Raw genomic sequence first — 115,343 nt, 5'->3', positions numbered from 1 at the left:
GATATTGTTATCGTAAAACGTGGTCGCAGTGAATTGCTGGGTTATGGTGTTGTAAATTCTGAATGCTATTATGATGAGGGAAGGAAATATTACAAAAATTGCCGAGATGTCGAGTGGAAAAGAAGAGGAAGTTGGAAAACCGACCATACTTTGGTTCTCAAAACTTTAACGGACATCACCCACTATAAGTCAGAAAAGTCTGGGTTTAAGTATTATTACGAAACACTTTTAGCACTGATGGAAGATAAAAAGGTTCAAATAGATTTTCCTCTTAACCAAATTCTCTATGGTCCCCCGGGTACGGGGAAAACCTATAAAACGGTCGATTTGGCCTACCGAATTGTACACAATATAGCATCTGAGGTAGTAATTTCCTACGAAAGTGCCCGTAAGTGGTACAAAGAAGAACTCGCCAAGGAAGACACTGAGCGCCAAATAGATTTCATCACCTTCCATCAAAACTATAGCTATGAGGATTTCATTATGGGAATAAAGCCTTTACTTACAGGTGATGGATTAGGATTTAAAAAGCATAAAGGGTTATTTTTTGAAATTTGTGAAAGAGCTTTGGCAAATTTGAAGCAATCCACTGAAGAGGGGACGGATATTATACCCGTTTTCAGTGAGGTATTTGAAGAGTTTCTACGCCCATTGGTCATTGAAGGGAAAGAAATTACCGTCAAAATGAAACGTGAAGAGTTCAATATCACTTCATTAAATGAGAAAAATCTAAACTTCAGAAAACAAAGCGGCGGTTCGGGACATACTTTGAGCTTTAAAACCATTGAGGAGCTGTATAATGGTGAACGGGAATATAATCTGCAAGGTCTTGGGGTTTACTATTATCCTTTGGTCGATGCCCTTAAAGCCATTGCTACAGCTCAAACCAAGCACGTAAATAAGGCAGATTTAAAAAATTACGTCATCATCATCGACGAAATCAACCGAGCCAATATTTCACGCGTTTTTGGAGAATTAATCACCCTTATTGAAGAAGACAAGCGTTGGGGGAATACATATGAAATGGAGGTCAGACTGCCCGATGGAAAAACCCAATTCAGCGTTCCGAAAAACCTTTACATCATCGGAACGATGAATACAGCTGATAAGTCCATTGCACTGTTAGATATTGCGCTCAGAAGACGTTTTGAGTTTGTTGCACTTTATCCCGATTCATCACTGGTAGAAGACGAATGTCGTGATTTTTTTATAGCTTTAAATGAAGCTATGAAAGTCAAAAAAGGAATTGACTTTATGATAGGGCATTCTTATTTTATGAAAAGAGAAGGGCAAGCCTTTGATTTTGTTAAGGTGATGAATGCAAAAGTCATTCCGTTGCTTTCCGAATATTTCTATAATCCACGGGGTGGAGATGAGGTGAAAAGTTTGGTTAATAATGCGCTTTCGAAAGCCCTTTTGTTAAATAGCTACGAGGCCAAGGAAGACAATTACAAATTGATAATCTCAAAGAAAGATGCAGGCAATTAATCTTTTTGAGTTTGATAAGTATGAAAAATTATCCAATACTGAGTTGGTGCCTGGGTTAAAGTCATATCTGGAAGAAGTTTGGGAAAGCCGTAAAAGATACGGAGCTATTGTGGATGAAGATGATGAAATTGATGAGGTAAGCGAGGAAGAAGAGGCAGTGTGGAAGAGAAACAAACAACGATTTCTATTATTTGACGGGACTTTCATACGAGCACGAAATTACGTCGGCTTCATTCAATATGAAGGTGTTAGAATCAATATTTATCCTAAGATATGTAAGGGGATACCTCAAAACAAAATTCTTCCCCAAGTACTTTATTGGCTGGGATACAGCAAACGAGTCAGTTTTCCATTTGCACAGGTACCGTTGAGCTACGAGACCTTCGATAATTGGCTTGAGGCGTTTATATTCCTGTTTGCACATTATTCCGAAGAAACGCTGAGCAGTCAGCCCTATCAGGCTTATCAGGAAATTACGGAAGAAACTGCCTTTTTACGCGGTCGGCTGGCCATATCTCAGTATATTCAAGCAAATGTAATTACAGGCAGACAGCAGTTCTTTCACTGCACCTATGAGCCGTTTGTATACGATAATCAATTTAATCGCATCGTAAAGTTTGTGACACGCTTACTGCTAAGTGTAAGCCAAAGTAAAGCAAATACAGATAAGCTTCATGAGTTGCTTTTTCTATTAGATGAGGTATCTGATATTCATTGCCAAACACCTGACTGTGATTTAGTAAAATTGAATCCTTTGTATCAGGACTTGTCAGTGATTTTGGAAATGTGCCGCTTGTTTTTAAGTTCTTCCACAGTCAATCAACATGACTTCTCAAATGCGAATTTCTGCTTTTTGCTGCCCATGGAAGTGATATTTGAAGATTTTATCTTCGGTTTCGTTGAAAAGTATTTTCCTACAAGAAAACCAAAAGCGCAGGCCAAAAGCTATTTAGCTTTAAACAAAAACAAGGATAAAGTTTTTGACATTAAAAACGATATTATCCTTGAGGCTCCCTGCCTGATTATTGATACCAAGTATAAAATCCGAAATGTGGATGGTAACAAAAAGGGGATTGCTCAATCGGATATGTATCAAGTGTTGGCGTATGCAATTAGGCGGAACATAGATCAAGTGTTATTGATTTATCCAAAAGTCAACGATATAGAAACCTTTAGAGACGAGTTTACCATCGAACTTTCATCAGAAAATAATCATAAAGTATGTGTTGAAGCAATGGATGTGGACGTGAATACACGTGATGAGGAAGCAATAAAAAAGCAGCTAAATCTGAATTAAAGGTTCACTTGGCAAAATGAATCGACAATAATCAGTTTAAACATTTTCAAAATGTTTAAACCATGTTTAAACCGTAGTTTATTGCTTAAACTATAATGTAACAAAAAAGCCTGACAATCTATTGATTATCAGGCTTTTAATGAGGCTCCCGAGGCTGGGCTCGAACCAGCGACCCTCTGATTAACAGTCAGATGCTCTAACCGACTGAGCTACTCGGGAATTTTGGATACCTTGATCGTTTCCGATTTTGGTGGTGCAAAAGTAAGGAGTTCAGTATTTCAATGCAAGATTTTTTTCAAAAACTTTACTGTAATTTTGCTTATCGCCTGATATTCCACAGATTAAAAAGTATCTAAATAGAAAGAAACCCTAATAAATTGCTCACAAATAGCAATAGTAGCCAACTATACTCGCTCTAAAATAAGCGCTTTGATTCGCTGTGCATCACCTTTTGTGAAGTTTTCAATTACAATTTCCGGCCTTGCACGAGGAATTACCCGGATTGTTGCAAAGAACATACCGCTGTCAATTTCTACCCCTGATATGTCGCTATAAAACACAAACTGCTCAGTGCCTCCAATGAGTTTTTTCATTTTAAAACTTACACCTTTATCCGTCAAATGAACCTCATTAGGCCTAACGGGGTCTTTTATACTGCTTGATTTGAATATTTCGTTCATGATTAAATTATTTTATTATTTATAACTATAAGAGACTAACCGATAGGTAAGTAAACTATCTTTTTAGTCTCAAAAAATTCTTCTTCAAAAAAATCCTGTAATTCAAAGATACGGCATTTACGCTTTAACTCCGCTAATTCTTCGTCCAAATCACCTCCTTTTAAAGCAAGTATACCATTCGTAATAGGATGCACATGATTACGACTGATTTTGGGGCGTACCCATTCATATAGTGATGCCATACGTGCTACTGCACGAGTGACTACAAAATCGTAGTCACCATCAGCTTGTTCAGCTCGACAATGCTCTGCCCGAACATTCTTTAATTCAAGTGCTTTGACGATTTCCTGTACTACTTTGATTTTTTTGCCGATACTGTCCACCAAATGAAACTCTGATTCAGGAAACATAATAGCCAACGGTATGCCCGGAAAACCGCCTCCGGTACCTACATCTAAAATACTGGCAAATTCCCTGAATTTTACCACTTTGGCGATACTGAGTGAATGAAGCACATGGCGTTCATAAAGATTTTCAACGTCTTGCCGTGAGATAACATTGATCTGTGCATTCCAGAAAGCGTAAAGCTCCTGCAATTGAGCGAATTGCGCTTTTTGCTGTATCGTTAACTTCGGAAAATATTTCTCTATCAATTGCATAGTTTTTGTCTTAACAGTATTTATTTGGGGAAGAGTTTGTACTCTTCTACTTCCATCTTACTTTTTTACGTCGATTGTACCACATGACAAAAGACATTACAAAATAATAAATAAATAAAGTCATATCCATCCAGGGAATTGCAAACCAATCTACTGAATTATAAAGTTTACGGGAAGCAAGTCCCAATACAATCCACTGTGCCACAAACCGTAAACCAAAAACAACTCCTATTATTAGTATATACGCAAGCAAAGTCGGAAAATTCCATAAACAACCCATAAGCAGGCCCAAAAACAGTAACCAACTTAGTACATGGGTGCCCGACAATATTGCCAAACGGACTTTATTCCCTGTCTTATAATATTTACTTACCGACAAGTGTCGTGTCTTTTGTCGATACCAGTCACTCCAATTTGTTTTTGGAATTGACACCATAAATGTATCAGCATCAAGACAAACCGCTGTATTATGCTCAGTAGCAATCTCGTTCATTAACAGATCATCATCCCCTCCTGTAATCCGTAAATGCGTGTAGAAACCTTTATTTTGAGTAAAAAGCGATTTCTTATACATTAAATTCCTGCCAACTGCCATGTAAGGCTTCCCTGCCAAAGCCAATGATAAGTATTGCACTGCAACATAAAAGGTTTCAAACCGAATCAGACGGTTGAGCAAGCCTGAATGTTTTTCATAAGGAGAAAATCCCAAAACAATTTGTTTTTCTTCGGTAAGATGAGCTGCCATTCCTCGTATCCACTGGTCTGTCGTGGGGCGACAATCGGCATCGGTCAATAATATCACCTCGTGCTTTGCGCCTCTAACTGCAGTCGTGACGGCGTATTTTTTAGGAGTAACGTGATCATATTCCTTTCGAACATGCAAAAAACGAACCTTTCCCCACGCTTTTGCTTCGGTTTCGGCAAACTCCTCGGTTCCATCCCACGAACGATCATCTACAACAATCACCTCATAGTCAGGATAATCCTGCTCCTGAAGCATGGGAAGAAGTTCACGTAAATTTTCCAGTTCGTTGTGCGCACAAACAACTACCGTCACTGCGGGCCATTGTTTTTTTTCAACGGAAGATGGCTGAAGAAGAAGCTTCGTAAATACAAATAAAATATAATACAGTTGAACTAAGACAATTAGTGCAAAAATGCCCAGTAAAATGTTTAAAGTAGGATAAAGTAACCAATTGGTCGAGTAGAATATCTCCATACGGTAGTAAAAAGTGCGCAAATATAACAGGGGTTGAGCAGATGCTAAAGACCTGATGATAGATTAAATGATATAGTATTCTAATTTTGCGCTTTAAAAGTCGATTCACTTCCATGAAATTTGATATTATTCATAAAGATTCCACCACCAAAGCCCGTGCAGGTACGCTACAAACCGACCACGGAACTATTCAGACACCTATATTTATGCCTGTTGGTACAGCAGGAACCGTTAAGGCCGTTCACCAACGCGAATTAAAAGAGGATATTAAAGCTCAAATTATTTTAGGAAATACGTACCACCTCTATTTACGACCGGGATTGGATATAATCGAAAAAGCCGGCGGCCTGCATCGTTTTAACGGTTGGGACAAACCTATCTTGACTGACAGCGGAGGGTATCAAGTATATTCATTGGCCAAAACAGGGCGCAAAATCAGCGATGAAGGCGTAAAATTCAAATCACACATTGATGGTTCAACGCATTTTTTTACTCCTGAAAGTGTCATGGACATTCAACGGCAGATCGGAGCTGATATAATCATGGCTTTTGACGAATGTACTCCTTATCCATGTGACTTTTCATACGCCCGAACGTCTATGGATATGACCCATCGTTGGCTGAAGCGCTGTTGTGACCGTTTTGACAGCACAGAAGCTAAATACGGTTACCAACAAACCCTTTTCCCCATTGTTCAAGGGAGTGTTTATAAAGATTTACGAAAACAATCGGCGGAGTTCATTGCCGGCATGGGGCGGGAGGGCAATGCTATCGGAGGATTATCGGTAGGAGAACCTGCCGAGGATATGTATGAAATGACTGAGTTGGTGTGTGATATATTGCCCGCCAACAAGCCCCGTTATCTAATGGGAGTAGGCACGCCGGAAAATATATTGGAAAGTATCGCACTGGGAATAGATATGTTTGACTGTGTAATGCCTACCCGCAATGCCCGGCATGGTATTTTATACACAACTCAGGGAGTAATAAATATTAAAAATGAAAAATGGAAAGATGATTTCAGCGCAATTGATGAAACCCTGGGAGGATATGTCAGCACTTTTTATTCAAAAGCGTACCTAAGGCATCTCGTAAAATCGGAAGAACTGCTCGGCGCCCAAATTGCCAGTGTGCATAATTTAAGTTTTTATTTGTGGCTTGTCGGTCAGGCTCGTGAACAAATTATTGACGGCACATTTTATCATTGGAAGGCTGAAGTTTTGAAAAAAATAACCCAACGTCTTTGAAAGCTGACAAAAAAGAATTTTCTTTAGACTATTAAAACATTTTTGAAATAAAAATTGAATCCATACTTTTGTTGGCGAATCTGGTCAGGAAAGACTATTTTTGCGATAGTAGATGTTAATTAAACATACAGTGTCACGTATCCCCCTTATTCAACAAAAAGGTTTATTATGAAAAAAGTATCTCTGCTTGTCACATTCGTATTGTTGGGATCATGCTTGCTCGAAACACGGGCGCAGTACAATCCAAAGGCTCCTTACGAAGGCCCCTACAAGCTGAACACTTGGTCTTTAAGTGCTTATCTTGGTCCCAGTCAATTTTACGGCGATTTGCGTGAATATGACTTCTTCCCTGTAGGTACTAATAACTTCGACAGCCGTTCAGAACGTGGAACTATGCACTTTGGTGTATCCCTTGGAAAACAACTTACCTACCTCTTTGGGGCAAGATTAGATGTTGGTGCAGGAAATTTGAAGGGGATGAAACGTCGTATTTATCAGTCTTATTTCAATGCTAATTATTTTCAGGCTGATGTAGCAGCTACAGTTAATATCAAAGGTCTTCTTTTTGGTCCAACTAAATTGAAGCGCTGGAAGATGGATATTTATGGTGGTGCCGGCCAAATTTGGTTTAAGTCTACCGCTTATCAGTTAGGTTCAGGACGTTTACAGCGTCGTTCAGACGATTCGCCAACGTTGCGTAACAATACTACTGAGCTTAACAAAAAAGCTTCCTCTTATACACAGGAGTGGGTAATTCCTGTCGGATTTACTACTTCATACGAATTGACAAAGTATCTTGATCTTGGTCTTGATTTTCGTTTGAATAACGTAAATACTGAAAAACTGGATGCTACCGTCGGTGGAGATCCTTCTTCTATCTACGATGGTCCAACGGGTGGTCGTTTGTTTGAAGGCGGTGATGCAAACAATTTCTTAGGAACACCTAAAGGAAACTCTGCTCTTGATAAATATGGCTATCTGGCCGTAACTTTGACCTATAAATTAGGCAAGAATCCATTGAAAGTAGAAAAGAAAAACGGCAAATGGGCGTATGATTTCAACGCACTTGATGCAGGAAAAGGATTCTATCACCTGCGCTATACTGATCCTAAATTGCTCGTGAAACCTCCGAAAATCCTTACATTGGCCGAAATCGACTCTATTGCTAAAGCTAACAAGCCAAAAGAGATCGACCCCCGTTTGTTACAGGATACGGACAATGACGGTGTATCTGACTACTTCGATAAAGAGCCTAATACTCCGGCAGGAAGTATCGTAACGGGTGCCGGTCAAAAAATCGACTTTGATAAATACGTAAGAGATGCCCTCCCGGGTATGGCTTGCACCGAGATCTTTGCTAATATATTGTTTGATACCGACAAAGCCATCATCAAACCTGAGTTCTATGACTTGCTTAACAAAGTGGTTGAGTTGATGAATAAAACACAGTGTCGCTTACAAATGGCCGGGCACGCTGACCGTCGCGCTTCTGATCGCTACAACGTAGCACTTTCTGAACGCCGCGTAAATGCTGTAAAACAATACCTTGGTCAGGCAGGCTTGAAAGATCCAAACCGTATAGTAGTTGATGCTTACGGTTCATTCAAACCAATCGCTGACAACGGAACAGTAGACGGATTGAAGAAAAACCGTCGCGTAGAATTGAAATTGATGCCTTAATCTTTAAAGGCCCCTCATAGAAAAGACCTTGACAAACGTCAAGGTCTTTTTATTTGGTAGTCACCCAACCCGTTCACTATCTTTACGGCCAGATTAATAAATAAAATGTATCAGCAACTCCTCCAAAAAGAGAAACAAATAGCAATTATTGGCCTTGGTTACGTGGGATTACCTATTGCCTTAGAGTTCGCCAAGTATTTTCGAGTCATTGGATTTGATATTAATCAGCACCGCATTGATATGATGAAGGCGGGGCATGACCCTTCCAATGAACTGGATTCGAATGTTTTTGAAGGAAAAGATATCTTTTTTACGGCCAATCCTGAGGATTTACAACAGGCTCATTTTTTTATTGTAGCAGTTCCTACTCCCGTTGACGATTATAAAGTTCCTGATCTTAAACCACTTATCGGCGCTTCACACGCCATTGGAAAAGCCCTCAAAAAGGGAGACTATGTCATCTATGAGTCAACCGTCTATCCGGGGTGTACTGAAGAAGATTGTTTACCAATTCTGGAAGAAGAGTCAGGACTGAAATTAGGAGAAGATTTTAAAATAGGGTATTCGCCTGAGCGAATCAACCCCGGGGACAAAGAACGCACCATTGACAAAATCCTGAAGATAGTTTCAGGAAGCGATGCCGAAGCATTGGAAGAAATTGCACAAGTTTACGGCAAAATCATTACCGCAGGGATTTACAAAGCTCCTACCATCAAAGTAGCCGAAGCCGCCAAAGTGATTGAAAATACCCAACGCGATCTCAATATTTCCCTGATGAATGAGCTGGCGATCATTTTTGACCGCATGGGCATTGACACTAAGGATGTGATTGAAGCGGCGGGCACCAAATGGAATTTTATTAAATTATATCCGGGTCTGGTTGGCGGGCATTGCATTGGCGTTGATCCCTATTACTTGCTTTATAAAGCCAAAAAATTAGGCTATGACCCACAGGTAATTCACAGCGGACGCCGTATCAATGACGGAATGCCGGCGTTTATTGCAAAACGGTTGGTACAGATGTTGATCCAAAAGAGTAAAAGTCCTCAAAATGCCAAAGTGCTGATGATGGGAATTACCTTTAAGGAGAATGTATCTGATATTCGCAATTCAAAAGTGGCGGATCTGGTGAAGGAATTAATGAGCTTTTCTATTAATGTTCACCTTGTTGATTCGTATGCTTCTCCCAATGAAGTTGCCCATGAATACGGACTGACGCTTATGGATAAGCCTTCGACCGACTACGATGCCGTTATTGTTTCAGTAGGTCATAATGAATATAAAACATTGGACATTGACTACTTTAAATCCATTATGAATGATAAACCGATTTTGATGGACTTGAAAGGAATGTATAAGAATACCGATGAAAATATTACGTATTGGCGATTATAAATAAAGACTGCAAACAAATAATTCTCCGTCCGGAATGATTCTTTTATAAATAGCCGGCACATAAAAGCTATAAGAAGCCATAAACAAACAACTATGTACGATTATCTGATTGTAGGCGCGGGCCTTTTTGGAAATGTATGGGCGCACGAAGCTACCAAAAGAGGAAAAAAATGCCTGGTGATAGACCGACGAAATCATATTGGAGGAAATACTTACTGCGAAAATGTAGAAGGTATTAACGTCCACTATTATGGAGCGCATATTTTTCACACCAATGACAAAGAAATATGGGACTATGTCAATTCATTTGTAGAATTTAATCGCTACACGAATTCGCCGGTTGCGAATTATTACGGTGAATTGTACAACCTGCCCTTTAATATGAATACTTTCTACCAAATGTGGAAAGTGCGTACTCCCGAAGAAGCAAAAGCGAAAATTCAGGAACAAATTGAGGCGGCAAACATTAAAGACCCTAAAAATCTGGAAGAACAGGCCATCTCTTTGGTAGGAACTGATATTTACGAAAAACTCATTAAAAGTTATACCGAGAAACAATGGGGACGCAAATGCGTGGACCTGCCGGCGTTTATTATTAAGCGTCTGCCCGTGCGTTTTACCTTTGATAATAATTATTTCAATGATCGCTATCAGGGTATTCCAATCGGGGGCTATAATAAACTCAATGAAGCTTTATTGGAAGGAATTGATGTTCGCTTGGGAGTTGATTATTTTAAAGATCGGGCAACATTAGATGCTTTGGCCAAGCAGATCGTGTATACGGGACAATTGGATGAATATTTTGATTTCAAGCTTGGCTATCTGGAATACCGCAGTTTGCGTTTTGAACACCAAACGCTTGATACACCCAACCATCAAGGCAATGCCGTGGTGAACTATACTGACGGTGAAACCGCTTATACACGGATAATTGAACACAAACATTTTGAATTCGGTACACAGGATAAAACGGTCATTACGCACGAGTATCCACAGGAATGGACACCCGGGCAGGAGCCTTATTATCCCGTGAACGATGATAAAAATGATAAATTGCTGCGCGAATACCGTAAATTGGTTGATGCGGAAGCAAATGTTATTTTTGGAGGACGCTTAGCCGAATATCGTTACTATGACATGCACCAAGTGGTTGGTTCTGCTCTCGCAAAAGTTCGAAAACATTTTGGAGAATAGAAAAAAAGGATTATATTCGTATAGTTCTTTGGGTAAGTGTTTCTTTTCGTTCAGTGGTTTTATTTTTTTATACGGGAATAAAACAGTGAGTAAGAAACGCCAAAAGCGTCTCAAATGCTGAAAAGCAGTCGCAAAATGGTTTAAGCAAGTTAAAAATTAACATTCAATGGAATGTCTGATTATTAGTTTCCTTAAAATTTTGATGAACTAAGGTGCAAACAAGAAGCTTATTCAAAGAATAAAAAAAACGGGGCAGGTAACTGTCCCGTTTTTGCATTTATGATCTCCGGACAATTACTTTTTCACAAACCGTTGACCTCCGATCAGGTAAATAATGGTAAGCAGAAAAATGGAGAGTATAAAAAAGAGAATAAAGACCCATTCGTATTTTGTACCGCTTAGCCACCATGCCATACCAGCCGTGATAAAAGCGGCTAACCCCATAAGAATAAGGAAAATACCGGCCCAACGAGCCAACCCTTTTAGATCAGTAAGTTGATTTGGGTCATGTGGAAAATTTGACAAAAGATAAATTGCCTGCTTTTTCCAAATAAATAAACCCAATCCTATCAATAAACAGCCTACACCACCAATAACCCATAGATCATTCATTACATTAGCTTTTAATGTTATCAGCCCAATTGAAACGGTCGTCGGGAGAGAATTTCCAAGGGGCTTGGTTGGTTTCAAGGTTATTGAACATGGCATTCCACGAGCCGGGTGCCTGGGCTTCATCCATGATTTTATAACGACGTAACTGTAGAATAATCTCCAGGGGATTGATCAAAACCGGGCATTCCTGTACACAGGCGTTGCAGGTGGTACAGGCTAATATCTCTTCTTCCAAGATATAATCGCCAAGCAGGCTTTTTCCATCGTCTTTAAATTCGCCGCCATTGGCCAACATATTTTTACCTACATCCTCCAAACGGTCGCGGGTATCCATCATGATCTTGCGCGGAGAAAGCTTTTTGCCGGTTATATTGGCCGGGCAAGCTGATGTACATCGGCCGCATTCGGTGCATGAGTACGCATCCATGAGGTTTTTCCAACTTAAGTCGGCCACATCTTTGGCCCCAAAACGCCCGATCTCAGCGGGAACTTCTGTGGTATCGGGCTGTTCTAATCCCAACATGATCTTGACCTCTTTCGTAATATCAGGCATGTTGGGCATTTCGCCTTTGGGTGCTAAATTGGTAAAATAGGTATTGGGAAAAGCCAGAAAAATATGCAAATGTTTGGAATACGTCACGTACAATGCAAAGCCAAAAATGCCCAAAATATGCGCCCACCAGGCAATTCGCTCAAGAACAACCAATGCTCCATCTGATAAGCCTGAAAAAATAGGTGTCAGAAACCCACTGAAAAAGAAGCGTCCCACCTGATGATAATGCTCCACGCTACGTTCCTGTAAAATACTGTCGGCGGCATTCATGCTCAAAATCGCGATCATCAACACAATTTCAATGCTCAAAATGGTGTTGGCATCCAATACCGGCCAGCCATTCAGTTCGCGATGACGGGCAGGTTGCAGCCGTTCTACTTTGGTAATATTACGGCGAATCAGAAAGATCACACAAACGGTAAGCACGCCAACAGCCAGTAATTCAAAAAAGTTGATAAGAATGGGGTAAAAACTGCCCAATATAGGCGCAAACAAACGGTGCATTCCAAAAATACCATCTAAGACAATTTCGAGTACTTCAAGGTTGATAAGCAAAAAACCCGCATAAATGATAAAGTGCATCAAACCCACCACGGGACGATCAAACATCTTTTTTTGGGCAAAAGCCACACGCAGCATGGTAGAGAGCCGTTCACTTGGGCGATCCGTGCGATTTTCGGCCTTGCCAAGCTGAATCGTTTTTTTAATAATTCCGATGCGTTTGCTGATGAGCCAAGACGTTACACCCAGTGCTGCGACAAAAAGAAGTTGTTGAACAATTTGCATATTGGTTCGCGATAGTTAATTTATTCTGCAGGCAGAGTATGAACAAATATCGGAAAAATGAAATAGGAAGCAAATGAACACGATAAAAAACTGCCCGACTATCCCTAAACTTCTTTAAAGTTCTTAACTTTAGGGAAGCGCCGCAAAACTATTCTACGCGTTGGGCTGTTACACACATACCCAAACTAACCAATTTTCGACAATATGACCTATCGTGAGTTGAAGTCAAAACAACTTCTAAAGATCCACACGCTTGGAGAATTAAAGGCCACCGGATACCAACCTAAGTCCATAAAGCAGGAACTAAGAGACAATCTTATTGAAAAATTACGCGCCAAAGAATCGGTTTTTCCGGGCATTTGGGGCTATGAGGACACGGTTATTCCTGATGTTGAACGCGCCATTTTGTCCATGCACCATATCAACCTGTTGGGGTTGAGAGGGCAGGCAAAGACGCGCATTGCACGATTGATGGTCAATTTGTTGGATGAATACATCCCGGTTGTTACCGGTTCTGATCTAAACGACGACCCTTTGCAACCGCTCTCGCGTTTTGCGCGTGATATTGTTGACGAAAAAGGAGATGATACCCCTGTCTCATGGTTGCATCGCGACGAACGCTATGCCGAAAAACTCGCTACGCCCGATGTTTCCATTGCCGACTTGATCGGTGACGTGGACCCTATTAAAGCCGCAACGCTTAAGCTTCCTTATTCTGACGAGCGCGTTATCCATTTCGGGCTTATTCCGCGTTCGCACCGTTGTATTTTTGTCATCAATGAACTTCCTGATCTACAGGCGCGTATTCAGGTTTCATTGTTCAATATTTTGCAGGAAGGTGATATTCAAATTCGTGGCTTTAAGCTGCGTTTACCGCTTGACATTCAGTTTGTCTTTACAGCCAACCCCGAAGATTACACCAATCGCGGAAGCATTGTAACACCTTTGAAAGACCGTATTGACAGTCAAATAGTAACTCACTATCCCAAAACGCTCGAAACAGGGCGCAAGATCACGGAGCAGGAAGCGATTGTCAAAACGGAGCAAAAAGGAATGGTCAAAACCAATGAGATCATTAAGGATCTCATTGAGCAAATCGCTTTTGAAGCCCGTGAAAGCGAATATGTAGATTCAAAAAGCGGAGTATCTGCCCGATTAACGATTGCAGCTTACGAAAACCTGCTTTCTGCGGCAGAGCGGCGCGTGCTGATGAACGGCGAGAAAGATACTTATGTACGTATTTCTGACCTTTATGGCGTAGTGCCTGCCATCTGTGGCAAGGTAGAATTGGTCTATGAAGGAGAAGTGGAAGGACCGGTTATTGTAGCTCAAAACCTGATCGGCAAAGCCATCCGTACGCAGTTCCTGAACTATTTCATTAACCCTGAAACGCTTAAGAAGAAGAAAGGAGCGAAAAACCCTTTCCAAAAGATACAGGATTGGTTTGGTGAAAATGAAATGGATATTTTAAGCGGTCTCACCAATCGTGAATACGAAGCACGCTTACGCACCATCGAAGGGTTGGACGATCTGGTAGACGAGTACCACCGAGGATTGAGCCGTGAAGAAAAACTGTTCTTAATGGAATTTGCGCTGCACGGGATGGCCGAATATTCGCTCATCGGCAAACAGGCATTGGACAATGGTCTTCATTTTAAAGACTTGCTCAGCAGCATGTTCTCCGGTCCGGACGACGAAGACGACGATGATGTATTCTAAGTAACACAACACAATTATTCACGCAAAGCCGCAGAGGGGCAAAGAGGTAAATACATAATCTCTTTGCCCCTCTGCGGCTTTGCGTGATAGTTAAAACAAATGCGAACGAATACTTAATTGACTTTAGGCAGCCATTGCCAGTGGCTGGTTGGGCCGAAACGAATCCAGCAAAGGCCGAATGTTCAGTTCTAAACGTTGTTTCATAAATCCGTCATGCAAATAGGCCGGCAATGAGTCAACCCATTGTGCGTATTGATCTATTCCTACCGCCTTTGCTACGTAACATTCATGAATAAAATTGATGTACTTCACAATGTTCAGCAATGAATGATGAAATTGGGGAATATTAATATCGGCTTCTACAAATCGCTCTAATTCCCGTTGATTTCCTGATACTTTCAGCCTTCCCATCATATCAAAGTAAGTGGTCACGCCCATGCTTTTGGTGATCTGATCCCAATGGCGTACGTCAAATTTGGTCAATACCTTTCCTGTCTTTGTCCGAAGCGCTTTTTCAGGATTCGCCTGTAAGCGTTGACGAAAGGCACGAGCGTATAGATTTCGCGTTGTTTTTAAGAATTGAGCTACGTGCGCTTCCGCTTGCTTGGGTGTTTCGATAGGCAACAAAAGTGCCTGCTCTTCACTATCAGGAAGATTGTGAAGGTTGTAATGCCCGGGTGAACCATCCGCAAAAAAACTGATGGATCTTGGGTACCAACCTCTGACCACGTATCCGTTAATAATTTGTCGAATAGCCGATTCATTGGTTACGTTGATTCCCTGAATCGCCAAAAACGCCTTGGCGCTGTATAATATGCTGTAATACGCCTGCGGAAATGTCCAGTGGAGAGCATATTTCTGGAAATTTTCGTCGGGATTAGCCGCCGTTGTACGCAGCGTATACTCGGCATTCCATGCATTCAGAAGCCATTTTTTGGTAGCTTCCAAACGTTCTGCTTCCTGCTTGGGACGAAACGTCTTAAACCATCCTATACGTCCGATTTTATAAAAACCGGCCATGTGGCGAAGGTGGTAATCAATCCCCCTGAAGTGATTTAAAAACACCTGCGCAGGAATGGATTTGCGCCACTGCTCATCGGCATGTGTTAATTGATTTTCCGGTTGATTTATCATGGTTTTTGGTATTATTTCAATATAACATAACTATAAAATAATAACAAAAACACGCCCTTGAAAGTTCACCGAAATTCATTCAAAATCCATAGTTTAAATACTTAATTATCAAGATATTACAAATAATATTTACAGCAAAAATCAGGCAAATTCAAGCGCAAAAAAAGGCCTCGGACAGTATATAATTTTTCTTATAAACAACGTTATAATTAAAAAGTAAAATTTCGGCAAATCCTCCGACGAAGGCGTTATCTTTGTTGCTTCAATAAGAAGCATTTATGAGCACTTTTTCGTCTTTAGGAACAACTATCAGCAGCATATTTATACGCCCCGCTTTTCTGTTTTACGCCATCATTATCTCTGTTTTTTCGCTTACGGTGACCGCTTGTTCTGATCAAAATGAGAGCGAAGCAGCGCAATTTTTCTTAAAAGGTAATCTCCAACTGGAACAGAAAGAATACGCCGGCGCTATTCATTATTATGACGAAGCGCTTGCGAAGAAAAGTGATTTTGCGGATGTCCACAGCAATCGCGGCATTGCCTATTTGCGCTTAGGCGAATTAGACAAAGCACTCGAAGATTTTAATAAAGCCATTGACATTGACAGAACCTTTGATCAAGCGTATTTCAACCGAGCCGGGGCATTGATCGATAAACATGAATTTTCCCTTGCCGCAACCGATCTCGAACAAATTCGAAAGTCGTACCAAGATTCTACCAATTATTATTTAAAATGGGGTGACTTAAAATCGCAACAGGGATATTATGAACAAGCGCTCTCCGAATACGACCGTTCGCTCACACTGCGCCCCGAAAACGTACAGGCGTTGGTCAATCGCGGTGTGATTTATTTTACGAAAAAGAACTTTAAAGAAGCGCAGAAAGATTTTGAACAGGCATTGAAACTTAATCCACAGCAGGAATTGGCCTATAATAACCTGGCTCTGATCTTTGCGCGGAATAAACAACCCGAAAAAGCCTTGCAATTCATTGATCGTGCCTTGGATTTTGATGCTGTTAACCCCATTTATTTGAACAACAAAGGCTATGTATTGCTGCTGCAAAATCAATTTGAGGAAGCTAAGAAATTGATTGACCAATCGCTGACCAAAGCCCCCGAAAACAGTTACGCGCACCGCAATTTGGGTATTTATTTTCTACACAAAGGCCAAAAAACGGAGGCATTGTCAGCTTTTCAAAAATCGTATAGCATCGACCCCTCAACAGACCAAATTCATGCTTGGCTGGGAGAAGCACTTTTTTTAAATAATCAGAAAGAAAAAGCTTGCAAAATGTGGCGACAAGGCCAATCTTTGGGAGATGAAGAGTCTTCGGTAAAATTTACCCAAAAATGTAAATAATACCTTCAGGCCGCCAACCCACTATCCACATTTTTTAACCCACGCTTACTTTTTTGAAAAACATTCTCATTGGCCTCTTTTTCGCGGCCTTGTGGGCTTCGGCCTCAGTAGCTACTAAGTTTGGAATCAGATCGGCAGATCCTCTCATTTTGGCCAATGTCCGCTTTGTCATTGCGGGCGGTCTGATGCTTGGCTTTGCTTACCTTATTCAAAAGGATAAAAACCCGCTTCCTAAAGGCAGGGAGTGGCTTCAGCTTTTCATTTTCGCGTTTTTTAACACCACCTTATACCTGAGTGCTTTTGTGATTTCGATGCGTGAAGTAGCTGCGGGTATCGGGAGCCTTTCAACCGCTACGGGGCCACTTTTTGTCATCATCATTTCAACCGTTTGGCTTCAACGACGTTTACAGTGGTACGAACCCATTGGCGTTGTATTGGGTCTTTCGGGGGCGGCTTTGGCTACGTGGCCTTTGCTTCAAAACAGCTACGCAAGTGTCCGTGGATTATCTATCCTCATGGGAGGCATTGTGGCAGTATCGGCGGCAAGTGTCTATTATTCCAAAGTAAAATGGCAATTGCCCAACTTACTGATCAATGGTTGGCAGGTGACACTTGGAGGGCTGATGCTGTTGCCGTTTACCATTTATTTTGCTGATTGGCAACACGCGCATTGGGATCTTCAATTTTGGGCTTCCGTAGGCTGGTTGGTCATTCCGGTATCGGTGATTTCGCTGCAACTTTGGTTTTATTTGCTGCGGCAAGATGCTGTTAAGGCTTCGCTGTGGCTGTTTTTATGCCCTATTTTTGGGTTTACGTATTCAAGCCTTTTGCTCAATGAGCCTCTTTCCTGGCATACCTTTGCGGGAACTGCACTGGTAATTGCGGGGCTTTACGTAGCACAACGTGATAAATTTTCGTAAGCGTATGGTACCGTAGGGGTGGGGCTTGCTTCTGCCCAATTCACCCTATTTGGACGACGTAACCGGGCAGACGCAAGGCCTGCCCCTACAGCGTTTTCTTCAAACTGAATCCAACAGCAATCGCGTTGTTTTGCAACGGCTCTGCCGAAAGCCCGAACCGTGGGCGGCCCAAACGCGAATTATAGGTGTTGACTGCTCGACGCAATTTAGAATTGGCAACCAAATTTGACGCCAACGAAACCCCAATGGCGCCAAAGTAGGTAATCCAAAATGTTTGGCGACTTACTCCACTCCCCCCTGCCGACCGCGACGTAACCAAAAAGTAAATACTTGGCAATGCCGATACAACCGAACCTACCGTTCGAATGGTGCGCGCTTGAGTAAAATAGCGATTTACTTCGGGATCATCCATTTCGCCAAAAGGAATTTCGAGCGAATATTGATTTCGCAGGCGTTGCCCGCCGTAATAATACTTCCCATTCATACCAATCACAATCGGCTTTAAATGAGTATTTTCCAATAAAGGTTCAAAAAAAACCGTGTCTCTTCGAGGAGTCTGCTGGGCGAGCAGTACAGAACCTGTAAAGCACAAAATCAAACCTGCCAACAGCGCACAATAAGGTTGCTTAAAACGTTTCATTTTAACGTAGTAAAAAAGTAAAAGGGTTGTTGAAATGAATGGGTTAAAATCATTGACAACTCAAAAGGTACTACAAAAATGGCAATCTGAAAGCGTTTTTTCCAATTCAGGTTCCGACTTCATTAAAAACCCTGAAAATCAGCAGATTAAAATAGGATTAAAAAAAGACTGTATATTTTTAGTATTTGCAGCGTCCTTTCAAATCAAAAAGCACAAACAAACAATATAACATACTGAATTACAGCACCTTGATATTCTTTTATTTTGACTGTATTTTTAACCGCATCGGGTTGTTAAAAATCATATAATACGGTACTATTTGTATTTTAATTTCAAATTAATCTCGCGCAATTCTTCATGCCGTAGATTTGAATATTCGTTGACAAAGGGCGCACTCGTTCATTTGTCCAATCACTATTACTCAGGCGTCTACCGAGTTCATAGCAAACACCATAGTAAGTACATGAAAACACATGATTCATTGTTCGATGAACACGAAGTGCTCCATGATTTGAAGCACTTTTTGCCTGCCCAAGCTCCGCTAAAAGACTTTATTCACCATAATACGTTGCACGCATTTCAGCAAGAGAAGTTTTACGACGCTACTCAAAGTGCTTCTGAAATATTGGGCTATAAAGTTTCGCTTTCGTTAGATGAGTATCGGGCATTATATGAGTCCCAACGCATCAGAAAAGACATTCTTGATAAAATCATTGTAGAAAAGAAGGGAGCTAAGGCGCTGAGTGAATGGCAGAAAAATCTCCTTACCAAAAAATATGAAAAATCAGCCCTGCCCAGAATCGGCGCATTAAGGGCTAATTGGAAAAAACATTACCGCGTAGATCTGGACTCTCTCGTGCATCCGATCCTTTTCAGGGTTCTTTGCAGTTATCTGGATCAGGGGATTTCGATCTGGAATTTTCCGATAAAGCAAAAAACGTTTCTTGCCTCAATGAGAGAGCTGGAGAAAAACAGCTTTACGAGTATTTTCAGAGCATCTCGCGCCAAAGATCTCCTTCTAAACAGCACCTGTGAAATAGAAGACCTTTTGGAGACTCTGGTAGGCGACAAAGAACTTAATAAACAGTATCTTTTTGATCAGCAATTTGCGCATCAGGGCTGGTCAGGAATGGTCTCGGCCATTGAAGACCAACCTCAATCTTTACTTGATCAACGTAAAATATCACTGCATGATCTCGTTGTTTTTGAGCTTTTACTTGAAATCGACGCCCTTGATTTTCATTGCGGCAACGGTTGGCTCCCTTTAAAAAATCATATCGTACAATTGCCAATTCCTCTTTTCGCCCCTATCCAAAAAACAGAACTAAATGAGGTAATGACCCTTTGGCAGGAGGCTTTTGAATGGAGCTATTACGATCAGGTTTTAACGGGACTTCAAAACAATAAAACGGCTAAAACCACTACTTCCCGGAAAAGTTTTCAGGCGATGTTCTGCATCGATGACCGTGAGTGCTCACTTCGGCGGTATTTGGAAGAATTTGATCCGGCCTGCGAAACGTTCGGCACTCCGGGGTTCTTTGGAGTAGAGTTCTTTTATCAACCCGAAGACGGCAAGTTTTACACCAAAGTCTGCCCGGCTCCGGTAACACCCAAATACCTCATTAAAGAGGTCGGCAATAAAAACAGACGGCAGAAAGATGTGCATTTTACCAAACACTCGCATTCGTTTTACAGTGGTTGGTTAATCTCCCAAACGCTTGGTTTTTGGTCGGCAGTGAAGTTGTTTGCCAACATATTCAGCCCCTCCATGAGTCCGGCGACGGCATCTTCTTTCAAACACATGGATAAGTTTTCGACGCTTACCATTGAGAATAAACACGGTCACAGTGAAAACAATCTTCAGATCGGGTTTACCATTGATGAGATGGCTATCCGTGTTGAAAATCTTTTGAAGAGTATAGGATTAGTAGAAAATTTTGCGCCCATCGTGTACGTGATCGGTCACGGCTCGAGCAGTGTCAATAACCCTCACTATGCCGCTTACGATTGCGGAGCCTGTGCCGGGCGCGCCGGTTCGGTCAACTCGCGGGTTATTTCTTTCATGGCGAATCATCCAAAAGTAAGAGCCATTTTGAGCGACAGAGGCATCGTTATTCCTGCCGATACGCAATTCATCGGTGGGCTTCATGATACGACCCGCGACGAAATTGTGTATTTTGACGAAAACTCACTGTCTCCTAAAAATCTGGAGAGCCATAATAAAAACGAAGTTGTTTTTGAGAAAGCACTGGATTATAATGCCAAAGAACGTTCACGGAGATTTGAATCCATCGACACAACATTGAGTCCTAAAAAGATCCACGAGAAAGTCAAAACTCGTTCAGTGTCACTATTTGAGCCTCGTCCTGAACTCAATCACGCCACCAATGCCCTGTGTATCATAGGTCGTCGGAGCTTATCAAAAGGTGTTTTTCTGGACAGACGGGCATTTTTGAACTCATTCAGTTATAAAGTAGACCCTGAAGGAAAATACCTCCTTAATATTCTCAACGCGGCCGCTCCGGTATGTGGAGGAATCAACCTTGAGTACTTCTTCTCGCGAGTAGACAATCAAAAACTTGGTGCAGGCACCAAATTGCCGCACAATGTGATGGGGTTGTTTGGCGTTGCCAACGGAATTGACGGTGATCTACGCCCCGGCCTTCCAAGCCAAATGATCGAAGTACATGACCCTGTACGTTTGTTGATGATCGTGGAACACTTGCCGGATGTAGTACTGGCAACGATTCAGAAAAATCCTGCTACGTATGAATGGTTTATCAATGAATGGGTTAATCTGGCCGTGATAAATCCCGAAACGAATAAAATTTCGGTATTTAAAAATGGGGAGTTTGTTTCTTACAAACCATTGGAAAACCACATTGACAGCATAGATGATATTACGCATTTATTAGAAACCCATCAGGAAAACCTTCCCGTTTATTCACTTAGCTAGATTACACCATGACCATGACGTCGTTCATTCATATTTTCATTCTTCTTCCCATCGTAGGATTCCTGATCAGTTTACTGATACCGGCGCGCAAAGAAGGGATCATTTCGGGGGTTGCTTTTGGTACGGTCGGTTTACATTTGGCAAGTACTATCGGCTTTTTGGGTTATTGGCTCTTTAATGGCCAACCTGTCCTGAACATTAAAGACATTGTTCTTTTTAAATCTATAGGATACGAATTTTTCATTGACTTCTGTTTTGACAAAATCGCCGCTACATACCTCTTTGTTGGTTCTTTTCTGACCTTTTTGGTCACCATATACAGTCGCTATTATCTCCACCGCGAAAGTGGTTACAAGCGTTTTTTCAATACGATCCTTTTCTTTTACGTTGGCTATAACACGGCCATTCTTTCGGGAAATCTCGAAACACTTTTTATTGGCTGGGAGATTTTGGGCATTTCCTCTTTCTTATTAATTGCCTTTTACAGAGATCGTTATCTACCCGTCAAAAACGCCGTAAAAGTATTTTCCATTTATCGAATCGGTGACGTAGGACTGATTCTGGCCATGTGGATGAGCCACCACCTGTTCCATGAGAACATTACTTTTCTGAAATTAAGCAATTATGAACTCGTCCACGAACATCTCCAAAGTCACACGTGGATCGGGGTTTTCATTTCGGTCATGATCCTGATTTCAGCAGCGGCAAAATCGGCACAACTTCCTTTTTCTTCATGGTTGCCGCGCGCCATGGAAGGCCCTACCCCATCGACGGCCATTTTCTACGGCTCTCTTTCGGTGCATTTAGGGGTGTTTCTTCTGTTGAGAACCTATCCGTTTTGGGAACATCAGCTTTCGGTACGAATTCTGATCGCGTTGCTGGGACTGTTTACGGCTGTGATCACAACGGGAATTGCCCGCGTTCAATCTTCGGTCAAAAGCCAGATCGCGTATGCGTCCATTGCGCAGATCGGGTTGATCTTTATCGAAGTCGCGGCGGGTTTTGAAATGCTTGCGATGTTCCACTTTGCAGGAAATGCCTTTTTGAGAACGTATCAATTATTGGTTTCGCCGTCGGTAGTAAGTTATCTGATTCGTGAGCAATTCTACAATTTCTCTCCCCGCGAACGTTCCATCGAAGATTTCTTTCCCAAGAAATTGGAATATACACTTTATACATTGAGCGTCAAAGAATGGAATCTGGATTCATTTATGTACCAATATTTGTGGAATCCATTGAAATGGGCCGGCAATAAAATGAACTTCCTGACGGTCAATCGAGTGCTGATTTTCTTTATTCCAACGTATCTGATCGGTATGATCTCTCTTTATTATGAAGATATGATTCCCGCCAACATTCATGTTTATTTGCCTATCTTCTTTTCGATCATTGGATTGTTGATGGTTCTGAAGTCATTTACGGAGCGCAAAAAAGCACGAATGAGCTGGATCTTGGTCATTTTGAACCACTTCTGGATCGCGCTTTCGATTTCGTTCAATGAGCATTTTACGCTGGATCATACATTTCTTTACTTAAGCGGTATTATTGTCGCAGGAGGTTTGGGGTATATCTGCCTCAATACACTTAAATCACTCGAAGGCAATATTGACCTTGACCAATTCCACGGTCATTCGTATAAACATCCGAAACTGGCTTTTATCTTTTTGATGGCATGTTTGGGAGTCTCCGGTTTTCCGATCACCCCAACGTTCATCGGAGAGGACTTGATCTTCAGTCATATTCATGAAAATCAGGCTATTCTGGCATTTTCTATTTCGCTGAGCTTCATTATTGACGGCCTTGCCATCATTCGAATTTATGCTCGAATTTTCTTGGGACCACACGTAAAATCAGTGTATGAAACCGCGTATCGTTCCTCTTAAAAATTTTTGTCTGTAGTTTAATTGTTTAGTGTTAGTAGGTAATACTGAAAGAGGCTGTCTATGAGGACAGTCTCTTTTTTTTGTAGGAATAGCTTCAAAAAAAATGTCAATAAGAGAATGACCAAGCACTTTTCATCATTAAATTGATGATTCAATTATCTTTGTTAGGCAGTGTTTCTCTTAACCTTGTTGGCCTGTGCGAGTTTTTACTTACTGTTTATATTTAATGATAGGTTGGTATACCTGTCCTGTTACTTATGGCCAAAAGCCTAAATCCACTCCTATCAAGTTGAAAGTGATGACCTTTAATATTCATCACGGCGAAAATAACCTGGGAAAAACCAATCTCACCCGCGTTGCGGATCTGATCAAAAAACACAAGCCGGACTTGGTAGCGTTACAGGAAATGGACAGTTGTGCAACGCGCTCCGGTAAACTGGATCAAATGCACATTCTGTCATTACTGACGGGTTATGAGGAGGTATTTGGCAAAACCATTGATTTTCAGGGTGGAAAATACGGCCTTGGCATTTTGTCAGCTCACCCGGTTGAGGCCGTTCAGCGTCTTAAACTTCCCAATCCTGATTCCACCGAGCCACGTATGCTGATGTGCGCATTGGTTGAATTGCCGAACAGCAAATATGTACGCTTTTGCTCGACGCATTTAGATCACCGCTCTCCGATGAATCGAGGGCTGCAGGCCGCAGTTATCAACGAAAATTTAAAAAACAGCCTCTACCCTGTCATTGTCGGCGGCGATTTTAATGCTACTGCCGATGACCACACCCTGGAAGCCATGACCAAATACTGGAACGACGCGGGCGCAACCACCGAATGGGCAACCTATCCGGGAACCGGCAAGAGAATTGATTACTTTTGGACGCACAAAGAGAGTTCGTTTAAGGTGTTGGATTATGTTGTTCTCTATGAGCCCACCACCTCAGATCATCAACCCGTTATTGTTACTTATTCTTTCGAAAAATGAAGGCACTGCTTTTTCGCGTACCCACCGTAGATGACCGTTCGTTTCGGGTTCAGATTGACAACGATAAACACTTTTATCAACGTCTTCATTTTCATCCCGAATTTCAACTGACACTCATCAAAGAAGGTACGGGTACATTGGTAGTTGGTGACCGGATTGATCGTTTTCAGCCTTATGATCTTTTATTATTAGGAGCTAATGTCCCCCACGTAATGCTTAACGATACGGATTATTTCCAACCCAATTCAAAGCGTCACGTAATGGCTTATTCCTTTTTTTTTAAAGAATCCATGTTGGGAGATATATTTATCAAATCCCCGGAATTGATGCACATCGCCGAATTGTTGAAGGAAGCCTCTCATGGTGTACGAATTCGTTTTACAGGGCCTACGCCACTCACTCGAAAATTAGAAAAAATAAATGAACAGCGGCCTTTTGAGCAGTTGCTCATTCTTCTCAGTATTCTTGATACAATTACGTTAACCCCCGAATGCGAACGGCTTTCGGGAACGTCCTATAAAAACCCTAACAAACCCGTTGATCATCAGCGGTTAGAGAATGTTTTTAACTTTATATTAACCAATTATGCTGATGTTATTACACTTGACGATATCGCCAATGTAGCCAATCTGACCCCTCATGCTTTCTGTCGTTTTTTGCGTACCCATACCCGTAAAACCTTTTCTCAGCTACTGAATGAAGTGCGCGTTGAGCATGCGTGTCGGTTGTTAAAAGATTCAGCACAAAGTATAAGCCAAATTGCCTTTGCCTGCGGTTACGCAAATTTATCAAATTTCAATCGACAGTTTAAACAGGTGACCGGCATGGCACCTCGCGACTACCTGAAAAAAGCAAATTGATCCAAACCTATATTTCTTTACCTGTTTGAAAGGGAAAATCATTGGTTTTGAGCAAAATACTATTAGAATTTGCTAACAGACGAAGAGTACAGCCGGCCTTGCCCATTTAACTTTGTAACATCAAATCAGTCATCAATACTTTTCTGCATATCAAAAAAATATTCATCAAATGAAGCCAAATTGGATAGGCGTATATCCCGCCGTAACGACAAAATTCTTTGAAGACGAAAGTCTTGATCTCAAAACTTTTTCTTACAACATCGACGAACAGATCAAAGCAGGCGTGCACGGTATTATCGTTTGTGGTTCATTGGGCGAAAACAGTACGCTGACCTATAACGAAAAACTTGAACTGTTGACGGCCGCTCGGGAAACCATTGCGGAACGTGTGCCATTGATCATTTGTATTGCCGAAAACAGCACTAAAATGGCAACCAGTTTTGCCAAAGAAGCCGCTGCTGCGGGAGCAAACGGGTTTATGCTACTGCCTCCAATGCGCTATCCTGCCGATGATCGCGAAACGTTGCACTACATGCACACTGTAGCCGACGCCACAGATCTGCCCGTGATGGTATATAACAACCCCTTGGCTTACAAGAACTTCGTCAGCATTCCAATGTTCAAGGACCTGGCGCAAAATGCCCACTTTGAATCCATGAAAGAGTCAACGGGCGATATTCGCTACATGACTGACATCATCAACGAACTTGGAGGCCGTTTCAAAATCCTGTCGGGAGTAGATGATCTGGCATTGGAAAGCCTCATCATGGGTGCGGATGGTTGGGTAGCAGGATTGGTGGATGCGTTCCCGCGCGAAACGGTTGTGATCTATGAATTGGCGAAACAGGGCCGCATTGCCGAAGCGCTTGAGATCTATCGTTGGTTTTTCCCATTGCTGCACTTAGATGTTTCCAACAAATTTGTCCAAAATATCAAATTGGCCGAAGTGGCTACGGGCTTAGGAACCGAGTTTGTACGTCAACCAAGATTGCCATTGATCGGCGAAGAGCGCGAGCGTGTGTTGAAAGTGATCAATGATTCATTGGCGAAGCGGCCGGTATTGCCTCAACTGTAATTAAAACAGCAGGCTGCCAATAGTTGGCAGCCTGCTGTTTTAATTCTTTCTTCTTCTCGAATCAACCAAATCAAGAACTAAGATTTCATGTCTTGATTCAACGACAGTATAGTAAAGTAAATAATGGGGCTTTATCCGAAACTCTCTGACAGACCTCAAAATGTCATGCCTTTTTCCTACATAGTGATGTTTTTCAAGCAATTCTGATACTTCATAAAATTTTTTCTGAGAGTTTTTCAGCTGCTTTATCACCCCATTCTTCGAGCAAATACCTTATTATTTCATGAATTTCATCCTGTGCTGATTCCGACCACTTTACTTCGTACGCCATTCTTGCATTTTATTTTTAAGCTCTGCAGTAGAGATAGCGGAAATGTGTTCAGCATTCTGAAGAGAGAGTGATAATTTTTCTACAAAACCGGGATTGTTGCTATCAAAATGAATGTCCCGGCTTTCAAAAAACAAGTTAATTGTTGCGTACAAATCTTCGATATCTTCGTTGTCGGTCAGAAGATCTACTTGACGATGTATTAATTCTTTGATTTCCAGTGCAGACATGACCTTTGCTCGTTTTTACAAAATTAATAATATTATCAATCTTGCCTAACTACATTAATAATAACGTAGTGGCATTTTATTTATTCATTCACCTCTTCATAATGCTTCGCTCCGTCGCTCAGGCGTTGTTGGATTCGCTTGCGCAAATGATCGGGCGACAGTACTTTCATTCCATCGCCAAATCCCAAAATCTCTCTTTCCAATTCAAAGTTGTGCTGAACACATATTTCAATGACAATGCCGTCGCGAAGGCGTTCAAGCACTTTTTGAGAATGATGCAGCGGCTTGGTTTCAACATAAGGCGCATGCTCGGCACTGACCCAAATCTTTACCTTTTTAGCCCTCAGCGTAGCGCTGACCGTTACTCCAATGACATTCTTATAAAATTCTTCCGGCGAATGGTTTTCATTAATCCGGTAATGTTCTTCTTCATTAAGCGCCACGTCAACCATCCGGTCTAAAGCCAGGTGCATAATGTCGTTTTGACCGTTTTTAACACCCACCGCAAACCAACGATTATTGAATTCCTTGAGCCACCATACGTGAAAAAAGAATCGACTTGCTTCTTTCGCCCGAAACGATTGATAGGCCAAGTCAAGTACTTTTTGCTGCACAACAGATTGATACAATATATCTAAGTATGGCAAGCCCCGCAGATTCTCATTCTTTGTAAAATCAATTACGGCGCGCTGCTTGTGCGAAACAGCATAAATATGATCCTCCAATTTTTGCACGACTTCGTTCAACTGCCGAAAGTGTGAGAATCCCTTGAATTGCCGCAGTACATCTACTGCTTCGTTCATACGGGAAAGATCTTGGTCGGTAAGCGGAATTTGCGTGATGCTGTAATTGGGATCTTCGTACGTATAGTATTTTTTATCTACGACAATGATCGGAGCAAAATAGCCCAGTTTATCACTGCGCATCATCTGAATATCAGCCTGTATGGTACGACGACTGATGCCTTTGTCCATGCCTTCGTATTCGTACATAGCGTCGGAGACTTTTTCAATCAAATCTTCGAGCGTCCATTTGCGGTAGCGATTGCGCAGGCAGGCATCAATGGTTTTAAAACGAATCAGGGCATTTCGGTTGACAGGCATGGGTGTAAATTAGTTCGCGTAAAAGATTTTCCAAGTTTTGGAAACTTGGAAAATCTCACTCTTCAATGATATATTTCTTTATTTCATGAAACGAATTATTCATTTCATGAAATTTAATGTACTCTTCTTTTCCACCAAACCATTCCAAAACATATTGTTTTTGAAGTTTAGAAGGGCGCTCCATTAGCATACGCAGATAAGAAGACCACGGATAATCTTCGTCTTTTGTTTTGAAACCATGGTGCCTCATTTGTGAATGTATATAGCTTATAACTGTTGTAAAATAGTATTCATTGTCAACATGTATACGCCTAAAGTTTTTCTGGAACAAACTGCCTTTACGACTTTGTTGGGTATTAATAGATTTTGAATAACTCATTAAAAATCGTCGAAATAACTCACTCACAATACTTTCAACAGTTCTTTGTTTTGAAGAAGGTAATTTGAGACTTTCCAAGTTTTGAAAACTTGGAAAGTCTTTTACGCGAACTAATAAGTGAAAATGATTTGGCAAAAGGCAATAAGCATACATTTCCAAAACATCTGATAAATACTCATCATATTTTTTCAAGAAATACATGTAATTACGCTCCTCATAGAAAATAGCAATTCCGTCATTGCCTCGATTATAAATATGATAATATTGCCCTTCATGCAAAGGAATATGAATATGTGTTGATTCCATAGGTTTAATTTTCAGATTAAATCAACATTTAGACACATCACATTCAAAAAAGGAACTCACAGATTAACTTTTTTTCAAAATTTCCGAAAATAATTTCATCTACGCAAAAAGACTGCGCACTTGGCCTCAACCTTTGTATCGTCAAGTTAGTTATCACCCCTGAACCTGACATTGGTTTCAGAACAGCCAAGTAGTATCGGCAATGTATCATTGTACGATATGCTTTCAGGATGATAGAATTTGACACTATATATAACTGTGGGTCGGGGGTTCGATTCCCTCCTCGAAGCAATTCGGGTAACTCAGTGGGTAGAGTAACAGCCAAGGGAGAAGCTGACCGCTTCATAAAAAAAGGTCGATCCAAATAAAATGGCAAAAGTATTTCCGTGGCGTTTGTCCAAAGCAAACGTTCACAGTTCAGAAAAAGCCAGAAAGTCGGCAGATACCGCTACCAACGACGGCTGCTCTTTTTTAAGTCTCGTTTGGCACAATTGAAATAGGTATCCTTATTTCAAAAACGTCAATACCACTTTAAAAACGGTTGCCCGGCTTGTTGCTCAAGTCGTCTTCCGCATTGGATGAATGAAGGACTTTAGCCATTTTATTAAAACAAATTTTACCATTTTTAATCATAGTACAGCCATGAAAATTATTAGAATCAATCGTTTCCAAGTAGGTTTGGTTTTCCGTAAAGAAAGCTACGTAAAAACCCTCACAGAGGGAATACACTGGCTAATGCCTTCCGAAAAAGTACAACTTTTTGATGTTACCAAACCTTTTATTGCACCCTGCAACCTAAACATTTTATTGCAGGATGAAAAAACGGCGGCTTTGTTGGACGTAATAGAAGTCAAAGACAATGAGATTGTTTTACAATACGAAAACGGAACACTCGTCAATGTATTGAAACCCGGAAAACACGCTTTCTGGAAAAGTATTGTGAATTATCGTTATGTAAAAGCGGATCTAAGTAAAATTGACATTACAGAAGACATCGATTTGGCAGCACTGACTTCCAAAGAAGTGCTGGCTTATATGCGCACCTATACGGTAGAATCGTACGAAAAAGCGTTGCTTTTTGTGGATGGAAAATTCCGGAAAATGTTGGCATCAGGAACGCACTACTGGTGGCGCAACAACATCTCCGTCTATATTTCCAAAGCAGACATACGTCAGTTACAGTTGGAGATTTCGGGACAGGAAATCCTGACCAAAGACAAAGCCGCATTGCGCATTAATTTCTATGTGCAATACAAAGTATCTGACATTATGAAGTTTTTTGTCGACAACAAAGATGCTGAGAAACAACTGTACATTTTAATGCAATTGGCACTGCGTGAATTCATCGGTACGTTGACATTGGACGAGTTGATGGAGAAAAAAGAGGCTATTTCGACATTCATTCTCACTGCAATGGCCAATAGAATCGCAATGTTGGGTATTGTGTTGATTGACTGCGGAATCCGTGACCTCATCTTGCCCGGCGAAATGAAAGAGATCATGAATCAGGTGCTTATTGCCGAAAAGAAAGCACAAGCCAACACGATCATGCGTCGCGAAGAAACCGCCTCTACACGTAGTTTATTGAATACTGCTAAATTGATGGAAGAGAACGAGATGTTGTTCCGACTCAAAGAAATGGAATATGTAGAAAAGATCGCTGATAAAATCAACACCATTTCGATCTCCGGGGGAGGACAGGTGTTAGATCAGTTGAAACAGATTTTCGGCTCTGCAAAATAAAATCAGGAGTTCTCTGAAAAATCTCACAACTGCGCAGAAACCCTGCGCAGTTGCTTTTTTATTTTACATCGTCAATTAACAAACAAGACTTGCCAAGTTTTTCAGCATACCTGACTTAAACTTGGCAAGTCTAACCAAAACGATGAATATTTCAACCTTACAACAACTCATTGCCGACGATTACATCAAGGTACAAAAGCACCCAACGGCACCGCTGTACATCTACAACTATACGCCCAAAACCCAATACGACCGCGTTTGGAATGAATTGACATTGGCATGTCGCGGTTTGATTTTGGATGAGCAATATAACATCGTGGCACGTCCTTTTGGAAAGTTTTTCAACTTGGGCGAAATGGAAAACCAAGTCATTCCCAATGAGCCTTTTGAAGTTTTTGAAAAGCTCGACGGGTCGTTAGGGATTTTGTATTGGTATGAGGGAAAGCCATTTATCGCTTCGCGCGGGTCGTTTTCAAGTGAGCAGGCGCAGGTGGCAACGGAAATGTTGTATACGCAATACGCTCATGTAATTCCAAATTTAGATCCGACCAAAACGTATTTATTCGAGATCATTTACCCCGAAAACCGCATTGTGGTGGATTACGGAACCGAACGAAAATTGGTTCTTTTGGCCGTTATCGATACCCAAACAGGAATTGACGCCGTTCAGGCAAGCGGTTTTGAAATCGTCAAACGCTACGATGGCCTGAATGATTTACATGTGCTGAAAACCTTGGAAGAAGCAAACAAAGAGGGATTTGTAGTTCGTTTCCGGAATGGCTATCGCCTTAAAGTAAAGTTCGACGAATACCAACGTATCCACCGCATTGTGACGGGCGTTTCAAACGTCAGTATTTGGGAGTATTTGAAAGAGGGGCAGGACTTAACGCCTATTCTGGAAAAAGTACCGGATGAATTTTATGATTGGGTAAAAGAAACGCATACGCAGCTCCTGAACCAATTTGCTGAAATTGAAGCGATCTGTAAAGCCGATTTTCGGGTTTTAGATACGCGCAAAGACACGGCTCTGTATTTTCAAACGTGCCGCTATCCGGCTGTTTTGTTCAAAATGTTTGACCAAAAACCGTACAATGAAGTAATTTGGAAGCAACTGCGACCTGTATTTCAGAAACCGTTTTCAAAATATGATGTGTAAAAAATGAAAAAAGTAATCTTACTTCGCGGGCTTCCTGCCAGTGGTAAATCCACACTTGCCCGACAATTACTCGACGAACACAAAGGCATGTATAAACGTCTGAACAAGGACGAACTGCGCGCCATGCTCGATAACAGCGAGCACTCCAAACACAACGAAAAGTTTGTGGAGCGCGTCCGTGATCTGATGTTGATTGAAGCGTTACGCGATGGGAAACACGTTATTATTGATGATACAAATCTTTCGGACCGCCCCGTGGAGCGTATCCGTCAGGTGGTGCAGAAATACTGTAAAGATACAGGAGAGCAGGTGCAGGTAGAAGTTCGGGAAATGACTACGTCGTTGGAAGAAAGTCTGGCGAGAGATGAAGTGCGGGAGAAAAAAGTAGGGCGTGATGTGATCATGCGCATGTACAAAGCTCATGTATTGGGCAATGAGCGCGGGCCGCATTATCAGCCGCAGGATACGACATTACCGCCGGCAATTCTCTGTGATTTGGATGGAACGTTGGCTATTTTACGCAACCGAAGCCCATACGATGCCATGTCGTGCGAATTGGATGACGTCAACGTACCCATTGCCGATATTGTCAAATCGTATCACGCTTTGGGAACAAAAATAATTCTAATGTCGGGGCGGGAAGAAAAATCACGTACACCAACGCTTAACTGGCTGACGTACAATAATATTCCTTATGACGCTCTTTTCATGCGCACTACGGGTGATATGCGAAAAGACGCTGTTATCAAGAAAGAACTTTACGAAGCGCACGTAAAAGGTCAATACTTTGTCCAATTTGTACTGGATGACCGTAACCAAGTAGTGGATCTATGGCGTTTGGAACTTGGCTTGCCTTGTTTGCAGGTCAATTATGGGGATTTTTAATTTTATTTTTACCATATAAGGAATATAAGGAAATATAAGTCCTCTATGACCTTATATTTCCTTATATGGTTTAAATTTAGTAGTTGGTTTTAGAAAAGTGCTTTTAGAGATATAATCACTGTTTCTAAAATGAATCTCCAAACCCGCCGTACGTTTCTGCAACAATCACTGGTGGCTTTGTCGCTGCCGATGCTGTCTTTCAAGCCCGAAGCGGTTCCCATTCGCGCCATTACCAAAGGCCCTAAGTATCATTGGTTTGGGTATTATGACAAGTGGCAATTTGACCCCACGGGCCGATATGTATTAGGCATGGAAGTAGACTTTGAACACCGCTCTCCCACTGAAAACGACGTCGTCAAGATCAGCATCATTGATTTGCAGGACAATGACCGATGGACGACCTTGGGCGAAAGTCGCTCGTGGGGATGGCAACAGGGATGTATGTTGCAGTGGGTTCCTAAATCAACCACGGAAGTCATTTGGAATGACCGTGTTGATAATCAGTATGTCAGTCACATTGTAAATATAAAAACGGGCAAAAAGCGTACGCTGCCCAAAGCTGTTTATGCCTTGAGTCCTGATGGAAAATGGGCCATTGGCACTGAGTTTTCACGCATTCAGGATCTGCGCCCGGGTTATGGATACGCGGGCATTCCCGATCCGTATTTCTCCGTCAAAGCGCCGAAAGAAATTGGGTTGTATAAGATGGACTTGCAGACGGGCAAAACGCAACTGCTTTTTTCACTCGCCGAACTTGCCGAACTGCCGCACCAAGGAAAATCCGTGGTTGATAACTTCCATTGGTTCAATCATTTATTGGTCAACAACGACGGTAGTCGATTTACTTTTCTTCACCGTTGGCGAGCCGTACGGGAAGATCGCCAAATCATGGCGCGTACTAATTTTGTCACCCGCATGTTTACGGCAGATGCCAACGGCAAAAACCCCTATTGCATTGACCCTTCAGGCTTTACTTCTCATTTTGTCTGGAAAGACCCGCGTACCATTTGTGCCTATACCAAGCCCGAAGGCCAACCTTCAGGTTTTTATCTGTTAGAAGATTTTACGGGAAAATATACGCGCATCGGAGCCGACAAAATGAAAGTAAACGGTCACCAAACGTATTTACCGATTGGCAACGGCATGGATTGGATACTGAATGATAACTATGCAGGCGGCCAAGACCGTTTACAAACTCCTTACGTATACCATATCCCCACCGATCGGCGCACAGATCTGGGTAGTTTTTACGCCCCTCCTGAGTACGTTGGCGAATGGCGTTGCGACCTGCACCCGCGCTTTAGCCACGACGGTACCAAAGTGTGCATTGATTCTACGCACGGCGGCAACGGACGGCAAATGTATTTGCTCGACATTTCAGAAGCTTTAAAACCCTGATTATCAATCGTCTACAACAATGCAAAAGTTTATAATCAGGGCTTGGGTTTTAGTTTACTCCATGCTGTTTGACCCCGTACGGGGTCAAACAGCATACACGTCATTTAAACTAATTTTAAACAGACACTTATTACTTTTTTATTTACTTCTTTGGCAATCAGCCCACGCACAATCAACGAAGCCTAACATTCTCTTTCTTTTTGCCGATGACCTCCGTGCCGATGCGTTGGGCTGCTACGGAAATCCGTACGTTCAAACCCCCAACCTTGATCAATTGGCTCGCAATGGTACATTATTCAGTCAAGCGCATATTTTGGGAGGGCATCACGGAGCGATCTGTGCGCCAAGTCGTGCAATGCTGATGAGTGGCAAGGGGTATTTTCGAGTGACTGACAAACTCAACGGGGTAACAACGTGGCCGATGTTATTACGCCAAAAAGGGTATCATACTTTTATGACAGGCAAGTGGCATAACGAGCCGGAGGCCGTCGGAGCAAGTTTTATGGAAGCCAAAAATGTGATGTTAGGGGGTATGGCCGATCACTATCAGACGCCCATGTCTGATTTAAAACCCGACGGAACATTTACCGAACCAATAAAAAAGGGGTTTTCCACCGACCGGTTTGCACAAACAGCTATTGACTTTTTAGATAAACAAACGCTGTCGAAACCATTTGTGACTTACGTGGCTTTTACGGCGCCCCACGACCCGCGTTCGCCACTTCCGGAATACCTCAAACGTTACGGAACATCGCCGCTTCCGCCTAATTTTATGCCTGCTCACCCGTTTCATTTCGGAAGCAGTATGACCGAACGCGACGAAATGCTGGCAGCATTCCCACGCACCCCGGAGGTCATTAAATCACAGTTGACAGAATACTACGCCATGATTACTCACCTCGACGAGGCAATTGGGAAGATTTTGGCCAAACTCAAAGAAAAAGGACTTGACAAAAATACCATCATTGTTTTTGCGGCGGATAACGGCCTTGCCATGGGAAGTCATGGGCTGTTGGGGAAGCAAAACCTCTATGAACACAGCATGAGGGTGCCGTTGATTGTGAGCGGAAAAGGCATTCCGAAAGGGCAACGCAGCGACGCGTTTGTCTATTTGTTTGATTTGTTTCCAACGTTTTGCCATCAACTCGGAATACCTGCTCCTAAAGATTTGGAAGGCAAAGACATATCAGGGATTTTGCAGCAGAAAACGAAGTCGGTGCGTGAGCAGGTATTTACGGGCTATCGTTCTTCCGTACGCGCCCTCCGCGACCGTCGTTGGAAATTGATTCGTTATCCGCAAGTGGATTATACACAGCTTTTTGACCTTCAATCCGATCCTTATGAATTGAATAATCTGGCAAATAAGCCTGTGTACGCCGAAAAGGTAAAAGCAATGACCGAAGACTTGCGTAAACACCAGCGGTTTTATGGCGATACTGCTCTCCTGACTGCTTCGGAAATATTGTCACAAGTGTTTGATTATAAAAACGTCGTTCGCAAACCTGACCAATGGCAGCCCAAAGAAGTTTTGGAAAAATATTTTAAAGAAAATTAATTTTTTCTGTCATAAAATTTAGGCTTGGTAAGTTTTTGAAACTTACCAAGTCTTCTCCCAACCCAAACCTTGATCAACAATGAAACAACTATTGATCTGCCTTCTATTTTTCGGCATGAATGCTTACAGTCAAAACCCTGATTTTAAAGGCAAAAAGCTTCATTTGTATCTCCTTGTCGGGCAATCTAATATGGCCGGGCGCGGCACGGTGGAAGAATCAGACCGCACACCCAATCCGCGCATTTGGATGCTTAATAAAGAGAATCAGTGGGTGCCGGCCATTTCACCAATGCACTTTGATAAACCGGTGGCGGGCGTTGGCCCGGGATTGGAATTTGCCCGAGTCATGGCCGAAGCAGATACGACCGTTATCATTGGTTTGATACCGGCGGCAGCGGGCGGTTCTCCCATTGATTCATGGCAACCCGGCGGCTACCACGACCAAACCAAAAGCCATCCCTACGACGACGCCATTCGTCGAGCCAAAGTAGCACTGTCCTCGGGTACATTAAAAGGAATTTTGTGGCATCAGGGTGAAAGCGACAGCAAACCTGAATTGGTGGGAAGTTATACGCAAAAATTAGAGACCCTGATCGGGCGTTTTCGTAAGGAATTATCAGCGCCTAATGCCCCTTTTGTGGTGGGCACCTTGGGTGATTTTTATGTAGCTAATAATTCCGATGCCAAAAATATCAACGAGCAACTTCGCACTATCCCCAAAAAGGTTAAACGAACTGCTTGTGCAGAAGCCACAGGCCTGACTGACAAAGGCGACAAAACCCACTTTGACACGCCATCGGCACGGGAATTTGGCCGACGCTACGCTGAGGCTTTCAAAAAGATAAAGTAGGGCAGTCGCTCGCGTCTCGCGAGTGACGATTATCCTAAGGCCTCCGGCCTTTCTTTGTTAACTTCAGGCTGGAAGCCTGATAATAGTCGTCACTCGCGAGACGCGAGCGACTGCTTGCGCATCAGTAAATTATAGCAAATCTTCCCTTTAGTTCATTGTCAGCAAAGTAACTATTGATTGTATGAACCGACGGGAAGCTCTTAGAAATGTGGCCTTGGCAACGGGCGGTTGGATCGCGTTGCCGACTTGGGCAGAAGCTTGGAATCCAAACCATGTTCGAGACATCAGCGTTTTTTTATCCGTTGAGCAGGAAGCATTGCTGGCTTCCGTTGTTGATACCATCATTCCAACCACCGATACGCCCGGCGCCAAAGACTTGGAAGTTCCGGCTTTTATCCAAAAAATGCTCGTGGACTGTTACGAAAAAGACGTTCAGGAAAACGTCAAAAAAGGGTTGGAAATTACCAATGCGATAGCTTTAGACAGTTATCTAAGACCTTTTGAAAAATGTAATTCCCTTCAGCGAAAAGATGTACTGAGAAAATTACAACTCTCTACCGATCAAGCTCGAAAAGATTATCTGGCCCTTGTGAAGTCACTGACCATTCTTGGTTTTACAACTTCTGAATATGTCCAGACCAAGTACCTGAATTACAATCCTATTCCCGGACATTATTATGGGTGCGTGCCGGTAAAAACGTAGCAAGGAAAAAGGTTAAAGTGGAAAGGAAAACGAAATCCATTCCGCATACTTCTGCTGTCCCACTCACATACAACTCATCAAAAATGTCATACCTTAATATAGATTCCATCAAAGACCGCACATACGACGCCATCGTGATTGGCTCGGGCATAAGCGGTGGCTGGGCGGCAAAGGAATTGTGCGAAAAAGGATTAAAAACTCTTGTATTGGAACGCGGACGCGATGTCCAACACATAACCGATTATCCAACCGCCAATAAGCATCCGTGGGAGTTTGAGCATCGGGGCCAAGTACCGTTGGAAATAAGAAACCAATATCCCAAAGGCCGCGCAAGCTTTATGCGGGAAGAAACCCTGCATTGGGCTTTAAAACCTGATGAACAGCCTTTTGTAGAAGAACAACCTTTTCAGTGGACACGCGGTTACCACGTGGGAGGCAAGTCGTTGCTGTGGGCGCGGCAAACGCAACGTTGGTCAGACTTTGATTTTGAAGGCCCTGCCCGCGATGGTTTTGCCGTCGATTGGCCCATTCGCTACAAAGACATTGCTCCTTGGTACAGTCATGTTGAGAAGTTTGCGGGAATTTCGGGCAACAAAGACGGTTTAGCAGAATTGCCCGACGGAGAGTTTTTGCCGGCCATTGAATTAAGTTGCATCGAAAAACACTTTCAGGAAGCGGTGATCAAAAACTACAAAGACCGCCACGTAATCCAGGGACGTTGTGCGCACATTACCGAGCCACAGCAAATTCACTCTGACCAAGGGCGGGCGAAGTGCCAGCACCGTAATTTATGTAATCGCGGCTGCCCGTTTGGTGGCTATTTCAGCAGCAATGCTTCTACCCTACCGTGGGCGGCCAAAACAGGAAACATGACCCTGCGCCCACATTCGGTGGTTCATTCAATCATTTTTGATGAGAAGAAAAAGAAAGCTTCGGGTGTGCGTGTGGTAGACGCCAACAGCAAAGACATGATCGAATTTTATGCCAAGATCATTTTCGTGAACGGCTCTGCGCTCAACAGCAACCTGATCTTACTCAACTCCATTTCGAGCCGCTTTCCTAATGGCTTAGGCAATGACAGCGGCACTTTGGGAAAATACATCGCCTGGCATAATTACCGTGGAAAAATGAGCGCAGAATACGAAGGTTATTATGATAAAATGACCGACGGCAAAAACCCCAGCAATGCCTACATTCCACGTTTCCGTAATCTTCATAAACAGGAAAGTGACTTTCTGCGCGGCTATGCTACGGGCATCGGCGGCGGCAGAGGTCGTATTCAAAGTCAGGCAGATATCGGCGAAGACCTCAAAAATGCGCTGCTGCATCCGCACTTGGGCAACTGGAACATCAGCGCCTGGATGATGGGTGAAACAATTCCCATTGAAAGCAACCACGTTCGCCTTGACGCCAATCTGAAAGACAAATACGGAATTCCGCAGTTGGTGACATCGGCAAAATGGACCGAGAACGACGACAAAATGGTCAAAGATTACCTCGAACAACTTACTGAGATGTTTACATTGGCAGGATTTAAGAACATTCGCGGTGGCGACAGCCATTCCAATCCGGGCGCAGACATCCACGAAATGGGCGGCATACGCATGGGAAAAGATCCAAAAACATCCATGCTTAACGAATGGAATCAGGTACATAGTTGCAAAAACGTATTTGTGACCGATGGCGCAAGCATGACCTCCACCGGAACCCAAAATCCTTCCTTAACGTATATGGCGTTGACAGCCCGCGCGGCTGATTATGCCGTGAAACAATTGAAGAAACGAAAGCTTTAACCACGCAGAGGGGCAAAGGAGCAGAGACGCAGTGCCTTTCTCTGCCGCTCTGCTCCTTAGCGCCTTTGCGTGAACAAAAAACAGTAACTAACTCAAAACGTATACAATGAAAAAAACGACCATTCTATTGAGCTTTGCGCTCGCATTTGCCGGAATTTTCAGCGAAACATTCGCCCAAAAAGGAAAGTTATACACGTTTCCGATCGGGATGCAGGCCTACACTTATCGCGCCAGTTTTCCCAAAGATGTTGCCGCCACGCTTGATACCCTCAAAATGCTGGGTGTGACCGAATTGGAAGGAGGAGCGGCCAAAGGCACCACGCCCGAAGAATTCAGAAAAATGTGCGAAGACCGTGGCATTAAGATCCCCGCAACGGGTGGTGGCTATGAACAATTGGTAAAGGACCCTGCGGCGGCAGCCAAAACCGCCAAAGCGTTGGGTGCCGAATACCTCATGTGCGCCTGGATTCCGCACAAAGTCAAAGGCGGTTTTACGTTTGAAGAAGCAAAAAAAGCCGTGGAAGATTTTAACATGATCGGTAAAGTGTTGAAAGAAAACGGTATTACCTTTTGTTACCATAACCACGGCTACGAATTCCAACCGTACGAAGGCGGAACCCTGTTTGACTACATTGTTAAAAACACCAATCCTGAATACGTTTCCTTTGAAATTGATATTCTGTGGGCGTTCCACGGCGGTGCTGAACCGGTGAGCCTGTTGAAAAAATACGGCAATCGCTTCAAACTTGTGCACCTCAAAGACCTTAGAAATGGCGTCAAAGGCGATTTGACCGGCGGCACCCCGTTGGTCAACGACGTTACTTTAGGCACAGGACAGGTTGACGTAGCGGGTGTGATCAGAGAAGGAAAGAAAATCGGCATCAAGCATTATTTCATCGAAGATGAAAGTCCTATCTGGAGCCAACAGGTCCCTAAAAGTATAGCGTACCTAAAAAGCTTATAATGGCTCGTTTACTGCTGATCATTTTTGCTTTTGCAGGTTTGACAAATGGCCTCTTTGCGCAGTCGTTGCGATTTCCCAACGGCGCCAAGGCGGCCATTTGCCTTACGTATGACGACGGCATGTCGAGCCAAATTCAAGTGGCTATTCCACAGTTGGACCGCGCGGGACTGAAAGGAACGTTTTTCTTAAACGGGCAAACCGAAATACCTTTGGTCTTACTTTGGCGCAAAGCGGCCCAAAACGGTCATGAACTTGCCAATCATTCTCTTTTTCACCCGTGCGAATCCTGGAAAAACGAATGGGCCTCGGCCAATTACACCAATGCCCGCATGATTCGGGAAATGGCCGTTTTGAACACTGAATTGTTTCTAATTGATAATAAAACCGAACCCCGCTCCTACGCCTACCCCTGTTCCGAAGTTACATTACGCGGCAAATCGTACGTAGATACATTACGCCAAACAGGTATTGTGCGTTACGCTCGCATCGGCGGTGATAATAAAGCCGTCATTACTGATTTTCAATCACTTGATTCTTTGCTGGTTCCGTCTTATGCAGTGGCGCACGGCACGTCGGGTGAGCAATTGATTGATTTTGCCAAACAAACCGAAGCCAAAGGCGGATTAGGTGTTTTTATGTTTCACGGCATCGGCAACCAATGGATCGTGACGCCCAATGAATCCCATCAAAAACTCGTTGATTACTTGGCGCAAAATAAAGATAAGATCTGGGTGGCTACCTTTTCGGAAATCATGACATACGTGACGGATTGGCAGAAAAAGCACCCTAAAAGTCGTTAATGCATTGTCCAATCATGGACAGAAATTTGTCCGTTTCCGGACAGTGTTCTTTTCCTATATATCGCTGTAAGTCGTTTAAGTTCTACTTTTTATGCCCGGCACGGGATTTGATTTAAAATATTGTATATAATCAATCAGAATTGTTTATTCATGAAAAAAACCATACTGGGAGAACTGGAAGAATTGGTGTTACTGGTGGTGGCCTCCAGTACCGAGGATGTATATGGAGTGCCGGTCATGGAACAACTTCAACAGGAAACCGGCCGAAGTTTCACCGTCAGTGCAGTGCATACGACCCTTTACAGGCTCGAAGAAAAAGGCTTTCTGTCGTCCTCGGTGGGTGGGGCCACTGCCGAACGGGGAGGAAGACGCAAGCGCCTGTTTGCCCTAACCGCAGCCGGAGGCCAAGTACTGTTAGAGATTCAACAGATGCGTACCAGACTCTGGCAAGCCATTCCCGAAGATAAGTTTCAGCTATTGGGTTTGTCCACCAACCTTTTTTAACCCTACTGTGAAAAAGCAGCATACATCGCCGCCCCAATGGGCTGACAGATTATTGGAGTGGTTTGTGGCTCCGCACCTGTTGGAATACATACAGGGCGATTTACACGAAGCTTTTCATAAACGGGTTGCTCAAGTGGGTACCTCTCAAGCCCGACGCGAATATGTTCGAGCTGTATTTTACTGTTTGACGCCCTTTTTTACCAAACGACAAAAGTTCGAAACTTCCAATAACCATTACAACGAGTATCCTAAATCCCGGTTTACTGATATGCTTTCCAACTACCTGACCATCGCGTTCCGCAATCTTTGGCGGCATAAGGCCTTTACCGCCATCAACATTATTGGCTTGGCCGTGGGGCTGGCAACCTGTCTGCTGATCGTTCTCTTTGTAGTACACGAACTGAACTACGACCGTTACCACACCAACACCAACCGAATGTACCGCATGACTATGCACGTACGATTGGATGAAAAGGATATTAACTATGCCTACGCAAGCGAACCTGCAGGGCCCGCCCTGCTGCGCGACTACCCGGGCGTAGAGGCAGTAAGCCGTATTCGTGACGATGGCGGCATGTTGGTAAAAAACAACCGGGAGACCTTTAAAGAAGAGCGTGTAGCCTTTGTTGATTCAAATTTTTTCTCGTTTTTTTCAATCTCCCTGTTAAAAGGGAATACAAAAAAGGTGCTTGTTGAACCTAAAACGCTGGTTATCACCCAAACCACTGCCCGGAAATATTTCGGCGAGGCAGACCCCATCGGGAAAACATTGTCGATGGGTAATTTAGGCCTTTTTCGGATAACCGGCGTTTGTGCAGACGTTCCCTCCAACACTCACTTTCATTACGATATGTTTGGCTCGTTTCGTTCTGTCAACCAAGGCGTTAAATGGTTAGCCAGCGGTGCGCACACTTATGTATTGCTTCGGGAGGGCTATTCAATCCAACAAGTGGAAGCCCAAAGTCGGGGATTTCTCCGCAAGTACATGGCTTCGGAAATCAAAGAGTTTTTGGGGATTGAACTCCCTGAATTTCTGCAAAAAGGCAATCGAATGGGCTTTGGTTTTCAACCTGTAACCGACATTCATTTACATTCCGATTTAGAGGACGAATTAGAGGTCAACAGTAACATCAGTTACGTATACATCTTTTCGGCAATTGCCCTGTTCATCTTACTGTTGGCCTGTATCAATTTCATGAATTTATCCACTGCCGGCTCAGCAGGGCGTTCCAAAGAGGTAGGAATCCGCAAAGTGCTGGGCTCTGTCCATAGACAGTTGGTCAGTCAATTCCTGATAGAATCTGTTCTTTTAACCTTGTTAGCTCTACTGCTGGCGTTCGGAATGGCATTTCTGTTACTGCCCGGATTCAATACACTGGCCGACAAACACTTTACTCTCGGTGACATTCTCAATGGATGGATGCTCTCCCGGGCAGTAGCGGCCTGTTTGATCATTGGTCTGTTAGCCGGCAGCTATCCGGCCTTTGTGTTGTCGTCGTTCAAACCCATTACGGTTCTTAAAGGCAGATTACAAGCCGGATTTCGCAGCGGTCGGTTACGCAATACGTTAGTAACGGGTCAGTTTGTGGTATCCATCGGGATAATCATCGCCACGATCGTTGCCAACCGACAGTTGCGTTTTATGCAAAACAAGCAGGTTGGTTTCGACAAAGAGCAAGTGTTGGTCTTGCACGATACACAGGTGTTGGGGGCAAAACTAACTGCTTTTAAATCCGAGTTGTCCGCCTTGGCGCCCGTTGTCCGGGTAGCTCAGGCGGGTTTTTTACCCGCCGGAATATCTCGTCAGAGTCAGGATGGTATTCTGATCAAGAACGGATCGCGCACAAGTTCGCATGTGACAAAAAGCTATTTCATTGATGAAGATTACTTGCCTACATTAGGAATGAGTCTCGCACAGGGGCGTAACTTTTCAACGTCTTTTTCTTCCGAAAGTTCGGCGGTATTAATCAACGAAGCTGCCGTTAAATCTTATGGCTTCAAGAACCCCATCGGTCAACAGCTTTTTATGATGGTGGGCAACGGTTCCGAAGGGAGTAAACGTACTTACACGGTCGTTGGTGTGGTAAAAGATTTCCATTTTGAATCCATGCGCCAACGCATTGCTCCTCTAGTGATGTTTTACGGGGGGGACAATTCCCAACTGGCTTTACGTATTCGGACTAACGATATTCCCGGCCTTCTGCGCACTATTGAGCAGCGATGGAAAGCCGAGACGGGCAACCCATTTGTATATTCCTTCCTGAACGAACGATTCAATACAATGTACCGATCCGAACAGCGCATCGGTCAACTGTTTGGCGTTTTCGCCGGGTTAGCCGTGCTGATTTCCTGTTTGGGTCTGTTCGGACTGGCGGCTTTTACAACCCATCAACGTACCAAAGAAATTGGCGTTCGAAAAGTATTGGGAGCCTCCGTCAGCGGCATTGTCACGTTGTTACTGATGAATTATCTGAAGTTAATTCTGATCGCGATGGTCATTGCTTCGCCTATTGCCGGGTACATCATGAACCTATGGCTCCAAGATTTTGCTTACACTACTGACCTGTCATGGTGGGTCTTTGCATTGGCGGGAGGATTGACGGCATTTGTTGCTATCCTGACCGTCAGTTACCAAGCCATCAAAGCCTCCCTAATGAACCCCGTTAAAAGTTTACGGGCTGAATAAGGCTGAAAATCTAAACAAAAAGCACCGTATTGACGCGGTGCTTTTTTTATGATCAAATCTATTTGATTAACTGCTAAAGTAAAACTATTCTGCCGGGTACTTCTACAAAAAATCCGTTTACTTCAATGATGAAGAATCTTAACCGTTTTTTTGCTGCTTTTTTATTGACCGGCGTTGTTGGAATCGTTTGCGTTGCTTTCCGAACAAATCCCTTAAAAACCAAACCCAACATCATTTTCCTCCTCACCGACGACCATCGTTGGAATGCCTTGGGTGCAATGGGAAATAAGCTCATCAAAACGCCCAATTTAGACAATCTTGCCAACAAAGGAACGCTCTTCAAAAACGCCTGTGTGACTACGGCCATTTGTTGCGTCAGTCGGGCAAGTTTGTTAAGCGGTCAGTACATGTCGCGGCATCGTATTGAGGATTTTAACACGGGTTTTTCTCCCAACGCATGGCAAAATACCTATCCCATGCTTTTGAAAAAGGCCGGGTATCAAACAGGTTTTATCGGCAAATACGGCGTGGGAGTTCCCAAAGAACAACCCGCAAAAGCATTTGATTTTTGGGCAGGTTCTGACAAACCTCAGCCTGATTATGAGATGAAAGATGCGCAGGGAAATTTCATTCATCATACCGATAAAGTAAACGGCGATATTGAAGAATTTCTACAAACATGTTCTAAAGAAACGCCTTTTTGTTTGTCGGTCAGTTTCAAAGCGCCTCATATTCAAGACGGTGATCCGCGGCAGTTTATCGTTCAGCAACGGTATAAAACTATGTACGCTCAAGATTCTGTTCCGGAACCCGAAAAAGCAAATCCGAACTACTGGAATTCTTTTCCCGATTTTTTTCGAACCGACCGCAACATTGCTCGCGAACGTTGGTATCTGCAATTTGCCAATACTAAAATGTATCAGGAAAGTGTACGGCAATATTACCGATTGATAAGTGGCGTAGACGAAGTGGTCGGCAATATGTTGAAATCACTACAGGACAAAGGATTAGCCGACAATACCGTCATCATTTTTATGGGTGACAACGGCTATTATCTGGGTGAATATGGCTTATCGGGTAAGTGGTTTGGGCATGCCGAATCCATACGCGTACCATTGATTATTTATGATCCTCGAAACAGCCGGCTTCAACGAAAAACGTCCGAACAGTTCGCGCTGAATATTGACATTGCTCCTACTATTTTGAGTTTAGCGGGCGTCAAAGTACCCGACCAAATGCAGGGGATCAATTTAGAAGAGATGGTAACCGGTAAAAATAAACGCCTTAACAGAGAAGAATTCTTCTACGAACATACTTTCTTAGGTAGTCCGCAACTCCCTAAGGTAGAAGGCATTGTTCGAAAAGATTTTAAATACATGAAGTACATCGAACACAATTACGAAGAGCTTTTTGACCTGAAAAAAGTCCCACAGGAAACGCAAAACGCAGCCGCCAATCCGGCATACCGTGAAAAACTGGATACTTTACGCCAAAAATACCGGGAATGGAAAGAAAAAGTTCGATAACAAATGCTTACCTGAGTGGTACAAAAAGTCAAATTTCGGTACTACCCATGAGTATTTATTCCTTAAAAAGAATTTACTAAAGCGGTACTTCGTCGTCGCTTCCTATTTAACTTGACACCCTCCAAAACCCAATAAATCTACCAATGTTCGGGAAACATCTATTCGCATTTCTTTTCTTCGCTATTGCTCTTCGCACTCACGCTCAAAGTGACCTAAAAGCCACTTACCTGCGTTGTGAGTATAAAATCAATCCCGTTACAGATGTAGCGAATCCGCGCCTGAGTTGGGAATTAACCTCTGCGGTCAACAGCCAATACCAAACCGGGTATCAAATTTTGGCGGCAACTTCTCTGGCGTTGTTGGAGGAAGGAAAAGCAGATCTATGGGACAGCAAAAAAGTACCGGGTGATGCCACCTCTCAAATTGAATACGCGGGAAAACCGCTCGAATCCCGACAAACGTGTTATTGGAAAGTCCGCAGTTGGGATAAAAAAAATATTCCCGGATCTTGGAGTGAAGCCGCTTCTTGGGAAATGGGTCTGTTACAAAAAACGGACTGGAAAGCTCAATTCATCGGGCTCAATTTAAATCAGTTAGGAAAAGGAAAAGAATACCACTTGCCGCCCGCTCCTTTTCTCCGTAAAGAGATCGAAATCAAATCTCCCGTTAAAAAAGCCCGTCTGTACGTAACTGCCTTAGGGTTGTACGAATTCCAGATCAACGGCCGAAAAATCGGAAAAGATTACCTGACTCCCGGTTGGACTGATTACAACAAACGCCTTTATTATCAAACCTTTGACGTAAGCAAAGAATTTAGACCCGGCAAAAATGCCTTGGGTTCCATCATATCGTACGGCTGGTATGCCGGGTATTTGGGGTATGCGTTATTGGTCAGAAATCCCGTCGTGAAAAACTTTTACGGGGATGTACCTGCCCTGAAAGCACAATTGGAAATTGAATATGCCAACGGCCAAAAAGAAATAATTGCGACCGACAATACCTGGAAAGCCAATTACGGCCCCATTGTAGAATCGGATATTTTAAACGGAGAAGTTTACGACGCCAACAAAGAACTGATCGGCTGGAATCAACCCAATTTCAATGATGCGACTTGGAAAAAAATCATTACTGTTTCGGATAAAACCGAACGCCAACTTCAAGCTTATCCCGGTGACCCGGTACGGGAAGTCGCCAGATTAACACCCAAGAGCAGCAAGCAAATGAGTGCTAACGCCTATTTGGTCGATATGGGACAAAACTTTGCGGGAACGATCAAGGTTCGTTTCAAAGCCGCTAAAGGCGATTCCATTCTTTTTCGATTCGGGGAAATGCTCTATCCTGACGGCAAACTCATGACTGAAAACCTGCGCAAAGCGCGGGGAACGGATCTGTACATTGCCAAAGGCGACCCCAACGGAGAAATCTACGAACCGCGCTTTACCTACCACGGCTTTCAGTACGTACAAATCGAAGGCTTAAAATACGCAATCGGTATACAGGATATTTTGGGTATTGTGTTGTCGTCGGCTACGCCTAAAGCGGGGACGTTTGAAACGGACAATGCTTTTGTCAATCAACTGTATCATAATATTATCTGGACCCAACAATCTAATTATCTGGAAGTTCCGACCGACTGTCCGCAGCGTGACGAGCGTTTGGGTTGGACGGGTGATGCTCAGGCTTATGTCAAAAGTGCGACACTTAACAACGACATTGCGGCTTTTGGCACCAAATGGGTGGTTGATCTGAACGATGCTCAACTCGCCAATGGCGCTTATCCGGTCTACGCTCCTGCTCCATCGGTGCGCGTTACAGATACGTACTCACCGGGCTGGATGGAAGCGGGGATCATCTATCCTTACCAGATTTTCAGATCATATGGCGATAAAAGAATCATCCAGACGCATTGGCCGGAAATGAAGAAATTCATGCAGTTTTTGGAAACAAAAAGCAAAGGCGAGTATGTGTTCAAAGAAACCGCGTTTGCCGAAATTGACCCCAAAGGCGGCTTCGGTGATTGGCTCAGTGTAGGCAAAAAAACGCCGCCTGATCTATTGGCAACGATGTATTATGCGTATTCCGCCCATTTGATGCAGGAAATGGCCGCCGCCATTGGCGATGAAAAAGAAGCGCAGCATTTCAAAGAAATCTTCACCAAAGTCAAAGCGGCATTGTTAAAACATTACACCAACGCCGAAGGCAAATTCATCTGCAACGCCGCAGCCTACGGCGACGGAAGAGGATACGTTGACGGCAATATGGGATTTGAAGGCCACACGCAAACCGCCTACGCCAATGCCATTTTTATGAACCTTTTGGACAGCACTCACACGTTGAAAGCCGCCAAATGGCTGAATGAGTTGGTGGTAAAAAACGGCAATAAATTGACAACCGGTTTTTTGGGCGTTCGTCCTATGCTGCCGGCGCTTTCGGCCACGGGCAACAGCGAAACGGCTTATAAGTTATTGTTCCAGAAAGAATATCCATCATGGGGTTTTGAGATCGCTAACGGCGCCAATACGATTTGGGAACGTTGGAACAGTTTTACGCGCGAAGGCGGTTTCCCTGCGGGAATGAATTCCTTCAACCATTACGCCTTCGGTTCGATTTGTGAGTGGATGTTTGAAAATATGGCAGGCATTAAAGAGACCTCACCCGGTTTCAAAACATTTGTCATTCAACCCGAGCTTTTGACGGCCAATATCAACTCGCTGAAAGCAATGCACCGATCCATCAATGGCACCATTGTTTCGGCTTGGCAAAAAAAGGGAGATATCATTACCATGACCATCGAGGTGCCCGTCAATACGACGGCAACTATTTGTCTGCCGCCAACCCCAACAAACAACATTACCTTCAATGGAAAAGCCCTCGTTGCAGCTACTGTCAAGCCTAAATGGATAGATCGTCGTGAACGAAATACGGTTACAGTAGGCTCGGGGAAATATGTTCTCACATATAAAAAATCAGCTTTGTCAGGATTTTAAACGCTATAAATGCTCGTCAGGATTTGAGAATCCTGACGCACTCTGTAAGCGATTTGCAATCGCGGTTACAATCGCCTCTTTCAACCATCAGTATATGCGTCAGGATTTGAGAATCCTGACGCACGCTTTATCGCCCCTTTCAACCATCAACTATGAAAATATTTTTTATATCACTAATTGGCCTTTTAGTCACAAACCTTTGTTTCGCCCAACGTCCTGCCCAACCGCCTGTGTCACAGGAGCGTTATACACCTAAAAAATTAGGGTATAAATTGTTTTGGGAAGATAATTTTAAAGGCAACCAATTGGATCCGAACAAATGGGCGGTGCGAGGGGTAGGGCCGCGTGCCTTGGGATATGTATCGCCGGAGGCAGTGGAAGTGAAAGATGGTTTTCTAAAATTGCACGCATTGCAAAAAGGTGACAGTACATTAATTGGTGCAGTAGGCACGCAGGGGTTGTTAATGACAAAATACGGCTATTTCGAATGTCGGGCGCAACTCCAAAAATCACCGGGTGTATGGGCGGCGTTCTGGATTCAATCACCGGATATTTCCAAAGGCGAAGACCCGGCTATTTACGGAGCTGAAATAGATATCTTTGAGTTTTTCAAAAAACTCGGCCTCGACATTGTTTCACATAATGTGCATTGGGCTTACGGCCCTAACCAAAAAACTACCCGAGGGATGCAAAGCTATTTGAAAGGTGTCAGTGAAGGTTTCCATACCTTTGCACTGGAATGGACGCCCGAAAAATACACTTTTTTTATTGACGGCTATAAATTCTACGAAGTCACGATGGGTATTTCCAACATTGAAGAATACCTCATCTTGAGCATGGAGCTTCCTTCCGAGAAAAAAGATCTCAAGAATACCGTGTACCCTGATGTTTTTATTGTAGATTATGTAAAGGTTTATAAGAAGAAAAAACCTTAATCTCGTCAGGATTTGAGAATCCTGACGCACCCTGAAGGCGATTTGCAATCGCCGGTTACACAAGCACCTTCGTTCAACCAAAGGTGCTTTTTTTGTATATTCTATTGAAATAATTCTATTCTTAATAAAAACTATGGATTATTTAAAGAATCTTTAAAATCATTTAGGGATTTTTCAGACCTAGTTGACTATACAAGTATCACCATGATTTTGAAATGAAACACCGGAATCTGACAGATGAACAATTGGTTGACTTCCTGAAAAGTGACGACAAAGCCGCTTTTGAAGAAATCTACAACCGTTATTGGTACAAATTATTGGGAGTAGCCTATCACGAAACAGGAACGCGCGAAGAAGCCGAAGAACTGGTACAGGACCTGTTTGAACGTGTTTGGCATAGACGTCAGGAAAGCATGATTCGACATTTGAGTTCTTATTTGGTGGTTTCCATCAAGCATTTAGCTACCAATTACGTAAAGTCACAAATTACGCAGCGAAAGTTTCAGGAGTATTTGATATTCAATGAGATCAAACAGTCTTACGCCACTGATGAAAGTGTTCAATTTGCTGATCTGTCGAAAGCCGTGGACGAAGCGATGAAGAAGTTGCCCGAAAAAAGTGTCGAGATATTCAAGATGAGTCGGTTTGAAAATCAATCGGTTAAGGCCATAGCACAACAGTTGAATCTGTCGGAAAAAGCGGTTGAATATCACATCACCAAATCGCTCAAGGTCTTGAAAGAACAGTTAAAAGCCTACCATTCTGACAATTAATATCCACCCGGTTCTTCATAACAAACACACAAATGAATCAATACGAATTCAATCAGTTACTGGAAAAATACCTGGCGGGTGATTGCAGTCCGGAAGAAGAGAAATTTATTCAGGAATGGCAGGATAAAACACTTAAAAACAACACGTTGGCTTTGAGTGAATCTGAGCAATCCAACGCAAAAAAACGGCTTTGGCAACGCATAACAGCTTCCGCATTTGCCGAAAAAACCTTACCTTTTTATCAAAACAGGTGGTTTCACCGGTCAGTGGCTGCTTCTTTCCTGATTGTTTTAGGATGCGCTTGGCTCCTTTTCCGCCAGCCGGTATTGAACGAAAATGCCATTACTCAAACGTTCCAAACACCACACGGAATTGAGGTCAAGAATACCGCAACCAATCCGCGTCAGATCAAACTGGAAGATGGCAGCGTAGTTATCCTGAAAGCCAACAGCAGCGTGACTTACCCGGAGCATTTCGGCAAACAAAGCCGGAGTGTATTTTTGAAAGGTGAAGCTTTTTTCAACGTAAAACGAGACCCAACCAAGCCCTTCGTTGTTCATGCCGGTGAGCTGGTAACGGAGGTTTTAGGCACAAGTTTTACCGTCAAATCCTACGAAGATGCTCAATCCATTGAAGTGTTGGTAGCCACCGGACGGGTTTCGGTGTATGAAAATTCAACCAAGCAAACACAGCAACGTAACGGCCTGATCCTGACTCCAAATCAGAAGATTATTTTCGATAAAACTTCTCGAAAATTAACGCCCGGTATTGTTGAAAAACCTGTATTGATTCAGCCTCCGACGCATCCTGCCATTTTTATCTTTGACGAAACTCCTTTACCAAATGTGCTTGAAAAACTGGAGGCTGCTTATGGCCTCCAGATCATTGTTGAAAATCAAATTTTGAATCAGTGCGTTTTTACCGCCGACCTAAATGAACTTCCCTTGCATACGCAACTTGATCTGATCTGTAAATCGGTCAATGCTACCTATGAGCAACGAGGCACGAGCATTTTTATCAACGGTGAGGGGTGTAAGTAAACACCAAACCTTATAGGTTTAATCGAATAATAAGTATCAAAAAAGCCGACAATGTTGCGAGCATTATCGGCTTCGAGTGACCCGCAGCCGAATTGGCGTTCGGTTGGCCTTAATTCATGCACGCATGAAACGTGGTCTTGCGGGGGAGTTTTTGCCCTTTTAAACCAAAAACATGTTAAAATTATGCAAAAAAATGTACGAACCAAAGCGTTCTTACTCAAAGCGATGAGAATGACGGTTACCCAATTCATGCTGCTGGCTGTCTTTTGCGGATTGGCCGGCGCCCGCAACACGAAAGCCCAGGAAGTGCTTAATACAACCATTTCGCTCAACATCGAATCGGTCGAGATCAAGCGGGTTTTTAATACCCTTGAAAAGCAGGCAAATATAAAATTTGTCTATAGCCCCAATGCCATCAAATCCAACCAAAAGGTGTCGTTGGCAATGACCAACAAGCTCTCTGAAGTATTAAAAGAATTGCTCACTCCCCTCAATATTTCCTACGAAGTGGTAGGAACGCGCATTCTGTTACGAAAAAAACTACCCGAAAAATCAACCTCTTTGGAAGATATACCGACACTTGTTCCACACCTCAGTATGCCTCAGGAGCAAACAGTCAAAGGAAAAGTAACCGACGCCGATAATGGCGAAGTGCTGGCCGGCGTGAGTATTTTGGTAAAAGGAACGCAAAAAGGAACCACCACCAACCCGGATGGCGAGTTTTCAATCGCCGTACCCGACGACAACGCTGTGCTTGTTTTCAGTTTTGTAGGTTACGAGCCACAGGAAATTGCCGTTGGAAACCGTACGCAAATGAACGTCGCGCTTAAAATAGATACCAAAGCGTTGAGCGAAGTCATTGTGGTAGGTTATGGGATCGTCAAAAAACGTGACTTAACGGGCTCTGTTGTTTCGATTGGTTCAACGGAACTTAAAGAACAGCCCATCAGCTCGTTCAATCAGGCATTGCAGGGGCGGGTATCGGGAGTTCAGGTAACTAACTCCTCCAATGCGCCCGGCGGCGGAATCACGATCCGGGTGCGGGGAGGGAATTCTATTTCTGCCAGTAATGACCCCTTGTATGTGATCGACGGTTTTCCCATTACCAACCCTACTCCCGCAACAGGAGCGAGCAATTCAGCTTCTTTTCCCAATCCACTCGCATCAATCAATCCCAATGATATTGAGTCAATTGAAGTGTTGAAAGATGCTTCGGCTACGGCAATTTATGGATCTCGGGGAGCTAATGGTGTGGTATTGGTAACGACCAAACGAGGGAAGGAAGGGCAATCAAACGTTGACTTTGAAGCGTATTATGGGTTGCAGGAAATTACAAAAATGCTCGACATGGCTACGGCCGAAGAACATACTGCTGCCAAAAATGAACAGCTTCGCAACCTGAATTTTGCCGAACGCTACGGTGTCGCTACGGGGGCGTATCCCAAAAAACCTTCCGAATACGGGGTGGGCACCAATTGGCAAAAAGAAATATACCGAACTGCCCCTATGCAAAATTATCAGTTGTCGTTTTCGGGAGGGACGGAAAAATTACGTTATGTACTGAGTGGCAACTACTTCAACCAAGACGGTATTGTCATTACGTCTAATTTCAAGCGTTATACAGCACGCTTCAACCTGGATGCGAAAATCAGCAACCGCCTCAAAGTAGGCACTAATTTTACCGTTACCCGCAGTTACAACAACAGCGTAAATGAAGTAGGCTCCAATGGTGTTGTTGGTTTGGCGGTGCGAGTGTCGCCGGCCAGTCCGGTGTATGATGCCAACGGCAATTATCAGCTTTTGAACGTAGGTTCCGGTTCCGGATTTAACTCCAACGCGAATCCCGTGGCAGTAGCCAGAACCACGACCAACCTACTCGTCAGTGACCGTGTTTTGGGTAATATTTTCGGAGATATAAAGATCATAGATGGATTGAGTGCGCGCATCAGCGTAGGTGCCGACATTTTCAATACGCGCCGAAATATCTTTTATACACCACAAACGCTTCTCGCCAATACTGTCAACGGCTACGGTAGCAACGGCACCTCAAACAACATTAACTTACTGAATGAAAACATCTTAACTTATACAAAAAGCCTGCAAAATCACGCTTTTGATGTCGTAGCGGGGGTTACCTTCCAGAGCAATCAGGAAGACAGAACGTATTCCGAAGCGCAGGATTTTCCTAATTATACCTTGGGTGCCAACAATATTGGATTGGCCAATAAACCACAGCCTTCCAGAGGAGCAGTTCAGAAATGGGGACTTAATTCCTATTTAGGACGAGTTAACTACCGCCTTAAAGACCGCTATTTACTGACACTGACAGGTCGGATCGATGGCTCTTCCCGTTTTGGCGTGAACAACAAATACGGATTTTTCCCTTCCGGCGCATTGGCATGGCGGGTTTCGGACGAAGCATTTCTGAAAAACAGCAAAACCGTCAGTGATCTGAAACTGCGCGTCAGCTACGGAATCACGGGCAACGACGGCATCGGTCTGTACAATTCGCTTTCTCAATATACTACCTCGCGCACCGTTTTCGGCGATCAGGAAGTCTTGACCACCCAAGCCGGTCTTATTGCCAATCCCGACCTGCGTTGGGAAAAAACAGCCCAATTTGACGTTGGCGTTGACTTGGGTTTGCTTCGTAACCGACTGCTACTCACGGCTGACTATTATATCAAAACAACGACCGATTTGTTGTTGGGAGTAGAACTTCCCGCAACAACGGGTTTCACCACTGTAACCCGCAACGTAGGAAGTCTTGAAAACAGAGGCTTTGAATTGGGAATAAGTTCGGTAAACCTGGACAGGGCATTTAAGTGGAAAACCAACGGAAATATTTCATTAAACCGAAATAAAGTCATTAAACTCAACGATGCCGACCAGTTTTTCACGGGAAGTTCAGTCGTAAGAGTGGGTGAATCCGTGGGTTCTTTTTACGGAAACGTTTCTGACGGTATTTGGCAAACGGCCGACGAGATCAAGGCTGCCGGCGCGTTGGCCCGTTCGGGCGACTTGCCCGGTGCGATTCGCTACAAAGACCTGAACGGCGACGGCATTTTTAACGAAGCTACCGACCGCCAAATTCTCGGAAGCAGCTTGCCCAAATTCATCTTTGGTCTCACCAACAACTTCTCTTACAAGGGTTTTGACCTGTCTATTTTCCTTCAGGGTATTCGGGGAAATAAAATATTAAACGCCACCCGCAAATCCATGGAGCAATCTGACCCAAGCGATAACCTGCTGCGCACGGTCATCGAAGGCGCCTGGCGAGCTGATAAACCTTCCAACACGCTCCCGTCCATTCGGCAATGGCGCAACACCGGTACGGAATCATTTTACATCGAAGACGGCTCTTTTTTACGGGTAAAAAATGTATCGCTCGGCTATCAATTACCGCTGAAAACAACATTTATCAAACGTGCCCGCGTGTATGTAAGCGGCCAAAATCTGCTGACTTTTACCAACTACCGAGGCTACGATCCGGAAGTGAATTCAGACTTTAACAGTAATATCCAGTATGGGGTTGATAATTATGCCTACCCTGCGGCTCGTACGCTTACGTTCGGTGCTTCTCTTTCTTTCTGATTAACCCCATCTAAATCTTCCCCTGTTAGGGAAGACTTTATTCGGAGCATTTGCTAATGTTTAGGATAATTCTAAATGCTTAATAGACTTCAAAACAATGAAAATAAGAACTATAATTCCGCTGATATTCTGCCTGTTGTTCTCAATCGCCTGCGAAAAAAACCTCGAAGAGGTACCCTTGAGTTTTTTTGAGGAAAGTAATTCATTTGTCTCCGCAGCCGATGCTACTTCGGCCATCAACGGCGTGTACGACCGCCTGAAAGGAGTGTACGGCATGACCATGATCAACCTTGCCGATCTCAACGGCGACGAGTGCGAAGTGCGGGAAGAGAACGGCGCCGGCAATGAGATACACAAAAACTTTTTCAACAGCGGCACCGGCATTTTCAATGATTTTTACACCAACAGCTATATTCTGATCGACCGCGCCAATCGGGTGATCGGTAACGTCCCGAAAATCGTGATGGACACCAAATTGCGCGATCAAATCATCGGGGAAGCTAAATTCATAAGAGCGTTGGCTTATTTCAATTTGGTCAGAGCTTTTGGTGATGTGCCGTTGGTTACGTCGGTTTCCAACGATGTGATCAATGTTCAAATTCCGCGCGACCCTGCCGAAAAAGTGTATCAACAGATCATTTTGGATTTACAGGAAGCCGAAAAAGTGTTGCCTGCCAAGTTTACCGCCGCCACCGAAATCGGCCGGGCCACGGTGGGTGCTGCCAAATCCATTTTGGCAAAAGTATACCTGACGCGCAAGGACTGGACCAATGCCGCCGCCAAAGCCAAAGAAGTGATCGACTCCAAAACGTACAGCTTGGTAGCCGATTTTCGGGACGTATTTGTGCCCGAAAAAGAAAACGGCCCCGAGCATATTTTTTCGATTCAATACAGTTGTGTATTACCCAAATACGGTAGCCCAATGGCCGAACTGTTCGCCATTTATTTTAGCTATCCGATCAATTTGACGGGCGGCACCTACCAAGTAGTGCCGGCGCACGCCAATTCCTACCTTGCCGGCGATTATCGTAAAGAAATAACGGTCATTACGGAAAAGAAAATTGCGAACGGTACAGTGGTGGCTTCCCGTACAGGCCCGCACACTGACAAATATTGGGACCCGTTGGCCTGTGGTGCTCAAGCCGCCCGTAACAACTTTTTGGTGATTCGTTATGCCGATGTCTTATTAATGTATGCCGAAGCACTCAATGAAATCGGCGGCCCTACCGCCGATGCGTATGCTGCCATCAATCAGGTAAGAGCGCGGGCCAGAAAAGGCGTGGCTACGGCCGGGCCACAGGATTTGAAAGACGTAACGCAGGCCCAGTTCAGAGATGCTGTGTTACAGGAACGCAGTTGGGAATTGTGCATTGAAGGACACCGCCGCTGGGATTTGTTACGTACCGGCAAATACATCGACAACTTGAAAAAAATAGGTATTGTCGCTGAAGCCAAGCATTTGTTGTATCCTATTCCTATTCAGGAAAGAGATGTGAATCCTGCACTGACCCAAAATCCGGGGTATTAAGTACCCCTATCCCCGGCCCTTTCCCCTGTAAGGGAAAGGGGAACTTTAGAAGTCCCTCCCTTACAGGGAGGGATTTAGGGTGGGGTGCAATTCAGAAAATCAATTCAAAGATATTTAACACCTTAATCAAAAGGTCAGTTGCAATTTGCCTGTTGCCGATCTTTTCCAACATCCCTTTCTATGATCAAATCCATCTTTTCGCTTCTCTTAATCATTCTTTCAATCGGCTCATTTGCCCAAACCAACTACGATGTTGTGGTGTATGGCGGCACGCCCGGGGGCGTGATCGCAGCCGTAGCCGCTGCACGTGAAGGAGCAAACGTTTTGCTTATCGAACAAACCAAACACGTAGGAGGGCTCAATACCAGCGGGATCGGTACGGCTGAGTCCGAACACATGATCGAAGAAACCATTTCAAGTTTGCCGTTGGAATTTTACAGTCGGATGAGTAGGTTTTACGGTAAAAGCAAAACCGAGTTCTATTTTGAATCGCACGTAGCGGAGAAAACCTTTCTCGACCTGCTGAGCGAAGCGAAAGTTAAAGTGGTTTACGAAGCTTTTGTGACTAAAGTAAACAAAAAAGGCACTGCTATTCAATCCATTGTACTCACCAACGGCCAAACCGTGGCCGGTAACGTATTTTTGGATACTTCCTACGAAGGCGATCTGATGGCCCGAGCAGGCGTGTCGTATACCTATGGGCGCGAAAGTAAAGAACAATACAACGAATCGTTGGCCGGAATCCGTTTCATTGACGAGCCGATCGAAGCTTCTCCTTATGACGATTCAGGAAAATTGTTGCCCGGATTTACGGAACGAAGTGAATTTACCGAAGGCCAAGCCGACAAACGCGTAATGAACTACAATTTTCGGGTAATGATGTCATCGAATCCCGACCACGTGGCTTTTCCCAAACCGGACAAGTACGAGCCTAAGCGCTTTGTGCTTCTTTCAAGATTGTTGAAGAACAAGCCCGAAACCAAGTTTCGAGACATCATTGATATGTATTCGTGGACCTATCCAAAAGGCAAATACGAGACCAACAACAAGCAAAAATCGGTTATTTCTTTGGGGCATTTTGGGGGAAACGTAGAATACCCCGACGCGGATTACAAAAAACGGCAGACTATTTATGACGACCACAAAAACTGGACACTGGGCTTGCTTTACTTTTTAGCCAATGATCCCGCTGTTCCAAAAGCGCTTCATGATGAAGTAAATCTATACGGACTCACAGCCGACGAATTTAAGGACAACGGTAATTTTCCGTATTACCTCTATGTTCGGGAAGCCCGCCGCATGAAAGGCAGTCTGGTTCAAACGCAGAAAGACATTCTGGAAGAGCGCACCAAGCCCGATGCCATTTGTTTGGGGTCGCATTGGATTGACAGTCATCACGTTCAGCGCGTGGCGGTTTCAAAAACACAATTTGTTAACGAAGGTCGAATCTGGGAACCTATCTCCAAACCGTACGAATTTTCGTACCGCGCCATCACGCCCAAACAGGAAGAATGTTCCAATTTGTTGGTGCCTGTTTGTTTGTCGGTTTCGCACGTGGCCTTTTGCTCAGCACGGGTTGAGTGTACATGGATGCAATTGGGCAATAGCGCCGGCATTGCGGCAGCGATGGCGAGTAAACAAAAAATAGCGGTACAAAATGTAAAAGCTGACCTTTTACAGCAAAAACTGGCCGAAAAAGGCGTCATTTTCAGTATCACCCATCAAGCTTGGAACGGAGAAAAAGACATCAAAAAATAACAATTTTCAGTCCATCATTATGACTATATTACTTCGTTTTTCAATTCTGTTCAGCATTTTTATACTGCCTCTCACCGGTTTTCATTCGCTAATATTGTCGGATAAAAACCAAGCCCAAGCATACGATGTGGTCATTTATGGAGCGACGGCCGGAGGCATTACGGCAGCAATCCAAGTGGCAAAAATGGGCAAAACAGTGGCACTCATTGAGCCTTCCAAACACATCGGCGGCATGAGTGTTGAAGGGTTGGGCGGCACCGATATTGACAATCACAAAGAGTTTCAAAACACCGCCGCCGTGGGAGGATCATCGCTGGAATTTTATCGTCGTATAGCGAAAGCCTACGGACATGAGGCGGCTTTTGAACAGATGCTTTCCAAAAAAGAGAAAAATCCGGACCTCTGGGATTTTGAGTCGAAAGTGGCAGAAAAAGTATTCAATGATTGGGTCAAAGAGTATAAGATCAACGTATTTCTCAATCATCGTTTGTCTGAAAATAAAAAAGCTGTTCAGAAAAACGGAACCAATATTGTCCAAATTCAAATGGAAAATGGAAACATTTTTCGAGGAAAAGTCTTTATTGACGCCACCATTGAAGGTGACCTGCTGGCAAAAGCGGGGGTAAGCACAACGGTAGGACGTGAAGCCAACAGTAAATACAACGAAACCCTGAACGGTATTCGGGCCGTCACCGACCATGCCCAATTTAAGGTCAAAGTCAATCCGTACCGCAATCCTGACGATCCCAAAAGCGGCCTTATTCCTATGATTCAGGACGAACCGCTCGGCACGCCCGGCGCAGGCGACAAACGATTACAGGCGTTTTGTTTTCGAATGTGTTTGACCAAAAACCCAACGAATCAACTTCCTTTCACCAAGCCCGACGGTTATGACCGTACTCAATACGAAATTTACCTGCGCTACCTGAAAGCCGGCGGCAAACTTTATCGGCCCGATGTCAGTATTCCCAATGGTAAAACGGATTTGGGTGCCTGGCACGACCTTTCGCATAATCTCTACGGCATGAACATGGAGTATCCCGAAGGAAGTTATGCCGTACGCGAACGCATTCTGAAACAACACCGAACCTTTACGCAAGGGCTTTTTTACTTTTTAGCTCACGATGCAGAAGTAGCAAAACTGGCGCCTGAACTGCAAAAAGAATGGGCGTTGTGGGGATTAGCCAAAGACGAATTTACCGATAACGGTGGCTGGCCCCGACAGTTTTACGTGCGAGACGCCCGCCGCATGGTTTCGGATTATGTCATTACCGAACATCACGTCAAAAAAGTAAACCCTATTCCTATCGAAGACCCTGTTGGTATGGCCTATTGGCCTACAGACGTACACAGCGTGCGGCGAATTGTTAAAGACGGCTACGCCTACAATGAAGGTTCTGTATTTGAAGGCGATTATTGGCGACCGTTACCGATTTCTTACCAAGCGTTGGTGCCCAAAGCTTCTGAATGCACCAATTTGTTCACGCCAACTTGCCCGTCTTCCAGTCATATTGCCTACGGAGCGATCCGCTTGGAATGGACTTTCATGATCTTAGGGCAATCAACGGGTGCCGCTGCTGTACTGGCTATTGACAAAAACAGTTCTGTCCAAAAAGTTGATTATCAATCGTTAAAGCAAATCCTTTTAAAAGAGAAACAGGTTTTGGCGCTTTAAATAGTCGAGTCAAAATTTTCAGGTTTTACAAGACAGCATTGCTCTAACGGACGACCATTTCGCCGGTCGGGTTGTGAGGACCGCTCTCCACACAGATAACAGAATCAACGTGCAGAGGGTTGCTCACAACCCGACCGTTAATGAGGAAAGACTTTCTTTTAAACTGCCTCTATTCATTTAAACTGTTTACGTCCCGAAAAAGCATTAAGTCATGCATTTCAGAAATTCCGGTAACTTTGTCACTTCCTCAATGTTTGTTTTCATCACGTTGAGAATGTATAAAGTTATCCCAAAATGACCAAAGAGAAACCTCCGCTCCTGCTGAAAGTCACCGAAACTGCCGAATTGATGGCGTTTTTGATCGCACAGCTGCCCCATAAAAATCGCAACAATATCAAAACATTACTGCGCGATCGGCATATTGTGGTGGAAGGGCGCGTACAAACGCAGTATAATTATTCATTGCAGCCCAATCAACGCGTCGAAATTCACTGGACCAAAGGCGCCAAAGAAACATCCTATAAAGGGTTGACGATTTTGTTTGAAGATGCGCATTTGATCGTCATTGAAAAACAGGAAGGATTGCTTTCCATTGCCGCCAACAATCACGAAACCCAAACGGCGTATAATACGCTCAGTGCGCACGTCAAGAAAAAACATCCTGCCAACAAAATATTCATCGTGCATCGCCTCGACCGCGAAACGTCGGGTGTAATGGTGTTTGCCAAAAGTGAGCGAGTAAAGAATCTATTGCAGGAATCGTGGGAACCTACTACGAAAGAGCGTATTTACATCGCCGTTACAGAAAATCCGTTTAAAGAGCCTAAAGGCACCGTCACTTCTTATTTACACGAAAGCAAAGCCCTCATTGTCTACTCAAGTCAAAACCCACAGCAGGGGCAAATAGCCATCACGCACTATGAAGTATTGAAGCAAAATGCCGATTTTTCGTTATTGAAAGTAGAACTGGAAACGGGACGTAAAAATCAGATCCGGGTGCATATGCAGGACTTGGGACATTCTATTGTCGGCGATAAAAAATACGGTGCCGTCACCAATCCCATCGGCCGTTTGGGGCTGCACGCGTGGGTTTTAGCCTTTGTTCATCCAATAACCAATGAAAAACTTCGTTTTGAAACTACCATTCCAAAAAAGTTTTTGGAGCTGTTTTCCTAAAAATTAACGTAATTTACTCACCCTTAAACAACTACCGACATGGCAAAAGATAAGCCCGGCAAGGAAAAGAAAAAAGAGCCGGAAAAAACCACAAAAGAGAAAAAAGCCGACAAAAAGGCTAAGAAAGAAGGAAAAAGCAAAAGCACTCTTTAACTGCAACAAAACATCCCCGGCAAAATATGTCGGGATGTTTTGTTTATGCCCCTTTCACACGCTATCAATTCCTGTTAAGCCGTCAAGTAAAAATTTTCAGGCAGTTAAATAAAGTCTTCCCTAAATGGGGAGGATTTAGGTGGGGTTAATTAACTTTGTTACAGTCTCTTAAACTCCTTAACATCATGGCTGAAAACAAAACCCAACCTACCAACCAAAGCGTTGATGCTTTTATTGACAACATCGACCACGAACAACGGCGTGACGACAGCCGTGTTCTCATTAAAATGATGCAACACGCTACCCAAAGCGCCCCAAAAATGTGGGGAGAAAACATCATCGGTTTCGGCGACACTCACTACAAATACGCTACCGGCCGCGAAGGTGATTGGTTTTTAGTAGGCTTTTCGCCTCGAAAACAAAGTTTTTCGCTTTATCTGACGTGCGGCATCAATAATTTGGAAGAAGAACTGAAACGTCTGGGCAAATACAAAACAAGCGTTGCCTGTCTGTATATCAATAAATTATCGGACGTCGATCTTTCGGTGTTGGAAGAAATGATCCAAAAATCAGTTGAGATGGGACCACGGGTGCTTGCGTAGAAAGATAGAAGTGTATGGAAGAATGGCTGCAAAAGTGTTTTACCTTTGCATATTAAGTTATTTTTCCATTCAACTTACCGAATCTCCGTGTCATCCAAAACTTTTTTCTGTATTGATGCCCATACTTGCGGCAATCCCGTACGGGTAGTAGCCGGCGGCGGCCCCGTTCTTGAAGGCCGCAACATGAGCGAAAAACGTCAGCATTTTCTGCGCGAATACGACTGGATTCGCAAAGGGCTAATGTTTGAACCACGCGGTCACGACATGATGTCGGGCAGTATTCTATACCCGCCCCACGATCCCGCAAACGACGTGGCAGTGCTGTTTATCGAAACCAGCGGCTGTCTGCCCATGTGCGGTCACGGCACCATCGGCACCATTACCATTGCCATCGAACACGGCCTTATTCAGCCCAAAACGCCGGGCATCGTACGCATGGAAGCCCCGGCGGGTTTGGTGTTGATCAGTTATGTGCAGGAAGGCAATAAGGTAAAATCCGTAAAGCTCGTCAATGTTCCTTCCTATCTCGCAGCCGAAGGCATCGAAGCCGAATGCCCCGACCTTGGCACGCTCAAAATGGACGTGGCCTACGGAGGTAATTTCTACGCTATCGTGGATGTACAGGAAAATTTCCCCGGGCTGGAGCATTTTAAAGCCGAACAACTCATCGGTTGGGCGCGGACGCTTCGCCAACGCATCAACGAAAAATATACGTTCGTTCACCCCAACGACCCTACCATCAACGGCCTCAGCCACATCGAATGGACGGGCGCGGTGATCGACCCAACCTCTTCTGCGCGCAATGCGGTCTTTTACGGCGACAAAGCCATTGATCGCTCCCCCTGTGGTACGGGCACCTCAGCGCGCATGGCGCAGTGGGCGGCCAAAGGCAAACTGAAAAAGGGCGACCGCTTCGTCCACGAAAGCATCATCGGCAGCAAATTCATCGGCACGGTCGAAGATTATGCCAAAGTAGGTGACTACGACGCCATCGTTCCGGGCGTTGAAGGTTGGGCCAAAGTCTACGGTCTCAACACCATCACCATTGACCCCGACGACGATCCGTATGCGTATGGGTTTCAGGTGATATAGATAAAAAACATTTTATAGGAAGAATAATGCAGGAAGAAAATCGGGTAATTAATTACGGCATTCATGCTTTCACGCATCTTCGTCGTGATTCAAAAAAAGGCGGTGCTCCTCACAAACCCATTTTACTTCTTGCCATTATTCATGAATACGAATCAGGCCGAATTAAGGATAACCATATTTTTATTACACCTGAGCTAACCCATTCTTTTTCAATATTTTGGAATCAACTTGTTACGACAGGGCACGATAAAAGCTTTGCATTACCATTTTATCATTTAACGGGCGAAAAAAGTAATTGGTGGCAATTGGCTCCAAATCCAGGTTGTGAAATTTGGATTGAGAACTCAGGCTCAATGAGAAGTTTCGGCAATTTGAGCGCCGCAGTTGCTTATGCAGAAATTGACCCAAATTTGGCCTCTTTGTTTTTGATTAAAGAAAGCCGTGACGTGCTGAAACAAATGATTTTAAAAACGTACTTTCCTCAAAAATCTACGCAGCCAATTGAAAATCAAGAAGATGGATATTTAGATAATTTAAAAAACGAAGTTTATGAACCTTCCGCTGAATACAAAACCAAGTTACTAAACCTCAAAAAACGTCTTGACCCCGAAACATATCAAATCGAAGTCTACAACCGAGGCACAGTATTTAGACGTGAAGTAATTAAAATTTATAATGAAACTTGCTGTATTTCAGAGCTTAGTGTATCAGCACTTTTTACAATTACTATGGTGGATGCTTGTCATATCGTTCCATTTGCGAAGGATTTCGATAATAGTTTAACAAACGGTATTGCCCTTTGCCCAAATCTTCACCGCGCTTTTGACCGAGGCTTAATTTCTGTCAATGAAAATTACGAAGTCATTCTTTCACAATCTTTTAAAGAAAACACTAATAGCGAATATAGTTTCTCAAAAATCGAAGGCAAAACAATCGCAATGCCTTCTGACAAGGATTTTTGGCCTTCTTTGGCTAATTTTGAATGGCATCGAAAAAATGTGTTTAAGAGATAGTACTTTATGAAAACAATTATCAAAGTTAATGGTAGGTGGTATAATCTCGTAGATATGTTTGGTGGAAAAGTTTTCCTTTCTGAATTGTTTAATATCAATAATGACATTGCAGAAGAAGGAGTTCTATGGGAAATGCAGCCAATATTCTTTGAAAAAGACATTTGGTACGCTACACCATTCAAACAATGTATTATACGTATACGGTGGCTCTTAAAGTTGATTAAATAATGAACATAAACCTTACACTGCAGCTCTATAAGCTGTTGTCTTCGGGACGATCCTCTAAACTATGCGTTTCTAACACCTGCCGCCTTCTCCCACAAAAATTCAGACGCTTACAGCGTGACAATGGAGAAGAATTTATGCCGCTTTGATGTGGCTTAACGGGGTAATTCTGTGATGATTTCCTACTCGCAATAGTGTAAAATTGGTTATCTCACAGCGATATCAGACGCTTACAGCGTGACAAAAGAGAGAGGTTTGGTGAAAGCATCGGCTTTTTGTATCTTCGTTACAGAAACCAATCATTCTAAAAACGCCCGTGCCATGAACTTACAGTATCTATCCGACCATACAGGGCATATTACAGGGGTATTTATCCCGATTGAAGAGTGGGAAAGTATTCGCAAAAAGTTGGATTTGCCCGATACCTCAAAACAACTGCATCGAGAAGAATTGCTTGAAGCATTTGAAGAGGTCAAACTGATACGTGAGGGTAAACTGCCCAAGCCCAGTCTAACCGATTTTTTAAATGAGCTTTGAAATAATACCCATTTCACCTTTTCAAAGGCAAGCCAAAAGGCTCATCGAAAGCCTTCGGGACGAACCTCTCCACTATGCGTTTGTAACGCATCCCCCTTTACCACAAAAATTCAGACGCTTACAGCGTGACAAAGGAGAGGCATAACAATGATGAAGTTGCTACGATAACTTATGAGTAGGTTTATATCAATTCAACGCACTTCTGTTGCCCTGATATTTCTTGTTGGTATTTCTGAAACTATCAACCACTTTTCCGTCGGTAAATTTGGCTACAAATTCAAACCACTCTTTGTCCAAGGATGTGTAAAATGTAATATATCCGTGAATGTCCTGAATTTTCACCCATTTTCCTGATTTTTTGGGTTGTGCTTCTTTATCTTCCCAATCGGCCAATTTATCTAAATATTCTAAGTCGCCTTCATCCGTAATCCGATAATATAGCAGTAATTTTTCCAAGGATTTAGTTTGGAAAGACTGTTTTGACAATGCTTTCTGCTCTTCACTTGATAGGGGTAATCGCTTCGTATTCACCCAAATTGTATCAAACATTCCCATAATTTCAGCTATTTTGTAACTCAATCAAAAGCCCCCACTCATCGCCCGCAACTGCCCCACCACTTTCTTCACTGCCTCCACCACCTGCGGGATTTCGTCGACGGTATTGAAACGGCCCAAGCTGAACCGGATGCACGAAAAAGCCTCGGTTTCGGTCATGCCCAAGGCCATGAGTACGTGAGAAGGATCAATAGACGCCGAAGTACAGGCCGAACCGTTGGACACGGCGATGTTTTCCAAACCCATAATCAGCGCATCGGAGTCGCAGCCTTCAAAAAACACATTGGTGACGTTGTAAAGGCGATTTTCACGGTTTCCGTTAATACGTGTTCCCGTGATTTGAAGCAATTCATTTTCGAGTGTATCGCGCAGTTTTCCTACGCGTTCGGCATCGGAGGCAAGTTGTTTTTGGGCGAGTTCGGCTGTTTTTCCCATGCCCACAATACCGGTTACGTTGAGCGTACCTGAGCGTTTACCACCTTCGTGCCCGCCACCGTGCAGGAGTGCTTCCAATTTGACGCGATTGGGGCGGCGCTGCCGCACAAACAATGCTCCAACACCCTTGGGTCTATAAAATTTATGCGCCGACAGCGTCAGCAGGTCAATGCCTGCCTTATCCACATGTAGCGGCCACTTTCCCACCGCCTGCGTGCCGTCGGTCATGAATAAAGCGCCTGCGCGGCGCACTATTTCCGATATTTCTTTCAACGGTTGAATGACACCGATTTCGTTGTTTACGGCCATGATGGATACCAAAATCGTATCCGGACGCAAAGCGGCTTTGAGTACTTCAAGATCAATGAGTCCGTCGGGTTTTACGGGCAGATACGTCACATCAAAGCCTTTGGTCTCGAGGTAGCGACACACGTCCAATACCGCAGAATGCTCGGTTTGGACCGTAATGATGTGTTTTCCTTTGGTTTGGTACTGTTCGGCCACGCCTTTGATGGCCAGATTAATGGCCTCGGTGGCTCCTGAGGTAAACACGATTTCATGAGCTTCGGCCCCGATCAAATCCGCAATTTGCTGACGGGCCGTTTTCACGGCATCATTGGCTCCTACCCCAAAAACGTGCGTAGAGGCTGCATTGGCAAAGTTATCGGTCAGAAACGGCATCATCGTTTCCAACACTCGTGGGTCTATCTTGGTCGTTGCGTTGTTGTCTAAATAAATCATTCTCTTCGGCCTTTCTCCTTTTTTCCTGATAGGCTGCAATTTAAACAAGTATTTCCATTGTGTGGAGACGCAAGAATGCCAAAGTCAAACAACCAACGTTTACTATTCCTCTAAACCCGCTAAAATCTCTTCCCACTTTTCCTGTAGCAGTTTTTTGTCGGGCAGTTTAGTTTGGTAATCGGCCACTAAGGTTGGTGATAAGCTACGACTGAGAGCGTATTCCACTACCGTATCATTTCTACCCTTGCAGAGCAAAATACCAATACTTGGGTTTTCATGCGACTTTCGTACATCACGATCAAGGGCTTCGAGATAGAAATTTAATTGTCCTAAATGGGAAGGATGGAACTCTGTTGTTTTTAACTCAATGGCCACCATACAATTGAGACTACGATTGTAAAAAAGCAGGTCTATTGAGAAATCTTGATTACCTACTTGAATAAGATATTCTTCACCCATAAAGGCAAAATCACGACCAAATTCTAAGAGAAACCGGGTAATGTTTTGAGCAATTTGTTTTTTGAGGTCTTTTTCAAGGTGCTGTTCCGGCAAGTCCAAGAATTCGAAAACGTAAGTATCTTTAAATGAATTTATTATATTTTGAGGCAATTCTCTCACCGGTGGTGAGAGTTTTTCGTTACCAATCATTACTCTTTCAAAATAGGAAGAATTTATTTGTCTTTCGAGTTCTCTCTTTGACCATTTTTCCTTGACTGACATTCGCATGTAAAATTCCCTTTCTTCAGGAGTTCTACAGGACATAATAAACAGATGGTTTGTCCATGTAATCTCTCGCCAAACATTGTAAAGCTTCGGGGAATCTTTATATGTTTCATAAAATTGTTTCATTCGCCAAATATTTTGAGGTGAAAAACCTTTGATATTGGGCTCAGCCTTTTGAATAAAATGAGCCAGTTCAGTTACGACGGACTTACCCCACGTTTTGGCTGCTACCTGTTGACTGACATATTCGCCGATCTGCCAATACAACATCACTAGCTCTTTGTTAACTGCCTGAAAAGCCCTTCTCTTTGCGTCGGCAATCAGGTCTGAGATATGCGTAAACTGTTGTTGAAATTCCATTGTAACATGTAGGTTTGTTGTAGGACTTATTACAGTCCATCAAGTCACAAACCTACATCCGGCAAAAGTCACCTTTGTTTCACCGTATCGTCAGCTTCGCCAATTCCGTCAGAAAGTCTTCTTTGCGGCGACGGGCCACTTCGATTTGAGTATCATCGTTCATGACCACCGTGCCACCTTCGCCTTTGATGTATTTTTTGACGTGACGCAGGTTGATCAGGTATTGATTGTGCACGCGTACAAAATGATAGGGCGAGAGCAATTCTTCGTATTCTTTCAGATTTTTAGACACCATGATCTTCTTACGGTCGGTAAAGTAAAACATGGTATAGTTGGCGTCTGACTCGCAGCGTAAAATGTCTTTGATGGGTACATAAAAAATGCCTTCCTGCGTAGGCAAAGCGATCTGCATACTTTCTGACTGACCGCCGCGCAGGTTTTGGAGCAATACCTCTACGTTTGGTGCTGATGTTTTCTTGCTTTTGATACGTTCTACTGCCCTTTCTACGGCCGCATCCAACTCGTCCATATCGACGGGTTTGAGCAAATAATCTACGGCTCCTATTTTAAAGGCCTTAACGGCATAATGATCGAAACCGGTGGTGAAGATGACTTCAAAATTGATTTGGTCGAGGCTGTCCAGCATGTCAAAACCGCTTTTGCCGGGCATTTGAATGTCCAGAAAAACCAGATCAGGCGCCAACGCTTTAATAGCTCGAATTCCCTCGTCGGCCGAATGGCAGAACTGCGTCACAAAAATTTGCTCCGCGTGAGGTTCCAGCATTTTCTTGAGGGCCTGACATCCCATCAGTTCATCGTCAACAATCAGAGCTTTTAGCATAACGCCTTATTAGTTAGTGATTTATTTTCAAGAGATAAAGTTATTGATTCGGTTCTATACCTTATTTGAACCATATAAGGCATTTAAGGATATAAGTACCTGTTCTAAATTAGTTTGCATTATTTTGTCTGACCCCGGATGAGGTCAAACAAAACGAAAATATTTCAAAGTAATTATGAAGAACGCTTATAAGAATTCGGTTTTACATTTCGCGGTTTTTCGGTCTATCATTTTTCAGTTCTGTTACCCTAGCTCCGTTTGTGCCAAATCGGGCAGCACGATCTTGACGCGGGTGCCTTTGGGTTGATTTTGTTCGTCGTAGAGATCATCTATGATGATTTTGGCGCCTTCGGTATTGTATTGACGATTGAACGTTTCGATGCTTTCAAGCACATTCTGCGTTCCTTTCGACTTTCGGCTTGGTGAAAGTACATGGTTCATTTCCCGTGACTTGGCCCTTCCCACGCCGTCATCTTCCACGATGCACGATACAAAATGTTCGCTTTCACGCCCAAACATCATGGTAATTTTGCCGCGTTCCGGTCGGTGCATGAGTCCATGCCAAATGGCATTTTCCACATGTGGCTGAATCATCATGGTGGGAAAAACCGTTTCGTGCGGGTCAATGTCGGGATCAACAATGATCTCAAAATCAAAGCGATTTTTGCCAAATCGCATCTGTTCCAACTCTACGTACAAGCCCATAAACGTCGCGATACGCTCCACGGGCGCAAGTGGCGTATCGGTATTGTCTAAAATCTGCCGGATCAATTTTGAGAATTTAGTCAGGTATTTGGACGCCTGACGGTTTTCATCGTGGAGAATAAAATTGTTAATGGAATTCAGGCAGTTAAAAATAAAATGCGGATTCATTTGTGCCCGCAATGCCTTCATTTCCAGTTCAGCAATCTGACGGTTGAGGCTTATTTTTTCTCTTTCCCGCTCCTGAATATACCTGATTCGATTGGTAAAGAACAGGATCAGAACGATCACTCCCATTGCAATGGCCAAGTACCCAAACCAACTTTTCGCCCAAAAAGGAGCGGTTACTACCAACCGCAACGTAGCCGGTTTTTCGTTCCAAACGCCGTCTGAATTGCTTGCTTTTACCTTAAACGTGTACTCGCCCGCCGGCAATTGCGAATAGCTTACAAAATGCCGATTGCCGCTGTAGATCCAATGTTTATCAACGCCTTCCAACTGATACGCATATTGGTTTTTTTGCGGCGCCGTAAAATCCAATGCTGCAAATTCGAATGAGACGAAGTTATCCTTATGATTAATCACCAACTCAGGTTGATCGGCAAAGTTGACGGATTCATTCATGATCTTTACATCCGTAATCGCTACCGGCGATCGACTCGTGCTTTGCTGAAAACCCTCCGGACGAAAGAGATTAAAGCCATTTACACCTCCAAAAACCATTTCGCCGCTTTTCAGACGCAGCAACGACCCGCCGTTAAATTCATTATTCTGGAGACCGTCGTACACGTCAAAATTCGTGAATGTTTCACTTTTGGGATCAAAACGCGATAAACCGCTGTTGGTGCTTATCCAAATTCGGTGTTGTTTGTCGATAAGCGAACCGTATACGATACTGTTGGCAAGGCCGTCGGCGGGAGTATATAATTTAAACTGCCCTGTCTTAATCGAATACTTTCCAATCCCTACCCGATAACTGCTCAACCACAAAACCGAATCACCGTCGCAGTTTACGTCGCTGATATCATCAAATTCAATTTTAGTTTTGGGAATCTGTAAAGAAATGGCCGTAATGGTGCCGGTGGCGGGAGAATAACGCTGTAGTCCCGTACCGCGTCCAAACCAAACATTTCCTTTAACGTCTTCTTTAAACGAACTGACCAAGTCTCTGGTGCGGCTTTCTTCCGATTGATTTTCCAATGTATGGGTAATGAGATCGTACGTAACAAGCCCAAGGGTTGTACCCAGCCATACTTTTTGCCGACTGTCTTTGTATATTTTGCGAACCTGTATCTGTTCCAACAATTTAAACAGGGCGATATCCTGCGGAGCCGGCGTTGTCAGTTTATTTTGAAGCGCGTCAAATTGAACCAGTCCCCGAAACGTAGCACACCAAAACAAACCGGGACGAACTTCCGTCATAGATAATATCTGATTTCGTTGCGCGTCGGTATCCTTTATAACTTGAAATCGGTTGGTGGTGCGGTTCCAAACATTAATTCCATTTCCGTCTGTTCCAACGATCAAGTCGTTGCCTCTTTCCGCAAAACTCAGGATGAAATTAGAGTTCAGACCATTGTCCTGATTGATGGTCTGAAATTTACCCAATCTCAAATTGACCTTATTGAGTCCGCTGTTATTGCTTCCAACCCACAAAATCCCCGAGGCGTCTTCAAAAATTTCATTCAATGGCGAGCCTTTGAGACTATTCAGGCGCCGATAGGCCAGATCGGAAGGCAAAAATTCGAATGCTCCGTTGGCCGTATCAAAACAGAAAATCCCTAAATGAATAGCGAGCCATAGTTTTCCGTTTCGATCCAAAAATCCACTGCGAACCGGAAAGATTTCAAGCGAAGGCATTTTTTTGCGAAAGTCATATTTCTCAATCACGCGTAACGTCTTCACATCTATTTTCCACACGCCAAAATTCTCCACTGCCATCCATAAATGATTTCCCTGCCGAATGATCGGGCGAATCCCTTCGTCGGGCGGCAAGTCCGTGAGGACAGGATAATAACGGTTTCTTTTGGTATCAAGCAGCCAACAGGTTTCCGTGGTTGTAAAAAGCACTTTCCCGTCGTCCAATTGGACTGCATTCAGCACATTCAGATTGGGGGCTTTACAGAAATAATGTTCGCTCTTATGGTTAAAATAATAAAGACCTTTGTTGGAAGCCAACCAATAACTGTTGCTGTCGCGCGGGGTGATCTTCCGGATCCTGGTAGTAGGCAAAAAACTTCTGAGAGAATCCGTAAATACATTGAGGCGCGAAAGGCCATTGGGCGTTCCGATCCAAAGGTATTTTTTCTTATCACTGAACAAATACCGAATGCTGTTGCTTGCCAGTCCTTTTTGTGTTTGACCGATGACAGAACGGTAGGCTTTGAATTGATTGCCATCATAGCGCAGCAATCCATCGTCGGTTGCAATCCACAACAGTCCTCTTACATCCTGCTGAATTCCCCAAACCGAATTCTGAGTAAGTCCGTTACGATTATCAAAGTTTTCTACCAACACATTTTGGAATACCTGCGCCGACAAACCCAATGTTTGGAAACATAGAAGCAGTAAAAAACAAAGACGCGCGAGGGTTGCCATAAATAATCAAGACGAGACTTACCAAAGTAACGAATTACCAAAAATACATCCAAGTCCGCCACCTTTTTAGTATACCTGCCGGTTATTCATCGGTTGTTTTTTACGATTTCGGCATCTGCTAGTTTTGAATCATAAATCAAAACGAAAACAATTTCTACGTCATGAATAAGCTTACTACTCCTGCACCTTCCGGTTTTGTAAAAGTTCACCGCGCTAAACCCGCCGTTCAAAAAATCACTTTACCCATCATGAACCGCTATGTAGTAGTGCCCGTTACGGAAGTGCTTTATATTCAGAGTGACGTTAATTATTGTTTTGTCTATTTGAAAGACGGCAGGCGATTTTTGATCGCCAAAACCCTGAAAGAATACAACGACCAACTCGACAGCAGCCTGTTTGCCCGTGTTCACAAATCGTATTTGGTCAATCTGAGCGCAGTCGAATACTGCGATTATGCAGGTTATGAAATACAGTTGAGCAATGGTTTGAGCTTACCCATCGCACGTCGGAAGCGCAAGTTATTTTATCAGCAGTTCAATTTGTTTGACAAACATCAACGCTTAGCCAGTTAAAACTATGAAAGATGCATTGTTTATGGTGGAGATATTGGCCGGATTTATTGTCGTTTTTTCGATACTTTGGTCAGGGATATGTTTTCTGATCGCGTGGGTGAGCGGATGGCGCCATTTAGCATCTTTGTATCAAACGACTCCCCTCAAAGAAGGGTTCTATACCGGCATCTATGGACGCATTGGCCTGGCCAACTATAACGGAGTTTTACGACTGGGATTCAGTGAAAAAGGGATGTACCTTCACGTTATGCCTCTTTTTAAGTTGGGGCATGATGCACTCTTGATTCCCTGGAGTGAGCTCAAAAATGTTCAACAGAGTAATTCTATTTTTGGCAACTACGTTAAATGCAAAGTCGATGGAGTCACCATTTCATTGCCTTACAAACACTTCGGCACCCTTCAAAGCTATTTGAGTGCTTATACTTAGCAATATATACCCCGGTTCTGATGAAATAATTGCACATACAGTACCATCTGCTCTATTGGCCTGATTTTTTACCGCTTCAGGAAGCATACTCCATTTAACAAAATACCATGCTTTCTGAACGTCTTAATTTATCCGGAAAAACGGCCGTAGTGACAGGTTCCAGTCAGGGAATCGGGAAAGCAATTGCCATTGCGCTCGCAGAATATGGCGCCAAAGTCATTATTCATTATCATGCGGAGCGCAAAGATGCTGAGCAGGTAGTCAGAGAAATGAATCAACCCAAAAACAAGGTACCGATTGTAAAGGCTGATTTTTCAAAACCCAACGGCGTCAAAGATTTCTTCCAAAAAGTAAGCGCCATAGCCGATACGGTTGATATTTTAGTCATCAATGCCTCCGTACAGATAGCGAAAGAATGGGAGCAGGTAACGGAGAAAGATGTTGACCTTCAGATAAATGCCAATTTCAAATCTACCCTCCTGCTGATGCAACAGTTTACTCCGGCCATGATAAAAAAAGGTTGGGGACGAATTCTGACCATTGGCAGCGTACAACAGGTAAAGCCTCATCCTGCCATGATCGTATATGCCGCCACTAAATCAGCGGTGTTTAATTTAGTGCAAAATATAGCGCTTCAATTGGCCGACAAAGGCATTACTGTCAACAACTTAGCACCCGGTGTTATCGAAACGCCTCGCATTAAAGAATCCGTTCCGGAGGTGGAAGAAAGAATTGCACAAAGAATGACCACGCCCGAAGGAGGTATGGGGCAACCCGAAGATTGCGCAGGTATGGCCGTATTCCTCTGTTCAGATGCCGGGCGATACATTACGGGTCAAAACATCTTTGTCGATGGCGGCATGAGTTTATAAAGATTACTACATCAAAACAGCCCGCAATACTTCTCGTTTTCCGCGCGGGCCCGGATGCTTCTCAACGGTGAACCCTGCCGCTCTGAGATTACGTTGCACGTAGCTTTTAGAACAATAGGTCGTCAGATTCCCGCCCGGTTTGAGTAAATTTGCCAGTTTTCCAAAAATCTCCTGTTCCCAAAGTTCCGCTTGTGCAGAAGGAGCAAATGCGTCATAATAAATGGCGTCAAACCGTAATTCAGTTTTAAAATTTTGAAGCGTAGTACGGTATTTTTCAATGGTAAAATACGGTGAAAGTTCTGTTTCTATTGCCCACGCTGCCTGATGGAGCGCTGACAATCGACTGGTTTCCAACAAATTATCGTAGTTGAGTTCTGCAACTTGTTCTTCCCCTAACGGATATGCTTCGACGGTTACGTACTGAACCGGAATTCGTGCTTTATCAGCTTCCAACCACGTCAATAAAGCATTCAGACCCGTTCCAAAGCCCATCTCAAAAACAGAAATCGAAGCAGGTGCTTTGCTTTGAGCAACTGAGCGATAGCGTTCAATGGCTTCTTTCAAGCCCAGATCAATGTATATGAGTTGTGATTCCTGCAAAGCTCCGTTGACAGAATGGTAATAAACATTGAGCGTTTCGTTCCATAATGTATGGGAGCCGTCAGAGGTTAAAATTCGTTGGATACTCATTTGTCAATGCATTTTTCGAAACGCCGCTATTCCTCCCGTTAGATTTTTCAAGTTCGTAAATCCATGACCTTCACGCAATTGCTTGATTGCTTTTTGGCTACGCATTCCGCTTTGGCAATGAACAACCACTGTTTTATCACGGCTTATTTTACTTACAAAATCAACCAATTGTGACAACGGCATCAATTCTCCTGCCAAGTTATCAATCGCGTATTCCTGCGCCTCCCGAACATCGATCAGTTGAAAATCAACATTGTTTTCCAGCATTTGAGCTAATTGTTCAGCGGTAATTTCCGTTTCAGGCATCGTGGATTTTACGCCGCAAAATTCGTCATAGTCGATCAATTTGTCAATAACAGGTCGTTCGGGTAGCTTCGGAATTTTTATGATTCGCGTCGTTAGGGTCAAGGCATCCATGACAAACAATTTTCCAATCAACGGCTCACCGATACCTGCCAACAGTTTGATCGCTTCATTGGCTTGGAGGCTGCCGATAATGCCCGGCAAGACCCCCAAAACACCTGCTTCGGCGCAGTTGGGCGCAAGTTCGGGCGGTGGTGGCGTTGGAAACAGATCGCGGTAATTCGGGCTGTTTTGGTAGTTGAAAATAGCCACTTGTCCTTCAAAACGATAGATAGCGCCGTAAATGAGGGGTTTATTCAACAACACACACGCATCGTTGACCAGATAGCGCGTCGGAAAATTGTCTGAACCGTCGATGATAAGGTCGTATTTTTCCAGAATAGCTAAAGCATTTTGTGAGGTAAGCTGTTCGAAATAAGGCTCAATGACACAAAACGGATTAAGTGATCGCAGGCGCTTGGCTGTTTCTTCTACTTTAGATTTGCCTATTGATTCTGTGCCGTATAAAATTTGTCGTTGCAGATTGCTTTCATCTACTCGGTCATTGTCAATAATGCCCAACGTACCAATTCCGGCCGCCGCCAAATACAGCAAGATCGGACTCCCTAAACCACCACATCCAATCACTAAAACCCGCGCTGCTTTAAGGCGTTCCTGTCCTTCACTGCCAAATTCGGGAATCAATAAATGGCGGTTATAACGGCGTAATTCGTCGGAAGAAAGCATTTGTTAAATTTTGTTAATAGCCATGTTAAACCTTTCGACAATTTATTTCCTCTAAGCCTATGTACGCAGCGTAAACAGTTACAAAACAGAAGTTAAACCCAAAACTAAAAGTTCCATGAACCTCAAAATGAATTGGAAAAGCATCGGATCTGCCACCGCAATTGCGCTTGTGCTGGTTGCCTGCAACAAAGATAACAATGGCTTATCACCCGAAGAAGAGATCATTGCGGCAGAGGACAATCAAACAATTATCGACGAAACTGAAGCCATCTTTTCCTACAACGATGAATTATTCGGTGGGCTTTCTTCCCTACGACAATCGGCAGAAGCAGGTGCCGACAGTGCCGGCAATCCCGGGCAGCGTCCGCTCAAAGGTGATAAATGCGCTACGGTTTCGCGCAAAGAATCCGGCGGAATCATTACCGTTGTGGTTGATTATGGCACCGTCAAAGAATGCGAAGGGAAAAAAGTAGGCGGCAAAATGACCATTCAAATTCCCGTCAAACTCCCGAAAGAAGCCACCGGTTTGTTTACCCAAAGTATCACGTACGAAAACTTTCAGCACGGTCCGCGCACCATTAACGGCAAACATACTGTCAACATAGTGCTCGAAAATGGACGTCTTGTTACCAAAGAAAATTTTACCGAAACGAGCATCACGACCGAAAACGGCAAAACCATAGTCTTTAACAGCACCAAAACCCGCAAAACGGATGCTAAAGGCACTCCACTGAATTTATCGGACGATGAAATATTAGTAACAGGAAACACAACAGCCACCGGAAGCGATGGGAAAACGTTCAAATCAACCATTACTAAGGCCATTACTGCTAAAATAGCCTGCAAAGGAACAAACGGCCTTTTCCCTGTTTCGGGCACTATTGAGATTGAACGCCCTGATAAACCCAAAGCAGTGGTTGATTATGGTGACGGCACCTGCGACCGTACCTACACTATTACCTCAGACGGAAAAACGGTGACAAAGACCGGAAAGTAACAACTTATCCACACTATTAAAAAGGCAAGCAAACGTGTTCTTGTAAAACCCGAAAATTGTTGCTCTAACGGTCAGGCAGCCTACCGGTCGGGTTGTGAGCAACCCTCTACACAGTGAAACACTCCTATACAGGATTGCTCACTCCCGTGTAGAGGGTTGCTCACTCCCCGTGTAGAGGGTTGCTCACAACCCGATGGGTAATCAGAGAACGCCTCCTAACAATTTATTCTTAACTCAAAATAAAAAAGTGGTTTTTAAGCATTACGCTCAAAAACCACTTAGGCAAAGGTACTTAATGAAGAGTGGGTTAATAATTCACTAATTGAGTAAGCTTTTTTACATTATCGGCAAGTTGAGCTACTGCCCCCAGCACTATGATCGCGGGTGAGCCAATCCCTTCTGCCTGAACCAATTGTAATATATTTCCAACTTTTCCCGTCACAATTTTTTCATCAGGACGGGTGCCGTTTTGAATGATGGCTACGGGTAATTCTATTTTACCGAGTTGAGCGTAGGTTTCGACAATTTCCGAAAGTTTGTGCATTCCCATCAATACCACTACTGTTGCCGATGATTGCGCCGCAAGCGCCAGATCATTGGAAAGTTTGTGGTCTTTGGTCGTGCCCGTTACTACCCAAAAACTTTCACTTACACCGCGAGTAGTGAGCGGAATCCCTGCTAAGGCAGGAACAGCATAACTGCTCGAAATACCCGGTACAACGTGCGTTTCGATCCCGTGGTGCCGGGCATATTCCAACTCTTCATAGCCGCGACCGAAAATGAATGGATCGCCGCCTTTGAGACGAACTACGTGACCGTATTGCTGCGCGTATTCTACGATCAGATGATTGATCACATCCTGATTGCAGCTATGCTGAGCAAAACGTTTTCCTACATTAACAATGAGACAGTCCGGCTTGCAATATTCCAGCAATTCCGTACTTGCCAGCGCATCGTGCAACACCACATCGGCCGATTGTAAGGCTTTGACGCCTTTGAGCGTAATCAGATCAGGGTCGCCCGGCCCTGCACCTATGAGAGTAACTTTCATTTTATTATCAGTCCAACGCAGACAGTCATTCACATGAATTTATAATCCTTACTACTGACTTCTTTCTGCTCATTCCTATTCTTAACTGTCTTTACCAAACTCAAGAAGCGCTAACTCCGGCACGTCTTCACCTTCCAATTGTTGCTGACGGATTTGGTTTACTTTTGCAATAAACCGGGCTGCTTTAGCTACAAACCCTCGGGCAAACTCTTCCGTTGGTTCGTTTTTATTAATACTGAATACCAACTCCTTAAACGAACCTGTTTCCGAAAGATCATTGAAATCAGCACCGAAATGCTCATCAAAATCTTTTACGATACCGTATTGGGTATTGGTTGCCACGCCTTTGCTCACTAATAATGCTTTAGCGCCTGTTACGAAAACATTGTAAGCGTGATAAATCGCATCGGCCCAGATCGTTTTTTCGAGGTTTTCATTGGCCCAATTGAGTTTATCGTTTGCTTCAATGATCGTAGTACCCACCAAATCGATCAGGACACTGGCACATTCTCCCACCCCCACTTCGGTTTGGAAAGGTTCTTCGTGGTCCCAATCAACGTAGTCGCTGCTTACCACCGTGCTCATATCCGCCAACGGCTTGAGCATCGCATAAAAGTATTTGTTGCCTTGACGGTTGAAATAATCATTGTAATATTCTCCTTCGTAAGCATTTGTTTCATAATCCTGCAAAAGCTTACGCAGTGCATCCGGCCCTCTTTTAGTGGGAAGTTTCACGACTTTATCGCCCATCATTCCTTCACCTGTTCCGTTGAACCCACCGCCCAACAACACCTGCAAAGCCGGTAAAACAAACTTACCATTCTTAATGGAGCTTCCGTGAAAACCAATGTTGGCCGCACTATGCTGCCCGCAGCCATTCATACAACCGCTGATTTTGATCTTGATGTCGTTGTTGTAAATAATGTCAGGAAATTCATCCTTCATCATTGTTTCAAGCACGCGGGTAATACCGTAGCTGCTGGAAATGGCCAGATTACAGGTATCCGTTCCCGGACAGGTTGTAATATCGGCCGTAGTATCAAAGCCCGGTTCTGCCAAGCCAAGCTCATTGAGTTTTTCATACAATGCAGGCAAATCTTCCACTTTTACAAAGCGAAGGATATACCCTTGGTTGATCGTAACCCGAATATCGTCGGCGGCATACTCCCGTACTATATCGGCCAATTTACGTGCAATTGAAGAGTGCATATCTCCCAACAATACCCGCAATTGTACCGCATACCAACCTTTTTGTTTTTGTTCGAAAACATTGGTTTTAAGCCAATGTGTATACTGAGAATTCAACACGGGAGAAGCCGCGATCAAATCCTCTTTGGTCAATTTGCTTTCGCTTGGCTTTCTGTCATTGGCTAAGAAAGACAATGGATTGATGACGTATTCCTTGTTTTTCAAGGCTTTTTGTTCTTCATCCACTCTTTTCAAAAATTCTTCTAAGCCAATATCTGCCAATAAGAATTTCATCCGAGCTTTATGACGGCGTACGCGCTCACCATAACGGTCGAACACACGAATCACCGCTTCAATGAACGGAATCACTAATTGTTCTTCCAAAAACTCTTTGGCTACCTGCGCCAAAATAGGCTGCGCGCCCAATCCACCACCAATCAATACTTTAAAACCGTTGATCTGAGTTCCGTCTTCGGCAATGCGCACTTGGGGGATCAAACCTACATCGTGCATGAAGGCATACGCCGAATCTCTCTCCGACGACGACACGGCGATTTTAAACTTACGCCCCATGTCCTGACAAATTGGATTACGCAGAAAATAGTCAAAAATAGCGTGTGTATGAGGAGTTACGTCAAACGGTTCTTCAGGATCAACACCTGCTCTTGCCGAAGCGGTTACGTTACGAACGGTATTACCGCAGGCTTCGCGTAATGTAATATTTGCATCTTCCAATTCAGCCCATAGCTCGGGCGAATCGGCTAATTTCACAAAGTGCAACTGAATATCCTGCCGTGTGGTAGCGTGTAGATTTCCCGTTGCATATTTATCAGAACAATCTGCAATACGCACCAATTGGTCGGCTGTGATACGTCCGTAAGGCAATTTGATACGAATCATTTGTACACCGGGCTGACGCTGTCCATAGACCCCGCGTGCTAAACGGAATTTACGGAATGCTTCTTCCGGTACTTCTCCGTTGCGAAATACACTGATCTTACTTTCCAGTTCAAGTATATCGCGACGGGCGGCTTCGCTAACGTTTGGTGAAATTGAGATTGACATAGTATCTATATTCTATCGACTTAATATTTTTATTTATAAACTTAAAAAGGCTTTAAAGCCTTTACTACAATAGTTGTACCGGGTACGTTCCCTTATGTTGAAAAATTATAAGTAATTAAACCCCTGTGAATAGTACTGTTATGCAAATTTGGGTGATGCCCGGCTAAATTCCTAATTAGTCATAACAAAAAAAAGAATAGGCCATAAAGAAAAGTTATACCCTTTCCTCATGACCTATTTACAGGTATCCGTTTTTGGCTAGTACTTCACGAGACGTTTTCGATCCATAAATTCACCTAACTGTAAGTCAATAAAATAAGAACCCGGAGGATATGTACGAACATTGATGGATTGTCGGAACAGATCGCCGGTCTTCTCAAATTCACCGCGCCATATTTCGGCTCCCGTAATGCTCCGCAATCGGAGTGTTACCTTACCGCGTAAGGCATTGGTAAAACTGACTTCGGCAGCTCCATCCGTTGGATTAGGGCTAATGGTGAAATCTTTTTCGATCAATGATTCATTAGACAATATCTGCACATTGCGCACATAAATGGTCGCGCTGGCGGAATCCAGACAAACATCTGTGCCTGTGCCTTTCACTAAATACGTTAATGTACGACTTGGGCGCGCTGTTACCTGTGGCCCCAGCGTAGAGCTAAGTCCTTCGGAAGGCGACCAGTTGATAACTCCCGCTCCCCGCGCCTGAAGCGTTACGGCCTCACCCGGATTGATAAATTGAGCGGAAGCCTGTATCTGCACCGAAGCTTTCATCCCTACATCAGCGGTGATGGCGTGCGCTACGTTGAGACCCGTCCGTACAATATAACGATCCCAGTTTCCGCTTGAATTACGTTCCCATGAGGTAGCATTAAGTGACTCACCGTCACGCGTAGTAACCAACGCGACGGTATCTCCGGCTACGTAATCCAATTCAATACCGATCAAAAACGAAAGATTATTTTGACGCGAAAGTTCTATGTTTTGATCGAAGACGACAGTGGTCGCACGATTGTTTCTGACATCGTCCAAAATGCGACGAAGCGGAATTTCTTTCGTGGTCAATTCGGAACCCGGACCGCCCTGAAATCCGCGTGCATTCCAAACCTTCACCCGCACCACTGATTCGGACTCTGCACCTTTGGCAGCTTTAGCAACGCCGAATTTTAAAGAAGCACCTCGTAAATTGGTATAACCCAGCGAATTTGCAAACAATTCTGCGATGGCCTGCGTTTTTCTGCTGTTCTGTCCCGACACATATCCGGTTCCTGCGGGCTGCCGAATAACAGTACCCGTTCCGACAAAATTGGTCGTGGTAGCGCACAGTCCTGCGTTTACAACTTCAATGTATTGGTTTTTTACTAAAGCTACAGATGATCCGGAGGCATTGGAAACCGTGAGCGTTACCTTAAATTTCCCGGCAGTTCGGTACGTAATCGTAGGATTTTGCTCCGTAGAAGTAGCAGGATCACCACCTTCAAACTCCCATTTCCAGGCGGTAGGAAAACCGGTGGATAAATCGGTAAATTTCACTTGTGCTCCCAACAATACGACGCGGTTCTCTGCTTCAAAAGCAGCAGTAGGTTTACCTACCACAAGCTGTCCGCAAACGTTAGAGGTCAACAAACTCGCTCGTCTGGGGCTTATTTCCATCACGGCCCGTATCCGTGCTTTTTGACCTACAGTGAAAATATTAAAACATCCGTCATCCGAGTAGTCCATGTAGTTTTCGACCATGTTGGCATTGCCGCAACTGACTCTTCCTTTCTGGCAACCGCGACTTTCGGAAGCTTGTGGAGGGGTGTCGGCGCAAAAATCATCACCACAGGCAGCGTCCCCCCAAATATGGCGCAATCCCAACCAGTGACCGGTTTCGTGCGTAAGCGTGCGGCCTAAGTTATAAGGTGCTTTCAGCAATGGAAAACTGCCTTTTTGAGAGTTCCCGAAGTTAGCATAGTTAATTACTACACCATCTGTACTTGCTGCACCACCGCTTGAGGGAATTCCCGAAAGATTTGAATTACTGGGAAATTGGGCATATCCTAATAAGTTATCGTCCTGAGCCGCAAAATCCAATGCCCAAACGTTATAGTACTTGTTGGGATCCCAGGAGGTAGTTGCTTTAAGTGAGCCTTCAATATCGCTGCGTGACCAACTGGCTCGGTTTCCATTGACCCGGTCTATGCCCGGCTCGGCCATACGCTGTCCTGAAGGATTGAATTGAGCCAAACAAAATTCAATTTCGATATCCGCTCCACGCGAGTCGTTGTTAAAACCATTGGTATTGACTCGGCGACGAAAATCTTCGTTAAGTGTTTCGATTTGCGATTGAACTTGTGCCTGACTGATGTTTCGGCCGGTACCCACAGCTTCTCCGTTGTGAATAACGTGTACAATGATCGGAATGGTAATTACCTCCGCAGCACCCCTGCCGGAAGCAAGGCGAGCCTTGATCTGAATCATTTTCCGTTGCAGATCCCGCTCAAAATCATCCAGTGAGCCCTCCTGCGGGTTACGCAAGCGCATCAAACTGTCCATTTCCATCGTTGCACAGGGATCATTACGACGTTGTGCTTGGGCAAAAAAAGAAAGAAGAACAAATAGGCCTATCAGGGCACGGGTACATAGTCTTGACATACTACTTACTACTTGATGTGAATGTAAAACGGTAACTGGCATCAATATCTCCGAAATAATACTCCAGTACCATTGAAGTTTCGGTCAGTGTTTTAACAATAAACGGCAGTTTGACCCCACCAAAAATACGTGGGATACCTATTTCAAGGGTAGCATTTGCGTTGGTCAATTGCCACACATCCGTTACCAGAATATCCGGCTCGCTGGTACGGCATTTGGTAGGGCCGTTGCCATACTCCATTTTTTTCTCCTCGTTGGCATAAAAGATAAATTGGTCATCCAATTCACATGGGTCCAACACTTGATTTCCTGCCAATTCAAACGGATCTTTTTGATCCACAATGGTGAGCGATTTTAGCGTCCATATTTTTTTCTCCGTTCCGGTCAGCACCTGTGAAAAGGTCAAAGGCTTGGGGTCCAATTTTTCGGAACAGCTGCTGCCCACTACAATCAGCAATCCCAAAATGGCAGTATATCGAATAGAAGTTTTCATTTTTCAGCGATTATCAGAGAATGATTAAATAATAATCCAAATTACTGCGGCACATAGATCAATGGAAGGTTAACGGTACTGTCTTTTCCGTTGCTCAATTTATAGACCTTCATCTTTATGCTTAAAGTAATCTGTTTGTTCACAGGATTCCAAACGCCCGTACCGGACAATGTATCGTACCCACTCGCAAACTGCGGGATCACCTGTTGAGGAATGGTCAGTGTATTGTTCCCATTGTCAATAAAATCAAGGGTTGGACGTTCTGCTTCAAAGCCTACGGGACTTTCCCAATTGAAAAACTGCGGAAAGCCTAACAAACCTACGTTGATATTCGAAATAGTATACCGCTTGCAATCCGTACTGGAAATTTCAATATCGGCCAGCTGAAAAGTCTGCGTTCCTACCGGCAGTCTGCCTGTATAAATACCATCCATGATACAGGCATCCCGAATGGTAAAGATGATCTTGCTGCCCATTGCGCTTTTGCCAAATCCTACCTGCAATTTATCTGCCGGTTTTACGGATGCAATGGTAAATTCAATCGTATTTGATTCTAAGATGTTATTGGCGTTGTTGAGCAGATAAAGGGTGATCTCTCCAAAACTTTGACCAACGGGGATGATCACCGTTCCTTTTGTTCCTTCAATGCGATAATCCTTTCCTTCGCGAGCCGTACCACCTATGGTGTAGCTTATATTGATGGATTCGTTCAGGATCGGGCCACCATTGTGTACACGAACTTTGATAGCCTTAGAATAGCTTTCTTTGTAACTCAACGTTGAATCTGAAAAACGAACAAACCCCGAGCCTCCATACACAATCCTTTCTTCTTCACAGCCGGACAGCCAAAGTCCTGCCAAAACAGTGAATAAAAGAAGAATGGAATGCGTGTTTATATATTTATTAATTTTCATTTTTTTGATACCCATTAATGGTTAACAATTGGTTAGTATTTCAGCCTAATAGCCCGGGTTCTGTTGTCCAACCAGTGCCGAATTTCGCTGAATTTCTGTTTGGGGAATAGGCCATAATTCATATTTCTGATTCCAATTGGGCGAAAAAGCAGACATGACCGCCTGCGCTCGCCCTGTACGAACCAAGTCATACCAACGGTGCCCTTCAAAGGCCAATTCATACACTCGCTCACGTTCAATGGTAAGTAGCATTTCCGCTTGAGAAGCACTTGTCAAAAGTGGCGGTTTCAGGTTGTCAGCCAATCCCGTACCGGCGCGAGTGCGCAATACGTTGATATCGGCAATGGCTCCGGCAGTTCCCGTGATCTTTCCCTGTTGTGCCCGCGCTTCTGCCCGAATCAGATACATTTCTCCTAAACGAAAGATGACAAAATTGCGGTTGCTCTCATCGGCTGTACCGTATTTTTTGAGCGTCCATCCGTTATCGTTGCCTTTTTGTTTGTCAAATTCGAACTGGATCGTTTGGCTGCGATTTCCTGATTCGCGCGAAATAAGCGAAACAACTACCTGGTTGGATGGCACCACTTCACGACGTCCTACAAAATAGTTATTGAGATCTCCGGAATAATCGTTGAGCGTATAACCGAATTCGAAAATAGATTCCTGGTTATAATCACGGGTAACTACTTCATTGAACGTAACCAATGAATAATTGGCGGAACTGATGAGCAAAGAAGCATTGGTTTCGGCAGCAGCCCAGTTTTTTTGATAAAGATAATACCTTGCCAAAGCGGCACGAACCGCGTTTTTGGTGGCATACCCTGCATAAATATTACGGTCTTGCGGGTCACCATCGGGTAAGTCTGCCAACGCTGCCTGATAATCTTCCAACACAAACGCTAAAATTTCTTCTTTGGTAGCCCGTGGCACTGTACGGTTAGTAGCCAAAGTAGTAGTAGTTACTTTAGGAATTCCCCCATAAGTATAGGCTCCGATAAAGTTGGCGTATCCTCGCAAAAATTTGGCTTCGGCCGTCAGCTGCTTAGCGTCTTCCTGTTTAATTCCTGATACTTTTGGAAGATTTTCCAAGATAAAATTACTCATGTAGATCGTCCGATATACAGAACCCCAGAGAGCGGCTACCACTCCGTTGGCGGGTGTGATCTGTTTGGTGCCAAATTCCCGATAATCGGTAAACGTTCCTAAGTGGATGATATGATCGGCTGTAAAATCTCCTGCCTGCACCGTAGGGCTACCCAAGCTGCGCGCCGCTGCATAAAGTCCAATGCGTACAGAAGGCAGATCACTTGACCGGGTAAAAACAATATCATCGGTCAACAGATCGACCGGAGGCGGGTCCAGAACGACCGTATTACAGGCAGAAAAAAGAACTGATATTAGGATTGCGTATTGAAAGCGTTTCATAAAAAGTCATTAATAAATGAATCAAAGGCACATTTCTAAAAATTGATCGACACGCCGGCCACGAGGGTTTTTACCTGAGGCAAGGTGAAGAAGTCGATTCCCTGCGCCGAGGTAGAGCCATCGAGCGTACTTACTTCAGGATCGGCGCCTGAATACCGTGTTAATGTCCAGAGGTTTGTACCTGTTGCATAAATCCGCACGTTACCAAGTTTGGCTTTGCCGGTCCATTTGGCAGGAAGTGTATAACCTAATGCGACATTTTTAAGACGCAGGTAAGAGCCATCTTCTACCAAACGACTGCTTGAGTAGCTATTGTAAGTATTGTTATACTCATAACGTGGAATGTCGGTAATATCGCCGGGCTTCTGCCAACGTCGCAACGAAGCACGCGTTTGATTCACGCGCAAATCCGTCCCGGGATTAAGAAGAAACGAGTTGCCGTAATTCATCACACTATTACCATACGAAGCCTGAAAGAATACACTCACATCAAATCCTTTCCATGAAAAATTGTTGGTAAAACCTCCGATCAATTTCGGTTGAGCATTGCCGATCACCTGCGCATCATCGGTTGTAATACGACCGTCTCCGTTGAAGTCTTCATAAAGTGCATCGCCGGTAGCGGCATCAACACCCAGGAATTTCAATCCCCAGAAAGTTCCTAAAGGCTCTCCTACTTTAATGACGTTGGTTGCTCCTACGCCCGCTGCCGAAAATCCGCGATAGAGCGGTTGCTCAGAAGCAAGCGATTCAACTTTATTGTCATTGCGCGACAGGTTCAAATCTGTTGTCCAACGAAAGGCGCCGTCAAAATTGACCGAACGAAGCGTGAATTCAAGTCCACGATTGGAAATACTTCCGATGTTGCCCTGCAAAGCTCCAAAGCCCGTTGTTGCAGGAAGAGGTTCAGCAAATAACAACGCATCCGTTAAGTTATCATACACTTCAGCCGTAAAACTTAACCGTCCTTTCCAAAATGCCACGTCCAATCCTATGTTTGCTTCGCGGGTACGTTCCCATTGCAATTTGGGGTTACTTAAACTGATCGGACCAACACCCGACGAGCCGTTGTAAGTAGTGGCTCCCCATGTACCTAAGTATTGAAAGTTACCGATGCGTTCGTTCCCGGTAAATCCGAAACTGGCGCGGAGTTTAAGGTCTTCAACAAAATCAACGTCTTTCAGGAAATTTTCTTCTTTGAGACGCCAGCCTGCTGACACCGAAGGAAAGAATCCAAATTTACGATCTTGTCCAAATCGCGACGAACCGTCGTAACGGGCGGTGGCACTTATCAGGTATTTATCTTTAAAATCATATTTTACTTCTCCAAAGCCTGAGACCAAGCCGTTTTGAGCATAAAAAGAACTTCCCGCATCCACTACCCCGGCCGAAGCTATGTAGGTAAATTCATCACGCGGAAATACCCGTCCCTGTACACTCGATGAGCGTCCCTGTGACCGCAACAATTCCCCCCCCAGCAACACATTGATGTGGTGACTTTCGCCGATGGTTGTATTATAGGTAAGAATGGTAGAGTTCAAAAAGATAGCCAATGACGATGACGCGTACGTTCCAACGCCCTGAGCACCCACGGCCGGCAAGCTTCCGTAAAAAGTACTCGTTGGGTTGTACGTATCTTCCTCTGAATTGTTATAATCCATGCTGAACTTGGTGCGCAGGCGCAGGTTAGGCGTAAACGCATATTCGGCATTTATACCTCCCAACACTTTGATCCCATACGTAAGTTGGCGGGGAAGCAATGCCTCTGCCACCGGGTTTTGGTTCGGAAATCCCTGATAGTTAGGATCATTAGGAGTATAAAGTTTACCCTGCTCGTTATAGGGAGCATAATACGGTAAACTGCGAAGCGCCGAGCCATACACACCATCTACCGCATTATCACTAAATACCCGATGGTTTTTGGTGCTTCCCAAACTCAGGTTCAACCCGAATGATAATTGCTGATTTGCTTTATGGTCCAAATTGAAAGAACCGGTATAGCGTTGAAAACGGTTGTTTAATTGTACCCCTTCTTCGTCACGATAGCTGCCGCTCAAATAAAAGCGGGTGCGGTCGTTTCCGCCCGATGTAGACAGTTGGTATTGCTGATAAAGCCCTTTGCGAAGCACTTCGTCAACCCAATTGGTATTTACGCCGTCCGTTACACCTTTGATAAGACCACGAGCGTCGGGATCAATGATGTCCGCAAATTTGGTTTGTTTAAGATTGTAGTTGGCCAATGCTTCACGTTGCAGGTCAACGATCTCAGACGAATTAAGGAAATCCAGCTTTTTCACTACGTCGGTCGTTCCGCGCTGAATATCCATCGTAATGTTGGTCTTTTGGTTAGCTTTCCCGCGCTTGGTCGTAATTAACACTACGCCGTTGGCACCCCGAGAACCATAAATGGCTTTGGCTGAAGCATCTTTAAGTACTTGAATGGATTCTATATCAGAAGTATTAAAGGAAGAAATGGCATTATCCTGTTGGCCACCGTACCCAAATTGAGAGACCGCTCCGTCGTATACCGGAATTCCGTCCACGATCATCAAAGGTTTGTTACTGGCGTTGATGGAGGTATTCCCCCGAATCACGACCTTTACCCCTCCACCCGGCGTACCCGATGATTGAGAAACCCTTACCCCGGCAGCCTGTCCCTGCAATGCTTGGTCAATCCCGGAAACAGGCAGGTTTTTGATGCGGTCGCTTTTGATGGTCGTCATCGAGCTTATCACATCTTTTTGCTGCGTGGTGGTATAACCGGTCACAACAACTTCATTCAATTGGGTAGGGCTTTCGAGCAATTCCACATTGATGGTGGTCCGATTATTGACATTCACTTCCTGACTCAGCATTCCGATAAACGAAAAAACCAACGTAGCTTTGCCATTCGGAATCGTCACCCGGTAGTTTCCTTCTCCGTCGGTGGTTGCCCCGGAAGTAGCCCCTTTCAGAGTTACGTTGACCCCCGGCATTGGTTGCCCATCGGTTGCCGACGTTACCTTTCCCGTAATTGTGCGCGTTTGAGCAATCAACAACGTGTGTACAAAAAAGGTAAGGGCAACGAATAAAAATGATTTACGTAATAATAGATTCATGAAAAAAACTTTTGGGCGAAAATTTAGATAAAAAATTTGGGTCAAAACACGCTTAGCCAAATTATTTGTAAATTTAAAAACGAAACATCTTAGGGAATGTTTTACAATAGACTTTATCTAATTTTGAATCGTGAAAAAATACTATAAAATGGGGATTAAGATACTATTTGTGTTGGTTATAGTCTTTGGGATATTAGGCACAGGACTGCAAGCACAAGGTACGCTCTTTATTTTTTACGACACCGAATGTCCGATCTGCCAAAAGTCAAGCGCGCGTCTACAGGAAATGTACGCCAAATTTGGTCAAAACGTTGCGTTTAAGGCCGTCTTTCCCACTAAATCTATTAAAAAATCGGCGATTCGCCAATTTAGCAAAGAATATAATTTTACCCTTCCTTACGTCATTGACAAGACGCATTCGCTTGTTGAACTCTATGACGCAAAAACAACTCCGGAAGTGGTATTACTTGACAAAAACGGCGCAGAAATATACCGAGGCGCCATCGATAATCAATTTTTCGGATTAGGGAAATACCGTCCCCAAACCACCGAATTTTATCTTCAAAATGCGCTGGAAGCTTTAATCTCAAATCGGCCTGTTACCCAAAGCCGCACCGAAGCGGTTGGTTGCCTCATCAATAGGAAGAAGAAAGAAAGCGTAAAACAATCTTTATGAATTCAATAGACAAGAAGCCTCTTTCCCTTACCATCGTCAATCGGCACTATCCTCCCAATCCCGGCATAACGGGCGAATCTGCCTGGGATTTAACCAAGTACCTTATTCAAAACCACGGAATTGATGTACGCATTGTCCACGTAAAACGGAGTGATTTGGGCGGCGGACAGGTACGTTTACCCATTGGAAAAACATTTCAAATCTCTACACTTTATAAAGGAACGAAAGGCATTCTGAAACTGGCTGCCGGTTTTTTTGACGGATTTTTCTTATTGCTCAAAACCCTGCGTGTGCGCCGGGGGCCTGTGCTATGCATGACAAGTCCGCCGCTTTTGCCCTTTTGGGCCTCTTGGCTATTGCCTTTGTTCGGAGTTCGTTGGGCTTTGTGGTCGATGGATCTGTTTCCCGAAGGATTTGTTGCCGATGGCGTCATTAAAGCTTCTAACCCCATTTATCGATTTGTTGAGTGGGTAACTTATCGCTTCGCGCCTTCTCATCTTTTTTCATTAGGCCCCAATCAGGCGGCTTATATTCAACAAAAGTATGGCAAATCCCTCCCCACTACGATTCTTCCCTGCGGCGTATTGCTCGACCAACCGCGCGACCCTGAGCCGCCTGAATGGCGAAAAGAAGATGGAAAAATTTATTTCGGATACGCCGGTAATTTGGGAGATGCCCATTCTTCCGATTTTCTGCTGGCATTCCTAAATCACTTTAACCCTCAAAAACAACACCTTATTTTAGCCGTTTACGGTACCAAATCCGAAGAGATTTTAAAGGTTGCGGCTACCAAAGAAGGCGTGACCATTCTCAAGAATGTTCCGCGAAGTCAATTGCCTTATATTGATGTGCATCTCGTTAGTTTGCTCACCAAATGGACGCACATTGCGGTTCCTTCCAAGGCGATCAGCTCGGTGTGTGCCGGCGGAGCGATCCTGTTTTGTGGTAGCAAAGAAGCCGATACGTGGGAATTATTACAGAAAGCCGGTTGGCATATTGATGAAAGTAATTCTATTATTCCGCAGGTTATCCAATTTCTGAATCAACTTACGTCGCAGGAGGTAGTTCTGAAAAAAAAGGCGGCAACACTTCTTGCGACTGACTTGCAGCAGAAACTTCTGGCGGCATACGAAGAAGTAGCCCATTTCAGCGGTAATGTATCCGGCAAATAAAAAAAGTAAAAAAAATACCTTTTTACATGTGACTTATATACCATTGTGTAGTCTAATGCGCGAAAAGTGACACGAGATTTTACGAATGGTGTCGGTTTTCTTAATTGTCGATTGGCTTTCTCGTTGGGAAATCTCATTTTTGCATAAATCAACTTCCTATTTAACATGCCACTTCTTAAAGTTGCCGCAGGAACCATTAACACCACACCCTTGGCGTGGGAAGCTAATAAAGAACACATCATTGCCTCCATTGACGAAGCTCGCAATCAACAGATCAGTCTGCTATGTCTTCCTGAATTGTGTATTACGGGATATGGCTGCGAAGACGCTTTTTACAGCCCTAATACTCTTGCGCAGGCCATTGAAAGCCTGCACGAAATAGTAGCGCATACGTCAGGAATCGCTGTATCGGTAGGCTTACCGATGCAATTCAACAGCAAAATTTATAATACTGCGTGTTTTATTGTTAACAAACGAATTCTGGGCTTTGTCGCCAAGCAGCACTTACCTAATTATGGTATATTTTATGAAGATCGCTGGTTTCACCGCTGGGCAGCCAACGCCAGAGACGAGATCAAAGTAAAGGATTTCAGCTATCCTTTCGGGGATTTGGTGTTTGATCTATCGGGCATTCGGGTCGGTTTTGAGATTTGTGAAGATGCTTGGGTAGCACAACGCCCCGGCAGAAGCCATTTTGATCGCGGTGTTGATATTATTCTGAATCCGAGCGCCAGCCCGTTTGCTTTCCATAAATTCATTACCCGAGAACGTTTTGTCATTGACGGCTCCCGTTCTTATTCGTGCAGTTATGTGTATACCAATCTGTTAGGTAACGAAGCAGGGCGGCTCATCTTTGATGGAGATGCTATGATCGCTTCCAACGGTGCGCTTCTGGCTTCAAGCCCACGCTTTGGTTACCATGATTATCACCTTACGTCGGCAGTGATCGATACCGATGTGACACGATTAGCGCATTCACAAATCAAATCACCACTCCCGACCGGCAACTGGAAGGTGGTTGATACGTTTCAATGGAATGAAGCATCTCCTGCCTACCAAGTGGCAGAATTGGAGCCTTTTGAGCGCGAAGGTTATTTAAAAGAAGAAGAATTTGCGCGGGCAGTTTCGTTAGCGTTGTTTGATTACCTCCGCAAGTCGCGTTCGCAAGGATTTACTGTTTCACTTTCAGGAGGTGCTGATTCGTGTGCATGTGTGGCCTTGTGTGGTTTGATGATCCGTTTGGCCGACGAGAGCATTGGTCTGGAAGCATTTAAACAGAAACTGAGTTACATCAAAAAAATACAGGGAGAAACGACCGTTGAAGGCATTGCCAAACACCTGATCCACAGCATTTATCAAGGCACGGAAAACAGTTCAACCGATACGTTGGAATCGGCTGAAAGTTTGGCAAAATCCATTGGTTCCACTTTTTATAACGTCAACATCAATGGTCTTGTTGAATCCTATAAAGGTCTGATCGAACAACAGATCGGTCGTGATCTGACATGGGAACAGGATGATATTCCGCTCCAAAATATTCAGGCGAGGGTGCGCGCCCCGGGCGTTTGGTTATTGACCAATTTGTATGGTCACCTTTTACTGGCCACCTCCAACCGTTCCGAAGTGGCTGTCGGGTACTGTACAATGGACGGCGACACCGCAGGCAGTATCAGTCCGATTGCGGGCATTGATAAATATTGGCTCAGAACCTGGCTCGTTTGGTTGGAAACCATCGGTTGTCACGTGCAGGGAAAAAACATCAAAATAGAAGGTCTTCAGAAAGTAAACAGCCTGCAACCGACCGCCGAACTTCGTCCGCAAGACAAAATGCAAACGGACGAAAAAGATCTGATGCCGTATGAAGTATTGGATGCCATCGAAAAGGTAGCTATTCGCGACAAAAAATCACCGATAGATTGCTTTCGGTTCATGGAAGTACGTTTTGCGGAACACTATTCGCGGGAAGTGCTGTTTACGTCGGTCGAACGATTTTTCAAACTCTGGAGTAGAAATCAATGGAAACGCGAACGTTACGCGCCGAGTTTTCATTTAGATGACCTTAATCTTGATCCTCGTTCATGGTGTCGTTTTCCTATATTGTCAGGAGGATTTGAAAAAGAATTGCAAGAGTTAAGTGCTTATTATGAAGGCAAAAATCTTTCTGCAAGAAAAGGGAAGATTGGGTTTTAATAGTTGACAGGATTTCAGGATTAACAGGATATGTAACCACATAGAAACATAGTTTACATAGATTTAAACAATCCTGTCAATCTTGAAATCCTGTCTAAAACATAGTAATAATGCAAAATCGCACGATCAACGCCCGCAAACGTATTGCTTTGGTGGCTCATGACCACAAAAAAGCTGACCTTATCCAATGGGCTTCCACCAATAAGGAGCGATTGGTCCCCCATGAATTATACGCCACGGGTACTACCGGCCAGTTGTTGCAGGTAGCATTGGAAACTCCCATTACCTGCCTGTTGAGCGGCCCGATCGGCGGTGATCAGCAAATTGGGGCAATGATAGCCGAAGGACGAATAGACGTTCTGATTTTCTTCTGGGACCCCATGTCGGCTCAACCGCACGACCCTGACATTAAAGCGTTGCTTCGCTTAGTAGTTGTTTGGAATATTCCCATCGCCTGTGACCGCGCCACCGCCGATTTTATCATGACTTCACCGCTGATGAGTCAGGAATATGAAACCATTTTACCTGATTATGACGCTTATCTGAAACGGAAGGTTTGAGGTGCAAATAGAAATGGGTAGTTTTGCGGGAAATATCAATTGCAATGAAGATTCTTGTTCTCGACAATTACGACTCGTTTACCTATAACCTCGTGTACATCCTGCGCGAACTCCACGACGACGTGGAAGTTCACCGCAACGATAAGATCGCGCTAGAAGACGTAGCGCAGTACGACAAAATTCTGCTTTCTCCCGGGCCGGGCATTCCTTCGGAGGCAGGTATCATGCAGGAATTAATTCGTACTTATGCCCCCACCAAAAGCATTATGGGCGTTTGTTTGGGCCATCAGGGTATTGGCGAGGTATTTGGTGCTACCCTCAATAACATGGCGGATGTCTTACACGGCATCAGCGACAAAGCCATCGTTACCGACGCTGAAGAGCCTTTGTTCAAAGGTCTTCCCCACTCCTTTCAGGTAGGTCGTTATCATTCCTGGACGGTGGTAGGTGATACCGTTCCTGACACCATGACCATTACTGCCGTAGACGAAAACGGTCAGGTAATGGGGCTTCATCATAACACCTATGACGTACGCGGAGTACAATTTCACCCCGAATCTGTTTTGACCGAACATGGTAAGCAGATGTTACAAAATTGGCTTTCTATTTAAATAAATGCAGACGTTGGGCAATGTACAATTTAATACCTAAAGCTCGTCGTCACGATTCTGATATATGACTATTGACCATTTGTTTGATTCTTTTAATACATTACGCGTACTCATTGTTGGCGATGTAATGCTGGATGCGTATGTGTGGGGAAAAGTAGACCGAATTTCACCCGAAGCACCTGTCCCTGTTGTGGTGGCTCATCGTCGCGAATACCGTTTGGGTGGAGCAGGCAATGTTATTCTGAACATTCATGCTTTAGGTGCTGAGCCTGTTATCTGTTCGGTGATCGGTCAGGATGGTGAGGGTAAAAATTTATTGGCAGAATTGGAAAAGCGCGGCCTTCGTACCGACGGAATCCTCCAAAGTGCCGACCGTATCACTACGGTCAAAGAACGTATCATAGCCGGGACTCAGCAAGTGGTAAGGGTAGATACCGAAACTGATAAAGTTATCACTCTTGAAGAACAGGCGCAGCTTATTGATAAAGCCAAAGCCTTGATTCCCGATTGCCATGTTGTTCTTTTTCAGGATTACGATAAAGGAGTTTTATGTCCTAATGTTATCAAAGAAATTACTGATTTTGCCAACTTAAACGGCATCCCGACAGTGGTTGACCCGAAGAAACGGAACTTTTTAGCGTATCAAAACGTGACGTTGTTCAAACCCAATTTGAAAGAACTGAAAGAAGGGCTAAAAGTAGATTTTGACGTAAGGAAAGAGGACGAGCTCAAGGCCGTTGTAAAAAAACTGCGCTATGAACTCAATGCAAAAGGCGCTTTTGTAACGTTATCTGAGCGAGGCGTTTACATTGATTTCTTAGATCAACAACACCGCATTCCTGCCCACGAACGAGAGATTGCCGACGTATCCGGAGCGGGTGATACTGTCATCAGCATTGCAGCCTGTGCGGTGGCATTGGGACTTGAACCCAGTATCGTGGCAGAATTATCCAACCTCGGCGGTGGACTGGTCTGTGAGCACGTGGGAGTAGTGCCTATTGATAAAGAAACGCTGAAAGCAGAAGCGAAGAAGAGCTTGATTTTATAGAAATCAATGATATTTAAAAAACGCTAAGTTAGGTAAAAATATAAAAAGCACCTGATCATGAAACATACAATCTCATTGGACATAGACGAGCTTAATGGTACTTTTATTCGTCAGCTCAAAGCTTTTTTCGGAAAAAAAAAACACGGGAAGGTTACCATTATTTTGGAAGATGAAGCAGACGAAACAGAGTATCTTCTACAATCTCCTGCAAACAGAGAGCGTTTATTACAATCGCTGGATAATGCCGGGAAGGGTAATTTTATAACTCCTGATTTAGATCAGTACCGTAAACTCTCTGCGGATGCGTAAACCTGTCTTTACTCCTGAGGCTTGGGAAGAATTTATGGAATGGTCAAAAGAAGATCTTAAAATTCTTAAAAAGATTCTTGAATTAATAGATGATGCTTCTGGCAATCCTTTTTCAGGGATTGGAAAGCCTGAGCCTTTAAAACATAATTTAAAAGGATGTTGGTCGAGAAGAATCACTCATGAACACCGCTTAGTTTATCAAGTAACAGACGATTCTCTCATTATCATCAAGTGCAAATATCATTATTGAATTTCTGAATATGCACATAAAAATCGGAACACGCGGTAGTCGCTTAGCCCTTTGGCAGGCCTATTACGTCGAAAACTTACTACAAAAAGGAGGCTTGACCACCGAAATCGTCCTTATTGATACCAAAGGCGACCAAATCCTGGATCGTTCGCTGTCCAAGATCGGCAGTAAAGGTGTGTTTACCCAAGAACTCGAAGACCAACTCCGCGACGGGCGCATTGACATTGCTGTCCACAGCGCCAAAGATCTGCAATCTGAACTCGACGAAGATTTGCAATTGATCGCTTTTACTGAACGTGAGCTTGTCAATGACGTTTTGGTCAGTCACAATCAAACGCTGTTACTCGGTAGCGGTGAACCGTTTGTGGTTGGCACGTCTTCTACGCGCCGCGTGGCTATGTTAAAGCACTTTTATCCGCACATCCGTACTGTTGATATGCGTGGCAATCTCCAAACGCGTCTGCGAAAATTGGAAGAGGGTCAATGTGACGCCATTTTGTTGGCCTATGCCGGCGTACACCGCATGGAGTACGATGGTCTCATTGCCGAGCACCTTTCATTGAATGAATTTACGCCGGCCGTCGGACAGGGAAGCGTTGCGATTGAATGCAGCCAAACCTTAGAGGTCGAAAAAAAGGACAAAATACGTGTTTTGCTTAATCATACCGATACGGAGACCTGCCTATTGGCCGAGAGAGCTTTTTTGCGACGATTACAGGGCGGTTGCAGCGTGCCGGTATTTGGATTGGCCTCTTCAGAAAACGATACAGTTACAATAACGGGCGGCGTGGTGAGTTTGGACGGAAAGCAGTTATTGAAACAAACGCAAAGCGGCGCGGCTTCTTCTCCCGAAAACGTCGGTAATCAATTGGCGGAACTTCTTTTGGAGCAAGGTGCTGCCGAAATTCTGGTCGCTATCAAACAAAATACTTAATTTAACCCTGATATTCTGACTCAAATACCCTGAATGAAACATACGTTAACCCACTTACTGAATCACCAAACCCTCGACCGGCAATCTGCTTATCAAACCTTGCTGGGCATAGGACGCGGCGAATATAACACCTCTCAAACAGCCGCCTTTTTGACCGTTTTTGCGCTGCGGGGCATCACCGTTGAAGAGTTGGGCGGTTTTCGGGATGCTATGCTGGAACTATGTCTTTCTGTTGGGCTACAGGATTTTGATGCCATGGATGTTTGCGGCACCGGCGGTGATGGAAAAGATACGTTCAACATTTCCACTTTAGCTGCTTTTGTAGTGGCAGGAGCGGGCCAACGCGTTGCCAAACACGGCAACCACGGCGTTTCAAGTTTGGTAGGGTCTTCAACGGTTTTAGAGCATCTTGGTATTACATTTTCCAATGATACGGATTATTTGAAGCGTAAAATCGAGACCGCCAATATCTGTTATTTACATGCTCCTTTGTTTCACCCGGCCATGAAATACATTGCCCCGATTCGTAAAGAATTAAGCATTCGAACGTTTTTCAATATGTTGGGTCCGTTGACCAATCCTTCTTTTACTAAAAAACAACTTGTGGGCGTATTCAGTCTTGAATTAGCCAGACTTTATGCCTATCTTTACCAAGGCTCCGGCCATCATTATCTGATTGTTCACGCATTAGATGGTTACGATGAAGTGTCTTTGACGGGAGATTTTAAAATAATAACCGCTCAAAACGAGCAAATCCTGTCGCCGATCCATCTCGGCTTGGACGTTCTTGCGCCCGCCGAACTCTCCGGAGGTGATACCTTAGCAGATTCTGCAAAAATTTTCCTGAATGTACTGAACGACGAAGCCACTTCTGCCCAAAAACAGGCAGTTCTGGCCAATGCCGGTTTGGCGCTATATGCCGCTAACCCTTCACTTTCTTTGACCGATGCCGTAGCCACCGCCCGCGAATCGTTGGAAAGCAAACGAGCGTTGGCGTGTTTTAAAAAGTTAATTGAAGATTGATATGAATATACTCAACTTCACCGATTTAGACCCAAACGGCAGTTATACATACGCCGACTATTTGAAATGGACCTTTGACGAACGTATTGAGTTAATCAAAGGAAAAATTTTCAATATGTCGCCGGCACCTGCCAGAAGGCATCAGAAGATTTCAGTAAAGTTGTCATTAACGATAGGCAACTATCTTGATGGCAAATCCTGTGAAATGTATACCGCTCCTTTTGATGTACGGTTAACTCCTCTCAAAGGAAAAAAGCGCAAAGACGACCAAATTTATACAGTAGTACAACCTGACATCTGTGTAATTTGTGATATGGATAAACTTGACGACCGAGGATGTATCGGCGCTCCGGATCTGATCATAGAAATCCTGTCGCCCGGAAATACTAAAAAAGAAATGAGCGATAAATTTCAGGTCTATGAAGAAAATGGAGTTACTGAATATTGGTTGGTAGAACCTAACGACAACGTAATCATTGTTTACGTACTTAATGATGAAGGAAAATACATTGGCTTGAGGCCTTATACAGAAGATGACGTAATTACTTCAAGTGTTCTTCCGGGACTTGAACTATCGGTCAGCAGAATTTTTGAACCATAATGAATATTTTAGATAAAATAGTAGCCCACAAACGGACTGAAGTAGCAGAAGCCAAATCAAAAATAAGTATTGCCGATCTCGAAAAAGCGGCCTTATTTGGGCGTGAAACACTATCTCTGAAAAATGCGCTGAAGGCTGATGGTGCTTCGGGCGTTATTTCAGAATTCAAGCGTAAATCTCCTTCCAAAGGCATCATCAACGACCGACTAACGCCGGAAACAGTCACCAAAGGATATGTAGAAGCAGGTGCCTGCGGCTTGTCGGTGCTGACTGATACCAATTTTTTTGGGGGTACGTTTGATGACTTCGCAAAAGCACGCGCCGCCAATCCCTTCACACCCATGCTTCGCAAGGATTTCATGATCGATGAATACCAGCTTTGGGAAGCCAAAGCCATCGGCGCCGATGTGATCTTACTCATAGCGGCCTGTCTTACGCCTACCGAAGTTCGTGAGTTGGGTCGCAAAGCTCAGGAATTGGGGTTAGAAGTACTGCTCGAAGTCCATGATCGCGAAGAATTGGAACAAAGCGTGTGCGAATTCGTTGATATGGTAGGAGTAAATAATCGTAACCTGAAAACATTCGTCACTTCTATCGAAACTTCACTGGAATTAGCGCAGCTTATTCCCAATGATTTCGTCAAAATATCGGAAAGCGGATTAAAAAATGCCGAGACGATTCAACAGTTACGTGAAGCAGGCTATCAAGGCTTCCTGATCGGAGAATCATTTATGGCAACCGACAACCCCGGCTTAGCATTAAAAGACCTGATTAATCACTTCCAACTTACCGGTAATCAATAATTAACACACCTATCTATGATGAAGATCAAAGTTTGTGGAATGCGCGACACGGCTAATCTGGCCGAATTAGTAGAATTGAAGCCTGATTTTATCGGATTCATTTTTTATGATAAATCTCCTCGCTTTGTGGGCGAAACCCTTGACGAAGAATTCATTAAAAGTATTCCTAAGCCCATTAAAAAAGTCGGAGTTTTTGTGAACGCCAACCCGGACTATATTCTGCGGATGGCAAAAAAATACGATCTGCAATACGTACAACTTCATGGGCATGAAACCCCTGATTTTTGCCGTACGCTCAAAATGCGTGGAGCCAATATCATTAAGGCATTTTCAATCGATGATTCTTTTAATTTTGCGACGCTTAATAACTATAAACCGCATTGTGATTACTTTCTTTTCGATGCCAAAGGAAGCAATCCCGGCGGTAATGGAGTCACATTCGACTGGAATATATTAAGCCGTTATGACAACGATCGGCCTTTCTTTTTGAGCGGCGGACTTTCGTTGGAAAACATTGTCCAAGTGAATGATTTACAGGTGAAAATCTATGGTTTGGACGTAAACAGCAAATTTGAAACGGAACCTGCCGTTAAAGATATTGACGCGCTTCGCCAACTGTTTGACTTCATTCGCCCGATTGAAGAAGAGGAAGAAGTAGGAGTGTAAACATAATTTTGAATAACTTTCCGTTTTCATCAATTGAAATCGGTACTATTCGCACAAACATGACCGCAACACAAAATCAATCCGCTTTTCAAGTCAATGAACGCGGATATTACGGACAATTCGGTGGCGCATATATCCCCGAAATGTTATACCCAAACGTAGAAGAACTTCGCGAAAATTACCTGAAAATCATGGCTCAACCCGATTTTCAGGAAGAATTTCAAGGGCTTTTGCATGATTATGTAGGACGCCCTACGCCTTTGTATTTAGCACAACGGTTATCGGAAAAATACAACACAACTGTTTACCTCAAACGCGAGGATCTTTGCCACACCGGCGCGCACAAAGTCAATAACACCATTGGTCAAATACTTTTGGCAAGACGGCTTGGAAAGCAAAAGATCGTAGCCGAAACCGGCGCCGGCCAACACGGTGTAGCCACCGCTACTGTGTGCGCACTTATGGGCATGGAATGCATTGTGTACATGGGTGAGATCGACATTCAACGTCAGGCACCCAACGTTGCTCGTATGAAAATGCTTGGCGCGGAAGTGCGTCCGGCAAGCAGCGGCTCCAAAACCCTCAAGGATGCTACCAACGAAGCCATGCGTCACTGGATCAACAATCCAACCGATACCCATTACATCATCGGCTCGGTGGTAGGGCCTCACCCCTATCCCGATATGGTGGCTCGCTTTCAGTCCGTTATTTCGGAAGAGATCAAAAAGCAGTTGTTGGAAAAAACAGGTTCTGAACTTCCCGACTACGTCATTGCGTGCGTAGGCGGCGGTTCCAACGCAGCAGGAGCTTTCTATCATTTTCTGGACGATGAATCTGTAAAACTCGTTGCGGCTGAAGCCGGCGGTCACGGAATCGAATCAGGGCTTTCGGCAGCAACCACTTTTTTAGGCAAGATCGGTGTTTTGCACGGTAGCAAAAGTATTCTGATGCAAACCGAAGACGGTCAGGTCGTTGAACCTCATTCTATTTCGGCGGGGTTGGATTATCCGGGCATTGGGCCATTACACGCTCATTTGTATGACAGTCAACGCGCAAGTTTCTATGCCATCACTGACGATGAATCCATCGCCGCCGGTATGGAGTTGGCCAAGTTGGAAGGTATCATTCCCGCAATCGAAAGCGCCCATGCGTTGGCGGTATTACCATACCTGAATGCCGCGCCTAATGAAACCGTGGTCATTAACCTTTCAGGCCGTGGCGACAAGGATTTGGCCACTTATATGAAGTATTTGTAAAATATAAAAGGGTAGCGAAAATGTCATTACGTCAGATTTTCTCTGCCCTTTTTCTTCTTTTTGTCGGTGCTTTCACTGTGTTAATGTTCACTAAGGTCGCGCCCTATTTAAGTTTTGAACCGGGTATTGACTTCTTAACCACCAAAACCGACCGCGTTTTAGCCCATCGAGATTTTCAATTATCGTTTTATATCCACATAACAAGCAGTTTGTGGACGATGGGTATCGGAATAGCCCAATTTATTCCTTCTTTCGTAAAAAAATATCCTCGTCTGCACCAAACGCTCGGAAAAGTTTACGTATTTTCGATACTGTTTTTGGCGGCTCCTTCAGGATTAGGTTTAGCCATTTATGCCAATGGAGGTTTGCCCGCAAAAGTAGGTTTCTCTTTTCAATGCATTATTTGGTGGCTAACCACCTTTGTTGCCTGGCGAGAGATCAAACTAAAACGTTGGCAAACACACATTGAGTGGATGATGAGAAGCTACGGCGTTACCCTTGCTGCCATGAGTTTACGCGTTGGAAGCTATGCAATGGTGTATCTTTTTCATACCAAACCCATCGAAACCTACCTGACGGTCACATGGTTATCATGGGTTGGAAATTTAGTAATTGTAGAGGCATTAATTTATGCAGGAACGGGAGCGAAGTTGGTAAAAATGCTGAAAAAATAAGCAAATTCGACCCGATTGGGCAAACTATATACAGACAAAATCATCAATGAATCACTACATAACGCTATTCCTTCTGTTTGCGATTTGCTCCTCCTGCACCCGCAAAGCCAACGATAATTCAAAACCCACTGCCATTCCCATTAAGCTTGTTACTCATAAAGACGCCATTGATTCGTTACGAAAAGACACGACGGCTCCGCTGCAATCCATTAGAGTCACAAACGTTTCAGCCGAAAAAACGGCTGCCTTTTTCGGCAATCATGATCTGGCATTATTACTCCATGATCCGAGCATTGAAGGTGGATATGCCAATCGGTTCGACGGATTTTATGGCGACGATCACTACCGAATTGAACTCTTTTTTTCGGACGTAAAGCGTGATTCGCTCCAACCGAATGTGTATCACGTAATAGGAAAAGACCGTTTTAAAAAGACCATTACTCCTTTTGAGGGCACGATCACTTTCACAAAACTGGCCACCTTTAAAGATCCCAATCTCAACGAAGAGCATTATGAGCACGACGAATTTGAGTTGAAAGAAGCTTATACGACTGAAGCAAATTTTGAGTTCAAAGAAAATGAAGCTACCAAAGGATCGGGAATTTTTTCGGGTAAAATGCTGATGGATTTCTTCGAACGAAAAGATGGGCAGATCGAACTTTGGTATTTTTCAACCAATGCTCCTGCACAGGCAAGCGGCTTTAAATTTGAAGGTTCGTGGACCAATTATAAGAAGACAATGACCAAACCGGTGGTGTGGGCAAGGGACTTGTTTGCGTTCGCTAACAACATCTTAACCGACTTTTCCATCGGAGAACGTGAGGTGGAGATCAACAAAAAATACCGTCATCTTGGGTGGGAAAATTACTGGGAAAACGACGAATGGTGGCATGACAGCACCGTAATTCAGTAGTTTTTCCAGAACTTTTTTAGTAAATTTCGCATTAACAAAACACACTGTATTTCATTTTATTCCCTAACTATTATCATGGCCACTCTAACACTCATGGAAGTTTCCGAACTGCGCGTGAAACTTAAAGCTCTTGAAAATCAGATTGCTTCCGGCGAATTATCACTCTTTGAACGTTGCGAAGTAGAAGACGAAATCCTGGAAATGAAAGAACAATTGGGCGAATTTGACCGTGCCAAATGGGACGACAGCGGCGAATGCTTAAATTGCTCAGCTTAGTCGACGTTCGGTTTATTATTCATCTTTGTTATTACTACACTAAATGAAAAAGACTTTTTTTTCACTCATTCTTACCCTTTTTGTTTTCGGTGCTATGGCCCAAAAATCTGATAAAGTGCTCCGTCATGTGGTGATGTTTAAATTTAAAGACACCGCAACACCCGAACAGGTTAAATCGGTAGAAGAGGCATTCCGCAAACTTCCTACCCAAATCAAAGAGATCAAAGGATACGAGTGGGGAACCAACAACAGCCCTGAGGGCTTGGCACAGGGCTTTACCCATTGTTTTTTCCTGACATTCAACTCAGAAGCCGACCGTGCCGTGTACCTGCCTCACCCTGACCACAAGGCATTTGGCAAAGTACTTGGACCTTACCTTGATAAAGTGTTGGTGGTTGATTACTGGACGCAGAAATAGATTTCAGTTGCCGTCCGCAGCAGTCAACAAACAAGTGACTGCTATTCACTATTGAAGGTTGACTAAAATATGATCGCTTATTTAAACGGCAAACTCGCACATAAAGACCCCGCTTATATCATCATGGATGTAGGCGGGGTTGGTTATGAAGTAAAGATTTCTTTGCAAACCTACGCAGCACTGCCCAATCCCGGAGAAGTCTGTAAGGTAATCACTTATCAACAAATCAGGGAAGATGCTCATGTGCTCTATGGTTTCGCCGAACCTACCGAAAAGGTACTGTTTCTGGATTTGATCAGCGTGTCGGGCGTGGGAGCTGCTACTGCGCTGATCATGCTGTCTTCTTTATCGGCCTTTGAAATCAAAAATGCCATCGTCAATGAAGATGTAAAGTTGATCCAGACCATCAAAGGAATTGGTGGGAAAACAGCGCAACGGGTTATCATTGATTTGAAAGATAAGATGAAGAAAGAAGGGCTTACTTCTTCTCAACCCAATATCTTTATGAGTGCAAACAGTCAGGTAAGAAGCGAAGCCATTGCAGCTTTAACCATGCTTGGCATTCCAAAACCTACCGCCGAAAAGAGTGTAGATACCATCATCAAACGCGAAGGCGACCAAATCACGGTTGAGCAATTGATCAAGTTGGCATTACGGTAGTTACAAATCGTTACCGCAAGATCCGCAGTTTTGCAAAACTCAATAGGAGCGTTTTCTCTCCAACCGTATCAAACTGAATCACGGCTTTGCGATCTGTGCCGTTGATGTCCATTTTCTTGACCGTTCCTTTGCCAAACTTAGGATGTTCTACCCGATTGCCTTCTTCCAGCGTTGAAGTATCGCTCGCCACAAAGTCAGTCGAAGCAGACTGCGGCACGCTCGTCGCCTGCGTGCTTGGTCGTTGGCCGCTTGACAGTTTACTTGCCGGCGTGGTAGGGCTTCCGTCGCTACCGGATTTTTGTCCGTTTCCTGACGTCGCACCTTGTTTTCGAATCAAATTCATGCCTGTTGGCTCGACGTTATTGCGATAATCGTCAAATCCTCCCGAACGGCGCCCTTTCGAAGTTGTTAAAAAACGCTGATCAACTTCGTATAAAAAACGACTTGGTTCACACATATTCAATCGTCCCCAATTGTAGCGACTTTCCGCGTAGGAGAAGGTAAGTTTATCTTCGGCCCGCGTAATCGCTACGTAAAACAAGCGGCGTTCTTCTTCCAGATCTTCACGTTTTTCGAGCATCATTTGACTCGGAAAAAGCCCTTCTTCCAACCCCACCACATACACGTTCTTAAACTCCAAGCCCTTGGCTCCGTGAATCGTCATGAGCGTTACGCGGTCGGTATCGCCGTCGTCAGATTCGTCAGCGTTGGTTAGCAGCGAAACTGTTTGCAGAAAAGAGCTGATGGTTTTGTCCTCATTATCAGGATTATCCACAAATTCTTTGATGGCGTTCAGCAATTCCTGCACGTTTTCGTAACGGCTCAAACCTTCCACGGTCTTGTCTTCGTATAATTCCTTCAAAATGCCCGATGTTTTGGCAACGTGAGCCGCAACAGTATAGGCATCTTTGCCTTCTTCGATCAACAGTTTAAAACTCTTGATAAGTATGGCAAAACTCTCAATCGGCGTAGCAGCGCGTCCCGAGATGTATTTGGTAATATTGGCAACCACTTCCCAAACGGGTACTTGATTTTCAGCAGCCGTCACCGCGATTTTGGCCACGGTTGTATCTCCGATTCCGCGTTTTGGTAAATTGATGATACGCTTAAACGCCTCCTCATCACTTTGATTTACCACAAACCGCAGGTAGGCCAATAGATCCTTGATCTCTTTGCGCTGATAAAACGAAAGTCCGCCAATAATTCGATATTTAATATTTTGCCGACGCAAAGCCTCTTCAAACGAACGTGATTGGGCATTGGTGCGGTACAAAATCGCGAAATCAGTATTGCGAAGTCCTTTGTTTACTTTCTCCTCAAAAATCGCCGAAGCGATCAAGCGCCCTTCCTCATTGTCCGAACTCGCCTTGACCACGTCAATTAGTACACCTTCTTCGTTGGCCGTAAAAACGTTTTTCTTCAATTGTGCTTTATTGCGGGCAATGACCGAGTTGGCCGCGTTGACAATGGTCTGCGTAGAGCGGTAGTTTTGCTCCAGCTTGACCACTTTTACCTCGGGAAAATCTTTCTCGAAATTGAGAATGTTCTGAATATTGGCCCCGCGAAAGGCATAGATACTTTGGGCATCGTCACCCACTACGGCAATGTTACGATGAACTGCCGCCAACTTTCTGGTAATGAGGTACTGAGCTACGTTGGTATCCTGAAACTCATCCACCAATACGTATTGAAATTTGTGTTGGTATTTATTCAATACTTCGGGAAAATCGCGAAACAGAACGTTGGTATTATACAACAGGTCGTCGAAATCCATCGCGTTGGCCTGAAAGCAGCGCGTAGTATACGCCTTGTACAAACGCCCGATTTCGGGAAGTTTGGCAGCTTCGTCGTCGGCTCTGAAAAGTTTATTTGCCAAATAGTCGTCCGCCGAAATCAGGTTGTTCTTTGCACCTGAAATACGGTTAAAAACGACGTTGGGTTTGTAGGTTTTATCGTCCAGATTCAACTCTTTGACAATGCTCCTGATGAGCGATTTGGAGTCATCTGTATCATAAATGGAAAAATCAGAAGTATAGCCTAAATAGCGTGCTTCAATGCGCAGCATTTTTGCAAAAACGGCGTGAAAGGTTCCCATCCAAATGTTACGCGCCTCAGAACCAACCACTTTCTCGATCCGCTCGCGCATCTCGCCCGCTGCTTTGTTGGTAAAGGTCAACGATAAAATTCGAAAAGGATCTACGCCGTTTTCTATAAGGTGCGCAATACGAAGTGTCAACACACGCGTTTTTCCCGAACCCGCTCCCGCAATGATCATCAAAGGCCCTTCGCCGTGCGTAACAGCTTGCGCCTGTGGTTCGTTCAATCCGCTTAAATACCCTGCCATTTGTATCTACAAGTTTAATAATTCTAACTCTACTGCAAAGTTAGAGGAAAGTACGTTAGGGCAACTAAAAATCCATTTTTAGTGAATAGAAGCCGCCGAAGGAAGTGCTGTGCCGTTTTTCTGGACAATAGGATTAATAGAAAATCCAATAGAAAAATGAGCTTCCTCATCAGCAACTATTTTGTCATTTATCTTCAAAATCACTTTATGATTTGCTCTGTTAACCCATAGTTGTACAGGAATTATCTTGCCCATCCGTTTCTTTTTTGGTGCTTCCAACGTATATGATGTATAGGTGTAATCTGCCTGATAATAGAATTGATCCTCAGTTATACGCTTTATTTCATTACTTCTATCCAAAGCAGGCGTACAAGGACAAGTATAGTTTAAATTTATAACGAAAGACCCTATACTGTCTTTATCAAATACTGCATTGAATAGAAGCTTTGCGTCATTATCGTCAAGATCAATTATCCATGGAGTTTCCCAATTATTAATCATCCAAACATCCTTAAATTCTATAAATTCATCCGGTCGCTTATTCTGCCCAATAGCAAAATTTTGAAAAAACAAAATCAGAATAAGGGCTTTGAGATAATTCATAGAAAGGTTTAATTTATAATCGGCACTAATCGCTTAACTGATCCGACTCCAGTTGGTTTCTTCTTTACGCAATGAATCAACGTGCGTACGGATCGGCTCGTTTTTGGGGAGAATAAAAGTGGGATCTTCATTCAGAATGCTTTCGGCAGCGGCACGAGCCGCCTTTAAAATCTCGCCGTCTTTGGCCAGATCAGAGATCAAAAGATCCAGCAAACCGCTCTGCTGCGTTCCCGACAGATCGCCGGGACCGCGAAGTTTGAGGTCTACGTCGGCAATTTCAAAACCGTTATTTGTTTGGCAAAGCGTCTCAATTCGCAGGCGTGTGTCCTTGCTGAGTTTTACGCCCGTCATTAATACACAAAAACTTTGTTCAGCCCCACGACCGACGCGCCCACGCAACTGATGCAGCTGCGAGAGGCCAAAACGTTCGGCACTTTCCACCACCATTACACTCGCATTCGGCACGTTTACCCCTACTTCAATTACGGTGGTAGCTACCATAATTTGGGTTTCTCCCCGCACAAAACGCTGCATTTCATCGTCTTTTTCGTAGGCCAGCATTTTACCGTGAACGATACTGACGTGGTATTCCGGAAATGCCCGGGAAACACTCTCATAGCCATCCATCAGGTCTTTATAATCCAGTTTTTCCGACTCCTCAATGAGCGGATACACCATGTATATCTGCCGGCCTTTTTTGATCTCTTCGCGCAGAAAGCTAAAAACATTCAAGCGATGTTGGTCGTAGCGGTGTACGGTTTTGATGGGTTTACGTCCTGCCGGCAGCTCATCAATGACACTCACGTCCAAATCTCCGTAGAGCGTCATCGCCAGCGTACGCGGAATGGGCGTGGCCGTCATGACCAATATATGCGGTGGAATCGTTGGATTTTTGGCCCACAATTTGGCGCGTTGGGCTACGCCAAAACGGTGCTGTTCGTCAATAATGCAAAGTCCAAGATTTTTAAATTGAACAGGATCTTCGAGCAGAGCGTGCGTTCCGACAATGATATGAATATTGCCATCCGCCAGATCGGGAAAGATCAGCTTACGGCCTTTTTTGGTTGTGGAACCCGTCAGTAAGGCTATTTTTAATCCCAAAGCTTCCGCAAAACCTTTCAGGCCACGATAGTGCTGATCAGCCAAAATTTCGGTGGGAGCCATGATACAGGTCTGTGCTCCGTTGCCAATGGCCATCAACATCGCAATGAATGCTACGATTGTTTTACCGCTACCCACATCTCCCTGCAACAGGCGGTTCATGTGTTTGCCCGTTTTCAAATCCTCATGAATCTCGCGCAGTACTCGCTTTTGAGCATTGGTCAAGTCAAAAGGCATGCTGCCTTCTGTATAAAACCTCTTCACCAGTTCAAGGTTCGAGAAAATTTGTCCCGGATATTCGGTCTTATGAAGGATCTTGTTTTTGATCAATCGTAATTGATTATAAAACAGTTCTTCAAATTTGAGCCGTCGCAACGCCTGATTCAGCGCTGCTTCGCTCTCCGGCAAATGGATGTTCCACATGGCATCCGTTTTGGAAAACAGCCTGAATTTCCGCACCAATTCTTCCGGCAATGTTTCCCGAAAATGCGGCGTAGCCTGCTCCAGCAGTACGCGCATTACTTTACTCAAAAAGCGGCTATCAAGATGCTTTTTCCGCAGGGTTTCGGTCAGATTGTATACCGGCTGAAAATACCCTCCATTTTCGTTTTCGGGATTAATGGTTTCAATTTCGGGATGACTGAAATTGAAGCGTTGTCCATAGCGTTGCGGCTTTCCGTACGCTATGTATTCGCCGCCTTCTCTAAAATGCTTAAGGTGCCAGTCAATACTCTGAAAATAAACAAATTCAACTACGCCGGTGCCGTCAGTAAACTCAACGGTCAAACGGCGTTTATACCCCTCTCCTACCACAACCATGCTCCGGATACGTCCTTTCAGCTGCACCGCCGACAGTTCTTCGGTCAGCTCATTGATGCGGTGAAAACGACTGCGGTCTTCGTGGCGAAACGGGTAATATTGGATCAGATCCCCAAAGGTAAAGATATTGAGTTCTTTGTTGAGCGTAACGGCCCGTTGAGGGCCTACACCTTTCAAAAACTCAATTTTTGTATCAAAGAAATTAGTGGTGGTTCGTTGGTTCATGGACACATTCCTAATTTTGTCACCCTGCAAGGGTCTACCGTCAACGTTCAAAAGTAAAAGCAGATGCTTTTGTAGCAGCGAACTGTCAGTTTGACAAAAATACAGCAGGAGATTTTAAAGTAAAAATAGGCCTTTAACAGTATTTTTCCAACAAACTTACGTTTTATCAGAAATGAGTTTTCCACTAATTGTTTGATGCAATGAACCGTCGTGAAGCCATTTCTCATCTTTCTTTATTAAGCACAGCTGTGTTGAGCGCAAAAGATGCTTTCAGCCTGCCAACCAAGAGTAATTACTCAATCGGCGCCTGCGATTGGTCGTTACGCCTGAACTGTAATCCCGAGGCGTTTGATTACGCAAAAAAAATAGGATTGGAAGGAGTGCAGGTAAGTTATAACTCCAAAACCGATGAAAATTACTTGTCCCGTTTCGAAAGTCAACAGGCAATATTGGCCGCTTCCAAACGTACCGGTGTCAAAATTGCCAGTTTGGCGATTGGAATGCTCAACGAAGTACCCCTCAAATCCGAAGCCAAAACCGTCGATTGGATCAGCGGCAGCATTGATGCCGCCAAAGCGTTAGGAACAAATGTAATCCTTTTGGCTTTTTTCGGAAACGGTGATCTGCGGAAAGACGATGCCGGCAAAAAAGTGGTCATCGAACGTTTAAAACCACTTACTGCCAAAGCCGAAAAACAGGGTATCATCTTAGGCATTGAATCGTACCTGAGCGCGCCCGAACACATCGAGATCATTGAGGCGGTAGGCTCGCCCAATTTGCAGGTGTATTATGATCCGCGCAATTCAGCCGATGCAGGCTACGATATTTTTCAGGAGATTCCGCTATTGGGTAAACGTAAACTGATCTGCGAGATCCACCTGAAAGACAATGAATTCATGCTCGGGCAAGGCACAATGGATTGGCCGCGCATTAAAGGATTACTCGACGAATCAGGTTATAAAGGCTGGGCACAGATCGAATGGTCACAGCCCAAAGGCAAAAGCGTTGATGAAACGTATCCGCAAAATGTGAGTTATGCAAAAAAGATTTTCGGTTAATAACAGAATCACCACAAATACTATCCTTATGAACCGTCGTGAATTTATCGGAACAACCCTTGCCGGCAGTGCGGCTTTTACGCTGCAAGCCATGCCCACTATACCAACGGCCGATACGCCTAAGATCTTTGTCTTTTCCAAGATGTTCCAATGGATCGAAGGCTACGACCAACTCGCCGAAACCATTGCGGGACTGGGCTTTAATGGCATTGATCTGACGGTTCGGCCGGGAGGGCACGTTTTACCCGAGCGCGTGGAAGAAGACCTGCCCAAAGCGGTCGAAGCGTTCAAAAAACACAAGCTCGAAATTCCGATGATGGTAACGGCGACACTGGAAGCCGACGCCCTAAACGAGCGCATTTTAAAAACCGCTAAATCACTCGGTATCAAACATTATCGCATGGGCTGGTATCCCTATGATCTGAAGAAAAGTATTCCTGCTCAAATGGAAGCCAATGCGGTGAAGTTAAAAGCATTGGCACAATTGAACGAAAAATACGGGATGATCGGGCAATACCAAAACCACTCGGGCAACTACTTGGGGGCCGCTATTTGGGATATTCAGCAAATTCTCCAAAAGATCAATTCCCCCTACTTGGGTTGTCAATACGACATCAACCACGCCACCTACGAAGCGAGCGGTTCATGGCAAACCGGGTTTGAGCTGATTGCTCCTCATGTCAAATCCATTGCCATTAAAGACTTTGTTTGGGAAAAGAAAAACAATAAATGGGTCAAAGAAGGCTGTCCGTTGGGCGAAGGGTTGGTCAACTGGCCTAAATATCTGGAAATGGTTAAGCAACACGGCTTGATCACTCCCATTACGATGCACTACGAATATCCGTTGGGCGGTGCCGAAAACGGCGCTAAAAAACTTACCATCAGCAGTCAGGAATTGCTGAGTGCCATGAAAAAAGATTTAGTGATATTTAAACAATGGTGGGCTGAAGCAAAACTTTAGTTGATAACTTTGTCGAAATTTCAGAATTGAGGCTGTGTGTCTATGGCATGCAGCCTTTTACAAAGTTGTTTATGCAAATCATCATTGACCGGCTGGGCAAGCGTTTTAACCGCGAATGGATCTTCAAAGATGTTACCCTTGAACTCAACGCCGGACACAGTTATACATTTGTAGGCCCCAACGGCAGCGGAAAATCCACCTTGCTGCAAGTGATTTCGGGCGTAATGCCCGCTACGGAAGGAAAAATAATTTATCAATTACCGCAAAAGGCCATCGACGAAGATGATTGGTACCGACAAATCGTGCTTGCTGCGCCTTATCTTGAGTTGATCGAAGAATTTAGTTTGGTCGAATTACTTGATTTTCACGCGGGATTTAAGCCATTCAAGGCCGGGATTTCTAACAGCGAACTTCTCCAACGCCTTGAATTAGACACTTCCAAAGACAAAGCCATTAAGTATTTCTCATCGGGCATGAAGCAACGACTCAAATTGGCGTTGGCTTTTTATTCTGATGTACCCGTCGTAATGCTGGATGAACCTACCTCCAATCTCGACGCCAAATGGTCTGCCTGGTACCGCGATGAAGTTCAGCGTTTAGGCTCCAATCAATTGCTATTGATCTGTTCCAACGTACCGGCCGAATACGATTTTTGTGATAAAATCATCAACGTAGGTGATTACAAACCGGCACGATAGAATAAAAATGACAGAGGTCGGACAATGAATTTTGCCCAACCTCTAAAGTATGTTCTATAAACGCGGAATGCTACCAGTAGTTACCGATTCCTACAATGAAGACGGATAGAATAACGGTAGCAATGCCCAGAATAATGGTTCGATACGTTGCGGAAGAAACACCTTTCCATTCTTTGAAGTAAATTCCCCAAACGTTGGACACAATGATGATACACGCCATGTGCAGAATCCACGAACTGGCGCCGTTTCCGAGTTTGCTTTCGCCCATACCGTAGAAAAAGAACTGCAAAAACCATGTAGTCCCCGCAATGGCCGAGAAGATATAATTGGTTTGGAGCGGCGCTTTGGCGTTGGTATAATCGCCGAAAGTTTTGTTACGTGTATTCAAGATCATACACCAGATAAAGTTGGTCGTAAGTCCGCCCCACAACAGCGGCACAAAAATGACATTGTTCTGAAATAAAGGGTTACTTCCGTTGACCAAAGCGGCCTCGGCCATTACTTTTCCGGCCTCAATTCCAAAGTTGAAACAGGCACTCAACACGCCCGAAATAGTCGCTACAATAATGCCTTTCCAAAAATCAAATTCTTTAACACTTTCCTTTTTCTCGGCGTCCGAAAGTTCGCTTTCTTTCATTACACCTGCTTTTCCGCAAATGTAAATCCCTCCTAAACAGACCGCTACACCCAATAAGACGATTTGTCCGCCCGTACTTGCCAGCATACTTGAAAACGTCCCTTTGGTAGCATCGGTAAACAGATCGCGGTAAATGGGCGGAATTAACGCCCCAAACGCTGAACAAAAACCCAAGACAATGGCCATACCAAGCGACATGCCCAAATAACGCATAGTTAACCCAAAAGTAAGTCCGCCGATACCCCACAAGACACCTAATACATATGTCCAAAATAAGGTAGTACTGTCGGTATTGCGAATAATGTCCATAAAATTGGGAACTGTCAAATATGCGGCGACAAATGGTGCCAATAACCAGGAAAACAACCCGCCCACGATCCAATAACTCTCCCACGACCAATCACGTACTTTTTTGTAAGGAATATAAAAACTACCGGAAGCAAACCCGCCGATAAAGTGATAAATAACACCAAATAAAACCTGCATGATGAAAGGGTTTAGTACTATGTCTTTTTTGTGGAAAGATACACCAAGCCTTTTTCTACCTTCACCCTGTACTCTCCTGTTTAGAAACAACTTGCAAGTAAAAACGGAGGCCGACCTCCTTTTTTACTAAATTCTTCATCCTTACGCCTATGAATTCCAAAGACAAAAAAGCACTTGACCGCCGGGGTTTTATAAAAGGAAGTACCTTGGCTGCGGCCGGATTTATGATCGTGCCGCGCCACGTGTTGGGCAAAGGCTTTGTAGCTCCCAGCGACAAACTCAACATCGCGGCCATTGGCTGCGGTGGTAAAGCTAATGTTAATATTACGTCAGCTTTCAATAACGGCTCCGACAACATCGTTGCGCTTTGCGACGTGGATGATCGTCAAGCCAAAAAATTCCGCGAGAAATTTCCCAATGCGCCCTATTACAAAGACTACAGAAAGTTATTGGAAAAAGAAGCCAAAAACATTGATGCTGTGTTGGTTACCACTCCCGACCACATGCACTATGTCATTGGCAGTGCCGCCATGCAGTTGGGAAAACATATTTACCTCGAAAAACCCCTCACGCACGACATTTGGGAAGCACGAATGTTGACACAACTTGCAAAGGAAAAGAAACTCGTGACCCAAATGGGCAACCAAGGCTCCAGCGGCAAAGGCACGCGCCAGACCGAAGCCATTGTGCAATCGGGCATGATCGGTGAAGTGCATACCGTTGAAGTATGGACCGACCGTCCTGTGTGGCCGCAAGGCGTGAAGTCTCCGAAAGACCGAAAAGAAACCATGCCCATTCCTGCCGAAGTGGACTGGGATCTGTGGCTAGGCACCGCTCCCTACCGTGAGTACCACGAAGCCTACATGCCTACCCGTTGGCGCGGCTACTGGGATTTTGGTACGGGCGCTCTCGGCGATATGGGTTGCCATTTTATGGATGTACCTTTCCGGGCGCTCAAATTGGGTTATCCAACTTCGGTCGAATGCTCGGCCAGTTCAGTATACGCTGACTTTTTCAAGGAATCCTTCTTTAATGATGTTGGTCCGCAAGCCACGTCTATTCATCTCAAATTTCCGAACCCAAGTTCCAAAAAATACCCCGAACTGAGCCTTTCGTGGTATGATGGCGGTATTCGCCCCAAACTCCCCGAAGGCTGCGATTACGAAAAAGTATTTGCCAGTGTAGATGGGGGGGTGATGTTTATCGGAACAAAAGGTGTGCTTTCCTGTGAGCTTTTCGGCAATAATCCTAAGTTATTTGTCAAAGGACAACTACAGCAGGTAAAATTCCCCGAACCTACCCGCCCCTTGGTAGAAGGTGATACCAATGGCCACCAACAGCAATGGGTAAAAGCGTGTAAAGCCGGTTTCGGCACCTACACCAGTTCATCCTTTGCCGAAGCAGGCCCGTTGGCCGAAATTGTACTTATGGGCAATCTTGCCGTACGAAGCTACCTCCATCAGGAAAACGGCAAATTTACCGGCCGTAAACGCCTTTTATGGGATGGAGCCAATATGAAGATCACCAATTTCGACGCTGCCAACGCCTTTGTAAAACGGCAGTATCGCGAAGGTTGGACGTAACTTTTTTGTCACGCTGAAAGCGTCTTTTTGATGCAAAATCTATTTTAAGTAGTCAAGCAAAAGTTGTCAGGTTTTACAAGAAAAGTATTGTTCTAAAGGTCGGGTTGTGAGCAACCCTCTGCACAGGAACACACTCTTTGTGCAGAGGGTTGCTCACAACCCGACCAGCGAATCGTTCGACAGTTAACAGGAGAATTATTTTTAAAAAGCAACACTTATCGGTTAGTAGCAAAATTTAATTTTGAGAAACAATGAATATTTATTCGATTCATTGGTACACACTCAAACTATAATAAGATTGACGCAAACACGATTTAAGACTCAACAACTATGGATATCAAACCTATAAAAACCGAAACCGATTACTTTATAAAGTTGAAAAGAATGGAGAAAATCTTCGATGCAGTTGTTGGTACTCCGGAAAGTGATGAAGCTGATATTCTTGGAGCAATGATAGAAGAATATGAGAAAAAACATCATCAAATTGAAACTTCAAAAATCACTATTGATTTGCCTTTGTAATACGAAAATTCACCATATCTACTCCACCACTACTTCCTCTACTCGCTTAGCATCAACCGGTTTTACTGTTTTGGCAATAAAAATGCTGAAAAAGATAAACAGCATGGCCGCGTAGCCAACCCAATCGTAGTGCAAAAGTTTGCCGTCAGAGGTTTTTTGAATGACCAAACCGGCAAAATAGACTGCTACCGATTGCATCAATAATTGCAAAGAAGTATTGATGGCCATAAAACTTCCGCGTTGCTGCGGCAACACTACAGAAGCTGTCATGGCTTGCGTCGGAATCAGACGGCCGTTGGAAAAAACAAAGAAAATGGCCGCCGTTCCCAAGACCGCAAATAGGTTATTGGAAGTTGAATTTGTAATGAGCCACATCGGTATCATCGAAAGCAATGCGAACACTACAAAAACGGGGTATTTCCCTTTTTGATCGGCAATTTTCCCTACCTGCGGCGCGGTGAAGAGCGTCAAAGCGCCACCCACGGCATAGATCAGGTATAAATTACTTTCACTAAAACCTGCATTAGCCGTTAAAAATGGTGCAATGAAGGGGATAATGCTGAAATGGCCGAGCATAATAGTGGTCGTCAGCCACAACGCCCGCAATTGGTTGGGTTCACGCAAAATATTCGTAACAGCTTCAAAAGGATGATGTTTGACTTTATTTCGGTCCGATAAATGACCATCCAAACGAGGGATGTATTTCCAGATCAAGCCAATCACCACAATTCCTATAATACCTACAAACCAAAACGGTGCATGCCAACTAAACGTCGAAGCTAAGTATAATCCCAACGGAACACCTACTACCGAAGCCACCGAGAATGCCGTCATAACAACACCCATTGCACTCGCACGGCGTTCATATTCAAACACATCGCTTACGGCCGACATCACCTGTGCGCCCAATACTCCGCCAAAAACACCCGCCAATGTGCGCGCCGCTATCAATAAGCCAAAGGTAGGAGCCACGGCACAAGCCAACGTACCCACCACAAAGCCTGTGTAAGCGGTCAGCATGATATGCTTTCGAGGAAAGCGATCAGCAATAAAGGCTACAAAAAAGCCCGAAAGCCCGGCGCTGAAGCTATAAGCCGATACCAATAAACTGAACTGTTGGGGAGAAATATCGAAATACCGCATTAACTGAGGGCCAAGCGGCATCATGATCATAAAATCCATAATGTGCGTGAAATTCAGACACGCCAACACGAAGAGAAGTAATTTTTCTTTAGAAGTCATTCATTTGTGGCTGTTTATTCAAACTAAGAAATGAACCATATAAGGCATATTAGGTCATATAAAACTTATATTTCCTTAAATGCCTTATATGGTTTACTAAAAAACTATTCACTCAACAACTTAGTAATTAAAGCATTGAAATCTTCAATAAACTGATCGTAGTATTTGCCGGTGCCCGGGCCTGAAAAACCCGTGTGGATCTCGCGCACGC

Annotated in this window: 100 protein-coding genes and 1 tRNA gene (2 of these 101 only partly in view); 69 read left to right on the top strand and 32 right to left on the bottom strand. The window is 44.1% G+C overall.

Translation table 11 applies throughout. The annotated features are described in order from the left end of the window. Positions 1-1,488, top strand: partial view of an AAA family ATPase gene (locus ACQY73_RS24355; RefSeq protein WP_428655987.1) — the 3' portion only. It extends 861 nt beyond the left edge of the window; only the last 1,488 of its 2,349 coding nucleotides appear in the window; its start codon lies off the left edge, out of view; the stop codon is at positions 1,486-1,488. Beyond that, a complete protein-coding gene (locus ACQY73_RS24350; RefSeq protein ID WP_428655985.1) occupies positions 1,475-2,785 on the top strand; it encodes an McrC family protein in 1,311 nt (436 codons plus the stop codon). Before ACQY73_RS24355 ends, ACQY73_RS24350 begins: the two co-directional genes overlap by 14 nt. A 145-nt stretch (positions 2,786-2,930) precedes the next feature. Here ACQY73_RS24350 and ACQY73_RS24345 read toward each other — a convergent pair. The 4 genes from ACQY73_RS24345 to ACQY73_RS24330 form a co-directional block, all read right to left on the bottom strand. Then, a tRNA-Asn gene (locus ACQY73_RS24345) sits at positions 2,931-3,004 on the bottom strand. A 185-nt stretch (positions 3,005-3,189) separates the two neighbouring features. Beyond that, positions 3,190-3,465, bottom strand: coding sequence for a hypothetical protein (locus ACQY73_RS24340; RefSeq protein WP_428655983.1), 276 nt, complete (start codon positions 3,463-3,465; stop codon positions 3,190-3,192). A gap of 35 nt (positions 3,466-3,500) precedes the next feature. After that, positions 3,501-4,124, bottom strand: coding sequence for a 16S rRNA (guanine(527)-N(7))-methyltransferase RsmG (gene rsmG / locus ACQY73_RS24335; RefSeq protein ID WP_428655981.1), 624 nt, complete (start codon positions 4,122-4,124; stop codon positions 3,501-3,503). Between the two features lie 46 nt (positions 4,125-4,170). Next, on the bottom strand, positions 4,171-5,343 hold the full coding sequence (locus ACQY73_RS24330) for a glycosyltransferase (protein WP_428655979.1): 1,173 nt from the start codon (positions 5,341-5,343) through the stop codon (positions 4,171-4,173). Positions 5,344-5,456: 113 nt separating this feature from the next. On the opposite strand from ACQY73_RS24330, the gene tgt reads away from it, so the two are divergent. The 4 genes from tgt to glf all read left to right on the top strand — a co-directional run bounded on the left by tgt (position 5,457) and on the right by glf (position 10,859). Continuing rightward, positions 5,457-6,590 carry a tRNA guanosine(34) transglycosylase Tgt gene (tgt, locus tag ACQY73_RS24325; RefSeq protein WP_428655977.1) on the top strand — a complete coding sequence of 378 codons (1,134 nt, stop codon included), beginning with the start codon at positions 5,457-5,459 and terminating at the stop codon, positions 6,588-6,590. A gap of 168 nt (positions 6,591-6,758) precedes the next feature. Further along, a complete protein-coding gene (locus ACQY73_RS24320) occupies positions 6,759-8,270 on the top strand; it encodes an OmpA family protein (RefSeq protein ID WP_428655975.1) in 1,512 nt (503 codons plus the stop codon). Between the two features lie 105 nt (positions 8,271-8,375). After that, complete coding sequence (locus ACQY73_RS24315) at positions 8,376-9,665, top strand: nucleotide sugar dehydrogenase (protein WP_428655973.1); 1,290 nt, start codon at positions 8,376-8,378, stop codon at positions 9,663-9,665. 93 nt (positions 9,666-9,758) lie between these two features. Then, positions 9,759-10,859 carry a UDP-galactopyranose mutase gene (gene glf, locus ACQY73_RS24310; protein ID WP_428655970.1) on the top strand — a complete coding sequence of 367 codons (1,101 nt, stop codon included), beginning with the start codon at positions 9,759-9,761 and terminating at the stop codon, positions 10,857-10,859. Positions 10,860-11,153: 294 nt separating this feature from the next. Here glf and ACQY73_RS24305 read toward each other — a convergent pair whose 3' ends face one another. Together ACQY73_RS24305 and ACQY73_RS24300 are read right to left on the bottom strand one after the other, a co-directional pair. Then, on the bottom strand, positions 11,154-11,471 hold the full coding sequence (locus ACQY73_RS24305; RefSeq protein WP_428655968.1) for a DUF3784 domain-containing protein: 318 nt from the start codon (positions 11,469-11,471) through the stop codon (positions 11,154-11,156). A gap of 4 nt (positions 11,472-11,475) precedes the next feature. Beyond that, entirely contained in the window at positions 11,476-12,810 is a 1,335-nt protein-coding gene (locus ACQY73_RS24300) for a 4Fe-4S dicluster domain-containing protein (protein ID WP_428655966.1), read from the bottom strand. A 204-nt stretch (positions 12,811-13,014) separates the two neighbouring features. Here ACQY73_RS24300 and ACQY73_RS24295 point away from each other — a divergent pair, with 204 nt between their 5' ends. Further along, positions 13,015-14,529, top strand: coding sequence for a magnesium chelatase (locus tag ACQY73_RS24295; protein ID WP_428655963.1), 1,515 nt, complete (start codon positions 13,015-13,017; stop codon positions 14,527-14,529). A 123-nt stretch (positions 14,530-14,652) separates the two neighbouring features. On the opposite strand, the gene ACQY73_RS24290 is transcribed toward ACQY73_RS24295, so the two are convergent. Next, positions 14,653-15,663 (bottom strand): hypothetical protein, encoded by a 1,011-nt coding sequence (locus tag ACQY73_RS24290; protein WP_428655961.1) that lies wholly within the window; start codon positions 15,661-15,663, stop codon positions 14,653-14,655. Positions 15,664-15,941: 278 nt separating this feature from the next. Here ACQY73_RS24290 and ACQY73_RS24285 point away from each other — a divergent pair, with 278 nt between their 5' ends. Both ACQY73_RS24285 and ACQY73_RS24280 read left to right on the top strand, forming a co-directional pair. Continuing rightward, on the top strand, positions 15,942-17,024 hold the full coding sequence (locus ACQY73_RS24285) for a tetratricopeptide repeat protein (RefSeq protein ID WP_428655959.1): 1,083 nt from the start codon (positions 15,942-15,944) through the stop codon (positions 17,022-17,024). A gap of 53 nt (positions 17,025-17,077) precedes the next feature. Continuing rightward, positions 17,078-17,944: a DMT family transporter gene (locus ACQY73_RS24280; RefSeq protein ID WP_428655956.1), complete on the top strand. Its 867-nt coding sequence runs from the start codon at positions 17,078-17,080 to the stop codon at positions 17,942-17,944. A gap of 85 nt (positions 17,945-18,029) precedes the next feature. Here the strand turns inward: ACQY73_RS24280 and ACQY73_RS24275 are convergent, their stop codons facing one another. Continuing rightward, entirely contained in the window at positions 18,030-18,584 is a 555-nt protein-coding gene (locus ACQY73_RS24275; RefSeq protein ID WP_428655954.1) for a hypothetical protein, read from the bottom strand. 463 nt (positions 18,585-19,047) lie between these two features. Between ACQY73_RS24275 and ACQY73_RS24270 the strand changes: the two genes are divergently transcribed. The 5 genes from ACQY73_RS24270 to ACQY73_RS24250 all read left to right on the top strand — a co-directional run bounded on the left by ACQY73_RS24270 (position 19,048) and on the right by ACQY73_RS24250 (position 26,343). Next, the gene (locus tag ACQY73_RS24270) at positions 19,048-21,540 is read left to right on the top strand and encodes a YbcC family protein (protein ID WP_428655952.1); all 2,493 of its coding nucleotides are present in this window, start codon (positions 19,048-19,050) and stop codon (positions 21,538-21,540) included. Between the two features lie 14 nt (positions 21,541-21,554). After that, complete coding sequence (locus ACQY73_RS24265) at positions 21,555-23,423, top strand: proton-conducting transporter membrane subunit (RefSeq protein WP_428655950.1); 1,869 nt, start codon at positions 21,555-21,557, stop codon at positions 23,421-23,423. 226 nt (positions 23,424-23,649) lie between these two features. Further along, positions 23,650-24,408 carry an endonuclease/exonuclease/phosphatase family protein gene (locus ACQY73_RS24260; protein WP_428655948.1) on the top strand — a complete coding sequence of 253 codons (759 nt, stop codon included), beginning with the start codon at positions 23,650-23,652 and terminating at the stop codon, positions 24,406-24,408. Further along, on the top strand, positions 24,405-25,268 hold the full coding sequence (locus tag ACQY73_RS24255) for an AraC family transcriptional regulator (RefSeq protein ID WP_428655946.1): 864 nt from the start codon (positions 24,405-24,407) through the stop codon (positions 25,266-25,268). Before ACQY73_RS24260 ends, ACQY73_RS24255 begins: the two co-directional genes overlap by 4 nt. Before the next feature lie 169 nt (positions 25,269-25,437). After that, complete coding sequence (locus ACQY73_RS24250) at positions 25,438-26,343, top strand: dihydrodipicolinate synthase family protein (protein WP_428655944.1); 906 nt, start codon at positions 25,438-25,440, stop codon at positions 26,341-26,343. A 211-nt stretch (positions 26,344-26,554) separates the two neighbouring features. Here the strand turns inward: ACQY73_RS24250 and ACQY73_RS24245 are convergent, their stop codons facing one another. From ACQY73_RS24245 to ACQY73_RS24230, 4 genes are all read right to left on the bottom strand, one after another. Then, on the bottom strand, positions 26,555-26,674 hold the full coding sequence (locus ACQY73_RS24245) for a type II toxin-antitoxin system RelE/ParE family toxin (RefSeq protein ID WP_428655943.1): 120 nt from the start codon (positions 26,672-26,674) through the stop codon (positions 26,555-26,557). After that, the gene (locus ACQY73_RS24240; protein ID WP_428655940.1) at positions 26,659-26,901 is read right to left on the bottom strand and encodes a hypothetical protein; all 243 of its coding nucleotides are present in this window, start codon (positions 26,899-26,901) and stop codon (positions 26,659-26,661) included. Before ACQY73_RS24240 ends, ACQY73_RS24245 begins: the two co-directional genes overlap by 16 nt. Positions 26,902-26,981: 80 nt before the next feature. Further along, entirely contained in the window at positions 26,982-28,004 is a 1,023-nt protein-coding gene (locus ACQY73_RS24235; RefSeq protein WP_428655938.1) for a helix-turn-helix transcriptional regulator, read from the bottom strand. Between the two features lie 55 nt (positions 28,005-28,059). After that, positions 28,060-28,689 (bottom strand): transposase, encoded by a 630-nt coding sequence (locus ACQY73_RS24230; protein ID WP_428655935.1) that lies wholly within the window; start codon positions 28,687-28,689, stop codon positions 28,060-28,062. Positions 28,690-29,058: 369 nt separating this feature from the next. Here ACQY73_RS24230 and ACQY73_RS24225 point away from each other — a divergent pair, with 369 nt between their 5' ends. The 27 genes from ACQY73_RS24225 (at position 29,059) to ACQY73_RS24095 (ending at position 64,340) form a co-directional block, all read left to right on the top strand. Further along, a complete protein-coding gene (locus tag ACQY73_RS24225; RefSeq protein WP_428655932.1) occupies positions 29,059-29,184 on the top strand; it encodes a hypothetical protein in 126 nt (41 codons plus the stop codon). A gap of 147 nt (positions 29,185-29,331) precedes the next feature. Next, on the top strand, positions 29,332-30,432 hold the full coding sequence (locus tag ACQY73_RS24220; protein ID WP_428655931.1) for a slipin family protein: 1,101 nt from the start codon (positions 29,332-29,334) through the stop codon (positions 30,430-30,432). A 142-nt stretch (positions 30,433-30,574) separates the two neighbouring features. Beyond that, positions 30,575-31,588, top strand: a complete 1,014-nt coding sequence (locus ACQY73_RS24215; RefSeq protein WP_428655929.1) for a T4 RnlA family RNA ligase — start codon at positions 30,575-30,577, stop codon at positions 31,586-31,588. Between the two features lie 3 nt (positions 31,589-31,591). Then, the gene (locus tag ACQY73_RS24210; RefSeq protein WP_428655927.1) at positions 31,592-32,473 is read left to right on the top strand and encodes an AAA family ATPase; all 882 of its coding nucleotides are present in this window, start codon (positions 31,592-31,594) and stop codon (positions 32,471-32,473) included. A 129-nt stretch (positions 32,474-32,602) separates the two neighbouring features. After that, the gene (locus ACQY73_RS24205; RefSeq protein ID WP_428655925.1) at positions 32,603-33,871 is read left to right on the top strand and encodes a hypothetical protein; all 1,269 of its coding nucleotides are present in this window, start codon (positions 32,603-32,605) and stop codon (positions 33,869-33,871) included. 19 nt (positions 33,872-33,890) lie between these two features. Further along, positions 33,891-35,426, top strand: coding sequence for a sulfatase-like hydrolase/transferase (locus ACQY73_RS24200; RefSeq protein WP_428655923.1), 1,536 nt, complete (start codon positions 33,891-33,893; stop codon positions 35,424-35,426). Positions 35,427-35,505: 79 nt separating this feature from the next. Continuing rightward, a complete protein-coding gene (locus ACQY73_RS24195; RefSeq protein WP_428655921.1) occupies positions 35,506-36,276 on the top strand; it encodes a sialate O-acetylesterase in 771 nt (256 codons plus the stop codon). Between the two features lie 181 nt (positions 36,277-36,457). After that, positions 36,458-36,979, top strand: coding sequence for a gluconate 2-dehydrogenase subunit 3 family protein (locus ACQY73_RS24190; RefSeq protein ID WP_428655919.1), 522 nt, complete (start codon positions 36,458-36,460; stop codon positions 36,977-36,979). Between the two features lie 83 nt (positions 36,980-37,062). Then, entirely contained in the window at positions 37,063-38,772 is a 1,710-nt protein-coding gene (locus tag ACQY73_RS24185) for a GMC oxidoreductase (RefSeq protein WP_428655917.1), read from the top strand. Between the two features lie 106 nt (positions 38,773-38,878). Beyond that, on the top strand, positions 38,879-39,736 hold the full coding sequence (locus tag ACQY73_RS24180) for a sugar phosphate isomerase/epimerase family protein (RefSeq protein ID WP_428655915.1): 858 nt from the start codon (positions 38,879-38,881) through the stop codon (positions 39,734-39,736). Then, positions 39,736-40,536: a polysaccharide deacetylase family protein gene (locus ACQY73_RS24175; protein ID WP_428655913.1), complete on the top strand. Its 801-nt coding sequence runs from the start codon at positions 39,736-39,738 to the stop codon at positions 40,534-40,536. The genes ACQY73_RS24180 and ACQY73_RS24175 overlap by 1 nt, the downstream gene beginning before the upstream one ends. 150 nt (positions 40,537-40,686) lie before the next feature. Next, positions 40,687-41,040, top strand: a complete 354-nt coding sequence (locus ACQY73_RS24170; protein ID WP_428655911.1) for a PadR family transcriptional regulator — start codon at positions 40,687-40,689, stop codon at positions 41,038-41,040. 7 nt (positions 41,041-41,047) lie between these two features. Further along, positions 41,048-43,726, top strand: coding sequence for an ABC transporter permease (locus ACQY73_RS24165; protein WP_428655909.1), 2,679 nt, complete (start codon positions 41,048-41,050; stop codon positions 43,724-43,726). 125 nt (positions 43,727-43,851) lie between these two features. Next, complete coding sequence (locus ACQY73_RS24160) at positions 43,852-45,252, top strand: sulfatase family protein (protein WP_428655906.1); 1,401 nt, start codon at positions 43,852-43,854, stop codon at positions 45,250-45,252. Positions 45,253-45,395: 143 nt separating this feature from the next. Then, positions 45,396-48,239, top strand: a complete 2,844-nt coding sequence (locus ACQY73_RS24155) for a family 78 glycoside hydrolase catalytic domain (protein WP_428655904.1) — start codon at positions 45,396-45,398, stop codon at positions 48,237-48,239. Between the two features lie 152 nt (positions 48,240-48,391). Beyond that, a complete protein-coding gene (locus tag ACQY73_RS24150; RefSeq protein ID WP_428655902.1) occupies positions 48,392-49,174 on the top strand; it encodes a glycoside hydrolase family 16 protein in 783 nt (260 codons plus the stop codon). A gap of 215 nt (positions 49,175-49,389) precedes the next feature. After that, positions 49,390-49,947, top strand: a complete 558-nt coding sequence (locus ACQY73_RS24145; RefSeq protein ID WP_428655900.1) for an RNA polymerase sigma factor — start codon at positions 49,390-49,392, stop codon at positions 49,945-49,947. A gap of 32 nt (positions 49,948-49,979) precedes the next feature. Then, a complete protein-coding gene (locus tag ACQY73_RS24140; protein WP_428655899.1) occupies positions 49,980-50,987 on the top strand; it encodes a FecR family protein in 1,008 nt (335 codons plus the stop codon). A 183-nt stretch (positions 50,988-51,170) separates the two neighbouring features. After that, positions 51,171-54,581 carry a TonB-dependent receptor gene (locus ACQY73_RS24135; RefSeq protein WP_428655897.1) on the top strand — a complete coding sequence of 1,137 codons (3,411 nt, stop codon included), beginning with the start codon at positions 51,171-51,173 and terminating at the stop codon, positions 54,579-54,581. Positions 54,582-54,678: 97 nt separating this feature from the next. Continuing rightward, entirely contained in the window at positions 54,679-56,109 is a 1,431-nt protein-coding gene (locus tag ACQY73_RS24130) for a RagB/SusD family nutrient uptake outer membrane protein (protein ID WP_428655895.1), read from the top strand. A 180-nt stretch (positions 56,110-56,289) separates the two neighbouring features. Next, complete coding sequence (locus ACQY73_RS24125; protein ID WP_428655893.1) at positions 56,290-57,867, top strand: FAD-dependent oxidoreductase; 1,578 nt, start codon at positions 56,290-56,292, stop codon at positions 57,865-57,867. Positions 57,868-57,886: 19 nt separating this feature from the next. Continuing rightward, positions 57,887-59,542, top strand: a complete 1,656-nt coding sequence (locus tag ACQY73_RS24120) for an FAD-dependent oxidoreductase (protein WP_428655891.1) — start codon at positions 57,887-57,889, stop codon at positions 59,540-59,542. A 294-nt stretch (positions 59,543-59,836) separates the two neighbouring features. Next, entirely contained in the window at positions 59,837-60,718 is an 882-nt protein-coding gene (locus ACQY73_RS24115; RefSeq protein ID WP_428655889.1) for an RluA family pseudouridine synthase, read from the top strand. A gap of 338 nt (positions 60,719-61,056) precedes the next feature. Beyond that, complete coding sequence (locus ACQY73_RS24110) at positions 61,057-61,473, top strand: DUF1801 domain-containing protein (protein ID WP_428655887.1); 417 nt, start codon at positions 61,057-61,059, stop codon at positions 61,471-61,473. Positions 61,474-61,560: 87 nt separating this feature from the next. Continuing rightward, positions 61,561-62,565: a 4-hydroxyproline epimerase gene (locus tag ACQY73_RS24105; protein ID WP_428655885.1), complete on the top strand. Its 1,005-nt coding sequence runs from the start codon at positions 61,561-61,563 to the stop codon at positions 62,563-62,565. Between the two features lie 26 nt (positions 62,566-62,591). Beyond that, complete coding sequence (locus ACQY73_RS24100) at positions 62,592-63,578, top strand: HNH endonuclease (RefSeq protein WP_428655883.1); 987 nt, start codon at positions 62,592-62,594, stop codon at positions 63,576-63,578. 546 nt (positions 63,579-64,124) lie between these two features. Then, entirely contained in the window at positions 64,125-64,340 is a 216-nt protein-coding gene (locus tag ACQY73_RS24095) for a hypothetical protein (RefSeq protein WP_122933484.1), read from the top strand. A gap of 186 nt (positions 64,341-64,526) precedes the next feature. Here ACQY73_RS24095 and ACQY73_RS24090 read toward each other — a convergent pair whose 3' ends face one another. From ACQY73_RS24090 to ACQY73_RS24070, 5 genes are all read right to left on the bottom strand, one after another. After that, positions 64,527-64,889, bottom strand: coding sequence for a hypothetical protein (locus ACQY73_RS24090; protein WP_428655880.1), 363 nt, complete (start codon positions 64,887-64,889; stop codon positions 64,527-64,529). Positions 64,890-64,919: 30 nt separating this feature from the next. Next, on the bottom strand, positions 64,920-66,071 hold the full coding sequence (locus tag ACQY73_RS24085) for a cysteine desulfurase family protein (RefSeq protein ID WP_428655878.1): 1,152 nt from the start codon (positions 66,069-66,071) through the stop codon (positions 64,920-64,922). A gap of 102 nt (positions 66,072-66,173) precedes the next feature. Continuing rightward, positions 66,174-67,154, bottom strand: a complete 981-nt coding sequence (locus tag ACQY73_RS24080; protein ID WP_428655875.1) for a PDDEXK nuclease domain-containing protein — start codon at positions 67,152-67,154, stop codon at positions 66,174-66,176. 79 nt (positions 67,155-67,233) lie between these two features. Beyond that, positions 67,234-67,995, bottom strand: a complete 762-nt coding sequence (locus tag ACQY73_RS24075) for a LytR/AlgR family response regulator transcription factor (RefSeq protein WP_428655873.1) — start codon at positions 67,993-67,995, stop codon at positions 67,234-67,236. Positions 67,996-68,238: 243 nt separating this feature from the next. Further along, a complete protein-coding gene (locus tag ACQY73_RS24070) occupies positions 68,239-71,295 on the bottom strand; it encodes a two-component regulator propeller domain-containing protein (protein ID WP_428655871.1) in 3,057 nt (1,018 codons plus the stop codon). 161 nt (positions 71,296-71,456) lie between these two features. Between ACQY73_RS24070 and ACQY73_RS24065 the strand changes: the two genes are divergently transcribed. The 3 genes from ACQY73_RS24065 to ACQY73_RS24055 all read left to right on the top strand — a co-directional run bounded on the left by ACQY73_RS24065 (position 71,457) and on the right by ACQY73_RS24055 (position 73,166). After that, positions 71,457-71,867, top strand: a complete 411-nt coding sequence (locus ACQY73_RS24065) for a LytR/AlgR family response regulator transcription factor (protein WP_428655869.1) — start codon at positions 71,457-71,459, stop codon at positions 71,865-71,867. Positions 71,868-71,871: 4 nt separating this feature from the next. Continuing rightward, on the top strand, positions 71,872-72,294 hold the full coding sequence (locus ACQY73_RS24060; protein WP_428655867.1) for a hypothetical protein: 423 nt from the start codon (positions 71,872-71,874) through the stop codon (positions 72,292-72,294). Positions 72,295-72,401: 107 nt separating this feature from the next. Then, complete coding sequence (locus ACQY73_RS24055; protein ID WP_428655865.1) at positions 72,402-73,166, top strand: SDR family NAD(P)-dependent oxidoreductase; 765 nt, start codon at positions 72,402-72,404, stop codon at positions 73,164-73,166. 6 nt (positions 73,167-73,172) lie between these two features. Here the strand turns inward: ACQY73_RS24055 and mnmD are convergent, their stop codons facing one another. Continuing rightward, complete coding sequence (mnmD, locus tag ACQY73_RS24050) at positions 73,173-73,856, bottom strand: tRNA (5-methylaminomethyl-2-thiouridine)(34)-methyltransferase MnmD (protein WP_428655863.1); 684 nt, start codon at positions 73,854-73,856, stop codon at positions 73,173-73,175. Between the two features lie 3 nt (positions 73,857-73,859). After that, positions 73,860-74,945 (bottom strand): molybdopterin-synthase adenylyltransferase MoeB, encoded by a 1,086-nt coding sequence (gene moeB, locus ACQY73_RS24045; protein ID WP_428655861.1) that lies wholly within the window; start codon positions 74,943-74,945, stop codon positions 73,860-73,862. A 115-nt stretch (positions 74,946-75,060) separates the two neighbouring features. Between moeB and ACQY73_RS24040 the strand changes: the two genes are divergently transcribed. Next, positions 75,061-75,942 carry a hypothetical protein gene (locus ACQY73_RS24040; RefSeq protein ID WP_428655860.1) on the top strand — a complete coding sequence of 294 codons (882 nt, stop codon included), beginning with the start codon at positions 75,061-75,063 and terminating at the stop codon, positions 75,940-75,942. A gap of 307 nt (positions 75,943-76,249) precedes the next feature. On the opposite strand, the gene cobA is transcribed toward ACQY73_RS24040, so the two are convergent. The 7 genes from cobA to ACQY73_RS24005 all read right to left on the bottom strand — a co-directional run bounded on the left by cobA (position 76,250) and on the right by ACQY73_RS24005 (position 87,813). Further along, the gene (gene cobA, locus ACQY73_RS24035) at positions 76,250-76,993 is read right to left on the bottom strand and encodes a uroporphyrinogen-III C-methyltransferase (protein WP_428655858.1); all 744 of its coding nucleotides are present in this window, start codon (positions 76,991-76,993) and stop codon (positions 76,250-76,252) included. 81 nt (positions 76,994-77,074) lie between these two features. Next, entirely contained in the window at positions 77,075-79,246 is a 2,172-nt protein-coding gene (locus ACQY73_RS24030; protein WP_428655856.1) for a nitrite reductase, read from the bottom strand. A gap of 258 nt (positions 79,247-79,504) precedes the next feature. Next, positions 79,505-81,883, bottom strand: a complete 2,379-nt coding sequence (locus tag ACQY73_RS24025; RefSeq protein ID WP_428655854.1) for a M43 family zinc metalloprotease — start codon at positions 81,881-81,883, stop codon at positions 79,505-79,507. 1 nt (position 81,884) lies between these two features. Then, the gene (locus ACQY73_RS24020; protein WP_428655851.1) at positions 81,885-82,376 is read right to left on the bottom strand and encodes a hypothetical protein; all 492 of its coding nucleotides are present in this window, start codon (positions 82,374-82,376) and stop codon (positions 81,885-81,887) included. A gap of 41 nt (positions 82,377-82,417) precedes the next feature. Beyond that, the gene (locus tag ACQY73_RS24015) at positions 82,418-83,290 is read right to left on the bottom strand and encodes a hypothetical protein (RefSeq protein WP_428655848.1); all 873 of its coding nucleotides are present in this window, start codon (positions 83,288-83,290) and stop codon (positions 82,418-82,420) included. A gap of 45 nt (positions 83,291-83,335) precedes the next feature. Next, the gene (locus tag ACQY73_RS24010; RefSeq protein WP_428655846.1) at positions 83,336-84,715 is read right to left on the bottom strand and encodes a RagB/SusD family nutrient uptake outer membrane protein; all 1,380 of its coding nucleotides are present in this window, start codon (positions 84,713-84,715) and stop codon (positions 83,336-83,338) included. A gap of 35 nt (positions 84,716-84,750) precedes the next feature. Further along, positions 84,751-87,813: a SusC/RagA family TonB-linked outer membrane protein gene (locus tag ACQY73_RS24005; RefSeq protein WP_428655843.1), complete on the bottom strand. Its 3,063-nt coding sequence runs from the start codon at positions 87,811-87,813 to the stop codon at positions 84,751-84,753. 130 nt (positions 87,814-87,943) lie between these two features. On the opposite strand from ACQY73_RS24005, the gene ACQY73_RS24000 reads away from it, so the two are divergent. The 19 genes from ACQY73_RS24000 (at position 87,944) to ruvA (ending at position 102,853) form a co-directional block, all read left to right on the top strand. Beyond that, positions 87,944-88,489 carry a redoxin domain-containing protein gene (locus ACQY73_RS24000; protein WP_428655841.1) on the top strand — a complete coding sequence of 182 codons (546 nt, stop codon included), beginning with the start codon at positions 87,944-87,946 and terminating at the stop codon, positions 88,487-88,489. Further along, a complete protein-coding gene (locus ACQY73_RS23995) occupies positions 88,486-89,661 on the top strand; it encodes a hypothetical protein (RefSeq protein ID WP_428655839.1) in 1,176 nt (391 codons plus the stop codon). The genes ACQY73_RS24000 and ACQY73_RS23995 overlap by 4 nt, the downstream gene beginning before the upstream one ends. 165 nt (positions 89,662-89,826) lie before the next feature. After that, complete coding sequence (nadE, locus tag ACQY73_RS23990; protein WP_428655837.1) at positions 89,827-91,851, top strand: NAD(+) synthase; 2,025 nt, start codon at positions 89,827-89,829, stop codon at positions 91,849-91,851. A 110-nt stretch (positions 91,852-91,961) separates the two neighbouring features. Continuing rightward, complete coding sequence (locus ACQY73_RS23985) at positions 91,962-92,411, top strand: methylglyoxal synthase (protein ID WP_428655835.1); 450 nt, start codon at positions 91,962-91,964, stop codon at positions 92,409-92,411. 44 nt (positions 92,412-92,455) lie between these two features. Next, positions 92,456-93,022, top strand: a complete 567-nt coding sequence (locus ACQY73_RS23980; RefSeq protein ID WP_428655833.1) for an anthranilate synthase component II — start codon at positions 92,456-92,458, stop codon at positions 93,020-93,022. Between the two features lie 64 nt (positions 93,023-93,086). After that, positions 93,087-94,070, top strand: coding sequence for a bifunctional heptose 7-phosphate kinase/heptose 1-phosphate adenyltransferase (locus ACQY73_RS23975; RefSeq protein WP_428655831.1), 984 nt, complete (start codon positions 93,087-93,089; stop codon positions 94,068-94,070). Between the two features lie 57 nt (positions 94,071-94,127). After that, complete coding sequence (locus tag ACQY73_RS23970; protein ID WP_428655829.1) at positions 94,128-94,379, top strand: hypothetical protein; 252 nt, start codon at positions 94,128-94,130, stop codon at positions 94,377-94,379. Next, a complete protein-coding gene (locus ACQY73_RS23965) occupies positions 94,372-94,629 on the top strand; it encodes a Txe/YoeB family addiction module toxin (protein WP_428655827.1) in 258 nt (85 codons plus the stop codon). Before ACQY73_RS23970 ends, ACQY73_RS23965 begins: the two co-directional genes overlap by 8 nt. A gap of 10 nt (positions 94,630-94,639) precedes the next feature. After that, positions 94,640-95,563: a hydroxymethylbilane synthase gene (gene hemC, locus ACQY73_RS23960; protein ID WP_428655826.1), complete on the top strand. Its 924-nt coding sequence runs from the start codon at positions 94,640-94,642 to the stop codon at positions 95,561-95,563. Between the two features lie 33 nt (positions 95,564-95,596). Next, entirely contained in the window at positions 95,597-96,586 is a 990-nt protein-coding gene (gene trpD / locus ACQY73_RS23955; protein WP_428655824.1) for an anthranilate phosphoribosyltransferase, read from the top strand. A gap of 1 nt (position 96,587) precedes the next feature. Continuing rightward, a complete protein-coding gene (locus tag ACQY73_RS23950; RefSeq protein WP_428655822.1) occupies positions 96,588-97,187 on the top strand; it encodes a Uma2 family endonuclease in 600 nt (199 codons plus the stop codon). Further along, positions 97,187-97,990: an indole-3-glycerol phosphate synthase TrpC gene (gene trpC, locus ACQY73_RS23945; RefSeq protein ID WP_428655820.1), complete on the top strand. Its 804-nt coding sequence runs from the start codon at positions 97,187-97,189 to the stop codon at positions 97,988-97,990. The genes ACQY73_RS23950 and trpC overlap by 1 nt, the downstream gene beginning before the upstream one ends. 18 nt (positions 97,991-98,008) lie before the next feature. Continuing rightward, positions 98,009-98,656, top strand: a complete 648-nt coding sequence (locus tag ACQY73_RS23940; RefSeq protein ID WP_428668529.1) for a phosphoribosylanthranilate isomerase — start codon at positions 98,009-98,011, stop codon at positions 98,654-98,656. A gap of 59 nt (positions 98,657-98,715) precedes the next feature. Further along, positions 98,716-99,912, top strand: a complete 1,197-nt coding sequence (trpB, locus tag ACQY73_RS23935) for a tryptophan synthase subunit beta (RefSeq protein WP_428655818.1) — start codon at positions 98,716-98,718, stop codon at positions 99,910-99,912. A gap of 20 nt (positions 99,913-99,932) precedes the next feature. After that, entirely contained in the window at positions 99,933-100,586 is a 654-nt protein-coding gene (locus ACQY73_RS23930) for a DUF2306 domain-containing protein (RefSeq protein WP_428655815.1), read from the top strand. A gap of 46 nt (positions 100,587-100,632) precedes the next feature. Continuing rightward, positions 100,633-101,499 (top strand): hypothetical protein, encoded by an 867-nt coding sequence (locus ACQY73_RS23925; protein WP_428655813.1) that lies wholly within the window; start codon positions 100,633-100,635, stop codon positions 101,497-101,499. Between the two features lie 75 nt (positions 101,500-101,574). Continuing rightward, positions 101,575-101,775 carry a hypothetical protein gene (locus ACQY73_RS23920; RefSeq protein WP_428655811.1) on the top strand — a complete coding sequence of 67 codons (201 nt, stop codon included), beginning with the start codon at positions 101,575-101,577 and terminating at the stop codon, positions 101,773-101,775. Between the two features lie 43 nt (positions 101,776-101,818). Further along, positions 101,819-102,193: a Dabb family protein gene (locus ACQY73_RS23915; RefSeq protein WP_428655809.1), complete on the top strand. Its 375-nt coding sequence runs from the start codon at positions 101,819-101,821 to the stop codon at positions 102,191-102,193. A 69-nt stretch (positions 102,194-102,262) separates the two neighbouring features. Next, complete coding sequence (ruvA, locus tag ACQY73_RS23910; RefSeq protein ID WP_428655807.1) at positions 102,263-102,853, top strand: Holliday junction branch migration protein RuvA; 591 nt, start codon at positions 102,263-102,265, stop codon at positions 102,851-102,853. A gap of 10 nt (positions 102,854-102,863) precedes the next feature. Here ruvA and ACQY73_RS23905 read toward each other — a convergent pair whose 3' ends face one another. The 3 genes from ACQY73_RS23905 to recG form a co-directional block, all read right to left on the bottom strand. After that, positions 102,864-105,197: an ATP-dependent helicase gene (locus tag ACQY73_RS23905; RefSeq protein ID WP_428655805.1), complete on the bottom strand. Its 2,334-nt coding sequence runs from the start codon at positions 105,195-105,197 to the stop codon at positions 102,864-102,866. Between the two features lie 78 nt (positions 105,198-105,275). Further along, the gene (locus ACQY73_RS23900) at positions 105,276-105,800 is read right to left on the bottom strand and encodes a hypothetical protein (RefSeq protein WP_428655803.1); all 525 of its coding nucleotides are present in this window, start codon (positions 105,798-105,800) and stop codon (positions 105,276-105,278) included. Positions 105,801-105,833: 33 nt separating this feature from the next. Continuing rightward, positions 105,834-107,945, bottom strand: a complete 2,112-nt coding sequence (recG, locus tag ACQY73_RS23895; RefSeq protein ID WP_428655800.1) for an ATP-dependent DNA helicase RecG — start codon at positions 107,943-107,945, stop codon at positions 105,834-105,836. A 200-nt stretch (positions 107,946-108,145) separates the two neighbouring features. Between recG and ACQY73_RS23890 the strand changes: the two genes are divergently transcribed. The 3 genes from ACQY73_RS23890 (at position 108,146) to ACQY73_RS23880 (ending at position 110,662) form a co-directional block, all read left to right on the top strand. Next, on the top strand, positions 108,146-109,003 hold the full coding sequence (locus ACQY73_RS23890; protein ID WP_428655798.1) for a sugar phosphate isomerase/epimerase family protein: 858 nt from the start codon (positions 108,146-108,148) through the stop codon (positions 109,001-109,003). Positions 109,004-109,031: 28 nt separating this feature from the next. Continuing rightward, positions 109,032-109,964, top strand: a complete 933-nt coding sequence (locus ACQY73_RS23885) for a sugar phosphate isomerase/epimerase family protein (protein ID WP_428655796.1) — start codon at positions 109,032-109,034, stop codon at positions 109,962-109,964. A 71-nt stretch (positions 109,965-110,035) separates the two neighbouring features. After that, complete coding sequence (locus ACQY73_RS23880; protein WP_428655794.1) at positions 110,036-110,662, top strand: ABC transporter ATP-binding protein; 627 nt, start codon at positions 110,036-110,038, stop codon at positions 110,660-110,662. 70 nt (positions 110,663-110,732) lie between these two features. Here ACQY73_RS23880 and rhaT read toward each other — a convergent pair whose 3' ends face one another. After that, complete coding sequence (gene rhaT / locus ACQY73_RS23875) at positions 110,733-111,785, bottom strand: L-rhamnose/proton symporter RhaT (protein ID WP_428655792.1); 1,053 nt, start codon at positions 111,783-111,785, stop codon at positions 110,733-110,735. Between the two features lie 149 nt (positions 111,786-111,934). Here rhaT and ACQY73_RS23870 point away from each other — a divergent pair, with 149 nt between their 5' ends. Together ACQY73_RS23870 and ACQY73_RS23865 are read left to right on the top strand one after the other, a co-directional pair. Further along, positions 111,935-113,368 carry a Gfo/Idh/MocA family protein gene (locus ACQY73_RS23870; RefSeq protein WP_428655790.1) on the top strand — a complete coding sequence of 478 codons (1,434 nt, stop codon included), beginning with the start codon at positions 111,935-111,937 and terminating at the stop codon, positions 113,366-113,368. 330 nt (positions 113,369-113,698) lie between these two features. Continuing rightward, positions 113,699-113,890 (top strand): hypothetical protein, encoded by a 192-nt coding sequence (locus ACQY73_RS23865; RefSeq protein ID WP_428655788.1) that lies wholly within the window; start codon positions 113,699-113,701, stop codon positions 113,888-113,890. An 18-nt stretch (positions 113,891-113,908) separates the two neighbouring features. Here ACQY73_RS23865 and ACQY73_RS23860 read toward each other — a convergent pair whose 3' ends face one another. Beyond that, complete coding sequence (locus tag ACQY73_RS23860) at positions 113,909-115,132, bottom strand: MFS transporter (RefSeq protein ID WP_428655786.1); 1,224 nt, start codon at positions 115,130-115,132, stop codon at positions 113,909-113,911. Between the two features lie 104 nt (positions 115,133-115,236). Beyond that, positions 115,237-115,343: the 3' end of a peroxiredoxin family protein gene (locus ACQY73_RS23855; protein WP_428655783.1), read on the bottom strand. The gene runs 1,117 nt beyond the window's last position; the window shows 107 of its 1,224 coding nt (coding positions 1,118-1,224); the start codon falls outside the window, past its right edge — the gene reads right to left on this strand; the stop codon is at positions 115,237-115,239.

The organism is Runella sp., assembly GCF_965279615.1.
GTDB lineage: Bacteria > Bacteroidota > Bacteroidia > Cytophagales > Spirosomataceae > Runella.
This window is presented reverse-complemented; position numbering and strand designations above follow the sequence as displayed.

Excerpts from the sequence above, each read along its gene's own strand:
- ACQY73_RS24350 (WP_428655985.1), top strand. The coding sequence starts at position 1,475 with ATGCAGGCAATTAATCTTTTTGAGTTTGATAAGTATGAAAAATTATCC.
- ACQY73_RS24340 (WP_428655983.1), bottom strand. The coding sequence starts at position 3,465 with ATGAACGAAATATTCAAATCAAGCAGTATAAAAGACCCCGTTAGGCCT.
- rsmG (WP_428655981.1), bottom strand. The coding sequence starts at position 4,124 with ATGCAATTGATAGAGAAATATTTTCCGAAGTTAACGATACAGCAAAAA.
- ACQY73_RS24330 (WP_428655979.1), bottom strand. The coding sequence starts at position 5,343 with ATGGAGATATTCTACTCGACCAATTGGTTACTTTATCCTACTTTAAAC.
- tgt (WP_428655977.1), top strand. The coding sequence starts at position 5,457 with ATGAAATTTGATATTATTCATAAAGATTCCACCACCAAAGCCCGTGCA.
- ACQY73_RS24320 (WP_428655975.1), top strand. The coding sequence starts at position 6,759 with ATGAAAAAAGTATCTCTGCTTGTCACATTCGTATTGTTGGGATCATGC.
- ACQY73_RS24315 (WP_428655973.1), top strand. The coding sequence starts at position 8,376 with ATGTATCAGCAACTCCTCCAAAAAGAGAAACAAATAGCAATTATTGGC.
- glf (WP_428655970.1), top strand. The coding sequence starts at position 9,759 with ATGTACGATTATCTGATTGTAGGCGCGGGCCTTTTTGGAAATGTATGG.
- ACQY73_RS24305 (WP_428655968.1), bottom strand. The coding sequence starts at position 11,471 with ATGAATGATCTATGGGTTATTGGTGGTGTAGGCTGTTTATTGATAGGA.
- ACQY73_RS24300 (WP_428655966.1), bottom strand. The coding sequence starts at position 12,810 with ATGCAAATTGTTCAACAACTTCTTTTTGTCGCAGCACTGGGTGTAACG.
- ACQY73_RS24295 (WP_428655963.1), top strand. The coding sequence starts at position 13,015 with ATGACCTATCGTGAGTTGAAGTCAAAACAACTTCTAAAGATCCACACG.
- ACQY73_RS24290 (WP_428655961.1), bottom strand. The coding sequence starts at position 15,663 with ATGATAAATCAACCGGAAAATCAATTAACACATGCCGATGAGCAGTGG.
- ACQY73_RS24285 (WP_428655959.1), top strand. The coding sequence starts at position 15,942 with ATGAGCACTTTTTCGTCTTTAGGAACAACTATCAGCAGCATATTTATA.
- ACQY73_RS24275 (WP_428655954.1), bottom strand. The coding sequence starts at position 18,584 with ATGAAACGTTTTAAGCAACCTTATTGTGCGCTGTTGGCAGGTTTGATT.
- ACQY73_RS24270 (WP_428655952.1), top strand. The coding sequence starts at position 19,048 with ATGAAAACACATGATTCATTGTTCGATGAACACGAAGTGCTCCATGAT.
- ACQY73_RS24265 (WP_428655950.1), top strand. The coding sequence starts at position 21,555 with ATGACGTCGTTCATTCATATTTTCATTCTTCTTCCCATCGTAGGATTC.
- ACQY73_RS24260 (WP_428655948.1), top strand. The coding sequence starts at position 23,650 with ATGATAGGTTGGTATACCTGTCCTGTTACTTATGGCCAAAAGCCTAAA.
- ACQY73_RS24255 (WP_428655946.1), top strand. The coding sequence starts at position 24,405 with ATGAAGGCACTGCTTTTTCGCGTACCCACCGTAGATGACCGTTCGTTT.
- ACQY73_RS24250 (WP_428655944.1), top strand. The coding sequence starts at position 25,438 with ATGAAGCCAAATTGGATAGGCGTATATCCCGCCGTAACGACAAAATTC.
- ACQY73_RS24245 (WP_428655943.1), bottom strand. The coding sequence starts at position 26,674 with ATGGCGTACGAAGTAAAGTGGTCGGAATCAGCACAGGATGAAATTCAT.
- ACQY73_RS24240 (WP_428655940.1), bottom strand. The coding sequence starts at position 26,901 with ATGTCTGCACTGGAAATCAAAGAATTAATACATCGTCAAGTAGATCTT.
- ACQY73_RS24235 (WP_428655938.1), bottom strand. The coding sequence starts at position 28,004 with ATGCCTGTCAACCGAAATGCCCTGATTCGTTTTAAAACCATTGATGCC.
- ACQY73_RS24230 (WP_428655935.1), bottom strand. The coding sequence starts at position 28,689 with ATGGAATCAACACATATTCATATTCCTTTGCATGAAGGGCAATATTAT.
- ACQY73_RS24225 (WP_428655932.1), top strand. The coding sequence starts at position 29,059 with ATGGCAAAAGTATTTCCGTGGCGTTTGTCCAAAGCAAACGTTCACAGT.
- ACQY73_RS24220 (WP_428655931.1), top strand. The coding sequence starts at position 29,332 with ATGAAAATTATTAGAATCAATCGTTTCCAAGTAGGTTTGGTTTTCCGT.
- ACQY73_RS24215 (WP_428655929.1), top strand. The coding sequence starts at position 30,575 with ATGAATATTTCAACCTTACAACAACTCATTGCCGACGATTACATCAAG.
- ACQY73_RS24210 (WP_428655927.1), top strand. The coding sequence starts at position 31,592 with ATGAAAAAAGTAATCTTACTTCGCGGGCTTCCTGCCAGTGGTAAATCC.
- ACQY73_RS24205 (WP_428655925.1), top strand. The coding sequence starts at position 32,603 with ATGAATCTCCAAACCCGCCGTACGTTTCTGCAACAATCACTGGTGGCT.
- ACQY73_RS24200 (WP_428655923.1), top strand. The coding sequence starts at position 33,891 with ATGCAAAAGTTTATAATCAGGGCTTGGGTTTTAGTTTACTCCATGCTG.
- ACQY73_RS24195 (WP_428655921.1), top strand. The coding sequence starts at position 35,506 with ATGAAACAACTATTGATCTGCCTTCTATTTTTCGGCATGAATGCTTAC.
- ACQY73_RS24190 (WP_428655919.1), top strand. The coding sequence starts at position 36,458 with ATGAACCGACGGGAAGCTCTTAGAAATGTGGCCTTGGCAACGGGCGGT.
- ACQY73_RS24185 (WP_428655917.1), top strand. The coding sequence starts at position 37,063 with ATGTCATACCTTAATATAGATTCCATCAAAGACCGCACATACGACGCC.
- ACQY73_RS24180 (WP_428655915.1), top strand. The coding sequence starts at position 38,879 with ATGAAAAAAACGACCATTCTATTGAGCTTTGCGCTCGCATTTGCCGGA.
- ACQY73_RS24175 (WP_428655913.1), top strand. The coding sequence starts at position 39,736 with ATGGCTCGTTTACTGCTGATCATTTTTGCTTTTGCAGGTTTGACAAAT.
- ACQY73_RS24170 (WP_428655911.1), top strand. The coding sequence starts at position 40,687 with ATGAAAAAAACCATACTGGGAGAACTGGAAGAATTGGTGTTACTGGTG.
- ACQY73_RS24160 (WP_428655906.1), top strand. The coding sequence starts at position 43,852 with ATGATGAAGAATCTTAACCGTTTTTTTGCTGCTTTTTTATTGACCGGC.
- ACQY73_RS24155 (WP_428655904.1), top strand. The coding sequence starts at position 45,396 with ATGTTCGGGAAACATCTATTCGCATTTCTTTTCTTCGCTATTGCTCTT.
- ACQY73_RS24150 (WP_428655902.1), top strand. The coding sequence starts at position 48,392 with ATGAAAATATTTTTTATATCACTAATTGGCCTTTTAGTCACAAACCTT.
- ACQY73_RS24145 (WP_428655900.1), top strand. The coding sequence starts at position 49,390 with ATGAAACACCGGAATCTGACAGATGAACAATTGGTTGACTTCCTGAAA.
- ACQY73_RS24140 (WP_428655899.1), top strand. The coding sequence starts at position 49,980 with ATGAATCAATACGAATTCAATCAGTTACTGGAAAAATACCTGGCGGGT.
- ACQY73_RS24135 (WP_428655897.1), top strand. The coding sequence starts at position 51,171 with ATGCAAAAAAATGTACGAACCAAAGCGTTCTTACTCAAAGCGATGAGA.
- ACQY73_RS24130 (WP_428655895.1), top strand. The coding sequence starts at position 54,679 with ATGAAAATAAGAACTATAATTCCGCTGATATTCTGCCTGTTGTTCTCA.
- ACQY73_RS24125 (WP_428655893.1), top strand. The coding sequence starts at position 56,290 with ATGATCAAATCCATCTTTTCGCTTCTCTTAATCATTCTTTCAATCGGC.
- ACQY73_RS24120 (WP_428655891.1), top strand. The coding sequence starts at position 57,887 with ATGACTATATTACTTCGTTTTTCAATTCTGTTCAGCATTTTTATACTG.
- ACQY73_RS24115 (WP_428655889.1), top strand. The coding sequence starts at position 59,837 with ATGACCAAAGAGAAACCTCCGCTCCTGCTGAAAGTCACCGAAACTGCC.
- ACQY73_RS24110 (WP_428655887.1), top strand. The coding sequence starts at position 61,057 with ATGGCTGAAAACAAAACCCAACCTACCAACCAAAGCGTTGATGCTTTT.
- ACQY73_RS24100 (WP_428655883.1), top strand. The coding sequence starts at position 62,592 with ATGCAGGAAGAAAATCGGGTAATTAATTACGGCATTCATGCTTTCACG.
- ACQY73_RS24095 (WP_122933484.1), top strand. The coding sequence starts at position 64,125 with ATGAACTTACAGTATCTATCCGACCATACAGGGCATATTACAGGGGTA.
- ACQY73_RS24090 (WP_428655880.1), bottom strand. The coding sequence starts at position 64,889 with ATGTTTGATACAATTTGGGTGAATACGAAGCGATTACCCCTATCAAGT.
- ACQY73_RS24085 (WP_428655878.1), bottom strand. The coding sequence starts at position 66,071 with ATGATTTATTTAGACAACAACGCAACGACCAAGATAGACCCACGAGTG.
- ACQY73_RS24080 (WP_428655875.1), bottom strand. The coding sequence starts at position 67,154 with ATGGAATTTCAACAACAGTTTACGCATATCTCAGACCTGATTGCCGAC.
- ACQY73_RS24075 (WP_428655873.1), bottom strand. The coding sequence starts at position 67,995 with ATGCTAAAAGCTCTGATTGTTGACGATGAACTGATGGGATGTCAGGCC.
- ACQY73_RS24070 (WP_428655871.1), bottom strand. The coding sequence starts at position 71,295 with ATGGCAACCCTCGCGCGTCTTTGTTTTTTACTGCTTCTATGTTTCCAA.
- ACQY73_RS24065 (WP_428655869.1), top strand. The coding sequence starts at position 71,457 with ATGAATAAGCTTACTACTCCTGCACCTTCCGGTTTTGTAAAAGTTCAC.
- ACQY73_RS24060 (WP_428655867.1), top strand. The coding sequence starts at position 71,872 with ATGAAAGATGCATTGTTTATGGTGGAGATATTGGCCGGATTTATTGTC.
- ACQY73_RS24055 (WP_428655865.1), top strand. The coding sequence starts at position 72,402 with ATGCTTTCTGAACGTCTTAATTTATCCGGAAAAACGGCCGTAGTGACA.
- mnmD (WP_428655863.1), bottom strand. The coding sequence starts at position 73,856 with ATGAGTATCCAACGAATTTTAACCTCTGACGGCTCCCATACATTATGG.
- moeB (WP_428655861.1), bottom strand. The coding sequence starts at position 74,945 with ATGCTTTCTTCCGACGAATTACGCCGTTATAACCGCCATTTATTGATT.
- ACQY73_RS24040 (WP_428655860.1), top strand. The coding sequence starts at position 75,061 with ATGAACCTCAAAATGAATTGGAAAAGCATCGGATCTGCCACCGCAATT.
- cobA (WP_428655858.1), bottom strand. The coding sequence starts at position 76,993 with ATGAAAGTTACTCTCATAGGTGCAGGGCCGGGCGACCCTGATCTGATT.
- ACQY73_RS24030 (WP_428655856.1), bottom strand. The coding sequence starts at position 79,246 with ATGTCAATCTCAATTTCACCAAACGTTAGCGAAGCCGCCCGTCGCGAT.
- ACQY73_RS24025 (WP_428655854.1), bottom strand. The coding sequence starts at position 81,883 with ATGTCAAGACTATGTACCCGTGCCCTGATAGGCCTATTTGTTCTTCTT.
- ACQY73_RS24020 (WP_428655851.1), bottom strand. The coding sequence starts at position 82,376 with ATGAAAACTTCTATTCGATATACTGCCATTTTGGGATTGCTGATTGTA.
- ACQY73_RS24015 (WP_428655848.1), bottom strand. The coding sequence starts at position 83,290 with ATGAAAATTAATAAATATATAAACACGCATTCCATTCTTCTTTTATTC.
- ACQY73_RS24010 (WP_428655846.1), bottom strand. The coding sequence starts at position 84,715 with ATGAAACGCTTTCAATACGCAATCCTAATATCAGTTCTTTTTTCTGCC.
- ACQY73_RS24005 (WP_428655843.1), bottom strand. The coding sequence starts at position 87,813 with ATGAATCTATTATTACGTAAATCATTTTTATTCGTTGCCCTTACCTTT.
- ACQY73_RS23995 (WP_428655839.1), top strand. The coding sequence starts at position 88,486 with ATGAATTCAATAGACAAGAAGCCTCTTTCCCTTACCATCGTCAATCGG.
- nadE (WP_428655837.1), top strand. The coding sequence starts at position 89,827 with ATGCCACTTCTTAAAGTTGCCGCAGGAACCATTAACACCACACCCTTG.
- ACQY73_RS23985 (WP_428655835.1), top strand. The coding sequence starts at position 91,962 with ATGCAAAATCGCACGATCAACGCCCGCAAACGTATTGCTTTGGTGGCT.
- ACQY73_RS23980 (WP_428655833.1), top strand. The coding sequence starts at position 92,456 with ATGAAGATTCTTGTTCTCGACAATTACGACTCGTTTACCTATAACCTC.
- ACQY73_RS23975 (WP_428655831.1), top strand. The coding sequence starts at position 93,087 with ATGACTATTGACCATTTGTTTGATTCTTTTAATACATTACGCGTACTC.
- ACQY73_RS23970 (WP_428655829.1), top strand. The coding sequence starts at position 94,128 with ATGAAACATACAATCTCATTGGACATAGACGAGCTTAATGGTACTTTT.
- ACQY73_RS23965 (WP_428655827.1), top strand. The coding sequence starts at position 94,372 with ATGCGTAAACCTGTCTTTACTCCTGAGGCTTGGGAAGAATTTATGGAA.
- hemC (WP_428655826.1), top strand. The coding sequence starts at position 94,640 with ATGCACATAAAAATCGGAACACGCGGTAGTCGCTTAGCCCTTTGGCAG.
- trpD (WP_428655824.1), top strand. The coding sequence starts at position 95,597 with ATGAAACATACGTTAACCCACTTACTGAATCACCAAACCCTCGACCGG.
- ACQY73_RS23950 (WP_428655822.1), top strand. The coding sequence starts at position 96,588 with ATGAATATACTCAACTTCACCGATTTAGACCCAAACGGCAGTTATACA.
- trpC (WP_428655820.1), top strand. The coding sequence starts at position 97,187 with ATGAATATTTTAGATAAAATAGTAGCCCACAAACGGACTGAAGTAGCA.
- ACQY73_RS23940 (WP_428668529.1), top strand. The coding sequence starts at position 98,009 with ATGAAGATCAAAGTTTGTGGAATGCGCGACACGGCTAATCTGGCCGAA.
- trpB (WP_428655818.1), top strand. The coding sequence starts at position 98,716 with ATGACCGCAACACAAAATCAATCCGCTTTTCAAGTCAATGAACGCGGA.
- ACQY73_RS23930 (WP_428655815.1), top strand. The coding sequence starts at position 99,933 with ATGTCATTACGTCAGATTTTCTCTGCCCTTTTTCTTCTTTTTGTCGGT.
- ACQY73_RS23925 (WP_428655813.1), top strand. The coding sequence starts at position 100,633 with ATGAATCACTACATAACGCTATTCCTTCTGTTTGCGATTTGCTCCTCC.
- ACQY73_RS23920 (WP_428655811.1), top strand. The coding sequence starts at position 101,575 with ATGGCCACTCTAACACTCATGGAAGTTTCCGAACTGCGCGTGAAACTT.
- ACQY73_RS23915 (WP_428655809.1), top strand. The coding sequence starts at position 101,819 with ATGAAAAAGACTTTTTTTTCACTCATTCTTACCCTTTTTGTTTTCGGT.
- ruvA (WP_428655807.1), top strand. The coding sequence starts at position 102,263 with ATGATCGCTTATTTAAACGGCAAACTCGCACATAAAGACCCCGCTTAT.
- ACQY73_RS23905 (WP_428655805.1), bottom strand. The coding sequence starts at position 105,197 with ATGGCAGGGTATTTAAGCGGATTGAACGAACCACAGGCGCAAGCTGTT.
- ACQY73_RS23900 (WP_428655803.1), bottom strand. The coding sequence starts at position 105,800 with ATGAATTATCTCAAAGCCCTTATTCTGATTTTGTTTTTTCAAAATTTT.
- recG (WP_428655800.1), bottom strand. The coding sequence starts at position 107,945 with ATGAACCAACGAACCACCACTAATTTCTTTGATACAAAAATTGAGTTT.
- ACQY73_RS23890 (WP_428655798.1), top strand. The coding sequence starts at position 108,146 with ATGAACCGTCGTGAAGCCATTTCTCATCTTTCTTTATTAAGCACAGCT.
- ACQY73_RS23885 (WP_428655796.1), top strand. The coding sequence starts at position 109,032 with ATGAACCGTCGTGAATTTATCGGAACAACCCTTGCCGGCAGTGCGGCT.
- ACQY73_RS23880 (WP_428655794.1), top strand. The coding sequence starts at position 110,036 with ATGCAAATCATCATTGACCGGCTGGGCAAGCGTTTTAACCGCGAATGG.
- rhaT (WP_428655792.1), bottom strand. The coding sequence starts at position 111,785 with ATGCAGGTTTTATTTGGTGTTATTTATCACTTTATCGGCGGGTTTGCT.
- ACQY73_RS23870 (WP_428655790.1), top strand. The coding sequence starts at position 111,935 with ATGAATTCCAAAGACAAAAAAGCACTTGACCGCCGGGGTTTTATAAAA.
- ACQY73_RS23865 (WP_428655788.1), top strand. The coding sequence starts at position 113,699 with ATGGATATCAAACCTATAAAAACCGAAACCGATTACTTTATAAAGTTG.
- ACQY73_RS23860 (WP_428655786.1), bottom strand. The coding sequence starts at position 115,132 with ATGACTTCTAAAGAAAAATTACTTCTCTTCGTGTTGGCGTGTCTGAAT.